General features: G+C 70.7%; 103 protein-coding genes, 1 tRNA gene and 2 pseudogenes (2 of these 106 running past the window's edge). 54 read left to right on the forward strand and 52 right to left on the reverse strand.

Features of this window, described 5'->3' with window-relative positions; all coding sequences use genetic code 11:
• From FHU28_RS05780 to FHU28_RS05800, 5 genes are all read left to right on the forward strand, one after another.
• Positions 1-1,518, forward strand: the 3' portion of a protein-coding gene (locus FHU28_RS05780; protein ID WP_184681603.1) for a sensor histidine kinase. It extends 1,029 nt beyond the left edge of the window; only the last 1,518 of its 2,547 coding nucleotides appear in the window; its start codon lies beyond the left edge, outside the window; it ends in the stop codon at positions 1,516-1,518.
• Positions 1,515-2,195, forward strand: coding sequence for a response regulator (locus FHU28_RS05785; protein WP_030503484.1), 681 nt, complete (start codon positions 1,515-1,517; stop codon positions 2,193-2,195). The genes FHU28_RS05780 and FHU28_RS05785 overlap by 4 nt, the downstream gene beginning before the upstream one ends.
• Before the next feature lie 58 nt (positions 2,196-2,253).
• On the forward strand, positions 2,254-3,360 hold the full coding sequence (locus FHU28_RS05790) for a magnesium and cobalt transport protein CorA (RefSeq protein WP_184681606.1): 1,107 nt from the start codon (positions 2,254-2,256) through the stop codon (positions 3,358-3,360).
• 179 nt (positions 3,361-3,539) lie between these two features.
• Positions 3,540-4,418, forward strand: a complete 879-nt coding sequence (locus FHU28_RS05795) for an ion transporter (protein ID WP_260413304.1) — start codon at positions 3,540-3,542, stop codon at positions 4,416-4,418.
• A 109-nt stretch (positions 4,419-4,527) separates the two neighbouring features.
• A complete protein-coding gene (locus FHU28_RS05800; protein ID WP_091414878.1) occupies positions 4,528-4,797 on the forward strand; it encodes a GlsB/YeaQ/YmgE family stress response membrane protein in 270 nt (89 codons plus the stop codon).
• Positions 4,798-4,867: 70 nt separating this feature from the next.
• On the opposite strand, the gene FHU28_RS05805 is transcribed toward FHU28_RS05800, so the two are convergent.
• Positions 4,868-6,457 carry a DUF4139 domain-containing protein gene (locus tag FHU28_RS05805; protein ID WP_184681608.1) on the reverse strand — a complete coding sequence of 530 codons (1,590 nt, stop codon included), beginning with the start codon at positions 6,455-6,457 and terminating at the stop codon, positions 4,868-4,870.
• A gap of 267 nt (positions 6,458-6,724) precedes the next feature.
• On the opposite strand from FHU28_RS05805, the gene FHU28_RS05810 reads away from it, so the two are divergent.
• Positions 6,725-7,066, forward strand: coding sequence for an STAS domain-containing protein (locus FHU28_RS05810; protein WP_311773524.1), 342 nt, complete (start codon positions 6,725-6,727; stop codon positions 7,064-7,066).
• Here the strand turns inward: FHU28_RS05810 and FHU28_RS05815 are convergent.
• Entirely contained in the window at positions 7,046-8,314 is a 1,269-nt protein-coding gene (locus FHU28_RS05815) for a PP2C family protein-serine/threonine phosphatase (RefSeq protein ID WP_184681613.1), read from the reverse strand. The genes FHU28_RS05810 and FHU28_RS05815 overlap by 21 nt on opposite strands.
• Positions 8,315-8,521: 207 nt before the next feature.
• Here FHU28_RS05815 and FHU28_RS05820 point away from each other — a divergent pair, with 207 nt between their 5' ends.
• From FHU28_RS05820 to FHU28_RS05840, 5 genes are read left to right on the forward strand one after another with little or no spacing between them, the layout of a single operon-like run.
• Complete coding sequence (locus FHU28_RS05820) at positions 8,522-10,120, forward strand: ABC transporter substrate-binding protein (protein ID WP_184681615.1); 1,599 nt, start codon at positions 8,522-8,524, stop codon at positions 10,118-10,120.
• Positions 10,117-11,109, forward strand: coding sequence for an ABC transporter permease (locus tag FHU28_RS05825; RefSeq protein WP_311773525.1), 993 nt, complete (start codon positions 10,117-10,119; stop codon positions 11,107-11,109). The genes FHU28_RS05820 and FHU28_RS05825 overlap by 4 nt, the downstream gene beginning before the upstream one ends.
• Positions 11,102-11,968 (forward strand): ABC transporter permease, encoded by an 867-nt coding sequence (locus tag FHU28_RS05830; protein WP_184681617.1) that lies wholly within the window; start codon positions 11,102-11,104, stop codon positions 11,966-11,968. The genes FHU28_RS05825 and FHU28_RS05830 overlap by 8 nt, the downstream gene beginning before the upstream one ends.
• Positions 11,965-12,933, forward strand: coding sequence for an ABC transporter ATP-binding protein (locus FHU28_RS05835; protein WP_184681620.1), 969 nt, complete (start codon positions 11,965-11,967; stop codon positions 12,931-12,933). Before FHU28_RS05830 ends, FHU28_RS05835 begins: the two co-directional genes overlap by 4 nt.
• Positions 12,930-13,640, forward strand: coding sequence for an ABC transporter ATP-binding protein (locus tag FHU28_RS05840; protein ID WP_184681622.1), 711 nt, complete (start codon positions 12,930-12,932; stop codon positions 13,638-13,640). Before FHU28_RS05835 ends, FHU28_RS05840 begins: the two co-directional genes overlap by 4 nt.
• A 7-nt stretch (positions 13,641-13,647) precedes the next feature.
• On the opposite strand, the gene FHU28_RS05845 is transcribed toward FHU28_RS05840, so the two are convergent.
• From FHU28_RS05845 to FHU28_RS05855, 3 genes are all read right to left on the reverse strand, one after another.
• The gene (locus FHU28_RS05845) at positions 13,648-14,088 is read right to left on the reverse strand and encodes a hypothetical protein (protein WP_184681625.1); all 441 of its coding nucleotides are present in this window, start codon (positions 14,086-14,088) and stop codon (positions 13,648-13,650) included.
• A gap of 120 nt (positions 14,089-14,208) precedes the next feature.
• Positions 14,209-15,006: a S1 family peptidase gene (locus FHU28_RS05850; RefSeq protein ID WP_184681627.1), complete on the reverse strand. Its 798-nt coding sequence runs from the start codon at positions 15,004-15,006 to the stop codon at positions 14,209-14,211.
• A 167-nt stretch (positions 15,007-15,173) separates the two neighbouring features.
• The gene (locus tag FHU28_RS05855) at positions 15,174-16,337 is read right to left on the reverse strand and encodes a peptidoglycan DD-metalloendopeptidase family protein (protein WP_184681629.1); all 1,164 of its coding nucleotides are present in this window, start codon (positions 16,335-16,337) and stop codon (positions 15,174-15,176) included.
• A gap of 170 nt (positions 16,338-16,507) precedes the next feature.
• On the opposite strand from FHU28_RS05855, the gene FHU28_RS05860 reads away from it, so the two are divergent.
• The gene (locus FHU28_RS05860; protein ID WP_184681631.1) at positions 16,508-16,984 is read left to right on the forward strand and encodes a TspO/MBR family protein; all 477 of its coding nucleotides are present in this window, start codon (positions 16,508-16,510) and stop codon (positions 16,982-16,984) included.
• Positions 16,985-16,999: 15 nt separating this feature from the next.
• Here the strand turns inward: FHU28_RS05860 and FHU28_RS05865 are convergent, their stop codons facing one another.
• Complete coding sequence (locus FHU28_RS05865) at positions 17,000-17,881, reverse strand: helix-turn-helix domain-containing protein (RefSeq protein WP_184681633.1); 882 nt, start codon at positions 17,879-17,881, stop codon at positions 17,000-17,002.
• 132 nt (positions 17,882-18,013) lie between these two features.
• On the opposite strand from FHU28_RS05865, the gene FHU28_RS05870 reads away from it, so the two are divergent.
• Positions 18,014-18,919 (forward strand): oxidoreductase, encoded by a 906-nt coding sequence (locus tag FHU28_RS05870; protein ID WP_184681635.1) that lies wholly within the window; start codon positions 18,014-18,016, stop codon positions 18,917-18,919.
• 73 nt (positions 18,920-18,992) lie between these two features.
• On the forward strand, positions 18,993-20,060 hold the full coding sequence (locus FHU28_RS05875; RefSeq protein WP_184681637.1) for a DUF2855 family protein: 1,068 nt from the start codon (positions 18,993-18,995) through the stop codon (positions 20,058-20,060).
• Between the two features lie 5 nt (positions 20,061-20,065).
• Here FHU28_RS05875 and FHU28_RS05880 read toward each other — a convergent pair whose 3' ends face one another.
• On the reverse strand, positions 20,066-21,340 hold the full coding sequence (locus FHU28_RS05880) for a GAF domain-containing protein (RefSeq protein WP_184681639.1): 1,275 nt from the start codon (positions 21,338-21,340) through the stop codon (positions 20,066-20,068).
• A gap of 156 nt (positions 21,341-21,496) precedes the next feature.
• Here FHU28_RS05880 and FHU28_RS05885 point away from each other — a divergent pair, with 156 nt between their 5' ends.
• Both FHU28_RS05885 and FHU28_RS05890 read left to right on the forward strand, forming a co-directional pair.
• On the forward strand, positions 21,497-22,870 hold the full coding sequence (locus FHU28_RS05885) for a glycoside hydrolase family 6 protein (RefSeq protein ID WP_184681641.1): 1,374 nt from the start codon (positions 21,497-21,499) through the stop codon (positions 22,868-22,870).
• Positions 22,871-23,065: 195 nt separating this feature from the next.
• Positions 23,066-23,263 (forward strand): hypothetical protein, encoded by a 198-nt coding sequence (locus FHU28_RS05890; protein WP_184681643.1) that lies wholly within the window; start codon positions 23,066-23,068, stop codon positions 23,261-23,263.
• 9 nt (positions 23,264-23,272) lie between these two features.
• On the opposite strand, the gene FHU28_RS05895 is transcribed toward FHU28_RS05890, so the two are convergent.
• Both FHU28_RS05895 and FHU28_RS05900 read right to left on the reverse strand, forming a co-directional pair.
• Positions 23,273-23,926 (reverse strand): NADPH-dependent F420 reductase, encoded by a 654-nt coding sequence (locus FHU28_RS05895; RefSeq protein ID WP_184681645.1) that lies wholly within the window; start codon positions 23,924-23,926, stop codon positions 23,273-23,275.
• A 31-nt stretch (positions 23,927-23,957) separates the two neighbouring features.
• Positions 23,958-24,644: an SDR family NAD(P)-dependent oxidoreductase gene (locus FHU28_RS05900; RefSeq protein ID WP_184681647.1), complete on the reverse strand. Its 687-nt coding sequence runs from the start codon at positions 24,642-24,644 to the stop codon at positions 23,958-23,960.
• A gap of 139 nt (positions 24,645-24,783) precedes the next feature.
• On the opposite strand from FHU28_RS05900, the gene FHU28_RS05905 reads away from it, so the two are divergent.
• Together FHU28_RS05905 and FHU28_RS05910 are read left to right on the forward strand one after the other, a co-directional pair.
• Positions 24,784-25,404 (forward strand): TetR/AcrR family transcriptional regulator, encoded by a 621-nt coding sequence (locus FHU28_RS05905; RefSeq protein ID WP_184681649.1) that lies wholly within the window; start codon positions 24,784-24,786, stop codon positions 25,402-25,404.
• 14 nt (positions 25,405-25,418) lie between these two features.
• Positions 25,419-25,988: a nucleotidyltransferase family protein gene (locus FHU28_RS05910; RefSeq protein WP_184681651.1), complete on the forward strand. Its 570-nt coding sequence runs from the start codon at positions 25,419-25,421 to the stop codon at positions 25,986-25,988.
• Positions 25,989-26,011: 23 nt separating this feature from the next.
• Here FHU28_RS05910 and FHU28_RS05915 read toward each other — a convergent pair whose 3' ends face one another.
• Positions 26,012-26,503, reverse strand: coding sequence for a DinB family protein (locus FHU28_RS05915; RefSeq protein WP_221453123.1), 492 nt, complete (start codon positions 26,501-26,503; stop codon positions 26,012-26,014).
• Between the two features lie 699 nt (positions 26,504-27,202).
• Here FHU28_RS05915 and FHU28_RS05920 point away from each other — a divergent pair.
• The 7 genes and pseudogenes from FHU28_RS05920 (at position 27,203) to FHU28_RS05945 (ending at position 33,752) form a co-directional block, all read left to right on the forward strand.
• Entirely contained in the window at positions 27,203-27,499 is a 297-nt protein-coding gene (locus FHU28_RS05920; protein ID WP_184681653.1) for a helix-turn-helix domain-containing protein, read from the forward strand.
• Positions 27,500-28,088: 589 nt separating this feature from the next.
• Positions 28,089-28,292 carry a transcription antiterminator/RNA stability regulator CspE gene (cspE, locus tag FHU28_RS05925; RefSeq protein WP_013283833.1) on the forward strand — a complete coding sequence of 68 codons (204 nt, stop codon included), beginning with the start codon at positions 28,089-28,091 and terminating at the stop codon, positions 28,290-28,292.
• Positions 28,293-28,659: 367 nt separating this feature from the next.
• Positions 28,660-28,941, forward strand: a complete 282-nt coding sequence (locus FHU28_RS05930; RefSeq protein ID WP_260412850.1) for a hypothetical protein — start codon at positions 28,660-28,662, stop codon at positions 28,939-28,941.
• Between the two features lie 757 nt (positions 28,942-29,698).
• A pseudogene (locus FHU28_RS33220) lies at positions 29,699-29,893 on the forward strand (hypothetical protein); the annotation flags it as partial.
• A 320-nt stretch (positions 29,894-30,213) separates the two neighbouring features.
• Entirely contained in the window at positions 30,214-30,753 is a 540-nt protein-coding gene (locus FHU28_RS05935) for a SigE family RNA polymerase sigma factor (protein WP_311773526.1), read from the forward strand.
• A gap of 34 nt (positions 30,754-30,787) precedes the next feature.
• The gene (locus FHU28_RS05940; protein WP_260412851.1) at positions 30,788-31,972 is read left to right on the forward strand and encodes a hypothetical protein; all 1,185 of its coding nucleotides are present in this window, start codon (positions 30,788-30,790) and stop codon (positions 31,970-31,972) included.
• Positions 31,973-32,312: 340 nt separating this feature from the next.
• Positions 32,313-33,752 (forward strand): alpha/beta hydrolase, encoded by a 1,440-nt coding sequence (locus tag FHU28_RS05945; protein WP_184681659.1) that lies wholly within the window; start codon positions 32,313-32,315, stop codon positions 33,750-33,752.
• A gap of 739 nt (positions 33,753-34,491) precedes the next feature.
• Here FHU28_RS05945 and FHU28_RS05950 read toward each other — a convergent pair.
• From FHU28_RS05950 to FHU28_RS05965, 4 genes are all read right to left on the reverse strand, one after another.
• On the reverse strand, positions 34,492-35,139 hold the full coding sequence (locus FHU28_RS05950) for a nucleotidyl transferase AbiEii/AbiGii toxin family protein (protein ID WP_184681660.1): 648 nt from the start codon (positions 35,137-35,139) through the stop codon (positions 34,492-34,494).
• Positions 35,140-35,141: 2 nt separating this feature from the next.
• Positions 35,142-35,708: a hypothetical protein gene (locus tag FHU28_RS05955; RefSeq protein WP_184681661.1), complete on the reverse strand. Its 567-nt coding sequence runs from the start codon at positions 35,706-35,708 to the stop codon at positions 35,142-35,144.
• Positions 35,709-35,769: 61 nt separating this feature from the next.
• Entirely contained in the window at positions 35,770-36,438 is a 669-nt protein-coding gene (locus FHU28_RS05960; protein ID WP_184681662.1) for a response regulator, read from the reverse strand.
• Complete coding sequence (locus FHU28_RS05965; RefSeq protein WP_311773527.1) at positions 36,435-37,592, reverse strand: sensor histidine kinase; 1,158 nt, start codon at positions 37,590-37,592, stop codon at positions 36,435-36,437. The genes FHU28_RS05960 and FHU28_RS05965 overlap by 4 nt, the downstream gene beginning before the upstream one ends.
• A gap of 169 nt (positions 37,593-37,761) precedes the next feature.
• Here FHU28_RS05965 and FHU28_RS05970 point away from each other — a divergent pair, with 169 nt between their 5' ends.
• Both FHU28_RS05970 and FHU28_RS05975 read left to right on the forward strand, forming a co-directional pair.
• Positions 37,762-38,526, forward strand: a complete 765-nt coding sequence (locus FHU28_RS05970; protein WP_184681664.1) for an ABC transporter ATP-binding protein — start codon at positions 37,762-37,764, stop codon at positions 38,524-38,526.
• Positions 38,520-40,949 (forward strand): FtsX-like permease family protein, encoded by a 2,430-nt coding sequence (locus tag FHU28_RS05975; protein WP_184681665.1) that lies wholly within the window; start codon positions 38,520-38,522, stop codon positions 40,947-40,949. The genes FHU28_RS05970 and FHU28_RS05975 overlap by 7 nt, the downstream gene beginning before the upstream one ends.
• Before the next feature lie 73 nt (positions 40,950-41,022).
• On the opposite strand, the gene FHU28_RS05980 is transcribed toward FHU28_RS05975, so the two are convergent.
• The gene (locus FHU28_RS05980; protein WP_184681666.1) at positions 41,023-43,431 is read right to left on the reverse strand and encodes an AAA family ATPase; all 2,409 of its coding nucleotides are present in this window, start codon (positions 43,429-43,431) and stop codon (positions 41,023-41,025) included.
• A gap of 309 nt (positions 43,432-43,740) precedes the next feature.
• Here FHU28_RS05980 and FHU28_RS05985 point away from each other — a divergent pair, with 309 nt between their 5' ends.
• Positions 43,741-45,279 carry a hypothetical protein gene (locus tag FHU28_RS05985; RefSeq protein ID WP_184681668.1) on the forward strand — a complete coding sequence of 513 codons (1,539 nt, stop codon included), beginning with the start codon at positions 43,741-43,743 and terminating at the stop codon, positions 45,277-45,279.
• A gap of 135 nt (positions 45,280-45,414) precedes the next feature.
• On the forward strand, positions 45,415-46,344 hold the full coding sequence (locus FHU28_RS05990) for a hypothetical protein (RefSeq protein WP_184681670.1): 930 nt from the start codon (positions 45,415-45,417) through the stop codon (positions 46,342-46,344).
• A 173-nt stretch (positions 46,345-46,517) separates the two neighbouring features.
• Here FHU28_RS05990 and FHU28_RS05995 read toward each other — a convergent pair whose 3' ends face one another.
• The 6 genes from FHU28_RS05995 to FHU28_RS06020 all read right to left on the reverse strand — a co-directional run bounded on the left by FHU28_RS05995 (position 46,518) and on the right by FHU28_RS06020 (position 59,152).
• On the reverse strand, positions 46,518-51,854 hold the full coding sequence (locus FHU28_RS05995) for an ATP-binding protein (RefSeq protein WP_184681672.1): 5,337 nt from the start codon (positions 51,852-51,854) through the stop codon (positions 46,518-46,520).
• Positions 51,855-51,878: 24 nt separating this feature from the next.
• Entirely contained in the window at positions 51,879-52,136 is a 258-nt protein-coding gene (locus tag FHU28_RS06000) for a hypothetical protein (protein WP_184681675.1), read from the reverse strand.
• Positions 52,137-52,177: 41 nt separating this feature from the next.
• Positions 52,178-52,540: a hypothetical protein gene (locus FHU28_RS06005; RefSeq protein ID WP_184681676.1), complete on the reverse strand. Its 363-nt coding sequence runs from the start codon at positions 52,538-52,540 to the stop codon at positions 52,178-52,180.
• Positions 52,541-53,360: 820 nt separating this feature from the next.
• Positions 53,361-56,279 (reverse strand): restriction endonuclease, encoded by a 2,919-nt coding sequence (locus FHU28_RS06010; RefSeq protein WP_311773528.1) that lies wholly within the window; start codon positions 56,277-56,279, stop codon positions 53,361-53,363.
• Between the two features lie 740 nt (positions 56,280-57,019).
• Complete coding sequence (locus FHU28_RS06015) at positions 57,020-57,901, reverse strand: replication-relaxation family protein (protein WP_184681680.1); 882 nt, start codon at positions 57,899-57,901, stop codon at positions 57,020-57,022.
• Positions 57,902-58,699: 798 nt separating this feature from the next.
• Positions 58,700-59,152: a hypothetical protein gene (locus FHU28_RS06020; protein ID WP_376700653.1), complete on the reverse strand. Its 453-nt coding sequence runs from the start codon at positions 59,150-59,152 to the stop codon at positions 58,700-58,702.
• Positions 59,153-59,901: 749 nt separating this feature from the next.
• On the opposite strand from FHU28_RS06020, the gene FHU28_RS06025 reads away from it, so the two are divergent.
• Positions 59,902-60,393, forward strand: coding sequence for a DNA-binding protein (locus FHU28_RS06025; RefSeq protein WP_376700654.1), 492 nt, complete (start codon positions 59,902-59,904; stop codon positions 60,391-60,393).
• A 69-nt stretch (positions 60,394-60,462) separates the two neighbouring features.
• Here FHU28_RS06025 and FHU28_RS06030 read toward each other — a convergent pair whose 3' ends face one another.
• Positions 60,463-61,395 (reverse strand): hypothetical protein, encoded by a 933-nt coding sequence (locus tag FHU28_RS06030; RefSeq protein ID WP_260412852.1) that lies wholly within the window; start codon positions 61,393-61,395, stop codon positions 60,463-60,465.
• Positions 61,396-61,642: 247 nt separating this feature from the next.
• Positions 61,643-61,840, reverse strand: a complete 198-nt coding sequence (locus FHU28_RS32440) for a hypothetical protein (RefSeq protein ID WP_260412853.1) — start codon at positions 61,838-61,840, stop codon at positions 61,643-61,645.
• A 212-nt stretch (positions 61,841-62,052) separates the two neighbouring features.
• Between FHU28_RS32440 and FHU28_RS06035 the strand changes: the two genes are divergently transcribed.
• From FHU28_RS06035 to FHU28_RS06050, 4 genes are all read left to right on the forward strand, one after another.
• A complete protein-coding gene (locus tag FHU28_RS06035) occupies positions 62,053-63,513 on the forward strand; it encodes a tyrosine-type recombinase/integrase (protein WP_184681682.1) in 1,461 nt (486 codons plus the stop codon).
• 244 nt (positions 63,514-63,757) lie between these two features.
• On the forward strand, positions 63,758-64,810 hold the full coding sequence (locus FHU28_RS06040; protein WP_184681685.1) for a serine/threonine protein kinase: 1,053 nt from the start codon (positions 63,758-63,760) through the stop codon (positions 64,808-64,810).
• The gene (locus FHU28_RS06045) at positions 64,807-65,433 is read left to right on the forward strand and encodes a hypothetical protein (protein WP_184681687.1); all 627 of its coding nucleotides are present in this window, start codon (positions 64,807-64,809) and stop codon (positions 65,431-65,433) included. Before FHU28_RS06040 ends, FHU28_RS06045 begins: the two co-directional genes overlap by 4 nt.
• Complete coding sequence (locus FHU28_RS06050) at positions 65,430-67,532, forward strand: DNA recombination protein RecN (protein ID WP_221453124.1); 2,103 nt, start codon at positions 65,430-65,432, stop codon at positions 67,530-67,532. Before FHU28_RS06045 ends, FHU28_RS06050 begins: the two co-directional genes overlap by 4 nt.
• A 526-nt stretch (positions 67,533-68,058) precedes the next feature.
• Here the strand turns inward: FHU28_RS06050 and FHU28_RS06055 are convergent.
• From FHU28_RS06055 to FHU28_RS06095, 9 genes are all read right to left on the reverse strand, one after another.
• A complete protein-coding gene (locus FHU28_RS06055; protein WP_184681689.1) occupies positions 68,059-68,514 on the reverse strand; it encodes an NUDIX hydrolase in 456 nt (151 codons plus the stop codon).
• Positions 68,511-69,632, reverse strand: a complete 1,122-nt coding sequence (locus tag FHU28_RS06060) for a DegT/DnrJ/EryC1/StrS family aminotransferase (protein WP_184681691.1) — start codon at positions 69,630-69,632, stop codon at positions 68,511-68,513. Before FHU28_RS06060 ends, FHU28_RS06055 begins: the two co-directional genes overlap by 4 nt.
• The gene (locus tag FHU28_RS06065; RefSeq protein ID WP_184681693.1) at positions 69,622-70,650 is read right to left on the reverse strand and encodes a zinc-dependent alcohol dehydrogenase; all 1,029 of its coding nucleotides are present in this window, start codon (positions 70,648-70,650) and stop codon (positions 69,622-69,624) included. Before FHU28_RS06065 ends, FHU28_RS06060 begins: the two co-directional genes overlap by 11 nt.
• Before the next feature lie 56 nt (positions 70,651-70,706).
• A complete protein-coding gene (locus tag FHU28_RS06070) occupies positions 70,707-71,312 on the reverse strand; it encodes a deoxynucleoside kinase (RefSeq protein ID WP_184681696.1) in 606 nt (201 codons plus the stop codon).
• Positions 71,312-72,223: an SAM-dependent methyltransferase gene (locus FHU28_RS06075; protein ID WP_184681698.1), complete on the reverse strand. Its 912-nt coding sequence runs from the start codon at positions 72,221-72,223 to the stop codon at positions 71,312-71,314. The genes FHU28_RS06070 and FHU28_RS06075 overlap by 1 nt, the downstream gene beginning before the upstream one ends.
• 85 nt (positions 72,224-72,308) lie before the next feature.
• Positions 72,309-72,983: a GOLPH3/VPS74 family protein gene (locus FHU28_RS06080; RefSeq protein ID WP_184681700.1), complete on the reverse strand. Its 675-nt coding sequence runs from the start codon at positions 72,981-72,983 to the stop codon at positions 72,309-72,311.
• Between the two features lie 6 nt (positions 72,984-72,989).
• Positions 72,990-73,988, reverse strand: coding sequence for an acetamidase/formamidase family protein (locus FHU28_RS06085; protein ID WP_184681703.1), 999 nt, complete (start codon positions 73,986-73,988; stop codon positions 72,990-72,992).
• A complete protein-coding gene (locus FHU28_RS06090; RefSeq protein ID WP_184681705.1) occupies positions 73,985-75,418 on the reverse strand; it encodes an APC family permease in 1,434 nt (477 codons plus the stop codon). The genes FHU28_RS06085 and FHU28_RS06090 overlap by 4 nt, the downstream gene beginning before the upstream one ends.
• A 116-nt stretch (positions 75,419-75,534) precedes the next feature.
• Entirely contained in the window at positions 75,535-75,918 is a 384-nt protein-coding gene (locus FHU28_RS06095; protein WP_221453606.1) for a recombinase zinc ribbon domain-containing protein, read from the reverse strand.
• A 257-nt stretch (positions 75,919-76,175) separates the two neighbouring features.
• Here FHU28_RS06095 and FHU28_RS06100 point away from each other — a divergent pair, with 257 nt between their 5' ends.
• The 4 genes from FHU28_RS06100 to FHU28_RS06115 all read left to right on the forward strand — a co-directional run bounded on the left by FHU28_RS06100 (position 76,176) and on the right by FHU28_RS06115 (position 81,417).
• Complete coding sequence (locus FHU28_RS06100; RefSeq protein WP_311773529.1) at positions 76,176-79,295, forward strand: orotidine 5'-phosphate decarboxylase / HUMPS family protein; 3,120 nt, start codon at positions 76,176-76,178, stop codon at positions 79,293-79,295.
• Positions 79,292-79,771, forward strand: coding sequence for a GNAT family N-acetyltransferase (locus tag FHU28_RS06105; protein WP_184681710.1), 480 nt, complete (start codon positions 79,292-79,294; stop codon positions 79,769-79,771). Before FHU28_RS06100 ends, FHU28_RS06105 begins: the two co-directional genes overlap by 4 nt.
• Before the next feature lie 221 nt (positions 79,772-79,992).
• The gene (locus tag FHU28_RS06110; RefSeq protein ID WP_221453125.1) at positions 79,993-80,718 is read left to right on the forward strand and encodes a restriction endonuclease; all 726 of its coding nucleotides are present in this window, start codon (positions 79,993-79,995) and stop codon (positions 80,716-80,718) included.
• A gap of 623 nt (positions 80,719-81,341) precedes the next feature.
• Positions 81,342-81,417, forward strand: a tRNA-Arg gene (locus tag FHU28_RS06115).
• A gap of 178 nt (positions 81,418-81,595) precedes the next feature.
• Here FHU28_RS06115 and FHU28_RS06120 read toward each other — a convergent pair.
• From FHU28_RS06120 to FHU28_RS06140, 5 genes and pseudogenes are all read right to left on the reverse strand, one after another.
• Positions 81,596-82,200 (reverse strand): annotated as a pseudogene (locus FHU28_RS06120) (IS256 family transposase); the annotation flags it as partial.
• A gap of 121 nt (positions 82,201-82,321) precedes the next feature.
• A complete protein-coding gene (locus tag FHU28_RS06125; RefSeq protein ID WP_184681713.1) occupies positions 82,322-82,777 on the reverse strand; it encodes a hypothetical protein in 456 nt (151 codons plus the stop codon).
• Positions 82,778-83,647: 870 nt separating this feature from the next.
• Complete coding sequence (locus FHU28_RS06130; protein WP_184690088.1) at positions 83,648-83,926, reverse strand: hypothetical protein; 279 nt, start codon at positions 83,924-83,926, stop codon at positions 83,648-83,650.
• Between the two features lie 170 nt (positions 83,927-84,096).
• A complete protein-coding gene (locus FHU28_RS06135; RefSeq protein ID WP_184681716.1) occupies positions 84,097-84,921 on the reverse strand; it encodes a hypothetical protein in 825 nt (274 codons plus the stop codon).
• 41 nt (positions 84,922-84,962) lie between these two features.
• Positions 84,963-86,048: a family 43 glycosylhydrolase gene (locus tag FHU28_RS06140; RefSeq protein WP_311773530.1), complete on the reverse strand. Its 1,086-nt coding sequence runs from the start codon at positions 86,046-86,048 to the stop codon at positions 84,963-84,965.
• 279 nt (positions 86,049-86,327) lie between these two features.
• On the opposite strand from FHU28_RS06140, the gene FHU28_RS06145 reads away from it, so the two are divergent.
• Together FHU28_RS06145 and FHU28_RS06150 are read left to right on the forward strand one after the other, a co-directional pair.
• Positions 86,328-87,104, forward strand: coding sequence for an HAD-IIB family hydrolase (locus FHU28_RS06145; protein ID WP_073825691.1), 777 nt, complete (start codon positions 86,328-86,330; stop codon positions 87,102-87,104).
• Positions 87,105-87,224: 120 nt separating this feature from the next.
• Positions 87,225-89,012, forward strand: a complete 1,788-nt coding sequence (locus FHU28_RS06150; protein WP_184681718.1) for an adenylyl cyclase — start codon at positions 87,225-87,227, stop codon at positions 89,010-89,012.
• Positions 89,013-89,045: 33 nt separating this feature from the next.
• On the opposite strand, the gene FHU28_RS06155 is transcribed toward FHU28_RS06150, so the two are convergent.
• From FHU28_RS06155 to FHU28_RS06165, 3 genes are all read right to left on the reverse strand, one after another.
• Complete coding sequence (locus tag FHU28_RS06155) at positions 89,046-89,636, reverse strand: ATP-dependent Clp protease proteolytic subunit (RefSeq protein WP_184681719.1); 591 nt, start codon at positions 89,634-89,636, stop codon at positions 89,046-89,048.
• 126 nt (positions 89,637-89,762) lie between these two features.
• Positions 89,763-90,407 (reverse strand): helix-turn-helix domain-containing protein, encoded by a 645-nt coding sequence (locus FHU28_RS06160; RefSeq protein WP_184681720.1) that lies wholly within the window; start codon positions 90,405-90,407, stop codon positions 89,763-89,765.
• A gap of 106 nt (positions 90,408-90,513) precedes the next feature.
• Positions 90,514-91,548 (reverse strand): hypothetical protein, encoded by a 1,035-nt coding sequence (locus FHU28_RS06165; RefSeq protein ID WP_184681721.1) that lies wholly within the window; start codon positions 91,546-91,548, stop codon positions 90,514-90,516.
• 177 nt (positions 91,549-91,725) lie between these two features.
• Here FHU28_RS06165 and FHU28_RS06170 point away from each other — a divergent pair, with 177 nt between their 5' ends.
• Complete coding sequence (locus FHU28_RS06170; RefSeq protein ID WP_184681722.1) at positions 91,726-92,739, forward strand: potassium channel family protein; 1,014 nt, start codon at positions 91,726-91,728, stop codon at positions 92,737-92,739.
• Between the two features lie 24 nt (positions 92,740-92,763).
• Here the strand turns inward: FHU28_RS06170 and FHU28_RS06175 are convergent, their stop codons facing one another.
• Positions 92,764-93,246 carry a MarR family winged helix-turn-helix transcriptional regulator gene (locus tag FHU28_RS06175; protein ID WP_184681723.1) on the reverse strand — a complete coding sequence of 161 codons (483 nt, stop codon included), beginning with the start codon at positions 93,244-93,246 and terminating at the stop codon, positions 92,764-92,766.
• 86 nt (positions 93,247-93,332) lie between these two features.
• Here FHU28_RS06175 and FHU28_RS06180 point away from each other — a divergent pair, with 86 nt between their 5' ends.
• Positions 93,333-93,980: an FMN-dependent NADH-azoreductase gene (locus FHU28_RS06180; protein ID WP_184681724.1), complete on the forward strand. Its 648-nt coding sequence runs from the start codon at positions 93,333-93,335 to the stop codon at positions 93,978-93,980.
• Positions 93,981-94,059: 79 nt separating this feature from the next.
• Here the strand turns inward: FHU28_RS06180 and FHU28_RS06185 are convergent, their stop codons facing one another.
• From FHU28_RS06185 to FHU28_RS06195, 3 genes are all read right to left on the reverse strand, one after another.
• The gene (locus FHU28_RS06185) at positions 94,060-95,094 is read right to left on the reverse strand and encodes a 2-oxoacid:ferredoxin oxidoreductase subunit beta (RefSeq protein WP_184681726.1); all 1,035 of its coding nucleotides are present in this window, start codon (positions 95,092-95,094) and stop codon (positions 94,060-94,062) included.
• A complete protein-coding gene (locus tag FHU28_RS06190; RefSeq protein ID WP_184681728.1) occupies positions 95,087-96,934 on the reverse strand; it encodes a 2-oxoacid:acceptor oxidoreductase subunit alpha in 1,848 nt (615 codons plus the stop codon). The genes FHU28_RS06185 and FHU28_RS06190 overlap by 8 nt, the downstream gene beginning before the upstream one ends.
• Before the next feature lie 196 nt (positions 96,935-97,130).
• On the reverse strand, positions 97,131-98,531 hold the full coding sequence (locus FHU28_RS06195) for a hypothetical protein (protein WP_184681730.1): 1,401 nt from the start codon (positions 98,529-98,531) through the stop codon (positions 97,131-97,133).
• Between the two features lie 126 nt (positions 98,532-98,657).
• Between FHU28_RS06195 and FHU28_RS06200 the strand changes: the two genes are divergently transcribed.
• Entirely contained in the window at positions 98,658-99,035 is a 378-nt protein-coding gene (locus FHU28_RS06200) for an NADH-quinone oxidoreductase subunit A (RefSeq protein WP_073825659.1), read from the forward strand.
• A gap of 4 nt (positions 99,036-99,039) precedes the next feature.
• Here FHU28_RS06200 and folP read toward each other — a convergent pair whose 3' ends face one another.
• On the reverse strand, positions 99,040-99,909 hold the full coding sequence (gene folP, locus FHU28_RS06205; RefSeq protein ID WP_184681732.1) for a dihydropteroate synthase: 870 nt from the start codon (positions 99,907-99,909) through the stop codon (positions 99,040-99,042).
• A 152-nt stretch (positions 99,910-100,061) separates the two neighbouring features.
• On the opposite strand from folP, the gene FHU28_RS06210 reads away from it, so the two are divergent.
• From FHU28_RS06210 to FHU28_RS33225, 5 genes are read left to right on the forward strand one after another with little or no spacing between them, the layout of a single operon-like run.
• Positions 100,062-100,691, forward strand: coding sequence for a DivIVA domain-containing protein (locus FHU28_RS06210; RefSeq protein WP_184681734.1), 630 nt, complete (start codon positions 100,062-100,064; stop codon positions 100,689-100,691).
• Positions 100,688-101,188: an SRPBCC family protein gene (locus FHU28_RS06215; protein WP_073825651.1), complete on the forward strand. Its 501-nt coding sequence runs from the start codon at positions 100,688-100,690 to the stop codon at positions 101,186-101,188. The genes FHU28_RS06210 and FHU28_RS06215 overlap by 4 nt, the downstream gene beginning before the upstream one ends.
• A 37-nt stretch (positions 101,189-101,225) precedes the next feature.
• Positions 101,226-101,810, forward strand: coding sequence for a DNA-3-methyladenine glycosylase I (locus FHU28_RS06220; RefSeq protein ID WP_184681736.1), 585 nt, complete (start codon positions 101,226-101,228; stop codon positions 101,808-101,810).
• 36 nt (positions 101,811-101,846) lie between these two features.
• Positions 101,847-102,470, forward strand: coding sequence for a hypothetical protein (locus tag FHU28_RS06225; RefSeq protein ID WP_184681738.1), 624 nt, complete (start codon positions 101,847-101,849; stop codon positions 102,468-102,470).
• Between the two features lie 53 nt (positions 102,471-102,523).
• A complete protein-coding gene (locus FHU28_RS33225) occupies positions 102,524-102,604 on the forward strand; it encodes a hypothetical protein (protein ID WP_376700858.1) in 81 nt (26 codons plus the stop codon).
• A gap of 42 nt (positions 102,605-102,646) precedes the next feature.
• Here the strand turns inward: FHU28_RS33225 and FHU28_RS06235 are convergent, their stop codons facing one another.
• Entirely contained in the window at positions 102,647-103,438 is a 792-nt protein-coding gene (locus FHU28_RS06235; protein WP_184681740.1) for an enoyl-CoA hydratase-related protein, read from the reverse strand.
• 4 nt (positions 103,439-103,442) lie between these two features.
• Positions 103,443-104,261 carry a PaaX family transcriptional regulator gene (locus FHU28_RS06240; RefSeq protein WP_184681742.1) on the reverse strand — a complete coding sequence of 273 codons (819 nt, stop codon included), beginning with the start codon at positions 104,259-104,261 and terminating at the stop codon, positions 103,443-103,445.
• A gap of 189 nt (positions 104,262-104,450) precedes the next feature.
• Here FHU28_RS06240 and FHU28_RS06245 point away from each other — a divergent pair, with 189 nt between their 5' ends.
• Both FHU28_RS06245 and FHU28_RS06250 read left to right on the forward strand, forming a co-directional pair.
• A complete protein-coding gene (locus tag FHU28_RS06245; RefSeq protein WP_013283866.1) occupies positions 104,451-104,618 on the forward strand; it encodes a DUF3117 domain-containing protein in 168 nt (55 codons plus the stop codon).
• A 143-nt stretch (positions 104,619-104,761) separates the two neighbouring features.
• On the forward strand, positions 104,762-106,222 hold the full coding sequence (locus FHU28_RS06250; protein WP_184681745.1) for a leucyl aminopeptidase family protein: 1,461 nt from the start codon (positions 104,762-104,764) through the stop codon (positions 106,220-106,222).
• Between the two features lies 1 nt (position 106,223).
• Here the strand turns inward: FHU28_RS06250 and FHU28_RS06255 are convergent, their stop codons facing one another.
• Positions 106,224-106,874: an O-methyltransferase gene (locus FHU28_RS06255; RefSeq protein WP_255419527.1), complete on the reverse strand. Its 651-nt coding sequence runs from the start codon at positions 106,872-106,874 to the stop codon at positions 106,224-106,226.
• Positions 106,875-107,085: 211 nt separating this feature from the next.
• Between FHU28_RS06255 and FHU28_RS06260 the strand changes: the two genes are divergently transcribed.
• A complete protein-coding gene (locus FHU28_RS06260) occupies positions 107,086-108,390 on the forward strand; it encodes a S1C family serine protease (protein WP_184689293.1) in 1,305 nt (434 codons plus the stop codon).
• Positions 108,391-108,462: 72 nt separating this feature from the next.
• Positions 108,463-108,879: a twin-arginine translocase TatA/TatE family subunit gene (locus FHU28_RS06265; protein ID WP_073825630.1), complete on the forward strand. Its 417-nt coding sequence runs from the start codon at positions 108,463-108,465 to the stop codon at positions 108,877-108,879.
• Positions 108,880-109,025: 146 nt separating this feature from the next.
• On the opposite strand, the gene FHU28_RS06270 is transcribed toward FHU28_RS06265, so the two are convergent.
• The 3 genes from FHU28_RS06270 to FHU28_RS06280 all read right to left on the reverse strand — a co-directional run bounded on the left by FHU28_RS06270 (position 109,026) and on the right by FHU28_RS06280 (position 112,134).
• The gene (locus tag FHU28_RS06270; RefSeq protein ID WP_073825626.1) at positions 109,026-110,174 is read right to left on the reverse strand and encodes an Mrp/NBP35 family ATP-binding protein; all 1,149 of its coding nucleotides are present in this window, start codon (positions 110,172-110,174) and stop codon (positions 109,026-109,028) included.
• Between the two features lie 72 nt (positions 110,175-110,246).
• On the reverse strand, positions 110,247-110,855 hold the full coding sequence (locus FHU28_RS06275) for a DUF1003 domain-containing protein (RefSeq protein WP_184681747.1): 609 nt from the start codon (positions 110,853-110,855) through the stop codon (positions 110,247-110,249).
• Positions 110,848-112,134, reverse strand: a complete 1,287-nt coding sequence (locus FHU28_RS06280) for a magnesium transporter MgtE N-terminal domain-containing protein (RefSeq protein ID WP_184681749.1) — start codon at positions 112,132-112,134, stop codon at positions 110,848-110,850. Before FHU28_RS06280 ends, FHU28_RS06275 begins: the two co-directional genes overlap by 8 nt.
• A 33-nt stretch (positions 112,135-112,167) precedes the next feature.
• On the opposite strand from FHU28_RS06280, the gene FHU28_RS06285 reads away from it, so the two are divergent.
• Both FHU28_RS06285 and FHU28_RS06290 read left to right on the forward strand, forming a co-directional pair.
• Positions 112,168-113,037, forward strand: a complete 870-nt coding sequence (locus tag FHU28_RS06285) for a PhzF family phenazine biosynthesis protein (RefSeq protein ID WP_184681751.1) — start codon at positions 112,168-112,170, stop codon at positions 113,035-113,037.
• Positions 113,038-113,210: 173 nt separating this feature from the next.
• A complete protein-coding gene (locus FHU28_RS06290; RefSeq protein ID WP_184681753.1) occupies positions 113,211-113,744 on the forward strand; it encodes a hypothetical protein in 534 nt (177 codons plus the stop codon).
• A 24-nt stretch (positions 113,745-113,768) separates the two neighbouring features.
• Here the strand turns inward: FHU28_RS06290 and FHU28_RS06295 are convergent, their stop codons facing one another.
• Positions 113,769-114,004 carry the end of an HAD family hydrolase gene (locus FHU28_RS06295; RefSeq protein ID WP_184681755.1) on the reverse strand. The gene runs 460 nt beyond the window's last position, so 236 of the gene's 696 nt are visible here — the last part of the coding sequence; its start codon lies off the right edge, out of view; the stop codon is at positions 113,769-113,771.

Consider the following 114,004-nt stretch of genomic DNA (forward strand, 5'->3'; position numbering starts at 1 on the left):
GCGCTCTCCGGCCCGATCGACGTGCACCTGGTCACCCACCCGCAGGCGGGGCGCGGGCGCCGGGCGGGGGCGGTGCCCGCCGCGCTGTCCCGGAGGCGCCGGCTGGTCGGGTACGCGCTCGCGGCGCTCGGCATGCCGCTGCTCACGCTGCTGCTGCGGACGCTGCCCGACCTCACGCTGACGAACGACATCCTGCTGTTCCTCGCCGGAGTGGTGGGCGTGGCGCTGGTCGGCGGGCTGTGGCCCGCGCTGGTCGCCGCGCTCGGCGGCTCGCTGCTGCTCAACTGGTTCTTCACACCGCCGTACCGGACGCTGACCATCGCCGAGGCGGACAACCTGCTCGCCCTCGGCGTGTTCGTCGGCGTCGCCATCGCGGTGAGCTGGGTGGTCGACGTCGCGGCCCGGCGTACCCGGGAGGCGGCGCGGGCCTCCGCCGACGCGCAGACGCTGGCCACCGTCGCGGGCAGCGTGCTGCGCGGCGAGCGGCCGCTGCCCGCCCTGCTGGACCGGCTGCGGGAGACGTTCGGGCTGCGCGCGGTGAGCGTGCTCGAACTGACCGCCGAGGCCGAGGGGCGGCCGGCCCGCTCCCGGGAGGAAGGCGCCTGGCGGGTGGTGGCGAGTGTCGGGGAGCGGCCCCCGGGCAGCCCGAGCGCGGGCGAGACGGTGGTGCCGGTCGACGACCGGCTCAGCGTGGTGCTCGCCGGCCGGCGGCTGGAGGCGGCGGACCGCCGGGTGGTCGAGGCGTTCGCCGCGCAGGCCGCCGTCGCGCTGCGCCAGGAGCGGCTGGCCGAGGAGGCCGCCACCGCCCGCCCGCTGGCAGCCGCCGACCGGATGCGTACCGCGCTGCTCGCGGCGGTCAGCCACGACCTGCGTACGCCGCTGGCATCGGCCAAGGCCGCGGTGAGCAGCCTGCGCAGCCACGACGTCGAGTTCGACCCGGACGACCGGGAGGAGCTGCTGGCCACCGCGGACGAGTCGCTGGACCGGCTGGGCCGGCTGGTGGCGAATCTGCTCGACATGAGCCGCCTGCAGGCCGGCGCGCTCGGCGTCACCACCACCGCGATCGGGCTGGAGGACGCCGTACCCCGGGCGCTTGACGAGCTGGGCGCGGCGGCGGCCGAGGTCGCCACGGACATCCCGGCCGACCTGCCGGCGGCGCTGGCCGACCCGGGCCTGCTGGAGCGCGTGCTGGTCAACGTGGTGTCGAACGCGCTGCGGCACAGCCCGCCCGGCCGGCCGCCGACGATCACCGGCAGCGCGCACGCCGGGCAGGTCGAGCTGCGGGTGGTCGACACCGGACCGGGCATCCCGGAGGACCAGTGGGAGCACGTCTTCCTGCCGTTCCAGCGCCTCGGCGACCGGGACAACCAGACCGGCGTGGGCCTCGGGCTGGCACTGTCCCGGGGTCTCGCCGAGGCGATGGGTGGCAGCATCACCCCGGAGACCACGCCCGGCGGCGGGCTCACCATGGTGTTGCGGCTGCCGGCCGCCCCGCACCCGGAAGGGCCGCAGGAATGACCCGCATCCTGGTCGTCGACGACGAGCCGCAGATCCTGCGCGCCCTGCGGATCAACCTGCGTGCCCGGGGCTACGACGTCGAGGTGGCCGACAGCGGCGCCGCCGCGCTCAAGGCCGCCGCCGGGCACCCGCCGGACCTGGTGGTGCTCGACCTGGGCCTGCCCGACCTGGACGGCACCGAGGTCATCCGGGGCCTGCGCGGCTGGACCGGCGTGCCGATCATCGTGCTCTCCGGCCGGGCCGGCAGCGAGGACAAGGTGGCCGCGCTCGACGCGGGCGCCGACGACTACGTCACCAAGCCGTTCGGGGTCGACGAGCTGCTCGCCCGCATCCGCGCGGTGACCCGGCGGCTCGCGCCCGCCACGCCCGCCGTGCCCGCGCTGCGGATCGGCCGCAACACCGTCGACCTGGCCGACCGGACCGTCACCCGGGACGACGGCGTCGAGGTCAAGCTCACCCCCACCCAGTGGGCCATGCTGGAGAAGCTGCTGCGCAACCCGGGCAAGCTGGTCAGCCAGCGTCAGCTGCTGCACGACGTGTGGGGGCCGGAGTACCACCAGGAGACGAACTACCTGCGGCAGTACATGGCCCAGTTGCGGCGCAAGCTGGAGGACGACCCGGCCCGGCCCCGGCACCTGATCACCGAGCCCGGGATGGGCTACCGCTACCGCCCCTGACGTTTGCGACCGCGTCCGCGGGGGACTCGGCGAGCCGGTCGGGCAGCGGGGGAGGGGCATGGCGGGAAACCGGTCCTCGGAGGGGTTCGGCCGGCGGCTGGACGAGCACGCCATCGACGCCGGCGCGGCGGAGCCGGAGCGCCCCGACGGGCTGGTCGACAGCGGCGTCTACGTCGACGGGGCACGCCGGGCGTCGCCTGTGAGCCTCGCCGACACGTACCGCTGCCTGCAGCAGCTCGACGACGCGATGGCCTGGATCGGGCTGCTCCGGCCGGACCGCGAGCAGATCGGCTCGCTCGCCGCCGAGTTCCAGCTCCCCGACCTGGCCGTCGAGGACGCCATCAACGCCCATCAGCGCCCGAAGCTGGAACGGTACGGCGACACCCTGTTCGTGGTGCTGCGCGCCGCCCGCTACCTGGACGAGCGGGACGCTGTCGAGTTCGCCGAACTGCACCTGTTCCTCGGGCCGGGATTCGTGATCACCGTGCGGCACGGCGGCACGCCCGACCTGGCCGAGGTACGACGGCGGCTGGAGGCCGAGCCGAACGTGCTCGCGTTCGGCCCGGAGGCAGTGCTCTACGCCGTGCTCGACCGGGTCGTGGACGGCTACGCGCCGGTGGTGGCCGGGCTGGAGAACGACATCGACGAGATCGAGACCGAGGTGTTCGGCGGCGACCCGAACGCCAGCCGCCGCATCTACGAGCTGAGCCGCGAGGTGATCCAGTTCCAGCGGGCCGCCCGCCCGCTGCTGAAGGTCGTGGACGAGCTGACACACGGCTTCGACAGGTACGGCACGGACGAGGAACTGCGCCGCCGGATGCGCGACGTGGCCGACCACCTGACCCAGGTGGTGGAGCGGGTGGACGCGTTCCGGCACCTGCTCCAGAACATCCTCACCGTCAACGCCACGCTGGTCTCGCAGGCGCAGAACGAGGAGATGCGTAGCCTGACCGCCGCCAGCTTCGAGCAGAACGAGGAGATCAAGCGGGTCTCCGCCTGGGCGGCCATCCTGTTCGCGCCGACCCTGATCGGCACCGTCTACGGGATGAACTTCGGCCACATGCCGGAGCTGGGCTGGCGGTACGGCTACCTGTTCGCGCTCGCCCTGATGCTCGCCGTCTGCGGCGCGCTCTACCTGCTGTTCAAGCGCCGCGGCTGGCTGTGAGCCGGACCGGCCGCGCCTCGCCGTGACCGTACGCCGGTGGTGATCCACTAAAGTGTCCGGGTGACTACCCCCTGTCGTCCGTACGTTGCCCGGACCTCGTGTCGTGGAGGTAGGCGCTGATCGGGGACACGGTCCCGGCCCCGCGCGGTGGACGCCGGGCGGGCCCGGGGCGGCGGGGACTGGCGGGCCACTGTGCCCGGATCGTCGCGTCCCGGCCGTTCGAGGTGGCCATCGTGGTGCTCATCATGGCCAACGGCGTGGTGCTGGGCATCGAGACGTACCCGAACCTGGGCGCCGCCGGGCCGGTGCTGCGGTGGACGGAGCTGATGTTCCGGGCGGCCTTCGTCGTGGAGATCACCATCCGGGTGCTCGCCTACGGCCGCCGCCCGCAGGATTTCTTCCGGCACGGCTGGAACGTCTTCGACCTGCTGGTGACCGCTGCCATCTTCGTCCCGGGGCTGCACGGCGACTCAGCGGTGCTGCGGTTCATCCGCGTCGCCCGGGTGCTGCGCCTGGTCCGCTTCTCGCCCGGCCTGCGGACCATCGTCGCGGCGCTGTGGCGCAGCCTGCCCGGCGTCGCCGGGTTCCTCGCGCTCGCCGCCGTCACGCTCTACGTGTACGGCATGGCCGGCTGGCTGATCTTCGGCGACCGCTATCCCGAGCAGTACGGCGACATCGGTCGTTCCCTCGTCACGCTGTTCGTGCTGCTGTCCCTGGAGACGCTGCCGGACCTGCTGGAACAGGGCCTGGCCGTGTCGCCGTGGACGCTGCTCTACTACGTCAGTTTCGTGATGATCGCTGTCAACCTGCTGCTGAACATCCTCATCGCGGTCATCGTCAACTCGATGGAGGAGGCGCGCCGGCTGGAGATGACCGAAGGGCTGGCACCGGACTACGACTCCGACGGCGACGGGATACCCGACGAGGTGGACCGGATCGCGATCAGCCAGCGCCTGGACGACCTGCGCATGGTCATCGCCGAGCTGGAGCGGGAACTGCGCATCGAACGTGAGGAGCCGCCCGGCGCGCCGCGCCGCCGCCAGCCCTCGGACCACTGACCGGCAGGTCATGACAGTTTCGTGACGAAAGCCGCCCGCACGTTTGGCCGGGCGGTTGATCGGGGCAACCACCGAGGCGCCAACACATCTGAGGGAAGGGACGCCTCTCGTGGAGATCACGGGCTTCTTCACCGCGCTCATCATCGGCCTCGTCATCGGCGCGCTCGGGCGCCTGGTGGTGCCGGGCAAGCAGAACATCCCGATCTGGCTGACCCTGCTCATCGGTGTGGTCGCCGCGTTCGTCGGCACCCTGGTCGCCGGCGCGTTCGGCGTCGACGACACCGCCGGCATCGACTGGATCGAGCTGGCGCTCCAGGTGGCCTTCGCCGCCATCGGCGTCGCCGTCTTCGCCGGCCTGTACGGTCGTCGCCGCGTCTGAGGACCGAAGGAAGGGCCCCTTCTTAACGCATTCTGCATAAGAAGGGGCCCTTCTTAACGCGCGCCTGCGGCTACTCCCGCCAACCGGTCAGCTCGACGCCCTTGGCCAGCTCCACCCGGAAGCCCAGCGCGATCTCGCCGCTCTCGCCCGGCGCGAGCGACAGCCGCCAGGTCAGCTCGCCCAGCTCCGTACGCTCGGCGGGCGGCGGCGTCAGCGCCGTCTCGCGTACCGCCACGGCCTCGTCCCGGGACACCGGCATCTGGTCCCGGACCTCGACAGTCGCCGGGCGGGGCGTGTGGTTCGCCACCGTGATCCGGTACTCCACCTCCCGGCGCCGCGTCGACCCGAGCGTCGCCTTGCTCTCGGTGCGCCGGTGCAGCTTCCGCTCCACCCGTACCCGGTCGTCCACACCGAGCGCCAGCTCGGTCTCCTCGCCCGGCGCCCACGTCGGCAGCCGCGTCGCCGCCACGAAGTCCGCGCCGTGGAACACCGACGCCGGGCCGGGCAGCAGCGTGTGGTCCGACGTGTTGCGGACGGTGGCCCGCAGGTGCGCCTCGGCGGCGCGTACCGGCACGCTCACGTGGTCCAGCCGGGCCGGCAGCTCCAGCGCCGCGACTGTCACCCGGTGCGCGCTGCCGTCGGCCGGCACCGCCACCGGCCGGGCGGGCCGGTACGTCGCCGCCGTGACGCCCTGCTCGACCTCGGCGACGCTCTCCCGCACCGCCGGTCGGGGCGCCGCGGACCGCGCCGCGCCGGCCCGGCCCGCCGGCGCCGAGCCGGGCGCCGGGGGCGGCGGCATACCGCCGAACGACGCGGCCGACGCGGCCATCGGCGGCTGCGGGCGGAGCCGGTCGAGATACCAGGGCGACAGTTCGGGTACGCCGCTTGCCGCCGCCGGGCGGGCGGTGGAGAGCAGAAGTTCGCACTCCGGCCAGTCCTCGCCAGTGCCCTGGCTGACCAGCCCGAACCAGGTGACCGTCATGGTGTCCTCGACCAGCCGCAGGTCGTAGGAGGGCGTCCAGCGGGCGCCGTCGACCAGATAGCTCAGCTCCAGCTCCACCTCGGTGTCGTCGGCGTCGACGGAGACGGACACCTCGGCGGCCAGCCGGTCCGGCGCCCGCTTGCCGCGCGCCGCCTCCAGCTCGCGGTCGACAGCGGCCAGCTCCTCCGCCAGCTCGGTGCGCCGCCGGGCCAGCCCGCGCCGCCGGGCCCGGGACTCGGCGAGCTGCCCGGACACCGAGTCGGTGAAGGCCGCCACGTCGGCCGGGGCCGCGTCGCCCGCGGCCAGCGCCCGGGCGTACGTGCCACCGGCCCGCTCGGCCAGCCGGGTGAGGAACTCGCCGCGCTGTTCCTCGATCGCGTCGGTGTCCCCGACCTCGGTCAGCTCGTCGGCCAGTTCACGGCGCCGCCGTTCCAGCTCGACGACCTGGGCGTCGGTGCTGCGCGCCTGCCGCCACGCCGCCACGTCCACCCCGAGCACCGTCACCGCGCCCCGGCCACCCACCCGGATCGAGTCCCGGCGCAGGCCCGGCGGGAGCGGAGCGACGCGTACCCGATGGTCGCCGGCGGCCAGCCGGAGACGGCCGCGGCGGGTGACCCGGGCGCGGTCCGGGTAGACGGTCACGCCGACGACTGGCGCATCGATCTCCAGAGTGTCCACGGCGGCGAGGGTAGTTCAGCCGCGCCCACGACGGGGCTGCCGAAGGTGCATCCGCTGGTCGACGGCGAGCGTCGCCGGCTCGCGCTCGGTGAACGGCAGCGGGGACGCGGATCGTGATCCGGCTCGATCGGCGCCGAAGTGTCCTCCACCACTTCGCGGGGAGGCCGCCGAGCCGACGTGAGCCCACGGGAGGCGATCAGGGCCGATTTCTGGCACGGTGTCGGGTAGCGACGGGCGCGCGGTTGAGGGGGAGTGGTGGAGTTCTCGGTGACGACCAGACAGGGGCGTGTCGGCCCGGTGATCGAGGTCGCCGGTGATCTGGACATGGCCAGCTCGCCGCAGTTGCGTGACCGGCTGCTCGAGGTGGTGGAGACCGGTGCGCGGACGGTGGTCGTCGACCTGACCCAGGTCGGGTTCGTGGACTCCAGCGGCCTGGGCGCACTCGTGCTCGTCTACAAGAGCCTGCAGGAGCGCGACGGCTGGCTCGGTCTGGCGGTCGTCCGCCAGTCGATCCGCAACGTCTTCTCGATCACCTCGGTGGACCGCGTCATCCCGCTCTTCGACACGGTGCGGGCCGCCGAGGACGGATCAGAGGCGGCGGTGCGCTGAGGGCTCCTCGTCCGGGCTGACGCGGGCGTTGTCGGCGCCGGCGGTGCTGCGCCGTGGCCCGTGACCGCCGTACCAGTCGACGACGAGCAGCGTGGCGTCGTCGCTCAGAGCCGGGCCGGCGATCTCCAGCACCGCGTCGGACAGCGCCCGGACCGCCTCGCGGGGATGCAGGTGGGTGAGGCGGAGCAGCGCCCCGGGCAGGTCCAGGTCGGCGGCGTTGCGTTCGCGCATGCCGTCGGTGACCACCACCAGCCGGTCGCCGGGCAGCAGGGCCAGCTCTCCGATGCGGTAGCTCTCGCCGAGGAACATCCCGAACGGGAAGTTGCCCGGCAGCTCCACGGGGACGACCCGGCCGTCCCGGACCAGCATCGGCGGGACGTGCCCGGCGTTCAGCAGTTCGCAGCGCCCCGTGGTCAGGTCGATGCGGCCCAGCACGGCGGTGATGTAGGCGCCGCGTACGTTCGCGTGCTCCGCGACGGCCCGGTTGGCCTCCTCGGCCTGGGTGACGAGGCCGGCGCCGCGCCGGCGGGTGTTGCGCAGGCTGCCCACGCCGAGGGTGGCGGTGAGCGCGCTCGCCACGCCGTGGCCCATCGCGTCGGTGACGCTGAGGTGCAGCAGATCCCGGGCGAGGCTGTAGTCGAAGGTGTCGCCGCCGACGCTCGCGGCGGGTTCCAGCCAGCCGGAGAGCGCGAAGGCGCCGGCCTCGCAGGTGAACGAGGCGGGCAGCAGGCGGCGCTGGATCTCGGCGGAGAGGCTGAACGGGGTGGTGCGCTGTCCCCACTCGAACAGGTCCGTGTGCCTGCGGTTGGCGATGACCACGAACGCCAGCGCGTGCGCGGTACGGGCGATCGAGTTCACCGCGTCACTGTCCGGCTCGTCGGGCAGGTCGACCTCCAGCAGGCCGATCGCCTCACCACGGTCGGTGACCGGCGCCAGCACGGTCCACGTGCCGTCGCCGGCGATGACCTCGGGGGCCTGCTGACGCAGGGCGCGTTCGTAGGGCCCGCCGTCGAACGGGAGGACCTCGGCGTCCTCCTCGCCGTGGCGCCGGCCGTTACCGCCGCCGTTCGGCTGGTGGGTCAGCCGGACCAGCGCACGGCCGCTGAGGTCGGCGATCAGCAGCGAGACGCCGAGCGCGTTCAGCGCCGTGGCGATGACGCCGGTGACGGCCTCGACCGCCTGCACCGGGGCGGCGTTCTCGGCCGACTGCAACATCCCGGCCAGCACCGCCTGCTCGCTGTCCTCCACCCCCTGAGCATATTCATCGCGCCGCACGGCCGCCTCACGAGCGGACGCCCGGCCCGGAGGGTCTCCGCCGTCGACGGTTCCCTATTGCATATGCTTGGCAACTACCGAATAGTGGCAGAAGCGGGCGGGTGCTCGGGCACGCGATGATCTGATCTTCGCCGGAGCGCCCGCCCGGCCGCTACCGAGGACGAGTTCGAGGGGTTGCCGGTGGCGCTCAAGCCCAAGCCCGTACGCGTGGCCGCGACGCTCGCCGCCGCCCTGCTCGCCGTCGCGGGCTGCTCGTCGCCGACGGCCTCGCCGGGCGGCACGGGCAACGCCGGCACGCTCGTGGTCGCCACCGCGGGCGAGCCGGACACGCTCAACCCGGTGCTCAACTACGGCGTCGACGGCGCTTCGCTGATCTTCGACGGGCTGGTCGCCCGGGACGCCCGCAACGAGCTGGTGCCCGCCCTGGCCCGCGAGCTGCCCACCGTCTCCGCGGACGGGAAGACGGTCACCGCGAAGCTGCGCGAGGGCGTGCTGTTCCACGACGGCAGCCCGCTGACCGCCCAGGACGTGGCGTTCACCTACCAGGCGGTGCTCGACCCGACTGTCGACTCGACGCTGCGCTCCGATCTGGACATGCTCGTCTCCGTCACCGCGCCGGACCCGGCGACAGTCGTGTTCACGCTGAAGTACGCGTACGCGCCGTTCCTGCAACGGCTGGCGCTGGGGATCGTTCCGGCGAAGGCGTTCGCCGGGCAGGACGTCAACAAGGCCGGCTTCAACCGCAAGCCGGTCGGTACCGGCCCGTACCGGGTCACGTCCTGGACGCCGGGTGACCGGCTCGTGCTCGCGGCCAACGAGACGTACTGGGGCGGCAAGCCGGCGAACTCGGGCGTGGTGGTGGCGTTCGTCGCCGACGACAACGTGCGGGCCCAGCGGATGCGGGCCGGCGAGTTCGACGCGGCAGAGCTGGCGCCGAAGCTCGCGTCCGGGTTCGAGGGCCGCAACGGCTACCGGGTGCACAAGGTGCCGACCGCCGACTACCGCGGCGTCATGCTGCCGATGGGCAACCCGGTCACCGGCGACCTCGCGATCCGGCGGGCGCTGAACGTCGCGGTGGACCGGCAGGCCATGGTGACCGGCGTGCTCGGCGGTGCGGGCGAGCCCGCGTTCGGGCCCGTGCCGCCCACCTCGGAATACGCCGAGCCGTCGATCAAGGGCAAGCCGGCCGCCGACATCGCCGGAGCGGCGGCGTCGCTGGACGCCGCCGGGTGGAAGCCCGGCCCGGACGGCATCCGGGTCAAGGACGGGCGTACGGCCGCGTTCACGCTCATGTACCCGGCCACCGACAGCCTCCGCAAGGAACTGGCCCTGGCCGTCACCGCCGACGCGAAAAAGGCCGGCATCAAGGTCACGCCGGAGGGCCTGACCTGGGACGCGATCACCCCTCGGATGGGGAACGACGCCCTGATCATGGGCTACGGCACGCCGTACGACCCGGACTTCGTCTCCTACAAGCTGTTCAGCTCGGCCTTCGCCGGGCAGGGCTTCTTCAACCCTGGCTCGTACCGCTCGGCGGTCACCGACGCCGCGTTGCGGGACGGCCGGGACAACGCCGACGCGGCTGCCCGCAAGGCCGCGTACGCGACGTTCCAGAAGCAGCTCGCCGCCGACGTGCCGTGGGTGTTCCTCACCTACCTCCAGCACACCTACGTGCTGAAGGACGCCGTGACCGGGGTGACGCCGCGGGTCGAGCCGCACGAGCACGACGTCGCCAACAGCATCTGGTGGAACGTGCACACCTGGACGAAGAAATCGTGACCGGACGGCGGCGGCTCGCCGGGGCCGGCACCGTGGTCCGGCGGCGGCTGCTGGTCGCCGTACCGGTGCTGGCCGCGACCAGCATGGGCATGTTCGCCCTCGGCGCCGCCTCCCCGATCGACCCGGCCCAGCAGTACGCGGGCGCGGCGGCGTTCACCACCAGCGAGGAGAACCTCGCGCAGATCCGCGCCAACTGGGGCGTCGACGACCCGCTGCCGGTGCAGTACGCCCGCTGGGTCGGCAACCTGCTGCGCGGCGACCTGGGCTGGTCGACCAGCCGGCACGAGCCGGTCACCTCGGTGCTCGCGTCCCGGGCCGGGTGGACGCTGCTGCTCGTCGGCACCGCGCTGGCCCTGGTGCTGGTGGCGAGCGTGCTGCTGGGCACGCTGGCCGCGTACCGGCGGGGTGGCTGGTTCGACAGGGCGCTGCGCGCCGTCGCGTACGCCGTGCAGTCCATGCCGGTGTTCTGGATCGGCCTCGCGGCGATCGCCGTGTTCGCCCTCAGCCTCGGCTGGCTGCCCGCCGGCGGGCTCACCGACATCACCGCCACCGGCACCGACCCGGCCGACGTGGCCCGGCACCTGGTGCTGCCGGTGACAGTGCTGGCGATCTCCCAGGCCCCGTGGTTCGTCCTGTTCGTCCGCGACGCGGTCGCCGAGAGCCTGCGCGACGACCACGTCCTGGCCGCGCGCGCCCGAGGGCTGCCCGGCCGGGTCGTCCTGTTCGGACACGCGCTGCGTACCGCGCTGCTGCCGTTCCTCACCCTGGTCGGCACGCACCTGCCCGAACTCGTCGGCGGCGCGGTCCTGGTGGAGACCGTGTTCTCCCTGCCCGGGCTCGGCGCGGTCACCGTCGAGGCGGCGCTGGGCGCCGACTTCCCGCTGCTCGCGGCCACGACCCTGGCCACCGCCGTCGTGGTGCTGACCGCGAACCTCCTCACCGACCTCGCCTACGCCGCCGCCGACCCCCGGGTACGCCTCGATGACTGATCTCGCCCTCCCCGCGCGCGTACGGCGCCTGCGCCGTCCCGTCCGCGCCGGCACGACAGTCGCCGTCGTCGTGCTCGCCGGTGTCGTCGCAGCCGCGCTGCTCGCCCCGGTCCTGTGGCCGCTGGACCAGAGCGCCGTCGACCTCTCCCGTACCCGGCTCGCGCCCTCGCCGGAGAACCTGGCCGGCACCGACGACCTCGGCCGCGACGTCGCGCTGCGCAGCCTCTACGGCCTGCGCGTCTCGCTGCTCGTCGGCGCGGTCGCCGCGCTCGTCGCGGCCGTCATCGGCGGCCTGGTCGGCGCGCTCGCCGGGAGCGTCGGCGGCTGGGTCGACCGGGCGCTCATGCGCGTCGTGGACACCGTCGCCGCGCTGCCGCACCTGCTGCTGGGCATCTTCGTGGTGGCGATGCTGCGTCCCAGCCTGGGCGCGGTGATCGCGTCCATCGCGTTGACGCACTGGCTGTCCACCGCCCGGATCGTCCGCTCCGAGCTGCTCAGCCTGCGCAACCGGCCGTTCGTGGACGCCGCGATCTCCGGCGGCGCGAGCCGGGCCCGGGTGCTCACCCGGCACCTGCTGCCGCACGTGCTGCCGCGCCTGGCGCTGGCGACCACGCTCATGGTGCCGCACGCCGTCTGGCACGAGACCGCGCTGTCGTTCCTCGGCCTCGGCCTGCCGCCGCACCTGGCCTCGATCGGCAACATGATCAACGATGGGCAGCGGTCGCTGCTCACCGGCGCCTGGTGGGCCAGCATCGTCCCCGGCCTCCTGCTCGTGGCGGCCACGCTGGCGCTCGCCGTGCTCACCGGACGGTGGCGCGACCGCCTCGACCCGCGCGTACGGGCGGAGCTGCACCTGTGACCCCCCCGGCGCTGCTGACAGTCGACGGGCTGACCGTCCGCTTCCGGCTGCGCGACGCGCTCGTGCACGCCGTCAGCGACCTGAGCCTCACGCTGCGGCCCGGCGAGCTGCTGGCGGTGGTCGGCGAGTCCGGGTGCGGCAAGTCCGTCCTCGCGCACGCCCTGCTCGGCCTGCTGCCGCGCAACGCCACAGTCACCGGGCAGGCCCGCCTGCAAGCGCCGGGGCGCGACGAGGTCGACCTGATCGGCGCGGGGGAGCGGCACCTCGCCCGGCACGTACGCGGCCGGGGCGTCGGCCTGGTCCCGCAGAGCCCCGCCACCGCGCTCACCCCCGTGCGTACCGGGCGGAAGCTGCTGGAGGAGACGCTGCGCGCCCACGGACACACCCGCCGCGACGCGCCGGCCGCCGCCGACCGGATCGCCGCCGACGTCGGTCTCGACCCGGCCGACCTCAACCGGTACCCGCACGAGCTGTCCGGCGGCATGGCGCAGCGGCTCGCCACCGCGCTCGCCCTCGCGCCCGACCCGCCGGTGCTGCTCGCCGACGAACCCACCACCGGCCTCGACCGGCCGCTCGTCGACCACACGCTCGACCTGCTGCGCCGCCGCTGCGACACCGGCGCGGCGGTCCTGCTCATCACGCACGACCTGGCCGCCGCGCGCCGCGTCGCGGACACAGTGGCCGTCATGTACGCCAGCCGCATCGTCGAACACCGCCCGGCCGAGGCGCTGTTCGACGACCCGGCCCACCCGTACACCGCCGGGCTGCTCGACGCGCTGCCCGACCGTGCGTTCGTTCCGGTGCCGGGCCACCCGCCGGCGCTCACCGACCTGCCCGGTGGCTGCGCCTTCGCCCCCCGCTGCGTCCGCGCCACCGACACCTGCGCGACCCCGCCCCGCCTCGGTGCCGACGGCGCGGGCCGGGTCGCCTGTCACCACCCGCTGCGCGAGGGAGTACCGGCATGACGCTCACCGCTCCCGGCGCGACCGACGCCGCCGCCCCGGGCGCCGCGCCGGCCGGCGGGCTCGCCGCGTGCCGGGTCTCCGTCGCGTACGGCAGGGAGCGCGTTCTCGACCGGGTCGACCTGCGCATCGCTCCCGGTGAGACGGTCGGGCTGCGCGGACCTTCGGGCAGCGGCAAGTCCACGCTCGCCCGCGTCCTCGCCCTGCTGCACGCCCCGGACAGCGGGCACGTCACGATCGACGGGCAACCGCTCGACGGCGTCCGCCATCGCCTGCCGGCGGAACTGCGCACCCGCGTGGCGATCCTGTTCCAGAGCCCGCGTGCCGCCACCGACCCGCGGCTCAGCCTCGCCGACATCGTCGCCGAGCCGCTACGTGCCACCGGCACACCGCGCGAGCAGGCCGCCGTCCGCGCGGCGGAGCTGGCCGACCTGGTCGGACTGACTCCCGACCTGCTGACCCGCCGTCCGCACGCGGTCAGCGACGGGCAACTGCAACGCGCCTGCCTCGCCCGCGCCCTGGTCCACCGGCCGGACTACCTGCTCTGCGACGAGGCGACAGCGATGCTCGACGCCTCCACGCAGGCGCACGTCGCCGCCGTCATCGGCGACTACCAGCGCCGGCAGGGCGCCGGGGTCCTGGTCATCACCCATGATCCGGCGCTGATGGCCCGCTGGGCCACCCGGGTGGTTGACCTGCCGGCGGCGTGACGTCGCGTCACTCCTGCACCGGGCGGCGTACGGTGCCCAGCGCCCGGGCGACGACGGTCCCGAATCCGACCGCCATGAGCGGCATCCCCATCTCGAAGGGCAGTTCACCGACCCAGTTGATGCTGTCGCGCTCCGGCAGCATGCTCAGGCTCACCGCGACCACCGCACTGGCGAGGAACATCCCGGCCACCGCCGCGCCGACCGCGAGCTTGGCGCACGCCAGGCTCCGCCCGGCCCAGAGGCCGGCGAGGACGGCGATTCCCAGGGACACCACGACCAGCCAGGTCCAGCCGCCCTCGGCCTCCAGGTAGGTCCAGCCCGAGTACGACCACTGGTGGCGGCGGCTGGCGCGGAACCACGGGATCAGGTAGCCGAGCAGCGCGGTGGCGCTGCCGACCAGGAGAGGCACGTCGGGGGCCGGGCGGTACCAGCGAGGGGAGTCGTCCATGCGTCCGGAAGGTAGCAGTAATCATGATCCACGCGCACGGTGGCGGTTCCGCGGACCGGACGTACGGACGTGGCGGTGGCCCGGCCGCTGTGCCGCGACCGGGCCACCACCCGTGCTGTGTCAGCCGCCCAGACTCGCGGCGGCGGACTGGATCGCCGAGGCGAACGTGCTGACCTGGGTGTAGACGCCGGGGTAGTTGGGGCGGGCGCAGCCGTTGCCCCAGCTCACGATGCCCACCTGGATCCAGGCGCCTGCGGCGTCCCGGCGGAACATCGGGCCACCGGAGTCACCCTGGCAGGTGTCGACACCGCCGCTGGCGTAACCGGCGCAGATCTCCTCGCTGGGGATGACGTCGCCGCCGTAGTAGCGGTTGCAGGTGGTGTCGTCGACGAACGGCACGCTGGCCTTGAGCAGGTAGCGCTGCTGCGCGCCGCCCTCCCGCGCGGCGCCCCAGCCGGCCACCGTGAACGTGCCGCTGTCGTACGCCGTGGTGGTGGCGATCTTGAGGGTGGTGAGCGAGGTGACCGGGCTGGCGAGCCGGATCAGCGCCCAGTCGTCGCCGTTGCCGTTGTAACCGGGGGCCCGGTAGACGTAGTTGGAGCGGACCTGGATCCGGCTGGAGGACTGGAGGTCCACCACGCCCAGCGTGGCGGTGATGCTGGTGTTGGACCCGGTGCGGCCGACGCAGTGCGCGGCGGTGAGGACCAGTCGCGGGCTGTAGAGCGCGCCTCCGCAGCCCATCGAGAGCCGGACCATGAACGGGAATTCGCCCTGCGCGGCCCGGGTGCCGCCGACGACGTACGGCGTCATGTCCCCGGCCGGCGCCGCCGTGGCCGGCGCGGTCACGGTGACCGCTCCCGCGGTGACGACTGCCAAGACGGCCGCCAACCGGCCGACAAATCTACGCCAACGGACCATGGTCCCCTCCAGACATCGACTGTGTGCCGCCCGCCGGGGCCGCACGCCGTGGCAGGGAGCCTATTGGCAGATATTGATGTACGGCAATGGATACGTGCATCCCGTCTGCGTCATACGCTGCGCGTGCCGGTGCCGTTTCCGGGCACCGGCACGCGCGGACCGTACGGTCAGCACCAACCGTTTATCGGCCCGTTGACGCCGGTGGAGAGGTAGGCGTCGGACACCCAGCTGCCGTCGCTGAGCCGGTCCCACAGCGCGGTGGTGCCGTAGCGGCCGGTGTGCGAGGTGCCGTTGGCGGAGCAGGAGATGGTGACGGTGGCGCCGTCGGCCACCGACCCGAGGGCGCCGTACCCGGTGCCGGGGCCGGAGCGCCGGGTCAGCGTGCCGCCGCCGTTGGCGTCGACGACCCCCTGGTTGAAGCCGAGCGCGCCGTAGTTGTAGACGCCGCCACCGCCGCCGGCGTAGGCGGACCCGTGCCGGGCGCCGCCCTGGTACGCCGCAGCGCCGCTGACGAAGTCCCACTTGCCGATGCCGTGCCCGGCGATCGGGACGTACGCCGAGTTCTGCCGCAGCCCGAAGTGCACGTGCCGGCCGCTGGCGGAGCCGCCGCAGGTGACGTCGGTGCCGGTGTTGCCCAGGACCGTGCCCTGGGCGACGCCCGCGCCGTTGACGGAGATGCTGTTCCACAGGTGGTAGTAGTCGGTCGAGTAGCCCCGGTCGTGGATGACCCGGATCCATCCGGTGCACATCGTGTACGCGGTGCCGGCCCGGGCGGCGCGGACGACCTGGTCGCCACCGGCGAGGTCGACCGAACTCCACGGCGCGGCGGCGCCGCCCCAGCCGTGCGGCCCGGAGGTGAGCGTCCACGTCTGCCCGACCGCGAACGGCAGCGCCATGCCGGTGCGGAAGTCTCCGCCCGCGAGCAGCGGTGCGACCGGAGTGGTGAAGACGGCCTTCTCGGTCTCGCTCACCAGCGGCGACGCGGTGGCCAGGTCGCCGAACGCGGCCTCCCCGTCGAACGCGACGGTCCAGCCCTTGGCGTCGGCCCGGGCGAGGAAGACCGAACCGGTGGGGTGCGCGTCCGCGGACCGGTCCGCCAGCAGCACCGCGGTGCCGAAGGCCCACCGTCCGTTCGTGCGGGTGACGCTGATCCGGGTCCGCTCCGCGCCCGCCGCGCGGGCGTTGGCCGCGTCCGCTGAGCCGAGAAGCTTCGCGGTCACGGCGTCGGCGACGGGTTCCGGTGTCGCGCGAGGAGCGGCAGTGGCGGGTGCCGGGGCCACCGCCCAGGCGGCGGTCGCCGCCAGGGCGCAGGAGAGCATGAGCCGTCGCATGGAGCCTCCTTATCGACATGTGTCACTGGATTGAGAGGCTATCGACACCGATGAAAGTTGTCTACAACTCTCCGCGTGATGGTGAAGGATCTGTGCATCGGGGCGTATCCGGAAGTGGATCTTCCGGTGGCGGCGGGGTTGATCCGCCGCTGGCCGGGTAGCTGAGCGGCATGCGAGTACCGACCCTGGTCAAGACCGCGGCAGCAGTCACCGCGACCGCCGCCGCGGGCGCCGCCGCCACCTCCACCGGCACCTCGACGCGCTGGTACCGCCGCCTGCGCAAGCCCGCCTGGCAGCCGCCGTCGGCCGCGTTCCCCCTGGTCTGGACCCCGTTGTACGGGCTGATCGCGCTGACCGGCGCCCGGACGCTGGACCGCTCCGAAGGGCCCGAACGCGCTGCCTTCGCCCGCGGCTACGCGCTCAACCTGGCGCTCAACGCGGGCTGGAGCGCCCTGTTCTTCGGCGCCCGCAAGCCCGGTGCCGCGCTGGCCGGGATCGCCGCGCTCAACGCCTCCAACCTGGTGCTGCTGCGCCGCGCGGCGCGCACCGACCGTCCCGCCGGCGCGGCGCTCGCCCCGTACGTCGCGTGGACCCTCTTCGCCACCGCCCTCAACGGCGCGATCGTCGGCCTCAACCGGGGACGATGACCGGCGTTCGCCTGATCAGGCCCGGTGGTCGTCGGCGGACGCCGGACCGGTCGCGCGCCACGACGCCAGGAGTCGCAGCCGGTCCGCGTCCGGGCTGCCCGGCTCGGCGGTGAAGACGAGCACGACCGGGCCGGGACTGCCCGGCAGCGGATAGGTGTCCCAGTCCAGGACGATGTCGCCCAGTCCGGGCACCCGGAACGTCTTGGTGCCGCTGACCGACGCGCGGACGTCGTGCCGTGCCCACAGCCGCCGGAACTCCGCGCTGCGGATGCTCAACTCGCCGACGATCGCGGTGGCGCGAGGATGCGTGGGGTCGTCGGCGACGGCGGCGCGCAGCATGCCGATGTACTCCAGCGCCTGCCGCTCCCAGTCCGGGCAGCTGCGTCCCCCGGTCAGCGCGTCGTCGAACAGCAACAGGAGCATGTTGAGCCGGCCGGGCGGATGGTCGGCCGGGTCACCGAGCAGCGCCTGCGCCATCGGGTTCCAGTCGAGCAGATCCAGGTGCCGGCCGAGGACCACAGCCGGGGTGTCCATCACCCGCAGCAGCCGTCGGGTGCTGTCCGGTACCCGCTCCGGCCCGTGGTCGACGCGGGTCGGCATCGGCCGGCGGGCGGCCCGGGCCAGCGTGAACAGGTGGCGGCGTTCGGTGTCGTCGAGAGCGAGGGCGCCGGCGAGCGCGTCCAGCACGTCGTCGGAGGGGCGTACCTCCCGGCCCTGCTCCATCCGCTGGTAGTAGTCGGTGCTCAGCCCGGCCAGCAGGGCCAGTTCCTCACGCCGCAGGCCGGTCACCTTGCGCCGGCCGCCCGGCTCCAGGCCGACGTCGCGCGGGCGCAGCCGGCCACGCCGGGCGCGCAGGAACGCGCCCAGCTCGCGTGCGTACGGATGCGGGCTGCTCATGCCGCCAGTCTGCCGCGACGCCGCCCACCCAGGGTAGGTCCCGCGGACCTAGGCAACCGCGAACGACCGAGACCGGCCGGACCGCTCCTAGCGTCATCGCTCGACGCGAACCCCGCACCCGAGGAGCAGCAGATGACCGGATGGACCACCGACCGCATCCCCGACCAGCGCGGCCGGGTCGCCGTCGTGACCGGCGCGAACTCGGGCCTCGGCCTGGTCACCGCCACCGAACTGGCCCGCCACGGCGCCCACGTCGTGCTGGCCGTGCGGAACACCGCCGCCGGCCGGGAGGCCGCCCGCCGCATGGGCGGCGACACCGAGGTACGCGAGCTGGACCTGGCCCGCCTCGATTCGGTACGCGCGTTCGCCGCGAAGCTGACCGCCGACCACCCGACGATCGACCTGCTGGTCAACAACGCCGGTGTGGTGCTGCTCGGCCCGCGCCGTACCTCCGCCGACGGCTTCGAGCTGCAGTTCGCCACCAACATGCTGGGCCCCTATGCGCTGACCGGCCTGCTGCTGGACGCGCTCGCCGGGGCGCGGGCGGCGCGGGTGGTGAGCCTCAGCTCCCTCACCCACCGCAACGCGCGGCTCGACTTCGGCGACCTGATGTCCGAGCGCGACTACCGGGCCTCCGCCGCGTACGGCCGGTCGAAGCTCGCCACCACCGTCTTCGGCGTCGAGCTGGACCGCCGTCTGCGCTCGGCCGGGTCGCCGATCGTCAGCGCGCTGGCGCATCCCGGTCTCACCCGCAGCAACCTCACGCCGCGTGCCTGGGAACACCGGGGCCGGCTCGGACGGCTGATCGGGCGGCTCGGTCTGCTCGCCACCCAGCCGGTCGAGCGGGGCGTGTTGCCGCAGTTGCGGGCCGCGACCGACCCGGACGTGCGTGGCGGCCAGTTCTTCGGCCCGTCCCGGCTCTTCGAGACCTGGGGCCCGGTCACCGAGGCGCGGCTCAGCCGGCAGGCCGCCGACCCGGCCGTCGGCAGGCGGCTCTGGGCGGCGGCGGCGGAGCTGACCGGTGTCAGTTACCTCTGAACCGGCGGCGCGAGTGGGATTTTGCACTCCCAGTGCACTTGTCTCCGGTTTCGCCGCTGCCTAGCGTCAGGCCATGGCTGACTCGTGGACGTTCGCTGTGGCCCGTGCCGACCTCGCCCGCACCACGCTCGCCGACGGCGCGGTGCCCGCCCTCGCCGACGGGGAGGCGCTGCTGCGCGTGGACCGGGTCGGCCTGACCGCCAACAACGTGACGTACGCGGTGCTCGGCGAGGCGATGCGCTACTGGGAGTTCTTCCCGCCCGAGCCGCGCGGGCTCGACCGGCAGTGGGGGCTTCCGCCACTGTGGGGCTTCGCCGAGGTCACCTCGTCCACAGTGGCCGGCGTCGAGCCGGGCCTGCGGGTCTACGGCTACCTGCCGCCCGCCGGCCACCTGGTGGTACGCCCGGAGCGGGTGGACGGGTCCGGCTTCCGGGACGCGAGCCCGCACCGGGCCGGGCTGCCCTCGCCGTACAACTCCTACCGGTCGACCACGGGCGACCCCGCGTACCGGGCGGAGCAGGAGGACCTGCTGATCCTGTTCCGGCCGCTGTTCTTCACCTCGTTCATGCTCGCCGACCAGGTCGTCGACAACGACTGGTACGGCGCGGAATCGCTTGTGCTGTCGTCGGCGTCGAGCAAGACGGCGTACGCCGCCGCGTTCGAGCTGCACGGACTCGGCCCCCGCCTGATCGGGCTCACCTCGCCCGGCAATCTCGCCTTCACCCGGTCGCTCGGCTGTTACGACGACGTCCTCACGTACGACGACATCGCGGCGCTCGACGCCGTACCGACCGTCTACCTCGACCTGTCCGGCGCGCCGGCGCACCGGTCCGCCCTGCGAGCCCACCTCGGCGACCGGCTCGTCCGGGACATCGCCGTCGGCCTGACCCAGCAGACGCCGAACGCGGACGCCGCCGAGGAGGTCTTCTTCGCGCCGGTGCAGATGCGCAAGCGCAGCCAGGACTGGGGCCGGGACGGCCTCGACAACCGGTTCGCCGACGCCTGGCAACGGTTCTCGCAGGTGGTGAGCGGATGGCTCGACGTGCGGGTCGGCGCCGGTCCGGAGGCGCTGCGGGACGCCTGGCTCGACGTCCTCGCCGGTCGTACGCCGCCCCGGGTGGGCCACGTGGTGCAGCTCTGAGAGCGTCAGCGGTTGACGTAGGCGGCCAGGCCGCCGAGATCCTCGTTGGCGATGAAGACCGAGCGGACGTTGATGATGGCTTCCTCGACGTGCACCGGGCAGCCCCACGCCGAGTCACCCCACGAGTCGGCGACCTTGATCTCGGCGGGTGCGGCGCAGCCGTCGCTGCCGCCGAGCTGACACTGCTCGGGGCGGGGACTGGCGGCCTGCGCGGCGGCGGCGGCGCGCAGCCGGGCGGTGAGTTCCGCGGCGGCGGCGGCGCGCTGTTCCGCCTCGGCCCGTAGCTCCCGCTCCGCCCGCACCACCCGGGCCAGCTCGTCGTGGGCGGCTCGCGCGCGAGCGTCCGCTTCGGACTTCGCCTGTTCGATGTGGTGACGTTCGATGGCCAGGGCGGCGGTGCCGGTGAAGACCCGGGCGAGGGCCAGATCGGTGTCCCGCGGGACGCGCGGGGTGCGGTGGTACATGGCGAACGTGCCGAGCAGGCTGCCGTCGCGGGCCAGGATCGGCGTGGACCAGCAGGCGGCGAGCCCGGCCCGCTCGGCCAGATCGCGGAAGTCGGCCCAGAACGGGTCGGTGGCGATGTCGGTGACGACGACCGGTTCCCGCCGGTGCGCGGCGGTGCCGCACGAGCCGACGCCCTCACCGGTGGCGATCCCGTCGATGGCCTCGTTGTAGAAGTCGGGCAGGCTGGGCGCGGCGCCGTGGCGCAGGTGCCGGCCGTCGGCGTCGGCGAGCAGGACGGAGACGAGGACCTCCTGCGGCGCGAGGTTCTCGATGCAGCGGGCCATCCCGTCGAGCACCGCGGCCAGGGGCGCCCGCCGGGCGATCTGCTCCAACATGGCGCGGTGTTCGGCCATCAGCCGTTGCGCGTGCTTGACCTGCGTGGTCTCCACCCCGATCACGCGGATCCCGGTCACCGTTCCGGCGGCGTCGCGGCGCGGCTCGTAGGTGAAGTCGAAGAACGTCTCCCGCGCGTGCGACCCGGTACCCAGCATGATCCGGGCGTCGTGACCGGTGTAGGACTCGCCCGTCCGGTAGACCTCGTCCAGCAGGGCGATGAAGCCCTGGCCGTCCAGTTCCGGCATCAACTCGGCGAGGGCTACTCCCGTACGTGCGCGTTCCTCACCGATGGCGGTGAAGAACGCCGGGTTCGCCGCCTCCACCACGTGGGTCGGCCCGGCAAGCGCCGCGAAGACGGCGATGGACTGCCCGAACAGCGTCCGCAGATCCTCGTCTGCGGGCGTTGGCGTGGGCAGATGCTGGCCCGGTAGCGCCGTCATGCCTGGTCTTCCTCCCACGCCGCTTCGTCGATCGTTGCCAGATTACGGGGCAGTGGCCGACGTTCACATCTTGGCATCGACGCCCGCCTCCGTTACCGTCCATGGGAACGCTCCCATGAACTTAGATACTTCGATGTGATCAGGAGGAAACACGTCGTGGCTATCCTCTCCGCCCGCCGCAGGTCAGCGGCCATCAGTGTGGCGGCCGTAGCGGGCCTCGCCGCCGCCGGCGTCGGCCTCGCCGTCGGCGGCGCGTCCGCCGGCACCGTGTCCGGATCGCTCTATCGCGACCCGAGTTCGGCAGTGGTCCGCTGGGTCGCCGCCAACCCCGGCGACTCCCGCGCCGCCGTCATCCGGGACAAGATCGCCAGCCAGCCTCAGGCGCGCTGGTACGCCAACTTCAACCCGTCGACCATCCAGTCCGAGGTCTCCAGCTTCATCGGCGCCGCCAACGCGGCGCAGCAGATTCCGGTGCTGTCGGTGTACGAGATCACCAACCGGGACTGCGGCGGAGCCAGCGCCGGTGGCGCGCCGGACCTCAACCAGTACCAGACCTGGGTGTCCAACTTCGCCCGCGGGCTCGGCAACCAGACGGTCCTGATCATCCTGGAGACCGACTCGCTCGCCCTGCAGACCTGCCTGAGCACCAGCGAGCTGAACGCCCGCAACCAGGCGCTCACCACGGCGACCCAGACCATCAAGTCGGGCAACCCCAACGCCAAGGTGTACCTCGACGGCGGGCACTCCACCTGGAACAGCGCGAACGACACGGCCAACCGGCTCCGGGCGGCCGGCGTGCAGTACGCCGACGGGTTCTTCACCAACGTGTCGAACTTCAACCCCACGTCCAGCGAGGCGAACTTCGGCCGGGCCGTCATCTCCGCCCTCAACGGCATGGGCATCTCCGGCAAGCGGCAGGTCATCGACACCAGCCGCAACGGCGGAGCGGCCGGGGACTGGTGCGCCGACGACAACACCGACCGGCGCATCGGGCAGTACCCCACGACGAACACCGGCGACGCCAACATCGACGCATACCTCTGGGTGAAGCCGCCGGGTGAGGCGGACGGCTGCCGTTACACGGCCGGTTCGTTCCAGCCGGACCTGGCCTTCAGCCTGGCCAACGGCGCGCCCAACCCGCCGCCCACCACCGCGCCGCCGACGACCAACCCGCCGACCACCGCTCCGCCCACCACCGCGCCGCCGACGACGGCGCCCCCGACCACGCCGCCGCCGGCCGGTAACGGCTGCTCCGCGTCGGTCGCGATCAACCAGTGGAACGGCGGCTTCACCGCGAGCGTGAACGTCACCGCCGGCTCGGCGAGCATCAACGGCTGGACCGTGACCATCGCGCTGCCCAGCGGCGCCGCGATCACCGGCACCTGGAACGCCCAGGCCAGCGGCACCAGCGGCACCGTCCGGTTCACGAATGTGGGCTACAACGGACAGGTGGGCGCCGGGCAGACGACCAACTTCGGCTTCCAGGGCAACGGCACCGGTCAGGGCGCGACGGCCACCTGCGCCGCCTGACCCCGCACGACACCCGCGGGCCCGGCACGGAGGAACGCTCCTCCGCGCCGGGCCCGTCCGCGTGCTCCTGGTCGGCGCGGCTCGCTCAGGCGGCCGGCGGGGGTTAGGCTGTCGGTGCGGGGTACCGACGGCTGATCGCCGACCCCCTGCCCTTCCCACGGTTTCCCAGCCGCGACGACTGAGTCGAGTGCTGCCGTGCAGATTCCCTTGGAGCACGACGTGCCCGACAAGACATTCGCCCTGAATCCCTTCGGCGTCGAGGGGGCCAAGGCCACCGACGAGGAGCGCAGTCCGGCCGCGGACATCAGCTCCGCCTCCATGACCCGCCTGCGCAGCCCGTTCGCCGCGGATGGGCCCGCCCGCGAGAGCACCGGCGAGTCCACCCAGCGCTGACGCCGAGAATCACGCCCGCGCGAGTCGCCGCGCTCTCCTCAGGTTGAGGGCCAGCTCCTCGCGGTTCTGGTGCGCGTGCCGGATCCATGCGGGCTGGCCAGGACCGGTGCGCCAGGATTCGCTCAGCGGGCTGTTGTCCACGGTGTCGAAGCCGAACTGGTCGTACAGCCGCGTCACCAGAGCAACCGCCTCAGGGAAGTTGCTGGAGACGGAGAGCGCCAGCCGGTCAGGGGCGCCGGCAGGCCGGGCGGAGGTGAGCAGGCGGGGCGCCTGGATGTGGGTGAACGCCTTGGCCACCTTCGACGTGGGGAGCTGTTCCTGACGTAGTTCGTGGACCGTCTTCTCACCCGAGTCGATGACCGGGATGTGCCCGTCGCGCCAGACCATGTAGTTGTTCGTGTCCAGGACGACTTTGCCCGCGAGTTCCTCGGCCGGCATGTCGTTGACGACCTTCAGGGGTACGGCGACGACGGCGAAGTCGCTCGCCGCCGCGGCATCCCTGGCGTACGCCGCCCGCGCCGACGGACCCAGCTCGGCGACGAGGCCGGCCAACGTTTCGGGCCCTCGCGAGTTGGCGATGACGACCGCGTATCCGGCCGCGATCGCCGCCCGTGCGATCTGGCTGCCGACCTCGCCCGCGCCGATGATGCCGATGGTTGTCATGGTCTCCACCTCAAAGTTGTCGGTTGTGTGGCTACCAGTTCAGGTGACCGGACTCGTCCTGGAGCGTCCCGGTCGGACCGTCCGGGGGGAGCGTCGCCAGGCGTACGACAGTCCGGGCGCTCTCGGCCGGTGATCTCCCGCCGCCGAGCGCGGCGGTCATGTCGGTGGCGGTGAAGCCCGGCTCGACCGCGTTGAACTTGATGCCCGGCTGAGACCTCGCGTACTTGACGGTGATCATGGTGGCGGCCGCCTTCGACGCCGAGTAGAGCGGGAACGGCAGATCGAACTCCGGCCGGTCGGGATTGTTCGTCGCCCAGAAGGAGCCCGCGCTGCTCGACACCGTGACCACCACGGGGTTGGCGGATCTGCGCAGCAGGGGCAGTGCCGCCTCGGTGACCCGGATGATCCCGACCACGTTGGTGTCGAACACCCGCAGGGCGGTGGGCCCGTCGACGGCGCCGCTCTCGGCGATGCCCGCGTTGTTGACCAGGACGTCGAGCCGGCCCTCGGCCGCGTCGATCGTCGCCAGGGCCTCGGTCACCGAGGCGTCGTCGGTCACGTCGAGGTGCAGGAACCGCGCGCCGAGCGCCGCTGCGGCTTCCTCGCCCTTCCGCTTGTCGCGTGCCCCGAGGTAGACGACGTGACCCAGGTCCAGAAGCTGCCTGGCGGTCGCGAAACCGATGCCCTTGTTCGCGCCGGTGATCAACGTGACGGTCATGCGTCTCCCTCGGTCCGCGGTGGGCCAAGGCCCCTGCCGCATTTTTGTACTGATCGGTTACAGGCATCACCGTAACAAGTTTCTGTACCGATCGGTTGGTGCTTTGCGTCACTTCTGTACCGAGCGGTAGAGTGGGCGTATGGGCACTCCGACACCGGGACGACCGCGGGCCTTCGACGAGCAGACGGTCCTCGACCGGGCCGCCGAGGTCTTCTGGCGACACGGTTACGAAGGCGCGTCGCTCAGCTCCCTCACCAGCGCGATGGGCATCAACCGGCCGAGCCTGTACGCCACCTTCGGCAGCAAGGAGGAGCTGTTCCGGCGGGCCTTCGCCCGCTACCACGAGACCAACCTGGCCAACGCCCGCGCCGCACTCCAGCAACCCACCGCGTACGCGGCCGTGGAGAGCTTCCTGCGCGCTAGCGCCGACGGCCTGACCGCCGACGACCACCCCGCCGGCTGCCTCTCCATCCAGGGAGGGCTCTCCTGCTCCCCGGAGAACACCCGCATCTCCGAGATGCTGGCCGCCGGCCGGGCCGCCACCGAGACCGCTCTGGAAGAGCGGCTGTCCCGCGCGGCGAAGGAAGGGGACCTCCCGGAAGGCGTCGACAGCCGGGCACTCGCCCGGTTCGTGATGGCGCTCAGCGAGGGCCACGCCGTGCACGCCGCGGCCGGCGCGAGCCGCGAGGACCTCCAGGCCTCGGTCGACGTCGCGATGCGAGTGCTCGACCTCGCGCCCGGCCCGGCGACCTCCGCCTGATCTCAGGAGAACCGATGCGGGAGGACGAACTGCGGGACCTGGTTCGGCGCAGCCCATGGCTGATCCGGGCGCTGGGCGTCGTTCGGGACTGCGGCCTGCCGGACGCCTGGATCGGCGCGGGCGTCATCCGCGACCTCGTCTGGGGCGAGCGGTACGGCCACGGGTTCGACCCCTCGTCGGTGCGCGACGTCGACGTGGTCTTCCTCGACCCGGCGGACCTGAGCCGCGACAACGACGACCGGGCCACCCGGCGGCTGCTGGCGAGCTGGTCGGATCCGCGGTGGGAGGCGAAGAACCAGGCAGCCGTGCACACCTGGTATCCCGCCAAGTTCGGCGGTGGCCCGGTGAACCCGCTGCGCACCATCGCCGATGCGGTCGCCACCTGGCCCGAGTACGCCACCGCCGTGGCCGTACGCCTCGACACGGACGACCAGATCGCGGTGTGTGCGCCGCACGGCCTCGACGACCTGCTCGACGGCGTGTGGCGACGCAACCCGACAAGGGTCGACCCGGAGGTCTCCCGGCAACGACTGGCCCGTCACCGCCCCGCCGAACGCTGGCCCGGCGTCCGCGTCGTGACCTGAGCCGCCGCTCGATGGGGCCCGGCTCAGCGCGGTCCCAGCCCGGTGCGCCCGTCGATGAGTTCGCGCACGACATCCAGGTGGCCGGCGTGCCGGGCGGTCTCCTCGATGACGTGCAGAACAATCCGCCGCAAGTCGGTGGTCTGCGACGCCAGCGGCTCCTCCGGGTGCCGGCTGACTGGTTCCGCCGTCAACGGCGCCGCGGCGATGATCGCGTCGGAGACCTGGCACTGGTCGCGATAGAAGTCGAAGACCTGGGACGGCGATCGAGACGTGCGGAGCGGTGTGTTCTCGTCCGGCCAGGGCAGCGGCTCCACCGAACCGCGAAAGACCTCCTGGAACCAGTGGCGCTCCGCATGACCGAGGTGCTCCACCAGGCCGAGCGGCGACCATCCGGAGGGCAGGACGGACGTTCGCAGGGCGGTCGGGTCCAGATCAGCCAGGATGGCTCGGACGCTGGCTCGCTGGTATTCGAGGAACTCGCACAGCGCGGCCTTCTCTGCATCGATCTTCGTCACGCCGGCAGGCTAACGGCCGACGCCGACACTTTCGGGATCGTTGTGATCTTCGATGAGGAGCGCGGTGGGCTCAGCTGTCGGCGCGGCCCTCACGTGCCTGCTGGGGGCACGCCGCTGACCCTGACGACGGTCGACCAGAGAATCTAGGTCGGAACGACTAGACATCCTCGGCGGTGTGGAATACTCTTCTTCGAGTCGAGAGAGAAGATCCGTCAAGACGCAGACGGAGCCGCCCGGCCGTGAGGTCACGACGGACGGTGAGAAGCGGAATTCGTTCCGCCTGGAACGGCAGTAAGAGCACGTCAGTCCCAGCGTGTGATGCGCGATGGGGCACGCAGGTGGGGCCAAGGCTTGCTCAGGGCTCCAGCTGATGTTCGCCGCACGTGTCGGGGCCATGAAGTCGCGTGGGCTCCGGCGCCGACGGACCGTACGACCGCAAGGGTAAGAAGTAGCAGAGGAAAGGGAGGGCCGTACACCGTTGGATCGCCCGCCAGTAGCCGTTTTCCAGGCTCGGCGGACACCGCAGTTTCCATCGAACGAGAGGTGGTCTCCGGTCACGCATATGCGATCCTCGCACCCGAAGCCTTCGATGGCTGGTGCGGATACGACAAGCCGACTTTCCTGTCGGTAGATGGTGTTCTGACCCGTTAGCCCTGGGCCCCGGCGCTTGTGCGCCGGGGCCCTCGACATGGAGGTTGCATGGGGCGAGACCCCGATGACATGTTCGGCGACGAGAACACTCCGGCTTACACCATCGGTCAGGCCGCAGAGATGCTCGGCACCACGCAGGACTTCCTGCGCCGCCTGGACGAGGCGAAACTGATCAACCCGCACCGCTCTGCCGGCGGGCACCGCCGCTACTCCCGCTACCAGTTGCGTCTGGCCGCCCGGGCCCGCGAGATGGTGGATCAGGGCACCGCCCTGGAAGCCGCCTGCCGGATCATCATCCTGGAAGACCAGCTCGAGGAAGCCCTGCGGCAGAACGAGAAGCAGTAGCGTGGGCCACGGCGGCAGACTGGCCGGCCGCTCCCGGCTGAGGCTGTCGGGTGATGAGCCGCCCGCCAGAGCGAGAGCCCTCCGTCCCCGGCTCGGTCCTGGTAGCCCGTACTCCTGCTTGCGCGCCTCGTCGCATCCCGGCCATCGGCCGGGATGTTGCTGTTCGTGACCGGCGGTCCGAGGCGGCCGTCGGCCGCCGGTACCCGCGCGTGGCGGATCGGCGTTAAGGGCGTCGAGGGCGGTGAGGAGGTCGCGCATCTCGTCGAAAGGAGAGCGGCGCCACCCAGGGGGCGCATCCACGATCGCCAGGCGCGCCGGGTCGCCGAGCACGGCGTGGATCCGGGCGCGCCTCCGCAGGAAGCAAGCTCAGTGGCCCGACCCACTCACCGCCATCGCCTCGACGGCGGATCATGTGCTACGGTAGCCGTGTTGCAGTTTTGATTTCCGTAGACGTTTTCCGGCGCCTGATGGGGCATCTGAAACCCATCCAGGCGCTTTTCGTTTTTCGTGTCGTTTCGACGCGGGTGATCAACGCGGCGGCGTAAGGGTCCGCACCGTGCGGCCTCTAACAGCCTGCGAAGGAGCAGACATGACTACAGGCACCGTGAAGTGGTTCAACGCCGACAAGGGCTTCGGCTTCATCAGCCCGGACGACGGCGGCGCCGACGTCTTCGCCCACTTCTCCGCGATCTCGGCGAGCGGCTTCCGCAGCCTCGACGAGAACCAGAAGGTGGAGTTCGACATCACCCAGGGCCAGAAGGGCCCGCAGGCGGAGAACATCCGCCCGCTCTGATCCACACCCCGAACGGCGGCCCGACTGGTTCAGCGGGCCGCCGTTCGGCGTCTCATGCGCTCACCACGGCATCGCGAACATCGTCTGATCGGCAGAAGGCCGGCCACCTCGGTGTAGAGCCAGCTCAGCATTGCCCCCGTGCTTCCCTCCCTGGATCGATTCGGACCTCGGGCGCTAGCCTGCCAAGCATCGACCCTTGTCCCTCACGAGCCGAATACCGCACCGCCGCCGCCCTGACGGTCGAGGCACGTACGGCCGCGGTCCAGTTGGAGCACACCTTGGCCGGACTCGACGCCTTTCCTCCTGATGACTGTCAGACAGCCAGGACCCGGGGTGCACGGCGCTACATTCTGAAGGATTGATGACTATGACGACGACCTACTCCGGTCCTGCGAGGCTGATCCTGGTCGACGGCGCCTGCATCTCCGGCATGGCTTCCCTCAGTACCAACCAGCGCGGAGGACTCAACGGCTGGGGCGGCACGTTCCGTCCAGACGAGATCACGACAGACCTTCGCAACGCAGACCAGGGGCTGCAACTGGAGCTGCCCTACGATCGGGTGGGGACAGTCGCCGTCACCGGCATACGCAAGCTGCTCGCCACGCAGGTATTGATGTCGCTGGCAGGCCGCGGACCCGCACCATTCTGATCGTACGCCGCACGGCCGCCGCTACATCGCAGCTCGACGCGGTCGATCTGCTCTCCGACGCAGCGACGAGGGCAGGACCGTGTTGATCGGCGGCTCTGCCAGGAACCGTCAACTCTCCAGCCACTGACGGAGCGTCCCGGGTGCGTTGCAGCGCACAGTAGTTCCTTCCCAGGAGAGTGCGCGCACCTGGCTCTGTCGGCTCTGCCTGAAAAATGACCCGGTGGTTCCCGGCTGCCCCGACCGTCGCCAGCCCTGCGTGGTGTCACTCGCGGGTCAGGCCCGGTGGCAGTGCGTCTTCGTCGGGTCGAACCCGGCGGGCGATGGCCAGGGGATCTCGTTGGAGGGCGTGGATCAGCGGTTCCGGGCCGCCGACGCGGGTCCCGGTGTCGTCCCAGAGCGTGGAGCCCAGCCATGATCGGTCGGCGGGGAGAGCAGGTCGGGTGGCGCTCCGTGGGGTGGCGTATGTGACCTTCGGTGCGCCAGGTGAGGGCTTGCTCAGGCCCGGCCTCGACCAGCACGTACGGCCAGTTCCAGTGGAGCGACACCCTCGGGGCGTGGGGAGCACGACGTCGTGGGCGCCGGTGTCCAGGTAGGCCAGACACCACGGCTGGTCGGGGGTGTGCGTGATGTGGTCTTCGACCAGGGCGGTGCTCGTAGGTGGCGGCGGTGACGTCGTCGGCCTGGTACGTGGTCGCGGGCCCATTGCGCCGACCACTTCACCCTCCCCTAAAGATCAACTTGAGTCACGTGGAGACTCGAGGTGTGCTCCTGGAGAACGGCTGCTGCTGAAGATCGCGCCGGACGTGCTGGACTTCGCCCGCGCGTACCGGGTGTTTCCGCTGATGGCGACACCCGCGAGCACGACCCCCGGCAGGTGCTGCGCGAGTTTCTGGTCACGCTGCCCCTGCTGGTCGGGGCGCACGCCGCCTGTCTGGACGAGGCCCAGCGGTGAGGACCACCGCGTCCGGGATCTGGCGGACCTGAGAACCGACCGCCGAGCGCCGCTGGCTGCCGCGCCCGGCCCGCCGGTCTCCCGGCCGCAGGTCGCGCCCGGCTCAGGCGGCCTGCGGCACCATCCCGGCGTACGCGTCGCGGACCGAGGCCAGCCGCAGTGCCCGGTACCACTACCTGCTCGACCGCGACGATGCTCTCTTCAGGGCGCATCGGCGCGACCGTAGAACCCGCTCGGTCATCCTGTCGATCCGCCCATTTCTTCGAGCGGTGCAACTTTCCGGGTGGGCGGTTCCGTTCTACCTCCGTCACGAGGAGGCAGTGGACTTGATAGCCGAAGACGAGCAAGCATTCCGCGAGTTCGTGACGTCAGAAATGGCGTCACTGCGCAAGCTGGCGTACGTGACCTGCGGCGACTGGCACGCGGCGGAGGACGCCGTGGCCAACGCTCTGGTCAGGCTTTACCCCCGCTGGCGGAAGCTGGACCGGCCCGATCTCTACGTCAAGACCATGGTCTACCGGGCCGCGGTCGACGAGACCCGTCGGCCGTGGCGACGCGAGCGGTCGGCCGGTGACGCCATGCCGGACATCGCGCTGTGCGACCCCGCCGGTGCGACCGACGAGCGGATGCGCCTGCGGGCGGCGCTCGACGCGGTGCCACCCCGGCAGCGAGCCGCAGTCGTGCTCCGGCACTACCTGGATCTGAGCCTGGAGGACACCGCCAGCGTCCTGAACTGCACGGTGGGCACGGCCAAGAGTCAAGTCTCCCGTGGCCTGGCGAAGCTGCGCGAGTCGCTCGGCGGCGACCGTACCGATCTCATTGAACCATCGATAAAGGAGTGGACTCATGCGGTTGCATGATCTCGTTGACGCGGTAACGGGCGATGAGCCGCCGATGTCCCGCACCATCGACGACATCATCACGGCAGGGCGGCGGGCTGAGCGCCGCCGCCGGGCCGGATTCGCGTCAGCCGGCGCGGCGGGCCTCGTCGTGGCCGTGGTCGCCGGTGCGTTCGTGGTACCGACCCTGGGTGCCGAGCAGAGCTCCCCGGCCGCGCCGGTCGTGGCTGGCGCGGCGGCGTCCAAGCCGGCCGGGGCCGAGTGGCCCGACGCCGCGCCGTTCACCTTCACCTTCACCGGGTACGACGCCGGCACGCTGCATGTGCAGGACCCGATCGTCGCATCCACCGCGTACCAGATCGCCTCCGTCTACTCCGACGGCCACACCTCGAACGACAAGCCCCTGACCCGTCAGGAGGTGGAGGAGCAGGGCGCCGCGTTCTTGCGGAACAGGGAAAACGGGAAGCCGGCCCTCTGGGCATACCTGACCGTCTACCGGCCCGGTGCCTTCGACCCCGCCAGGATCAAGGACGGCACGAACGTCACCGTGGCCGGGCGCAGGGCCGTGCAGGCGACCCTGCCGGTCGGCCTTGCCCCGCAGCGCCCGGTGGATGGCGGCAACAAGCTCTTCGCCTGGGAGTACGCCGAGAATGCCTGGGCGGCTGTCACGTCGTACTCCGGCGACAAGGCCACGCCGAGCTTCGAGGAGCTGGGCGGCCTGGTCGAAGGCCTGAAGCCCAGCAGGCCGACGCCGGCCCTGGTGCCCTTCACGGTGGGCTACCTGCCGGACGGTTACGTGCCGTTGCAGATCGGCACCCACGCCACGGCGGGCCTCGGCGGCATCGCCGCCGCCCGCGCCGGCGACTACGGCGGCGCGACGTACACCAAGTCCGCCGCGCCCACCACTGGACTGGCCGCACCGTACGACGCGACCGAGGGCGGCATCAAAGACGGGTTCCACATCTCCGTCATCCCGAGTAGCAGCGCGGACCAGACGCCGAGGCCCGGTGTGACCAAGTGCTACGACGTACCCGACCGGCCCGGGTGGGACGGCCCGCTGCCCAACAGCTGGTGCCAGTTCTGGAGCGCCGACGGCACAGTCGTCCTCGAGGTCAGCGCCGCTGGGCGCGGTAACCAGCTGCCGCGGGCCGAGCTGGAGAAGATCGCCAAGGGGATCACGGTCGCCGACGTCGAGGACGAGTCGACCTGGACTCCGGCCGCGACCGCCCTGCGGCCGTGACGGCCAGCGCCGGCACCACGACGGTGCTGTTCCGCAGGACCGTTTCAGCGACTCCTGCCGCAAAGAATGAAGGTCGGGGATGAAACGGAGAGCAAAGGCCGGTCTGATTGCCACGGCAACAGCGGCTCTGTGCGTGGCGGTGGTGCCTCTCGCCGAGGCGAACACCACGCCGAGGTCCGACGTGGTGCCGGTCGGACTGGGGGAGTTCTACGCGCAGCGTCCTGCGTGGGGACCCTGCCCCCGCCCGCCGGTGCCCCCGAGGCGGTCACCGGTTGCTTCGGCGTCCGCGCTTCCCCGTGTCGAGAGCGTGTCCCCGGTGGTGGAATGCACGACTGTGCGGGTGCCGTTGGACTACCGGCGGCCGGGCGGTCCCCGGGAGACCGTCGAGCTCTCCCGGCGCCTGGCGAGCGATCAGCCGAACCGGCTCGGCGTACTGGTAGAGGTCCCCGGCGGGCCGGGCGGGCAGGGAATCTACGCGTCGGAGGATCCGGCGTACGACGCGCTGTCGGCGCGATACGACATCATCGGTTACAACCCGCGCGGCGTCGGGCAGTCGCAGCCTCTGCTGTGCGAGGGCACGAACGTGCAGTTGTCCGGCAAGACTCGCTTCACCGACGCGCAGATGCGGGCGTACACCGAGGAGTTCCGCAGGCGTGATCAGCAATGCGAACGCGCGGACGGTGCCCGGCGTCCCTACTTCACCACCGCCAACAACGCCAGAGATCTCGACATCGTCCGCGCGGTCCTGGGTGAGCGTCAGCTGAACCTGATGGGGAAGTCCTACGGCACGTACGTGACGGCTGTCTACGGCACGCTTTTTCCGAAGCGACTGAACCGCAACGTCCTGGACTCCGCGATCCACCCGCGATGGATATGGCGGGAGGCGTGGAAGCAACAGGCAATCGCCCAACGCAGGACCGCCGACGCCTGGATGACGTGGGTGGCTGAGCGCCACGGGACCTTCGGACTGGGAACCACCCGGTCGCAGGTGCGCGCCACGATCGAGCGGACCCGGGTGAAGTTGGAGGAACGCCCGATCGATCAGGGTAGTTACGTCTACGACGGCGACGCGTTTGACGGCCTCATCGGGGCCACCAACGAGGTGGAGTACTGGGACTTCTTCGCAGCGACGGCGAGCCGGCTGCGTCAGCAGGTCGAGACGCCCTCGGACGTGCCGGGTGACCTGGACCGGGCGTTGGCTCTTCAGCAGGAGATCCAGGCCGACCCGCCGCCGACCAGCAATGGCGTCTGGGAGGCAGTCAACTGTGAGGCCGAATGGCCCGCCGACCTCGAGGTGTACTACGCGGACATGCGCTACTTCTCCGAGCACTTTCCCTACGGCTGGGGTGCTTCGGCGGTTTCTCCACGTGAGTGCACCTTCGGCTCGGTGGAGCGTGTCGAGCCGCTGGTGAAGCTGCGCCGCAGCGGCTACCCGACAGGGCTGGTCGTGCAGGAGGAGTTCGACCCGCAAACGCCGTACGAGGGCGGTCGGGCGATGGCGGACCTGCTCGGGCACCGGCTCCTCAGCGTTCCCCGCGATGGCCACCACGTCGTCCACGGCACCAACGCCTGCGTCGACGCCGCCATCGACGACTACCTGCTGAACGGAAGGCTGCCGAAACGGGGAGCGGAGTGCGAGGGAACGCCGATCCCCGAGGTTCCGACGGATAGTTCGGCGCGGGTGGGCGAGGACGACCGCCCGTCCCTCGACGAGCAGACGAATCTCTTGTCCGGCCGGATCTCTCGTCCGCTTCAGGCTGGTGGTCGTGACCCCTCCTGATGTCGACGCATGAGGGCTTGACATCCGCGCCGTTCTGGCCGAACGCCTCCGCAGCCTGCAGATTCCTTGATACGTCGCGGCTTGCTAGGGGTGGATCTGTTCCACGGCGCGCAGACCCGCGGGCACGGCGACCTGGAGGTCGCCGTGCCCGCAGCGCACTTTGCGCCCGCGCCACGGTAGATGTAGCCGGAGTACCTGTGCTGGTTGATCACCTTGAGGTGGGTGTGGACCCGCTGTTCCCGCTGACCTGGTAACAGCTCGAGCAGCGGAACCTGCCGGTCCGGCCGAGCTTGGCCCACGGGCCGACCCTGGTACCCACCACGATGTTGCCGGGCTTGTTGACCCCGTGCATAACGCCGGCCCGGCCGAACCGGTGCCAACGCGGGTCACCGCGGCCGACCGCCGGTCGCAAACCGGGGTCCTTGTGCTCCGGGCGTGCTCCTGGGCTGGGAAAACGGGGTGCGGAGAAGGCGGGCGAACGCGGGCCACTCCCTGCCACCCCAGGTGAACCCCCAGGTCGCTAGACTAGGCGCTCGCGCCCCCGTAGCTCAGGGGATAGAGCATCGGTTTCCTAAGACGACGGTCTGCCGGTGTCCACAGGCCGACGACCTGCTTTCTCCTGCTGTCCCTCGTGGCGTGCCGGTCGCTTCGCGGGCTCGCTGCGATCGCTTGCCGAAGATCAGCTGGACGTTCTGGGCCCTGCGTGTGCAGGCTTACGCTGCCGGGAGTCGGGACCGAGTCACCCTTCCTCGCCGTCGAGCAGGTCGCGGCGCCACTCCGCGAATCGGCTACGGAGATCGTCCAGCGCTGGGCCGGTGATGCCGTACTGGGTGAAGTCGTCGGAGTCGAGCTGGGCGGCTTGTCCGAGGGCGTCGGCGAAGATGCGCGGGTCGAAGCCGCGGTCGGCGCGCTGCGCGAGGGTGAGGAGGGCTTCGCGGGTGTAGCGGCCTGACCGCAGGGTGGCGTCGATGTCGATGAAGTCCCGGGCGAACGCTCGTCCGTAGAGGGCGCTCATCTTGTTCGCTACCGCGTCGTCAGGGTGGAGGACGGGTCCGATCGCCATGAGGATTGGTTCGTTGGCGCGCCAGTCCACGCCGAGTTCGACCTTGGAGACCCGCACGCCGTCGGTGACGGCCAGCCGGGCGAAGGTGTCGTACTGCCGTTCGGTCTCGACGGTCAGGCCGTCGTCTCGGTAGGCGCGCACGACAGCGGTAACCGCGGCGGTGAACTCGTCGCGACGGTCCCAGGCGGTGAACAGGTCGACATCCTCGCTGGGCCGCTCGACGAGCCCGGCGGCCTGGACCGCGTAACCGCCGGCCAGCGCGAAGCCGTATCGATCGGCCGCGCCGAGCCCGGTACGGGCGAGGCGTTCGTGGAAGGGGTCCACCGCTATGCCGCGTTGCTGCGGGTTGCGGCGAGTTCGGGGAAGGCTTCCTCCCAGCGCTGGCGGAGCTGGGGTGGCAGCCAGAGGGTGGGCCAGAGCCGCCGGAGGAGGTCGGTGTCGAGCCAGGTGTTCAGGTCCTCGACGGTACTGGCCTCGGTGAGGACCACCTTGTACATGCTGGACAGGCGTGCGGGCCGGTTCAGGTCGTACTCGGCGTGCCCGGACCAGTCGAGATGACGTGGAAGCGTCACCGTGCCCCCGGTCGGGCCGTGCAGCGCGGCGAGTGCTTCTGCCACCACGTAGGGCTTCCGGTCACCGTAGGGCCGGTAGTCCGCCGGCGGCTGGGGTGCTGTCCGGCGCCGGCTGAGGTTTGTCGCCCGCCGAACTTCCGGTCGGAGCGCCTGACGGATCGTCTCCCGGCTGTACCCGGTGACCCGCTGCAGATCCACCGGCCGCCAGCCGGCCTCGTGAAACGCCCGCAGCTGCTCGTCCCGCTCGGTCAACGCAGCCGCCCGCATCGCCTCGTACCGGGAGACAACCGCCTGCAGCTCATCCTCGGAGAACCGGCCCATGCCCGCAGCCTACTACGCTAGGCCCAGCACGCTTGGTGTCTTTCCATGGAGGGCGATGCCCTCAGCGCGGACCGCCCGGCCCGACCAAGCCCGTTTCGTAGGCGACGATGACCAGTTGTGCCCGATCGCGTACCGCCAGCTTGGTCAACAGTCGTCCGACGTGTGTCTTGACGGTGGCCAGGCTGAGATGGAGCTGCTCAGCCAACTCCGCGTTGGACAGGCCGCGGGCGATCAGTGTGAGCACCTCCCGTTCTCGCTCGGTCACCTCCGCCAGCCGCCGTGGCAGCGGCCGGGCCGGCTCCGGCCGACGCGCGAACTCGTCGATCAGCCGGCGGGTCACCGTCGGCGAGAGCAGCCCTTCGCCGGCGGCCACCACCCGGATGCCGGTCAGCAGGTCCGCCGGTGGGGTGTCCTTGAGCAGGAACCCGCTGGCTCCGGCGCGCAGTGCGCCGTAGACGTACTCGTCCAGGTCGAATGTGGTCAGGATGACGATGCGGGTGCCGGCGGTGGCGGGGTCTCCGCAGATGCGTCGGGTCGCCTCGATGCCGTCCATTTCTGGCATCCGCACGTCCATCAGCACCACGTCCGGGCGGTGCTCGGCGGCCAGCGCCACGGCCTCCACGCCGGTGCCCGCCTCACCGACTGTGGTGAAGGTCGGGGTCGAATCGACCAACAGTCGGAAGCTGCCGCGCAGCAGCGCCTGGTCGTCGGCGATCAGCACCCGGATCACGCGGTCACCCGGTAGGGCAGGCTGGCGGTAACCGTGTAGCCGCCGCCGGAGCGCGGCCCGGCGCGGAACTCGCCCCCGTGCAACGTCACCCGTTCCCGCATGCCGATCAGCCCGTGCCCCTCCCCGCCGATCAGGACCGGACGGCGGCCGTCATCGGTCACCTCGATCCTGACCTCGCGATGCGTGACGGTCACCGTTGCCCTGCAGGTGGCCGGTGCCGCGTGCTTCACGACGTTGGTCACCGCCTCCTGCACGATCCGGTAGACCCCCAGACCCACCGACTCCGGCACCGCTGCGGCTGGTTCCTCCTGCCGTACGTCGAGCCGTACGTCGACACCGGCGATCGCCGCCTGTCGGGCCAGCGCGGGCAGTTCGTCCAGCCCTGGCGTCGGGGCGTACGGGGTGTCCTCGCGCAGCGCGCCGAGCACCCGACGCACGTCGGTCAGTGCGTTGCGGCCGGTCTCCTCGATCACCCGCAGGGCCGCCCCCGCCTCGCCGGGATCGGTCGCGGCGACGTGGTTGGCGACGGCCGCCTTCACGACGATGAGGCTCAGCGTGTGCGCGACGACATCGTGCAGCTCCCGGGCCACCCGTAACCGCTCCTCGGCGGCGGTCCGGCGGACCAGGTGCTCGCCCTCACGGGCGGCGACGGCACGCCGCTCGCGGACCAGCCAACCGATCAACCATGCGGGCGCGATCATGACGGTGGCGTAGACGACCCCGCCGGTTCGCGACCAGAGGTCGCTCTCGGTCAGCACCAGGGCGACGCTCACCAGAGCGAGACAACCGGCGGCACACAGCAGTGACCGACGCGTCTGCGTCGATACGGCCACCGTGTAGAAGGACAGGCCGATGGCGAGCCCGGGCGCGGCGGCGGCATAGTTGGGAATCACGCCGGTGATCAGGGCGACGGTGGCCACGGAGCTGATCACGACGGCGACGATGATCGGCCACCGTCTCCGGACGGCCAACGGTAGCCCGAGAGCGAACCCGACGAGCACCGACACCCAGAGCGGTTCGCGCACACCACCGTGCAGCGGCGATTCCAGCGCCGCGTACGGGCCGAGCAGCCCGCCGACCGCCACGGCGAGCACGGCGTCCACGATGGCCAGTTCCACCGGCCGCAGCCGCCGGGTCAGCAGGAGGGCGGTCACCTGTCGAAGCGTATCGGCGGGCTGGTTCGGCCGCGTCCACCTGCGGGTGGTCATCCTCGGGTAGGACGTCCAGGCTCGTCCCGGACCCGGGCTCCGCCCGGGGGAGGGTCAGAAAGTGCCCGCGCCGGCACGACGCGCGGTACCTGCCGGAGCGTGCACCCTGACGGTCATGACCACACAGACGGTGACCTTGACAGGGCTGTGCGCGGTGTACGGCACCGGAGCACGCCGGGTGACGGCGCTCGACGGCGTGACGACCAGCTTCGCCAGCGGCACCTTCACGGCCGTAATGGGCCCGTCGGGCTCGGGGAAGTCCACCCTGCTGCACTGTGCGGCCGGTTTGGACAAGCCGACCGCGGGGACCATCGCGATCGACGGCAGGCGCCTCGACGACCTGAGCGAGGACGAGCTGACCCGGTTGCGCCGCGATCGGATCGGTTTCGTGTTCCAGGCGTTCAACCTGGTGTCCACGCTGACCGCTGCCGAGAACGTCGAGTTGCCGCTGCGTCTGGCGAGGCGTCGTCCCCCCGCCCGGGACGTCCTCGCCGCGCTCGACGCCGTGGGACTGGCCGACCGGGCCGGGCACCGGCCGAGCGAACTGTCCGGCGGCGAACAGCAACGCGTCGCCGTGGCCCGAGCGTTGATCACCCGCCCCGCGGTCGTCTTCGCCGACGAACCGACCGGGGCACTGGACAGCGCGGCGTCACAGCAGATCCTCCGGCTGCTGCGCGCACTCGTTGACGACCACCGGCAGACCGTCGTGATGGTGACCCACGATCCCACCGCCGCCGCGTACGCCGATCGGGTCCTTCTCCTCGGCGACGGCCGCATCGTGGACGAGCTGGCCAGCGGGATCACCGCCGCGGTCGTCGCCGCGCGGATCGCCGAGCGGGAGACGGTCCCGGCGGAGAGCGTCGTGGAGTCGTCGTGCTGAGCATCCGGCGGTCGGTCGGTGCCTTCGTGGCCGTTGCCGTCGGCGTCACCCTGGTCGCTGTGGCCACCCTGCTGCTGGCCTCCGGCCGCCCGCAGGTACCCGACCGGCTCGCGTACGCGGCAGTCGTGGTGCAGAGCCCTGAGGCCGGTGCGCCGGCCGACTCGTTTGCGCCCACCCGGCCGTGGTCGGCCGCCAGGACAGCGGAACTCACCAGCAGGCTGGCCGAGGCACCGGGCGTTACGGCGGCAGTGCCGGACCGGACCTTCTACGCCCAGGCGCTCGTCAACGGCCGGCCCCCGGCCACCGAGGCGCAGCGGGAGGACGCTCACCAGGGGCACGGCTGGTCCAGCACCCGGCTGGGTGGACTTCGTCTCACGGCCGGCGAGCCGCCCCGGCGGGCCGGCGAGGTGGTGGTCGACCGCGCGCTCGGGCTGCCTCCCGGCGGGCCGGTCACCCTGCTCACGGCGGCGGGCCCGCAGCCCTACATCGTCACCGGTCTGGTCGATGCGCCCGGTGTCTACGTCGCGGACGAGGCCGCGGCCGTGCTCGCGCCCGGCGTCCGGGCCATTGGCCTGCTGGTCGCTCCGGGCGCCGATCCCGAGGCGATCGCCAAGGCGGCTCGCGGTGTCCTCGGCCGCGACGGGCGGGCGCTGACCGGGGACGGCCGCGCCGCTCTGGAGCCTCGGGGGGATGCCCGCACCCGCTGGATCGGCATGCAGGTGCTCACCGCCACGGCGGCTCTCGCGAGTTTCGTCACGGTCTTCGTGGTCGCCTCCACCTTCGCGTTTACCGTCGCGCAGCGTCGCCGTGAGCTGGGCCTGCTACGCGCCGTCGGGGCCACCCCCCGTCAAGTCCACCGCATGGTCCACGCCGAGGCGCTCGTCGTCGGCGCCACGGCCGGACTCACCGGCCTCCTGGCCGGCGCAGCGCTCGCCCCGGTGTTGGGCGGGCTGCTCGTCGACGTCGGCTTCGAGCCGGCGACCTTCCGGGTCCGGTACGAGCCCTGGCCGGTCGCGGTGTCGATCGTCGCCGGTCCGATGATCGCGCTGCTGGCCGTCTGGTCGGCGTCGCGCCGAGCGGCACGCGTGCGCCCGCTGGAGGCGTTGCGCGAGGCGGCGGGGGAACAGCGGCCGATCGGACGGCTGCGAGTCGCCACCGGGGTGCTCCTCGTCGCGGCGGGGCTCGCCCTCAGCCTTGGCACGGCGACCGCCGACCAGGCCCGCGACGCTGCCACGTTCGCCCTCTACGCGGTGATGGCCCTGGTGGCCGGCGCCACCGTGTTGGCCCCGGCGGCCGTCGGCCCTGTGGTGCGGCTGCTGCGGTCGCCGGTGCGTCGACCGGGTGGTGCAATCGGGATGCTGGTCCGGGCCGGGGCGTCGACCGCGACCCGGCGCACGGCGTCGATCGCCGCCCCGGTGCTGCTCACGGTTGCGTTCGCGGTGTTGGTCTCCGGGATGGTGCGCACCACCACGGCCGCCTACGCGGCGAGCCGGGCCGACAACGTGAACGCCGGCTGGGTAGTCGTGCCCGACCGCGCACCGGGCCTGTCGGACCAGGTCGTCGCGGCGGTTGGGGGGACCGCCCTGCTGCCGACGACGGTCTTCGAGAGCGACTCGGACTCGTCGCCGGCGAACCAGCCGTTGACCGCGCTCGGCGTGGACCCTGCGGGCTTCGCCGCTGCCAACCGGGCGCTCACCGTGGTTGCCGGCTCACTGGACGACCTGAGCGGTGGTGACACGGTGGTCCTTCCCGCCTCGGCGAACCGGCAGCCGTCCGAGCCGTACGCGTTGGTCTTCGCCGATGGGGAGGTGGTGTCGCTGCGCGTCGTCGCGGTCGTCACCGACGACTCGATCCCCGGCGACCTGCTCCTGCCCCGGTCGATGGTCCGGTCGCACGACCCCTCGGCGCTCACCTCCGCGGTGTACGTCCAGAACCGGGTCGACCCTCCGGCCGGAGCGCGGATCGTCGACGTGGCCGGGTGGGCGGCCGAGGCGGACCGCGCCGAGGACCGCCTCGTCTGGCTGTTCACGCTGCTGCTGATAGGTGTCTCGGCCGGCTACGGGGCGGTCGCGGTGGCGAACACGCTGCTGATGGCCGCCGCCGGCAGGGTGGCCGACCTGCGGCTGATCCGGCTGGCCGGAGCGACCCGCAGGCAGGTCATCTGGCTGGTCACGGCCGAGTCCGCCCTGGTGGTGCTGATTGGCGCTCTGCTCGGCGGGGCTGTCGCGTTCGTCGGTCTGCTGAGCGTCCGTGCCGGCCTCGCCGAGCAGGCCGGCGTACCGGTCGACCTGGTGGTGCCGTGGTCGGTGGTCGGCTCGGTGGTGGGGCTCTGCCTGCTGCTGGCGGTGCTGGCGAGCGCGTTGCCGACCTGGCGGTCACTGCGTCACCGCCCCGCGCGGTCCCCCGTCGGCATCATGGGGTGAACCCGTGGCGAGCTTGGCTGCGCGTGCCAAGTGGTGCTGACCGACCCAGGCAATTCACTGAGCGGCGTTCAGGCTAATAGCCGGGGCCGATGTCAATGTCGGGGTCCTGGTTGGCGAGGCGTTCCTGGCGAGTGAGGTCTTCAAGCCGTTGCCGGAAAGCCGGGAAATCGCTGATGTTCCTCGTCGGGTCAGTGCGGAGTGAGAAGTCTCGCCGTAGCGCCGCGATCTTGATTCTGAGGTCGTCGTGGGCTGCGGAGTCGTCGAGGCTGCTCTCGATCTCGCGCAGGCGGCTGTCGGCGACAGTGCGACTTGCGCCGTCTTGATAGTCGTCGAGAAATCCGCGGACGATGCGTCCCATGCGCTTCTCGCGACGGCGTTGGGTTTCGCTGACCGCGGCGTCTTCGAGCAGGTCGGTCAGGTCGCTCAAGAGCGCGATGAAGTTGTCCTCCAGGGTCTTAACCTCTGCTGGGCGTCGACCGTCACGTGGGATGTGGTTGAGATAACTGACAACTTCGCGGGCGAAGCCGACCTTGTCGATATTCGCGTCGAAGGCCTCGGCGAAGCTGTCCTTCAGGCAATCCCACAACGAGCGGCCTGATTCGAGTCTTGGCTTGAGGCCCGTTTCCTTCAGTTTGGCGGCGTCCTCGTCACCGAGTCCTAGCAGACGGGTGGCGTAGTTCCGCGCGGCGTAGACCGCAATGCGTGCAGGGATAAGATCCTCGATCTCGGTCACGTCCCCGGACTTGGTCGAAGCGGCCACCTTGATGTCATCGGGTGCCGATGCTGCGCGATTGGCAGCCCAGGTGTCCAGGCAAACGACGAACTTCGGGTCGAGGACCGGTTTGCGGTTCGCCTCGCTGCGCCTCAGTTTGCCGACGGCCCTTCGGCCGGCGTCGTCACCGTCGAGGAGCGCTACGCACGGGGGCTTGATCGGGTCGCGGCCGCGGGCGAGGTAGGCGATGTAGGGGACGCTGTCGGCGCTGCCGGCGGGCACGATCGTGACTTCGTTGAGGTCCAGCATCCGGGCTACGTCGGGCCGCCGGACGCGCAGCGCGTTGGACATCCCGGCCAGCATCACTTGGTCGGCGGATCCTTCGACGATGAGGTTCTTGCCACCGATGAAGGCGGTCTCGGCCACGTAGCTGCCCAGGGAGGAGCGCAGGGGCTCGTAGTGGGTGCGGGCGACGTCCCTGACTACGCGGGTGCCTTCTTCTTGAGCTCCCTTGTCGAGGACCCGCAGCCGATCCGCGGCGTTCTTGTTGATCAAGAAGGGTGAGTGGGTGACATAGATGACCTGGTCCGTCCGGCGCCGGTCGTCGGGAATCGCGAAGTTCTCCAGCACGCGCAGGAGGTCCTGCTGGCCGGAGTTCGACAGGTAGGCGTCGGGTTCATCCATGAGCAGGATCTCGTCGCGGTCCTCGGCCGGCCGGTGAGCCCGGAGCTGAACGAAGTAGGCGAGGAAGTGCGTCAGGCCCCGGCTGCGTTCGCCGAAGGAGTACTCCGCCCCGGTGCGGTCGCGGATGGTGAACACGAGCTCCCGCTCTCGGGTGGTAACGCGGAGTTTGAAGTCGTTGTCCTGGCTCCACCAGCGTGAGAGGTTGAGGTGTCGCGCCAAGCTCTCATTGATCTTGCCCTCAAGGCCACTAACTTCGCCCTCCTTGCCTTCGTTGATGGCCTTCTGGAGCTCCTTGAAGATGCTCTCGTCGATGCGGGCGACATCGACGAGCAGTTTCTTGGCTAGGGCTTGCGCGTTACGTTGAAGGGCTTGTTCGCGGCTGTCCGCCGTCGAGGTCGGGCGACGGAAGAACGACCACAACCGCCGGCCCCACGCGGTTGTGTCGGCGTCGTCGTCGGCATCGATTTGTTCGGCGGCTTCCAGGAACTCACCACGGAGGCGGCGGTCAGCGAGGTTGCCCAGCCGGCCACCCCAGAGCGACGCGATCGGCACGCTGTCGGGAACGGCGATGCTGGTGGAGAACCGCAATACCTGCGGCAAGATGCCTTCGAGCGCCTTCACCCCGGCCGGGTCGTCAAGCTCGACGAGGGTCTCGTCCGCCACGATGAAGGGAGGGCCTTCCCCGGGCCGCATGAACAGGAACGTCTCGCCCACTGCCCTGGTCACGTCGAGTGTCGCCAGCAACTCGGACTCCGCCTGCCGGGTGACCATGAAGACGGCGCCCACGTCAGGTATCCGGACTTCGTCGGTCTCGACCGAGAACAGCTGCGAGTAGCGACAGAAGTCGCTACGCGTCACCTCACGCTCACCCATGACGCACTCGATGGCGTCCAGCAGGTGGCTCTTGCCCGACTCATTCGCTCCGACGATCGCGGTGATCTGGGGGTCGACGTCGAGGCGCACATGGGGATACCAGCCCTCCGGCAGGATCTCCCACGTCGCACGCTGAGCCTTCTCGTTCGCGCGGCGCTCATAGTCGAAGTTGAAGGACTTGAAAAACCTGACGTACACCCGCGTGAGGCGCACCGGCCCTCCTCGGCATCCCATGTCGCCTGGCACCACACGCCAGCCACGTGCAAGAAACTTAGCCGGGGCGTACGACAGAAGGGCAGAGCTGCCCGTCTCGGGCCCGCCTGATCGATACGCCGGCTGAAGGGTCCACCGTGGTCGTTCTGCTTGTACGGCGTAGGTGCGCAACACCCGAGCACCAATTGGTTTGGGAGTCCCCTCGCAGGACGAGGCGCAGTGCGCCGGTTCGGCGGCTCTGCCGGTACGGAACGCCACGTGCAGCCGTGTCAGCTGCATCGAGCAGGCCTGGCCCCTTACTGTCGGGTGGTGCAGCGATGGGATTCGCTCAATGAGCGGCAGCTCGACCTGCTTCGCCGGATCCACGGCGGCGATGACCTCAGTGGGCCGGACGGCGTCGAGTACCGCCGGTCGGCGCGTGCGCTGCAGGACCGGAACCTGGTTACGGTGACACGCAAGGCAGGGGTGTGGAAGGCGTGCTCGACCGACGCCGGCCGCTTCTACCTTGAGCATGGCCACCATCCCGATCATCCCGACCACCGGGCTTCCCTCCCGCGGTCCGAGACGCCGGCACCCGGCGGCATCGCCGGCGGTGCTTCGTCGGCGGATCTGCTGCGATCGGCTCGCGAACTGCTCGACCGCCTACAGCACGAGGGCGGCACGGTCCGTATCGAGAGTCCCGACAGTGGAACGCGGGCCCGGTACCGCCGGATCATTCACGCGTTCAAGCAGCAGGGACTTGTGCCAGCGGGTCACCATCTGCGCCACACCGGCCGCGACGCCGGCGACATCATCATCCGCCTCTACACCGACGCCGGTCCGGACGAGACCGACTGGAACCGGATCCGGCTCAACACCCGACGTGTCACCACCGACCCGCATCTGGCGTTCAGCGCCCTCGAAGCCGATCCGAACCACCTCGCCGTCAGCCCGGACCTACTGCCCCGGGCGTTGCTGCTGATCCGGCAGCTCGCCGGCGAGGCGGCCCGGCGTGGGCACCGGCTCGGGGTCAACACCAAGGCGAAACACCCGCGGGTGTTCCTCCAGGCCGGGCAGGTCCGACGCACGGTCACCCTGACCGAGGAACGCGACCAGGTCCCGCACGAACCCACCGCCGAGGAGCTGAAGGTGCTGCGCCTGCGGCCGTGGATGAAACCCGCGGAGTTCGACGTCGTCGACTCCGGCAGGCTCCGCTTGGAGATCACCCGGCCCGGACACGACAACCGGGACACCTGGACCGACACCGCACGCGTACGTCTGGAACAGCGCGTCGCGCAGATCATCCAAGGGTTCGAGGCTGGCGTCACCGCCGACGAACAGCAACGGCGGGCAGCCGAAGCCGCCCGGGAGAAGGCCGCAGCCGAGCACCGGCGGCGGCAGGAGGAAGCAGCGGCCGAACGCAGACGGCAGGAGGAGGCCACCCTCGCGCAATGGCACGCCGCGATGGCCGACGCCCGCGTCCGGGCCACGGACAACATCCGCGCGGAAACCTTCCGCAACGCCTACCAGGCCTGGATTGCCGCAGCTGACATCCGCGCCTTCTGCACCGCCCTTGAACAAGCGGCCGGCGACCGGACCGGCGCCGGCGGGTACCTCGCCAGCTGGGTCGCATGGGGCAGGGCCGCCGCCGACCGGATCGACCCAATCCGCAATCCCGGTGTGCTGGCTGACATCGACTACAACCCCGAACCCGGACCCGACGACCTGCGCCCGTTCCTCGGTGACTGGAGCCCCCACAGGCCACGCAAGGAGCACCGCCCCGATCACGACCGGCAGGCCCACGCCGGCATCCGCCGGCAGGCCGAATCGTGGCACCACGGGGCTACTCGACCGCGGCGCCTGACGTGAGTCCACACCTCAACCGCCACCACACTCCGGCCGGATGCGCACGAGCCTGCGCCGGGACCTGCCGCCATCGCGACGCGAACCGCCAGCCCGACCCGGTACCACGCAACAAACGACGCTCACCCGAAGGACGGCTGGATGAGAATCGACCCCTCCCGCTTCACCGTCGGCGACGAATGGGCTTACCGGCAGTCGGACCACGCACCGTCCGAACGCGTCTGCATCCTGGCCGTCGAGCCGAAGAAGACCAGCGCCCGCCTCGAGATCAGATTCCTCGACGACCCCGACGAACGGGTGGAGAAGGTCCCCGGTTCGCGGCTGCGGGTGCCGTGGAGCGAGGTCGGGACCTTCGACGCGCTGATGGCGAACTGGCAACGCATCGACGATCTGAGCCTCGATCGCATCGAGGAGGCCTGCGTCGAGGAGATCTTCGGCCTCCTGATCAGCGAAGACGTAGCCGAACTGCTCTGGTCCCCGGTGTCATGCACCACCGACATCCGCGACAGCGCCCGGCTGAGCGAGATCATCGACGGCCCGATCGACGACATCCTCGCCTCGGCCCAATGGTTCGACCACGACAGCCGGACCATCCTGTCACCGGCCGGCACCCTCCAACTGGTCGAAGCCGCATGCCGCGCCCATCCGACCCAGGTCCTCGACCTCGTCATCGAGCAGGAAGCCCAGTCCCGCCACAAATGCAAGTTCGGCGACGACTACCGCGTCGGCCGCGACAACCGGTCGACCACACCGGAATGGGAGTACGACTGGTACCGCCGCCACGACCGACCCCGCCACGAACTACTACGCCAGTGGTGCGGCCACCGGGCAGTCACCCACCACGAACGGTTCCTCGCCGCCGAAGCAGAAACCCACCGCCTCGACATCCTGATAACCGACCTCCTCAAGGCCCTGGACACCCTCGGCGAACACGAACAGGCCGCCCGCTTCGCCGAGGAACACGAACGCGACCGCATCACACCCCACACGATGCGCCCCGTCGTCGAACGCCCCCTACACCCCTCCGAGATACCCGTGCGCGAGATCAAGGTCAGACGCCGCTGGTGGTAAACACCCCCGCGCGGCATGGACCGCGATGTTGTCCCCGCGTTGAGCGGGCAGCGACGGTGGCCGCCCTCCGATCTGGATCAGCGGGCGTTGGCGTGGCCCGCAAGCCGACCTACGAACCCTGTAACGTCTATTTCGCCACTCCAGCTTGGTGACCACCTCTGCCGTGCCGGCGGTCACGACCAGCGGTACTCCAGACGCAGACCCTGGCCGACGAAGCGATACCGGCCGCGGCTGGCCGGGTCGAACGGGTTCGGGAGCATACGGATTTGGCGGTACTCATTCATGACGTTGGTGATCACTAAGAGCCGCCACCGCCGGTTCCGGGCGTTCTCCTGCGCCGCGATGACCTGAGTCTCGCCCAGCTCGAGTCGACCGCCCTCGGCGAGGGTGGTCTTGACCTCGTAGTACCAGGTGCCGCGCCGGCCGGGGACTTCAAAGTCCCAGCCCAGGCTGTCGTCACCGGTGCCGGGGTAGACCCGCTCACGGTATCCCGACACCCAGCATTCCGGGCTGAAGTCGGCGCCGTACTGCCGTTCCAGCCATCGATAAGCGAACCACTCGCCAGCGAAACCCACCCCCAGCTTTTGCAGGCTTGACAGCTCGGACGCGAACCCACCGCCGCCGAAGCCGCCACCTGCGATCCGGCCGCCGGGGCCGGACCGGGCGTCGGTTTCCTTGAGGCCGGTGAACCTGCGTGGAGTGGCCAGGAACGCGGGTGTTCGGTCCAGCGAATTGTCGAGAGCCGCGCGTAGCGAGGTGAAGCCGTCGTCCAGGTCGAATGGTTTGTCGTCGATGTTCACGGTCCGCCGCTGCCGTTCCCGTTCGGCGCGTTGCTGCCGCTCCTCGGCTTTCTGGCGGTCGAGGTCGTCGGGGGTGAGACCAAGCGCGTCAAGGTCATCGGTCGCGGGCATGTCCGTCGGCCAGACGCCGAGCGTTTGCAGCCAGCGGAGCACGTCCGGAAGCGTCAGCATGGCGAAGTCGAGCGCGCCGGCTGAGTCGAGCCTTGCGCGCAGCGCCGGGCCTGCCGATGCCTCGTCTGTCCACGGCGCGGGGACGGGGCGGCTGTGCCGTTCGAGCCAGGCGCGCACGAGCTTGGCCAGCCTGCCGGCGGCGGTGTCGACCAGCTCGGCGTTGGCCTTGGCGCAGTCGCTGCGGCGCGGCAGAGGGGGGCCGCTTTCTGGCGGCTGTTCGCCCAGCCGCGCCGTGAGTTCCTCCTCGACGCGCGCCGCCATGAGATCGGTCGAGAGGACGTCGACGGTGGTGCCCCACTCCGGGTCCGGGGCGAGCAGCTCAACCCGCCGGAGCTGGGGCCAGTCCGGCTGGGGGTCGCCGGCCGCGAAGCGGTCCCACCGGTGCCAGCGCAGCCGGTCAAGCAGGGAGTCGCGATGGTGGCGTACGTAGTCGGCGAAGTCCTCGGAGTGCTGCGCGCCGTAGTCGATGAGCGGATAGCGCCCGCCCATGCCGGACAGGGTGGCGTTGAGTTCGCGTACGGGTATCTTCAGCTGCTGCTGGAGCGCCGTGAGCGTCGGAGCGTCGAGCGCGGCGGCAAACAGCTCATCCGGCTCGTGGTCGAGTCGGTCGGCCAGCGCAGTAAGCAGGTCTCGGGCCTCCTGCTCGCTTTCCACCGCCGGTGAGTCGGGGTCGAACGGCGCAGCCGACTCGGCGTCCAGGTAATGCGCGACGACGGGATAGAGCCTATGTAGTAAGGGTCGCAGGGAAGACTGGATTCGCCGCGCCATCGTCCGGACGTCCTCGGCCGTGACGTCGCATATCTCGGCCACGTCGTCGTCGGCGAGCTGGGCGACGGGGACGCCGACCCGCCGGGTCCGCTCTGCGGCCCACCGGAAGGTGCGGGCGTAGTCCCGCCGGCCGATGAGGTATGCCAGCGGCTCCGCCATCGCCTCCAGCATGTCCCAGTCCAGCTCCGTCTCCGCGCCCTCGACGATCAGGGAAGGATGCGCGGCGTGCGGCATCGGTAGCACCCCGTGCAGCCGGTCCGGAAGCCGCCGGGTTTCCTCGCCGAGACGTACCTCGACCGTGCCAGCGAAGGCGACCCGCACCCGCCGCAACGCGTCGAGCGTGTCGTCGAACGCCCGCTGACCGAGGCGGCTGAACTGGCTGCGCTGGTGTTCGAGCAGCGTCGCCGCGAACAGCGGCAGCCACGGCAGGATGCCAACGATCGGTCGGGCGCCGGCGACGGCCGGCAGGCCGAACTCGTGTCCGTCCAGCAGCACGACCGGCGTGACGCCGCTGGCACGTGAAACCCGCTCGCCGAGGCGGCGGCGCAAGATGGCGGTGACTGTCTCCGGATGCGCGTCTACCTCGAGGACCCGCCACCCGAAGTCGGCCATCAGCCGGAGCAGGCTCTGCTCGTCGTCCCGCGACGCGACTACCACGTCGGGCAGCTCCTGGTCGCCACTGGCCGACTCGAGCGGCAGGGCTGTCGACGAGCCGCCGACGTCGACAACGAGGTAGCCCCGGGTGTCCGGCGGGAACGGCTCCACCTCGGCGCCACGGGCGGCACAGGCCGCCCACGCCGCCCGGTACGTGTTGTGGAACTGCGCCGCGTGCATCTCGGTAACCGCGCCGGCGTGAAAGAGCGCGCCCAGGTGGCGCACCAAACGCGGGGCATCGGCGTCCCGGCCCCACACGCCCAGACCCAGCTCGGTCAGCCGCCGCAGCGCCACCGGGTCGTCGTCGAGCAGATCCCGCATCGGCTTTGCGAGCAGCGTCGCGAACCGCGGCGGCACGTCGTCACTGCGAACCGGAAACGTCCAGCACTCGGCCGGCGTCGCGAAAGCCCCGCCGCTCTGGCCGGGTCGTTGCGTCGGCAACCAGGCCACCGTACGCAGGAACGCGCCGAGCGGCGTGCACCGCCGTTGCGGGTTCTTGTCGCCGGGCCGGTCGCGTTCCCAGACGGTCGCAAAGGCGTCGGCCGACCAGGCGCCCTTGAGTCCGCGCAGGATCTGCCGTGCCAGGTGCAAGCGCACCCGGTCGGTCAACCGTTCCCAGTCGGCCTGTCCCGGCATCCACCAGAGCGGGCTTTTCACCACGTAGGGGGTGGACGGATACCACGCAGCGGACGTCGTCGGCAGGACCTTCGCCCACTGGTCGCGGACCGGATCGGGCAGCCCGGGCACGGCCGAAAGCCGATCGCGGGTCAGGTTGCTGCCGTAGATCCCGCGCCCGTCGGATACAGACCTGAGCGGCACCACCTCGCCAACGCCGATGCGCCGCAGGAAGGCAACCCAGTCGGCAACAGGGTCGCCGGCTCGCATGACCTGCGCCGGAGGTGCCAGCAACCGGCCCGCGAGCGCGTACAACTCGGCCGACCGGTCCTCTGGAGTGGCCGCGATCGCGGACAGCTCCTTGCCGGTGGTACCCGGCCAGTCGGACGAGAACAGACAGTCCCCGGCGGCCATCCAAACGCCGTTCGCAGTCGGCAGTCGCAAGCCCAGGGCAGCCAGGTCGGTCTTGATGCGGGCACCGCTGCGGCTCAGGTTGAAGACGAACGTCAGCGCGTCCCGGGCGACCCGCTGCGCGCGGCTGTCGGCGAGCACGGCACGGATGTGTTCGAGGATCCCCCGCGTCTCGAAGCCGCGCACAAGCCGATTCTCCTGCAGGAACTTGCGCGCCGGGGTCTGTTGCCGGTTGACGTGCCAGGTCAGATCGCCTCGCAAATAGAACAGCCGGCTGGACAGGCTTGCCGGCAGCGACAGGTCGGCGCCGGGGTCGACGTCGTCCTCGTCGGCGATCCGCTGGGTCGTCGGCGGGAAGAACGGCGCGGCCTCCCGGCTCGCGGATGTCTCGCCGGCCCGCCGGCCGGCACACGGCGCGAGCTCATCCGAGTCGGTCAGCAGAATGCGCCGCGCCCGCAACGCCTCGGGCGCCTTCTCGAAGAGACGCGCGACGTCCGCGTAGGCCCGGTCCCAGTCGCTGATCGGGCGGCGGTTGCGCTGCATCACCGCCATCATCTGCTCGACCCAGCCGGCAAGACGCTCCGGCTCCGGCGTCACGTCAAGTCCGAGCCGCGACAGCAGGCTCCTCAGCCGCGCCTGCCGGCGCATCGGCAATTCCCGCAGGAACTCGGCGCCGCTGGCTGCTGTCGCAAACGCTGCGGTCAGCATGCCTGTGTCGGGTACGGGCCAGCGCCATGCCGCAGCTGGTGTGAGCCAGCGGCCGGCCGCCTGCGCGGGCAACAGCGGACGTTCACCCAGCGGCCGGCCCTGCTCCTCCGCGCGAGAGGTGAGCAGCCCCAGACGGTCGTCGTCCCAGCACAAAAGATCGAGCACAGCCGCAGGGGCGGCGTCGTCCGGCCAGCCGGTGAGCGCCTCGGCCGCGTCGAGGCAGAGTCCCGCCGCCGAGGTGAGCAGCAGCCGGTTCAGCGGGTTCGCCTCGTCGATGTCCGTGCGGGACAGATCGGTGAAGAACGGCGCGTTGAGGTGCCCCGCGAACGGCGACGGCGCCTTACGGCCCATCGGCAGGAAGGTGTAACACCGGCCGACGTGCGCGTCCGCAGCCCCGTACGGCACCGCGACCGAGACTTCGACCGCCGCCGTCGACTCGGCATACCTGGGGTCGAGCTGACGCCGGTCGATCGCCTCCTGCACCGCACGCCGGTAGGCGGCCGGATCGACCCGCCGAGACAGCACCAGATAAGTGCCGTCCTCGTCCAGTGTCACAAGGTCGCAGGCGAAGTCATCGGCCGCCACCGGCGCGCTGCTGCGTACCCGGGTCAGCACCCGCTCTTCGCTGGCGGAACCGTCCTCTCTCCGGACAGTGACACGTTCCAGCCGCTTCAGGAACAGCATGAGCGGCACCTCTGACGCTTCGAGCTCGTCGAGACGCTCGGCCACCGCATCGACGGCGCCCTCGTCGAGCGGCAGCCGCACCACGGTGGCATAGCCGTCGGCCCAGAGCGCCGCCACCCGAGCGGGTGTTCCCTCGGCCGGCAACGTGATGCTGTAGAGCGAAACCTCGTCGATGATCTGCCGAGTGAGCACCGGATCTGCGCCGACCAGCCCTGGCACGTCGTCCTCGGTAGCAAACCGGAAGCAAAACCCCGGATCTCCGCTGTCCAGCGTGCTGTAGACCTCCGGAGTCGCGCATATCTGGAGCACGCTCTTGAAGCCGACACCCTTGTTGCCGATACCCTCGCCGATCGGCTTGTCGCTCAGCCCGAGTGAGCGGATCCGCCGGGCGTTGCTGGCGGTGAACCCGCGCCCGGTGTTGGCGACGTAGAGAGTGCCGTGTGTGCCCTCGTCGCGCGCCAGCACCACCGCGATGCGCCCGCTGCCGGCGTCCGGCGGCTGCGCGTCGTACCCGTTCTGGATCAGCTCGAACAGGAACCGGCCGCCGTACTCCCGCATCGTCTGGCCGATCATGCTCTTCTGGCTGCGCGCGAAGTCCTGATCCTCCCGGGTCATCAGCTGGGCCCGGACGAGGCGCTCGGCCCGGTCACGCAGCTGCGCGTCGGCCTCGGCGCGTGAAGTCGGCTCGGTACCTTTCATCTGCTCTGTCCCCCCGGGGTGGAACTACCGCCTCTTGCGTTCCAGGCTGCTGCGGAGGTTCTTCGCGCCCACCTCCGAGACCCCGGCATGCGCCAGGGCATACCCCACAGCGGTGTCGACGTCGATCAGCCCGCCGCGTAGCACGGCGTCCAAGGCCTTGCGGGCGTGCTCGCGCTCGTGACTTCCGGTCCAGTTGTTGCGCCCGCCGAAGAACACGGCCCGGTCGAGGGCCTCCTGCGCCTCGGAGTCCAGCGCCGGCACCTGCGGATACACCCCGGACAAGGCCTCTGCCCGGGTCCCGGCAGCCCATCCGGCCAGCGGGGTCATCGCACTCTCCAGGACCACCAGCGCCGATCCGCGCGCCAGGTCAGCCGCTCGTCGCAGGACCGGGCGTCGGGGTGGTAGGCCACCAAAGCGCCACGTGGCCGGTCTCGGTCGAGCGGGTAGCTGAACCGGTAGCGGCTCGCCAGCCGGTGGACCGGGCCAGGGCCCCCGTGCGCCTTCGCCGCGTTGTAGAACACCACCGGGGTAACCCCGTCGGCGGCAGCCTGCTCCTCGATCCACTGCACCGCAATCTGCTCGAGTTCCTCCCACCGCTCCAGGTTCTCGTCGACGTCAGGGATCCACGCGGCCACCCGCAGCAGGCTCGGGTGCTGCCGCCACGGTTCGTCCGGCTGATCGGTCACTCCACGCCTCTTTCGTCAGTCACGCGCGGCCAAGTGAACCAGCAGAGTCCGACATGGAGCCAGCCGTCGAACGGCCTGAGGTTCCCCGGTGCCGTCGAGGGCGGCCGAACGGGAAGCCGCGGGCGTGTGGGCCCCGAGAGTGTCAGGGGCGGGGTGTCTACTGGAGCCGCCCCTTGCCCGGGCGAGTGTCGGGTCGGACTTTAGCTGTGAGGAACGGCTTCAATGGACGTTCATGCTCAGGCGCTAATCGTTGGCGAGCATTCCGGGCGGGTTCGGAGCCCGGATGACGACTACCTGACGGTGATGATGTTGTCCGCTGGACTGGCCGGCATCGTTCAGCGGAGGAGACAGGCGGCGGGCGGGTCGGCGAAGGAGGCGGGGTTGTTGCCGGCTCCGTGGCGGGTGGGCTTCTCGCGTCTGTGGTGGCGTTTCGCCGACCAGGGTCTGCAGCCGCTCGACAGCGACCTCGCCCTGCTAGAGCTCTGTGCGCAACCGCTCGCGACGTGGCCTGTGCAGCTCGACCTGTCGATCACTGACCTGCAGAACAGTCTGTTGGCCGACGGTGACCTGTCCGAGTTCGCGGAGCAGGGTTCTCGGCTCGCGCGGCACGACGTGGAGGCCGAGTGGACCGAGAACCAGGTACACCTGGCGCTGCGGGAAGCCGCAGCCGCGAACGGCTCCTCGGACGAGGAGATTGGGGAGGCGTACGCGGTGCTTCGGCAGCCTCGTCGCCGCGCACGAGCTCGCCCCCGACGCCGAACACCAACTCACCCCCGCCGTGCCCCGGCTCACCACCGCCACCGTCCACACCCTCGGGCCGTTAGCGAGACAGCCCTTTGCTGGGATTGCGATAGCGGTTGCCGCCGTATGTGTGGAGAGCGCGGGCGACGAGGTGGCGGCGGGTATGGAGGGTGTTGAGGGGGCAGATGGCGACCGCGTTCAGCTTCGGCAGGAAGCGCGGTCCTTCGCCGCTGCTGCTGGACTCCGGGAACAGCTCAGGGTTGGTGCACCATCCCACGAGGTGGCGGGTGCCTGCTTTGAGGCGCATGATTTCGACGCTTTCCAGTGCCTGCCAGGGGAACCAGTAGGTCCCGCTGCGGCTGTAGACCTGGATTCCCGCCCTGCCGATTTCCAGGCGAGTGGGGTTCCTGGCCATGTTGGCAAATCCGATGGTGGCAAAGACAAGGAATGCGTCGAACAGGCCCAGCAGGGCCTTGGCGACGAGCGGGATGTGTGCTGTGGGAATGATGATCGCCAGCACGATGACCAGAAGCGTGTTGATGCCGACGATCGTCCAGTACATGCCGCTACTTGCGGCGAAGGCGGCGTATTCCGCGGGCGGGTTGCCTCGGTCCGGGCGGGATAGCACCCAGTCGCCGTGCTCGCGAGGCGGCTCGACCAGCGGCTCCTTCGGGGTGCTCGCCGCTTCAGCTCTGAGCGTGCGTCGATGTTCCTGAGGGCCTGGAGAGGGCGTTCGGTTCCGACGCGGAGGTTGACCGCCGTTGCTCAGCCGTCGCAGGTCCCAGATGGCGAACCAGAGGAGGCCGATGAAGGGGATTCCGAAGCAGGCGTTGCCGATCACCGCATTCGTCACGGTGTTTGGCTCCCACTGCCCGGTCACAGTGGTCCCGATCGCACCGATCTCGCATACCCCCACCACAAGTGTCACCAGCCACAAAAGACTGCGCCCGATCCACGTCCAGGTCCTCAACCTGCGGGCCCGCTCCGCGATGGTTCGCAGGTCGGTGATGGTGTGTAGACCGACCGGTAGGCCGGGCCGCGACAGTGGGGTACGAACCCATTGGCTGAGCGTCTCTCGATCCGGAGGAACGAGCCTGCCGCGGACAGCATCCTGCCAAGCGGCCCTCAACCCGTCGGCGAAGCCGACGACATAGGGCAGTGAGGGCGTGAGTTGTGCATGGGCCACGCGAGTGGGCGCGGCGTAGACCCCGAGGAACTGGGCGATCGAAGGTAGCCAGTCCGGCACTGTCTCCCCGTCAGCAGCGTGCCCAGAAACGATGCGATCCCAGTGATCTCGCCACGGCCTCAACCAGCTCGCGATTTCGAAATTGGTGGCGAGGAGGCCCTCCAAGACGTACAGGGGAATAGCCACAGCCGCGGTCACGCCGTCTGCGTAGCCGTGGCGCTGCTCGGTGAGGCGCTCGTCGGCCGACATCCCGTGATTGACGCGCACGGCAGCATGCGCCGACGGTGGCAGTTCGATGGGGACTCGAACGGCTGGTGGTCCCGCGACTGCTTTCGCAGTTGCCCTAACCCTGCCTCGGGCAGGTGGAGTGGGCTCAACTGGGGAGACCCAGGGACCACTGCCACCGACCTCCGGCTCCGGTCGGTGAGAAACCTCGCCGTCGGCAGGGCGGCGGCCGAGCTCGACCTCCGCGACTGCGAAGTGACCCTCCTTGGCGAGGAGGCGCCCGATGACAAAGAGGGAATTGTCGCTGCGACCGACGAGCGCGCCGTGGAGCCCGGCCATGCTGCTGAGCCGGCCCAGCGGTCTGTGTTCTTGCGTGTCGAGATCGAGCCGCATCAGCGTCAGATCATCCGATAGCGTGACGACCTGCCGTTCGTTCAGGGCGGTCAGTGCGCGCACACGTCCTGCTGGTGCCAGCAGGCGTCGTTCCACGGTGAGCTGCGATGACAGTAGGAGGAGGTCGGCTCCGTCCGACACCACCAGTCTGGTAGTGGTCAGCCAGGCTGCCGCCGTGACCGCAAGGGGCAGCTCGTACCATTTTTCATCGCCGACTTGCGTGCCCAGCCTGATGAGGCGAGCCGAAGCTGCCCCTGCCGATCCTCGATCAAGACACCAGGCTGATCCGTCGGGATTCATCAGCAGGTGGCTGTCGTCGAGGTTCGCTGCGCCACTGGAAACCACGGTCAGCTGGCCCGTCGCCCACCGGCCAACGCCATGTCCCCGGGCTATGAGAAGCACCTCATCCGCCATGGCCAACGAACCGTTGTTGCAGCCGAAGACAGGTGCAACCCATTTGGAACGTTGAGCTGGCAGGTCCACCGCGAGAATGCCCTGTTCGAGGGTCAGCAAAGGTCTGCCGCCCGGGTCGACGGCGACTCCCGCCCTCCGCGCATCGGCATGATCGACGGCACCGACGGTGAAGACTTGCAGCTGCATCCCGTCCGTGCCATTCGCTACCGGCTCGCGCGTCACTCTGGGCGTCTCGGGTCGATGCTTCAGGAGTTCGTTGAGTGGTGTGTAGGCGCGGCCTTGGAAGGACGCGGCGTCAGTGATCAACTCGAAAAGTTCCTGTGGCGGCACGAAACCGCTGAGCATCGCCTCCCAATGGGACTGGTCGAGCAACAACACATCCAGACGCCGACCCTTGTCGACTTCGTCTATGGCCTCGTCGGTGAAACCTTTAATCGCCAGGAAGACCCCGGTCACCCCTGCCATGCGTTGCTCGACGCGTCGTTGGAGCTTCGCGATCGGCCCCGTCCCCGTCTTGGCCTGCTCCCACTTGGCCTCCAGGATGTAGCGCCGGCCCGCGTGGTTGAAGACGACGTCCAACTCGCCGACGCCCCGCTGGTCCGACTTCGCTCGCAGGCCAAAGCTCGTCAGGAGCTCGGCGATCATCCCGTTAAACCGCTGGCCACGCGCTTGTCGAGTCAGCCCGGAGCCTGGCTGGCGAAGCGCACCGTACTCGGCAACAAGCCTGCGCCATCTAATCGGATCCTCAAGCACCACTACATGCTGTCGCCTCACGCTCACTGGTCAACAACCACACGGACAAAGAACCGACCAGACAGGTCCAGTCAATGTTGAGACCAGACCCGTGGGCCGGCGTGGTGGCCAACATGATCGATCGGCGCCGAGCCATCAACAAGATCAATAACAGAATGTGTGCCAGAGCACCGTGTGAGGCGGCGTTGACACGTTGGTCGTCAGGGGATGGCCGGTGGGGTGTCGGTGTTACGCGGCGTGTCGCCGTGATGTGATCGGTCTTCGCCGGGGTCCAGGATCAGGCAGTTCGGTAGCCGGGGCTGGCTTGGGTGTCGTGAACCAGCCGATGAAGTTCCTGCTGCGTGGCGTTGGTGTTCTTGGTGCCGCTTCGTGGCGTACCGGCAGGGGTGCGGGGTTGGTGGGGCGTGTGGCTGTTCGGGCGAGTGTGAGCGCTCGGCGGGCGTTGGATGCCGCGGTGCAGATGCCGGTTTGTTCGGCGCATTGCAGGTTGCGGCAGTTGCCGTCGTGTTCGGGTTGGTGGGCGGCGAGGACGTCGATGGCGAGGCGCCATAGCAGGGGGTCGGTGATGTCGTCGGGTGCTGCGGCGAGGCGTCCGGGTCGTTCGCGGTGAGGCTTGGGCATCGGTAGGCCCTTCGTCGGGGGCACCTCATGGGCGGTTGCCTGATGCGCGGTGGTCACGGTGTCGCCGCGCCTGGGCTCTGGCGGGAGCCATCCACGCTCACCTCTTGGTGAAGGTCAAGTCGCCGGGGAGGTCGCCGCCGGTTTGGTCAGCTCGGTGGCTTGTGGGTGGTGGGCGGGTTGGAGGTGGTGGCGAGGTCTGCGAGGGTGAGTGGGCCGGGGTGGCCGTGGAGTTGCCAGATTGGTCCGGCGGGGCTGTGGCGAGTGTGGGTGGCGTGGTCGCGGCTGGCGGTGGCTACGGGAACGGTGAGGGGGGTGGTGGTGAGGTGTTGGTGGAGGTGGTGGGCGCGGGTGGCGGAGTGGAGCCAGAACAGCACCGGCCAGCGGGGGCCGCCGGCGGCGGCGAGTTGTGTGTAGCCGATGAGTTTGCGCATCAGTTCGGTCAGGGGTTCGGTGCCGGTGTCGTATTCGAGGAAGAACGGCAGCTGTGCGCCGTGGGTGGTCCAGATGCCGTGGCCGTCGGGGCGGATCGGGGCGGCCAGGGCGTGCAGGGCCACGGGGTCGCCTGGTCGGGCGAACGCGCCGGTTTGTGCGCAGCGGGACTCGGGCCACCAGCGGGTGAGGGCGTGTGCTGGGTGGGTGCGGGCGTGGCCGGCGAGGTCGGTGAAGAAGGCGTTGACGCCGAGTCGGTGGTTGAGGGTGCGGGCGGCGGTCCACCGCCGCCGGTTCGTTTTGGCGTGGCCGGGGCGGGGTGGGGGTTGGTCGCGTTGGGCGGCGACGACTTCCGCGCCGAGTTGGTCGATGACGTAGTGGAAGGGGAACGATCCGCCGTCGGGGCGGAAGGGCCGGAACCGGTCGATGACCCGTAGCGCGGTGAGTCGGGCGAGTCGGTGTTGGGCGAAGTCCAGGGACGGGAACAGGGCGTGGGCGAGCTGCGGTGTGGTGAACACGCCGTGGTCGGTGAGCCATTCGAGGAGGAGATGGTCGCGGGTGGTGAGGACGGACTGCACGCGCAGGACGTGGTCAGGCACGAGGGTTCCTTCCGAGTTTCGCGGTAGGGCAGAGATGACACAGGTGGTGTCTCTGAGCACCGGGGCGGACTGTCACACCGGCCCGGTGCTGCGCTGACAGACGCCGGTGCGGTCCGTGTCACCGTCCACCTGAAGCGGGACCCCGAACTGGTGGGCAGCGCGGACTGGAACACGGACAGCAACCCCGGACCGAGCCGAACACAGCGCTGATGACCCGTCGAGGCAACGCCTCGCGGGAGACACCTGCCGGGCAGGGGAGCGCGGTGAACCTCGGGAGGAGCTCGTCCTCCCGTTCGGGTCAGCGGTGATCGATGAGGTGTCAGCGCATCAACGTGGCGCGGCACCCGAGGCGCCCGGTCCCGTGTCGGCCATCTGTCCCGGCCCGGCGGCGGAGCGGAACCAACCCTCCGCATGGCGCCGTGGTGGCGCCGGAGGAGTTCCGCACCCTCAAACCGGCGTTTGTGAGCCGTGGCGAACACCTGCCGGTCCCACAGCGCTCCGACACGACCTCACCGATGTCTGACAGCCGTGGTCAGCGGCCCGGTCTGACGCTCATGTCGCTTCGGGGCGGACCGCTGTGGGCGTCGGCGCGGGAGTGCTGCAGCCGCCGAGCGTCGTCCGATGGGCGTCACTGTCAGGTCGGTGAGGTTCCCGACTGGCGATCCGACAGTGAGCGCGACGGCCTTCCCGCACCCGGGGGTGGGCCGGTCGTCGCGGGTGGGAAGTGTCGGTTCGTCGTACGCGGCCCGACCAGAAGGTCGGTCTCGCGCCGGGACCGCCGGCGGGGACGGCCGGCGGTCAGGCCGCCACCAGCGTCAGCGCCGTGTACGGCGCCGGGCGGGCCAGGTCGACCCGGTCGCGCAGGGCGGTCAGGAAGCCGGTGAGGATCTCGGCGTCCAGGTCGTGGGCGTCGCCGGCCCAGCCGGTATGCAGCCGGCCGGCGTAGCGGCGCAGCGCGGGCGGCGCCAGGGCGACCGCGGTGATGACCCAGGCGGGCCCGTCGAGGCGGGCGCGGCGGATCAGCTCCCGCCACACCACGTCCCGCACCCTGCAGGCACGCGGATGGCCCAGTAGCCACTGCCGCAACGCCGGCAGCGCGATGACACCCCCGGGCAGACCGCTGTCGTCGCCGAGTTGCCCGGCCAGCGTGTCGAGGTCCAGTGACAGCGGGTCGGGGTCGCACGTCAGGTCGGCGAAGGCGGTGTCCACGGCGTCCAGAGGCGAGTCAGGCCAGCCGGCGGCGGAGATCATGTCACGATCTCCCATGTCAGCGGCAAACGTCGATGACGGGCCGGAGCGGTACGGCCGGCACGCCTGAACCGCCATTGCGTCACCGTGGTCTCACGGATTCCTGATAGCGCAGGCTGCGTATGCACGGACACCGGGTCGACGAGGTCAGCGGTGCCGCATGCACCGCTCGGACGATCGACGTCGACGTGCGTCATCGTTTCGAAAAGCCACGCTGACCTGCCCGTTGACATGGGCTCACAGCGCCAAAGGCGCAGCGGTGTCAGACCGCGACCGGTTTTATCGCCGACTATCGGCCTCCCTCGGGGCGCCGCGCGTCGGCGTGCCTGGCTAGCAGCGTCCGCCCGGCGGGCCGTGACGGTCGGACGAGCCGCCGTCCGACTGGCAGGCCCGGAGCCGGTGTCCTCGGTGACGCCGCTGCCGCCCTGGGGGACCCGGACAGTGGTCTGACAATGCCGGCCAGCACCCCCATGTCATCGGCGTGCGTCGCTGTCATGGTTGAGGTGGTCGTGACCCTGGGTGTCTGACAGAGCTGGGTTGATGGTGGGCTCTGACAGTCTCCTGACGCTGATCCGACGTGGTGGCGCTGGCGTCTGCAAGGGTGTCCCCGGGGGTCAGGACAGCCATGCGGACGGAGACCCGTTGTCAGACATCTGCGAGATCACCGTGAGAGGGGCAGGTGTTCGCCACGGCTGACAAACACCGGTTTGAGGGTGTCAGCGCACCACGGCGCGGCGCGGAGCCGACACCACATGAGCGAGCACACGCCGCAGCACCACAACCCGCATCCCGATCCCACCGTCGACACCGGCCCGCCGGCCGGGGTCGATCCGACACCGACCGACCTGGTCGCCGGCGACCCGCCGATACCGATCATGCGATCAGCACGACGAACCCGCAGGCCCGCCCCCGCCACCAACTTAGGGAGCGACGCCGCAGCTTGTACGTGGACCACGGAGCGCATCCTGGCGCTCGGGGCGACCACGGACCTCGCCACCGCCGCCGCCATCCTCGGCATCTCCCGCTCGGCGGCCTACAAACTGGCCGCCCGCGACGCCTTCCCGGTGCCCCTGTTCCGGGCCGGCGCCTACTACCGCGTGCCGACCGCCCCGATCCTGCGGAAACTGCACCTCGAGTCCCCGCCGGTACCGACATCTGGTGACACCGGCGGGGCGGGTGCCGACGGGGACGGCGGGTATTCGGGCGGGGACAGGGACACCACGGGCTGCAGGCCTACGTCTTGACCCCGCCCGGGGTAGTAGGCACGGTCCACCGGCACGGCTCCATACGCCGTGCCGGTGCAGTCGCGCCGACTACTGCTCGACAACGCCGGAGAGGAGCCGGACCAGGGCGCGACGCAACACCAGCTCGATGTCATCCACGACGGCTGACAGGTCATCTGTCGGCTGACCGGTCAGCGTGCGAAGCTCCCGAGAGCTCGGGTCGTCGCCGTGCATCTCGTCGTTGCGGAGCCGGTACCCCAGGCGCAGGAGTGCCTCGAGCCGCTCGGGCGGCGCCTGCAGTACAGGATCGTCCGCCAGGAGCGCGGTCGCTCCGGCAACGACCTTGTCCTGCTTCCAACGATCCGCTGGCAGGCCCGGCAGTTTGATGAACAGCACTTCGGCGCAGACGATCAGGTCGATGAGCCGGTCGGTCGGCACCCGGTCGGCCCCGGCCAGGACCAGTCGGCGCAGCGCGGTCTGCAGACCCCGGTTCGCCCGGACCGCGGGATGCGCGAGGAGGGCGTAGACCTCGCGCACCGCCTCAACCTGCTCTCGCCCAAGGATTGTCGGCCGGTCCTCGTCGAAGGTGGGTAGCGCCGACAGTGACGCCGTCGGCCCCAGACCCTGGGGAAAGTCGTAGTCCGGTGGGCAGCGGATCGCCCGAGTCGCGGTGACGGACCCACCGCACACCAGCCGCAGCGCGGTCACCAGCCGGCTGGCTGGCTCGACCAGCGCGCCAGAATCCGGCGCCGTCGGTTGCGCGGGTACGTCCATGGCCGAGCACACCGGGTACGAGGCGCAGCGGGTCAGGGCCCACTGGTGGAACCGCGACACAGCCACCGAGGTCGGACCGCCCGCGAAGGCGACCGGCACCGCGAGGTAGCCGATCGCGGCGCTCACCTGCCGGTCGCTCATCGCCTGCAGCACCAGGCCGTCCGGCAACGTGACCGCCTCGATGCCCGCGGTGGGGGTGAAGGCGTTGAGCGGGACCACCTCGACCAGCCGCGCCCGCGTGGCCAGCAAACCGTCCTCCAACCTGCTGTACGCGGCATCGAAGGCACCCTGGTCGAACCGGTAGCCCCCAACGGCGGCACCATGGGTTCCAGGACATGCTCGGCCCCAATTGCCGGAGGCTGAGGGCGAACTCCACGCCGACGAGGCAATCCACCCGCTCGCGCAGCACCTCATCGGCGGCCACGACGGCCCGCACCGCCGCCATTTCGACGAAGGCGTCCAAGAACCGGTAGTCGGTGACCCGGCCCGGCATCTGCTAGGCACTGCGGCGGATCGCGACGAACGACTCCTGCCCGAGGCGGTGCCACTCGCCGAAGTCGGGAACGGTCGCGAACACCGGCACGCCGTCGCGAGCGGCCAAATCGCCGAGCACCGCCGCCATCAACTGTGCTGCCGCCGCGCGCAGCTGTGGGCGCTGTAACCGGTATCCCACCAGCTCATCTGCCGCCACCATTGCTCATCCTCCATGGCCTGGCCTCAAGCGAACCCGTCAGGATCGCAGCGCCGCCAGCGGCGCGCACTCCAATTCCCCCGTCACAGGGTTCCGGCGCGCGGATGCGCCTCATCAGCCTCGCCCCGCCGTGACTTGATCGCGTCCCCCGATCAGGCGTGGATGTCGATCGACGAAACCGACGCCCCCCTTCATGAACGGGAGCACCACCAGCCATGCCAGATGGAAGCATCTTCAAACGCTGCGGCTGCCGCCACCCCGACACCGGCAAGCCCTTCGGCAACGCCTGCCCGAAACTACGCCGCCCGAATCGGGCCTGGAGTTCCGAGCATGGCCACTGGGCCTATCAACTCGAACTCCCCGCCACCGGCGACGGCCGCCGCCGGCAGCTGCGCCGCGCGGGGCTGGACAGCCGACGCGACGCCGCCGCCGAACTCGACCACGCCCGTACGCTCCTCGCGCTGGCCGGACACGACCGCCGCCGCCGTACCGAGATCGCCGACCTGCTCCAAACCACGGTCCGCGCAGGCGGCGTCCTTCCCGACATCGACGGCGTGCGCCAGCGGCTGCGCGGCGACGGCCCACTCGGACAGATGCCGACCGTGGCCGAGTACCTCACCCAGTGGCTCAGCGACCTCACCATCGACGCCAACACCATCCGTGGCTACGAGTCGATCGTGCGGGTACACCTCATCCCGCACCTCGGCCAGATCCCCCTGGACAAGCTGCGCACCGGTCACGTCCGCGCCATGTTCACCGCGATCGAGCGCCGCAACGAGGAAATCTCGGCCGCGAAGGCCAGCACCGATCCCCTCGTCCGCGCCACGGTCGCCGGCGTCCGCCCGACCGGACCCTCGACCCGTCAGCGCATCCGAGCCTGCCTACGCAAAGCGATCAACGACGCCCTCGCCGACGAACTCATCGTCGGCTCTAATCCCGCAGCCCTGGTCAAGACCCCCGCCAACCGGCCGCTGCCCATCGTGTGGGAAGACGAACGGGTACAGCGGTGGAAGGCCACCGGGAAGGTCCCCGGCCCCGTCATGGTGTGGACCGACACGCAGATCGTGCAGTTCCTCGACTACGCAGCCGAACATGCCTCCGACCTGTACCCGATGTGGCACTACATGGCCTACCGCGGGCCCCGCCGCGGCGAGGCGTGCGGGCTACGCGACAGCGAGGTTCGCCTCCACCGCCGCGAGACGACGATCAACAACCAGATCGCTACCCACGGCTACACCGCAGTGCAGAAGCCGCCCAAGAGCAGAGCCGGTAACCGCGACCTGGTACTCGACGCCGAGACTGTCAAAGTCCTCACGGCTTACAATGCTCGCCGCACCGCCTGGCAGCTTGCCGCCGGTAGCAGATGGCCCGACACCGGCCTGTTCTTCGTCCGCCCCGACGGACGGCCCTGGCACCCCAACGCTGTCACTCAACGATTCCGCAGACTCGTCCGTAAAGCCGGGCTCCCGCCGATCCGGCTGCACGACCTGCGCCACAGCGCCGCAACCGTGGCCCTCGACGCCGGGGTCGATATCAAGGTCCTTGCCGAACAACTCGGCCACTCCACCACCACTCTCACCCGCGACACCTACCAAAGCGTCACCAAGGAATTGCACCGCAGCGCCGCGGACGCGGTGGCTAACACGATCGACCGGCGTCGTCCGAAGACGGCGTGAGGGCGTAGACAGATCGGAACCGCCCGGTGCTTCGGATCCCGCGGTGACCGCCGAACCCTCGACTTGAACCGCCCCGGGTTCTGGGTGCAAGTGTCTGATCGTCCCCCCGCGTGTCGTACGGAAAGCGCGATCAGCGCCCAAGCGGCGAAGGTGCAGTCGCGTACGTGTCATCCTGTAACCCCTCGATTGCTTTGTGCTGTCTGCTTTGAAATGCTGTCGGCGAAGGTGCCGAAGAGGGGGTCCTGTGTCGGAGAGTGGGCTGGTTCTGGCAGCCGGCGAGCCTCCGATCAACTTTCGCGCGCACGAACTCCGAGCCGCCAACCTCGCTGGGGCACGCGACGACTTTGAGCAGATGATTCGCGAGTTGGTGGCCGCGTGGTACCGAGGCGCGCGCCTGATCGCGGCCAACCCGGGCGACTGGGGTATCGACGTTGTGGTCGGTGATCTGGCGGGGCAGATCGTGATTTGGCAGGCAAAGTACTTCATGCCTGTGGTGACCACCTCCCACCAGGGACAGGTCCGCGAGTCCTTCTCGTCTGCCATGAAGGCCGCAGCTGAGCATGGTCATAGGGTGCGCAAGTGGATCTTGTGTGTTCCCGCGAGCATGGACGCCCCGATGGACAAGTGGTGGTCCACGTGGAAGAAAAAGGCGGAAAAAGACTTCGACGTCAAGATCGAGCTCTGGCACGAGGGTGAGTTGCGGCAGCGCCTGATCTCGCCGGACGCTGCTAACGTCCGGCGCCACTACTACGACCCGTACCAGGCCCCGGCAGGGCCGAAGCCGGACCGACCTGAGGTGGTCCAGGTCGAGCCGGAGAAGGCGACCGCCCTGGAAACCGCGCTGTTCGTCAGGCAGCTCCGGGAAGCCGGGCACCAGCAGGTCAGCTCGGCAAAACTGGAGTTCTTCAACGCCGAGCTGCTCGCGCGCGAGATCGTCGACAAGGATGTGCCGGCTGAGGTAAATGCGCTCGTTGAGGCAGATGCAACCGTGCATAGCATCTGGGAAACGTCTTTCAATGAGGTGGCTGAACTGCACCCCGCTGGCCCCAAACTGCCGGGTCTGCACGCGTCAGTGATGAGGCAGATTCGCAGCATGGGTCATTCCTGGCCGGCGGAGCTACGGTCGACGCCCGTGCACCGGTGCGGCATGATGCACCGGATTGTCGAGGACGGCCGTGCGGGCTGGGTCCCTCGCTGGGAAGACGTGGTTGTGGAGCATCGGGACGAGCAGCCAGCGCAGGTGCCTGCTCCGGCTCAGCGGGATGCCGACACCGAGTCCGCCGGAGTCCTCACATGACCGCGCCGTCGGACTCGGCCCATGCCGTCCACCGGCCGCCGGTAGCGGTGCCGGAGGACGACACGGTGTTTCGGCTGGCCCAACTTGTGCTTCTCCTCCACGTGGTCGCCGAGTTCCACCCGGACGGTGTAGAGCTGGAACGGCTCGGCGCGTACGACTTCATCGCCGCGAACCCCCTGCTGATGGCGTCGAGCGATGACGACCCGGACCGGTTCGAGCTGCTGATGGCGGGCTTCGACGACCGGGCGTTGTCCTACGCGAGCGCGGCGCAGAGGTTCGCCACCCGGCGAGAGCGGCTTAAGCACGACCTGGCGCTCCTGCTCGCTTACGATCTGGCGACCACCGCAGTCCGTGGGCACGTCCTTTACCGGTTGACGGACGCCGGCGTTGACATGGCGATGCGGTTCACCGCCATGTATGCGCGCTCCTACACGACCGCAGCGACCATTGTCGTGCGAAGGCTAAGGAAGGTCCGGCCCGGACCGCTCCGGGAGAGGGTGACGGAATGGACTCGCCAGCCCTCGGGCCCCCACCGCATCGACCTGGCCGACCTGTTCGTTGAGCCCGAAGAGCTGGACGAAGCGGACGCCTTCGGCGAAGACAGCGTGGGCAGGTGGTCATGAGATCACCCGCAAACCCCGCCTCGTCGCCGCTGGGCAGACGAGGCATCCGAATCCGCCGGCTACGGTTAGTCGGACCCGAACGCCACTACCAGGTCGACTTCGTCGATAGTGAGGCAGGCCACCTGAACTCCTTGTCCGTCATCGCTGGGGCCTTCAGCACGGGCAAGTCGACAGTCCTGGAGTTCATCGATTACTGCCTAGGCGCGGGCGATTACCCCCGGCATCCAGAAGTGATCGCGAAGGTCCTACACGCCTTTGTCGAGCTGGAACTGTCGGGTATGCCGTATGTCATCGAGCGCGGCCTCGGCGATCAGTCCAGCCACGTCTTCCTACGCCCCGGCAGGCTCGATGACGGCGCTGGCCCCCCTGTCGAACGACGGCCGATCAAACCGCCCGGCAGCCCGGACAGCCTCTCATCCCTCTTGCTGATGCACTGCGGGCTGGAAGGCGTCCAGCTCCGCGAGGCCCCCACCCAGGCGAACTCTGGCACAGACCCGCTTAGTTTCCGGGACCTGATGGGACTGTGCTTCCTACCCAACGAGCGCGTGGCCAGCAAGTCCCTACTGTTCGAGACCCAGCACATGAAGGCGCTCAAACTGCGCCAGGTCGTCGACGTGGTGTTCGACGTCCATGACGACCGCGCGGTAGACCTCGGACAGCGCATTAAAGACCTGGAGACACGGCTGGCCCGGGCCCGGGTTGCATACGAAGCGGCACAGCAGATCGTCGGGGAACAACGACTCGGCGGGCGCATGGAGCTGGAAATGGCTCGTGACCGAGCGGCCGAGGAGTTGACTATCGTTGCCCGGGAACAGGAAGCGATCGACCTGCGTGTAGCCGCCGCCGCTGGATTCGCCGAGGCGCAGCGGCGGCGGCATCAAGCAGCTGCGGAGGAAACACGTCGCGCTGAGGCGATGCTTCGCGACCGCGAGACACAACTCCGCCGGATGGTTCCGCTGCGGGCACAGTACGCCGCCGACGTGGCCAAGTTGACCATGCTCACTGAGGCTCATCAGCTCTTCGACCCGCTCCAGATCAAGGCCTGCCCAGCGTGTTTGTCCACCCTCGGGCGAACCATCGAGGTCGAAGATGGGGCGTGCGGGTTGTGCCATACCCCGGTCGCCGATGCGACCGGCACGCTGACTCTCGGCGACGTAGCGCCCCCAGCCCTGTCGGAGCAGAACGGCGCCATCAACGGCACAGCTCCCGGTCCGAGCGGAGGAAATGGTGCCTTGCCGGACGTCGACAGCTCCCTCAGCCCGTTCGACGTCAGCACCGAGCTGCGCGCGACCAAAGCACGTCTGGCCGAGCTGACCAGATTCGTGAATGACCTGGACGCCGATGTGAGGCGGCTCAGGCCGCTCGTGGAAGCCGCTCGCACCGCTGAACAGCGAGCAGCAGCCGAAGTTGATCATGCCACCGCTCGGGCTATCAGCCCGTACCTCGCCGAACGAGACGCTCTTGCCCGGCGGCGCCAGGACGCCACCGCTGCGGCTCAACTCGCCGCAACGGGGTTGCAGATGGTCAGCAGCCTCGAAAGACGAGCAAACGACGTGCTCCGCCTGGATACCTCGGTCAAGGCCCTTCGTGAGGAACTCGCTACTGCTGGGCGAGATCGGACGGACCGAGCCGCGATCATCCGGACCATCAGCGACCGGTTCGCCGCGATCCTGGCTGATTGGCGGTATCCGAAACTGAGTGGTGCCCGTCTGAACGACGACTTGGTCCCCTTCGTGCGCGACCTCCGATACACCTCGGCATCCTCCGGCGGCCGGACCCTGATCTCTCTCGCGTGGATCCTCGCGATCTTCGAGGTCTCCTGGGAGTCGGGTGGCTCCCACCCCGGTTTTCTCTTCCTGGACAGCCCTCAGAAAAACCTCGGCCAAACCGGCGAACGCGATGCCGAGTTCGCCGACACCGTCACGATCGCGGACTTCTACAAGCACCTGCACACCTGGCTCACCGGTCGAGGGGCCGGTGCCCAGATCATCATCGTCGACAACGCGCCGCCCGCCGAGGTCGAGAGCGATGTTGTAGTGCGTTACTCCGGACGGGCGGACCAACCGCCCTACGGCCTCATCGACGACGCGATCGCCTGACCCCAACTGGCTGTCCCGCAAGCGGCCGAGCGCCCTTCGGACTCACCCGGCTCGGACCGACATCGATGCTGGTGACCCGCCCGTCGAAACGACGACATGCGCGATGAGGGCGTCGCTGTACCCGCCGATCCGATCCCATCACCCAGGCGCCGGGCCGCAGGGAGGCCCATTCGATCATCCGGGCCCGCAGCGACGGCGCGGAGACGGAACTAACGGCGCCGCCGTCCGCGTCGCGTTTGGCGACCACCCGGTTGGCGTAGCTGGTGGCCAGGTCGATTCCCTCGCGCCTCCGGCGACCAGTTCGTCGACCATGAGTCGGTCGTTGAGATGGCACGGCGTGTCGCACTCGTGGTTGACGGTGACTCCGACGACGACGTAGACGGGTCGATTGACGATCTGCCCGTCAGTGTTCGTATAGAGCAAGAACCGGGGCGTCGCTGCAGTTCGCTGGTGAGCACGAGTGGCTGGAAGGATGCCGGGGCAGGCTGCACCGGCGTCCCTCGGTTGGATCTCGCCACCGGAGCTTTCAGGCCGGTTGAGGAATCAATCTCGCGGCTTCGGTGATAAGAGCGGAGAGTTCGGCAGGCGTGCGGAGATCCGCTATGTCCTCGACGGGCACCCACCTTGCGCCGCCGACCTCTTCGACTTGAGCTGTCAGGTCACCGCTGGTCGCTTGGCAGACGTAGACGAGGTCGATGTGTCGGTGTAGTCCGACCTTGCGGTCTTCGATGTCCATCTCGATGATGGCGAACGGGCTCGGGATGCTTCGTACGGCGGGGTGCCGGAACGGCTGCGGACCGAGGATGTCCGCAATGATTCCGGTCTCTTCGTGGACTTCGCGGAGTGCAGCTTCGGCGGGGTCTTCGTTGGGGTCGATGTGTCCGCCGGGGTACAGCCAGAGGTCGATCTTGTTGTGGTGCACAAGAAGGACGTGGCCCTCGTCGTTGAAGACGACGGCTGAGCTGGTGAAGTGGCGGATCATGCTCTGATGTCTCCCTGGGCGATCTGGGCTACGCGGTCGGCCATCCACGCTACGGTCGCGTCGGTCATTCCTGGGTGAACTGGCAGCTGCACGGTGGCCGTGGCGAGGCGTTCGGCGTTGGAGCACTGGTTGGCGTAGGGCTGGAAGATGGGCTGGTGGTACAGCGGCCGGTAACGCCACCGGATCGAGTCGGGTGGGAGCCCGGCGGCCTCGAACGCGGCGGCGACCTGGGGGATGCGGTCCTTGATGGTGAGGACGAGGTTGTAGTAGTTCGGCTTGTCCTGGACGCCGTACGGCAGTTCCCGCAGTAGGCCGCCGGGCGGCAGCGCGGTGAGGATGCGTTGGGCGTTGCGGCGGCGTCGGTCGAGCTGGCGGTCGAGCAGCTTGAGCCGGCGCAGGCCGATGGCGGCCAGGGGGCCGGCGAGCTTGTAGTTGACGCCGTGGGTGGTGCCGCGCAGGTGGCCGAGGTGGGTGTACCAGTCGATGCGCTCGCCGAGTTCCTCGTCGTCGGTGAGGATGAAGCCGCCCTCGCCGGTGGATAGGAGCTTGCGGTCGTGGGTGGAGAAGCACCCGACTGCCCCGTGGGTGCCGGCGAACTGGTTGCCGACTCGGGTGCCGTGGGCTTGGCATGCGTCCTCGGTGACCAGCACTCCCGCTTGGGCGAGGAGGTCTACGCTGGCTCGCTCGTCGTTGGGGTAGCCCCAGAGCGGCAGCGTGATGGCGGCGCGGGTGCGTCCGGTGAGCTTGCGCTGGATATCGGCGGGGTCGAGGGCGAGGGATTCGGGCAGGGTGTCGACGGGGACGGGCGTGGCTCCGCAGGTGAGCACCGGCATGGCTGTCGGCAGGGGCGCGGTAGCCGGGACCAAGACCTCCGTGCCGGGTCGGACGTCGAGGGCGATGAGCGCGGCGTGCAGCGCGGAGGTTCCCGAGTTGACGGCGATGGCGCGGCGGGCGCCGAAGCGCTTGGCGAGCGCGTGTTCGTAGATGGCGAGGACGGGGGCGCCGCCGGAAAGGCGGCCGTCGTCGAGGGTGGCGCGGATTTCGTCGAGTTCGCCGCAGGGTGCTGGGGTGTACCGGTCGTTGACGGGGTTGAGGACGTCGTGGTTGCTACTTGTCATAGGTCAGCACCACCTTGATGGTCTCCTCGGGGCGCTGGGCGATCAGGTGGTACGCCTTGGCCGCCTCGCTGAAGGGGAAGCGGTGGGTCACCAGGCTGTCGACATGCACCCGCCCAGTGATGACCAGCTCTCGGGCGGTGGCGCTGAGTCGGGGCAGGTCCCATGCGGGGTGGGCGCGTTGTGGGCAGCCGTTGACGGTCATGGAGGAGACCAGGGTGATGCGGTTGCGGTGGTACTCCTCGCCGAGCCGTAGGCCGGTCTGGTGGCCGTTGTAGGAGGCGACGGTCGCGACCCGGCCGCCGACCCGAACGCAGCGGATCGCCTCGTGCAGGCCACGGTAGGAGCCGGAGGCTTCGATGGCGAGGTCCGCGCCGTGCGGGCCGCAGAGCTTGCGGACCTGTACCGCGATGTCATCCTCGGTGGCGGCGCACACGGGCGTGACGCCGAGGGAATCGGCGGTGTCCAGGCGCAGCGGGTAGCGGTCCACTCCGATGACCTTGGCGGCTCCCGCGAGCCGCGCGAGTTGGCCGGCGAGAAGGCCGACGGTGCCGAGCCCGACCACGACGACGGTGTCGCCGAGGCGTATCTCGGCGTCGTGGACGCCGCCGAGAGCGACGCGCGCCAGGATGAAGAAGACGGCGCGTTCGGGGTCGACACCGGCCGGCAGCCGGCTGGCGATGGCGGCGTCTGCGGGAACGATGTGCGCGGTGCCGTGCGGGCGGTCGAGGGTGACGAGGTCGCCGATGTTGACTTTGCTGACAGCGGCCTCGCCGATGGCGGTGACCCGGGCGATGGTCTCGTAGCCCGGCGCTACTGGGAAGTCCCGGCCGGCGCCGTCGAGGAAGATGCGTCGCTGCGGGTCCCACGACCGGTGTAGCGAGGCGGCGTCGCCTGCCACCCAGGCCATCTCGGTGCCGTGGCTGATGCCGGAGACGACCGATTCGGCGTAGACGTCGTCGGGGCCGAGTGCGGGCAGGTGCTCGCGGACGATCTCTACCCGCCCTGGCCCGGTGATCATGACCCTGCTGCAGGGAGGCGCGTGGGCGATGCGTGGCTGTGCGACGTTGGTTTCGGTCATGGCCTCTCCAGGGCTGGTAGGTGGGCAAGGAGCGCGCTGACGTCTTCGTCGTTGAAGGCGTCGAATTCGCTGGTGTCGAGCCGGATGATTCGGCTGGCGTAGTCATGAAGCGGTGTGTCGAAGGCTCGGGTGAGGTCTTCGAGATAGTCGGTGGACAGCGCGGATTCCATGGGCCTGCCGCGATGCGCGATCCGGCGGGCTAGGACCGGTGCCGGTGCGGTCAGGGCGATGAGAAGGTCGGGTCGTGCGGCGGTGTCGCTCCAGGTGGCGCAGGTCTCCCTCACTCGACTGGCGTCCTCGGGCGGCAGGGTGGTGTGGGCGAAGATGACCTGCTGCGCCATGGACCAGTCCGCCACAACGGGTGTGCCATGGCTGAGCAGGTCGTGAATCTCGCGAAGTTGCGCGACGCGGAGCGCCAGGAAGGTCAACTCGACCTGGAGAGCCAGGGCCACGGGGCGGGTCTTCCCCGCGGCGTAGAGCTTCGGGAGAGAGGGGTTGTCGACGAACGGGTCGCGCATCAGATGCGCTCCGAGATGCTTGGCGAGTCGGTGTGCGAGGGTTGTCTTGCCAGCGCCTGTCGGCCCGGCGAGTCCGATGAACATCAGTGCCTGCCCGCTGGCCGGAGCGCACATCGTCCGGTCGGTTCTGGCCTTGGCTGTTCCGTCATGACAGCGGGTCCTTTCATGCCCACCCCGGCGAGGAAGCTCGTGAGGAAAGGGCTCGCCGATGACCCGTCCGCCGGGACGTGGTCCTCGGGGTCGGGCCGCCAGTGAGACACCGGAACGAGCGCGGCGCCGTCCGAGGGTGACGCTGCGCCGGGTTGGGGCGTGACCATGGCGAAGTCACCGAACAGTGCTTGGACGTCGGCGCGGGGTCGGAGTTGAAGTGGGGTGGGGGTGCGCTGGTACAGCCGCTGCACCTCCTCGGTCTGGTTGGTGGTCGCGCCGGAGGTGGCGTGGGAGATGACGAGGGCGCTTCCGGGACTGGCAGCGGCGCGGAAGGGCTCCACGATGGCGTTGACGTCGCCGGGAATGAAGTGCAGGACCGAGACGAACAGGACGGCCACCGGGCGGGCGAGGTCGATCAGCCGTTGGGTGGCGGGGTTGTCGAGGATGAAGTCGGGGAAGCAGATGTCGGCCTGGATGACGTCGACCTGCGGGGCGACGCCCAGCAGTGCCCTGGCGTGTGCCACGGCTACCGGCTCGACGTCGACGTAGAGCACCCGCGCGTCGGCGTTGACGCAGTGGGCGATGTCGTGGACGTTGCCGACGGTCGGTATGCCTGAGCCAAGATCGATGAACTGCCGTATGCCCTGCTGCAGCGCGTATCGGACGGCGCGGCGCAGAAACGCTCGGTTGGCGCGGGCAGCGTCCGCGACGTGGGGTGCGACGGCGAGGACGGCGTCGGCTGCTTGACGGTCGGCGGCGAAGTTGTGGCTGCCGCCGAGGAAGTAGTCGTACATTCGCGCGGCGTTCGGGCGGCTCAGATCAAGCTCGGCGGGTGCCCAGCTCATCGCCTCAGTTCCCCTGGTCGTTCCCCTGGTGCCGGTTCGGGCGCTCGTGGTGGCTGCCCGATGCTTGTGGCGGTGTCTTGGGTGCTCATCGGTACACCGATACGGCGGTCTCGCCGATGAGGTCGTCGACGGCGCAGATGATCTTCTCGGTGGCGGGTGTGTGATGTCCGGCGCGGGCGAGCATCTGACGGAGCCGCTCGCGCAGGTCGGTGTCGAAGCCGTCGAGGTAGAGCTCGGATTCGAGCCGTAGGGCACGGAGTAGACCGGCGAGGGCGTCGGTCTGCGGGTCGGGATCGTCGTAGCCGAGGACGCCGTAGCGCAGCCGCCCGCGGACGCGGTGGATGACCGCGGGTTCTGTCGGCGGGTACGCGGTGACCCGGCCGAGCATGCGGCGTCTGGTGACCTGCTCGACAAGGCCGCCGGCGATGAGTCCGGCGGTGACCTTGTCGTAGGCGTGCTCGCCGAGCAGCCGCACGGCCTCACGGACCGACAGCGCACGGTGGTGACGGGCCAGGAACGTCAGCGCCCAGTCGGCGACCGGGTCGCCGGTGGGTTGCCGGTGCACGGCGATGGCGGCGTCGCCGACGACGCGGACCCGCTCGATCGGCGCGACCAGGTTGGTGAGGATGGCTCCAGCCAGCGCGAGCGACAGGGACGGCAGGTGAGCCAGCGGAGCACCGCTGTCGTTGTGGGTCAGCACGAACAGCTCGACGCGCAGCGGGAGGCGGACCGGCGGGGTGTCGAATGCCGCGTGGCTCATGGTGGCTCACCTGGTCGACTCAGCGATGCGGCGCAGCCGGTGATGCACCCCGCCGTAGGGACTCGCGCCCGCCAGGACAGCTTTGGTGAGGGCCGCGTGCATGGTGTACAGCGGGTTGCAGACGTTGCCGGGTGCGGCGCGACCGGCCTGGGAGACGAACTGGTAGGCGTCGAGCAGCTCCAGCCCGGTCAGGTGTGCCGTCCAGGTGACGAGGTCGTGCTGGCTGATCCGGTACGCGTCCTCCAGGGGTCGGGCGGCGCCGATTGAGATGATCCGGTGGTCGGTCTCGATGCGCGGCCATGGTGTGGCCACACCCTTGATCACGTCGACGGCAATGGTGACGTTCATGGCGGTCTCCACCGCGACGCCGCACGCCTCGCCCTGGCCTTGGCGGGCGTGGCCGTCGCCAATGGCGAACAGCGAACCGGGGACGTTGACGCCGAGGTAGACGGTGACTCCCGGGCGGATCTCCGGGGTGTCCAGGTTGCCCCCGTGCGCGTCGGGCACGATCGTGGATCGCACTTCCCCACCCGCCGGAGCGACTCCCACCGTGCCGAGCATCGGCTCCAGGGGCATGACGACTGCGTGGTCGGAGCGGCGGGCGTGGAAGGTGACGGTGTCGGCGGCGGCGTCGATGGTGTAACGCCACACGCGTTCCTCTATCGGCGGGTGCAGCATCGCCGTGGTGTGGGTGCCGGTCAGCGCGCCGAAGTGCGGGAAGGTGGCGGACATACCCCAGTCGCGGGCGGGGGTGATGGCCGCGAAGTGCAGGGCGAGGGTGTCGCCGGGTTCCGCGCCGGCCACGTGGAAGGGACCGGTGACGGGGTTGAACGCCTGGCACACCTTCGAGGGCAGGTCATCGACGGTGCGGACGGCGCCGCCGAAGCAGTCCTCGGTGCTGGTGACCAGGAGGCTGCCGGGCGTGATCTCGGCGACCGCCGGGTGGGCGCCGAAAGTGTGGCGCAGCTCGTTCTCGCCCGGCTGGTAGGTGACCCTGCTGCTCATGCCGACTCCCGTCCGCCGGCGAGGCCGGAGAGCTGGGGACGGCGGCCAGCGGCGTACAGACCCACCAGGGTCAGCAGGCCGAGGGTGAGCCAGACAAAGCCGAGGCGTTGCGCGGCCACGTTGGCGTTGACCACGACGTAGGCGAGGATTGTGATCCCAATTCCCGGAAGGATCAGGTGCGCGACGTAGCTGCGGCTGCGGCTGCGGACCAGGTAGTGCCAGACGACGGCGAGGTGCAGGACGAGGAACGCGGTCAGCGCGCCGAAGTTAATCAAGCTGGACAGCAGGGCGATGCCGTCGGTGCGCCAGTTCATGTAGAGGCCGATCGCCAGCGACACCAGCGCAGTGAGGGTGATGGCGTGGGTGGGCACGCTGTGACGCACCGAGACCGTTGCCAGGAACTTTGGCAGTTGCCGGTCGCGGGCCATGGCGTACAGCAGCCGCGAGGTGGCGACCTGAGCGACGAGAGAGTTCGCCACGCCCCAGGCGACGGCGGTGGCGACCGCGCACAGGGTGGCGAGCCAGGGGCCACCGGCGAGCCGCGCGGCGTCGTAGAACGCCGTCCCCTCCGGGTCGCCGTTCGCGAGCAGGCCGCCTGGGTCGGGCACCAGCAACGCAGCCATCCAGGTCTGAGTGATGAACAGCATCCCGGCCACGCCCAGCGCGGCGGCCATGGCCCGGCCGATCTGGCCCGCACCGCCCTTGTTCTCCTCGGCCAGCATCGAGATGCCGTCGAAGCCGAGGAAGCTGAGCACAGCGATCGACACCGCGCCGAATACCAGCGCCCAGGTGAACGTGTCAGGGTTGTAGAGCGGCGTCCACGAGAAGCCCTGTCCCTTGCCCTGCGCGAGAGCACGACCGGCCGCAGCAAGGAAGATCACCAGCACGATCACCTCGCCGATGAGCATCACGCGGGTGATCAGGGCGGTCATCCGGATTCCCCGGTAGTTGACCAGCGTGTTGAGCAGCACGAAGCCGACCAGCCAGACCCAGACCGGAACGGCTGGCACGGTCGAGTGCATCGCTACCGCCGCAATCAGGTACAGCAGACTCGGCACCAGCACGTAGTCCAGCAGGATGGCCCAACCCGCGAGGAAGCCGACCGGCGCGCCGATCCCCCGGCCCGCGTAGTTGTACACGCTGCCTGCCAGCGGGAACGCCTTGACCATCTGGGCGTACGAGGCGGCGGTGAACACCAGCGCCACCATGCCGACGACGTAGGCCAGCGCGACCATCCCGCCGGCACCTGCGTAGACGGATCCGAAGATGCCCATCGGCGCGATCGGCACCATGAATACCAGACCGTAGAAGAGCAGGTCGGCGAAGCCGAGTGAGCGGCGCAGCTCCGGTCGGTACCCGAACCGCGAGGAGTCTGGCGACACCTGCGCCACGCCGATCTCCGGTGGCGGCACTGTCTGCCTCGTGTACATGGTCTTTCCTCCATGTTGGTCATTGATGTCGGCGCGCTTACGGCCGTGAGGTGCTGGCCGAGCGACGTCACCGGCTCAGCCGGCTGACGCACAGCCAGGAACTGCTGGACCGGCTGCTAGAGGCGCCAGATGATGGACAAGTCCTCGGCGCAGCCACCGACACGCACGGCGACGAACAAGCGGCGGAAGATGCCGCGGAGTTCCTCAGGTGCCGCGTCCGCCACCAACCCCGGCGCTGGCGCCGCCACCGCCTCCAGGACGAACTGTTCGATGGCCTCGGCATCCACGGCGGACAGCCGACAGCCGCAGGGCCCTCGGTAGGCACGCTGACCGAGCATCCGTACCGGCTGCAGCGACATGCCGCAACCGCGGCACAGCAGCAGTCCCTCAAGGGTGAAGACCTTCGAGACAGGCGGTTCCGGCTGCGCCGGCCGTTCACCGCTACGGCCGGGTGCGACACTGCGAACGCGGTCGCGCACCACGCCGCTTCGCACGTCCATGGCCACGGGGCACCTCCACCATCACCGCTGCTCGCGAACGCGAGGGCTGTCCACGACGGTGAGGGTCTGGCGAAACTCCCGATCACCCGATCCATCGCCGTGGTTGTCTGTGCGACCAGCCTGCCGGTTCGGCCTGCTTCGTGACGACGCGTGGACGTTCTAGTGTTGTCCTAGTTTCAGCTCGTCTACGCCCGCCGTCGTCTACTACGCTGCCGACTGCGACGATGACGCTGAGTGCACGGCCTGGGGGATAGCCCGTGGAGACGGTACGACGGTGGACCGGCCGCGAGGCGAAAGCATTACGCCTGGCTCTACGCATGAGCGTGCGCGGCTTCGCCGAGCACCTGGGCGTCAATCCGGCGGCCATCTCCAACTGGGAGAAGCGCGGTGCCGCCACCCGCATGCGCTACGAAACCCAACAGATGCTCGATGTCGATCTGGCACGCTCACCAACCGAGGTCAAGCAGCGGTTCGCCCAGACCCTCAAGGCGTCGGCGACCGCAGAGCCGAGCGCCTCAACCGTGCCTGCCGGCGGCAGCCGGCCCACGAGACAAGATCTCGGTACGCGTTCCCAAGAACGGACGGCCGCCGTCCTCGCGGCGCTCGGTGGCCAACAACCCGATGATCTCGCGTACATGCCCCCGGCCGACATTCAGCGCCTGGTCGCGGACTTCCTCGCGTCGACCGCGCGCGTCTATCTGATCATCGGGCCTCCGGGCTGCGGCAAGACCAGCTTCACCCGTCACCTGGCGTCGCGGGCGCCCGGAGCGGATGTTCAGTTGCTGACCGCGGACTCGTGGACCGAGGACACCGACCTGGCGCGCGAGATCCTCCGCTACGGATCCCAACCGGCCGGCGAGGATTCCTTGCTGACCCTGGAAGTCGAGAGCCGGGACCTGTCCCGGCCGCTGCTCGTCGTGATCGACAGCCCCCAGTCGCACGCCGTGGTGGACAAGGTCTGCCGCCAGCTCGACGCCACGCTGCGACAGGTGCTCTCGGGCAACCTGAGGTTTCTGCTCGTACTGCGCACACCGCCGGAGATCGAGCTGGCGCCCTACCCCGTCCTGTCGGCAGCGGTCATGCCCGGTCAGGGCCAGGCGCAGAGTGCCGAGCCGTCAATGCGGCTGGACCGCTGGGACGTCCCTACCGCCCGGGAGGTGTGGAACGCGCAGCGGCATGTCGATGAACCGCTGTTCGACGCCCTGCCTCCGAAGATTCGCAACCTGGCCCGCCTGCCGCTGTACATGAGCCTCATCCGGGCTGCCAAGTCGACCGAGCCGCTCGGGCAACCAAACGCCTACCGGCTCGTGGAATTCTGCGTCGCCTCGATCTTGAAGGCGGCGAGCCTGGACGTCGACCGTGCGACGGGGGACCTGACGGCACTCGCCCGCAGGCAGCTCGCTGCGGCGTGGCCGCACCCACTGCTTCCTGCGATCGAGGCGAAAGTACCAGGCGATATCGGTGAACTTACCGCGTCTCCGATCGCGAGACTCCTGCGGTCCGGCCGGTCCGGGGTACTGACGTTCCATCACGACGTCATCCGTGAGTTTCTCTTCGCCCGGTGGCTCGCCCAGGTCATCGAGGCACACGGACGCTCGACCGTCACCATCGAGTTGCTCAACGACCTCGCCGCCCGCACGAGCGCATCGGGCGACCTGCGGGGCGTCCTGGAGTTCCTGTTGCAAGGCTTGGACGCGACATCGCCGGAGCTGCTGGCCGCCGTCGCCCAGTCACCGTCGATCAGCATCACCGAAACGCTGCCCCTAATGCTCGAACTCACCGGTGAGAGCCCGGCGTTCACCACCGCCGAGGTGCTGCGCGTATGCGCCTCCCGGTGCCTGCACGACAATGGCCTACCGCTGGCCAGAGCCCTCCTGCACACCAACGCAGCCGCGACGGCACTGGGCGCGGAGTACCCGCGATGGATGCTGCGGGTGCTGCGCCGCTTCGGCCCGGCAGTATGGTCCGACATCGTGGCGTGCGTCGAGACGCAACTGCCCCTTGCGGCCGTCCACGACTTCGTCCGCCTCGCGCAACTCGACACCGTCGAGGACGCGGTATTCCTCGCCCGACACTTCTACGTCTTCCTCACCGCTGACGGCAGCACTTCCCAGGAGCTAAAGACTCTCCTGGCCCATCCCGACTGGCGAGCCCGCGCCGCCCTCGCCGAGGGGATCCGCACGGGCCACGCAATCCCACACCAAACGGTTTTTTCGGTCATGGAGGCTTTGACCGCGGACCGCGACTACAAAGTCCGCGCCGCCGCCGCCGAAACCGTCGGCCAATTGACCGCACCCGGTCTGGAACACCTACTGGCCACGCTCCTCGACGACCGCAACTGGCATGTCCGCGAACGTCTCCTCCGAGGACTGTCCTTCAGAGTTGGGGACGAAGACTCGGCGGCCGACCTTGTCATCCGGGGCCAAGACGCATGGCGCAATGGCCCTCGAAACGTTCGAGTCGCCGCCCAGCGACTCCTACTGAAGTGCGGAAGGACACCCCTGCAGGACGAGGACTCCTCCCGCAGTGCCCTGTTCGGCCTGCTCCGAGAGATCCGTACCGGTGCCCTGCGGCTACCCACGAACGTCCAGTCGACCCTCACCCGCCAGGGCATCGCCTCGGCCGACTGGCTCGTACGCACCGAAGCCAACCTGCTTGAACACCAGGACACAGCCACGAGCGCCGCCACAGGCATCGGTAAAGAAGCCTTCCGGCGCCTCCGAGACAGACGGGCACTTCAGGTCGCACTCGACGTCCGCGACGTTGACCACGCGATCGCCGTCGCCCAAGCCGCAGCCAGCGCAGGTGTGCAATTCATCGAGATCGGCGACCCGCTCATCAAAAGCGTCGGCGTCCAGGCCATCAGCGCGGTCAAGCAGCGAACTCCCGATGCGTGGATCGTCGCCGAGATGATGTCCGCCGACTGGGGACGCGACCAAGTGGTCCTCGCAGCCGAGGCCGGAGCCGACGTCGTACTACTCATCGGACCCGCCAGCATCGCCAGCGTGTCCGCGGCAGCCGAAGCGAGCAGGCGCCTGGGTATCCCCATCATCATCGACGTGCCCGAGGGCCGACTGGCCCAGGGCTGGGTCCAGGACATGGAACGCGCGGGAGTCGACGGCTTCGCCATCACCACAAACATCGACCTGGGCGTGGCCGGCTTTCACCCCCTCGACCAAGCGCAGCTCATCAGGTCGTGGACGAAGCTGCCGGTCGCAGTCTCCGGCGGCTTCGAACCCACCGACGTCGAAGCCAGCCGACGACGCTCCTGGGACATCCTCGTAGTCGGTCGCGGAGTCACCGACTCCCTGGACCCCGCCGTCGCCGCGCGGGACCTCGCCGCATCGATCGAACTCACCGAAGGACACCACTCATGATCATCGCGCCGCTCACGGTCGACCGGATTCCCGACCTCGAGAAACTGCTGGCGCTGGGAGAGCCGTACATCAGGCTGCGGGGCTCATCGGACTACTGGCTGTACGCCACGCTGTTCGCCGACACCTGCCTGCTCGCCATCATCGACGGCCAAGTCGCCGGAAGCGTGATCGCCTTCCGAAGCCAGGTCAACCCGTCAGAGATCTACCTGCAGGACGTGATGACGCACCCGAGCCGCCGTCGTCAAGGGGTCACGCGGGCGCTCGTGGAAGAAGTTCACCGCCAAGGCTCAGTATGGGGGTGCCGGCGCCTGTTCCTTACCTCGGAATCCGACAACCACGCTGCGCACAGAGCGTGGCTCGCCTTGGGCTTCAGCAACGTTCCTGGAGACGCAACACAGGCGGGTGTGTCGGTGATTTACGACTACAAGGGGCCGGGGAAGCACCGCGCCGTTTATGAGCGATCGATCGGCGCATGATCACCCGTGGCAGGATCTGGCTGGCCGGTGGCGGGGACACTGGAGTCATCATTCACCGACGCCGAGGGTTGATGTCAGAAGAGTAGCCGCGCCGCGCTGTCCGGACGCCATGAATGCCTTTGGTACACACGTCTGTGTTGATGGTGTGCTCGAGGTCTAAGGCTGCCGGCAGGCTGGGCTGACGGTTTGACGCAGGCTGGGTTGCTGCCATACTCCCGGCCGTGAGCAGCACGGGCAGCGAGTCTGAACGTCCAACATCCCGGCAGATTCGGACCTGGCAGGATGCCGAGCACAACGCCGCCGCCTGGATGCGTTACTGGGGCTACCGAGACGCACGGGCAAGCCCAGGCGGCTCGGATGGTGGCATCGACGTCAGCGCGTCGGGCGCTGTCGCTCAGGTCAAGTACCAAGCGTTCGCTGTCGGCCGGCCCGCGCTGCAACTGCTGTTTGGCGCCCGTGGCCACGCGACCCATAAGCAGCTGATCTTCTTCACCGGCAGTGACTACGCATCAACTGCTGTCGCCTACGCCGACGAGCACAACATCGCGCTCTTCGTCTACTCACTCGACGGTTCCATGACCGCCGTCAACGCCAGCGCCCAGAGCATCAGCACTCGACACTCACGACCCGCCAATGATCCAAGAACAGATACCAATCCGTCGGGCCGCCCGTCCCCGTCCTCGCGGCTGTTCATGCCCGCCATCACGGCTGCGTCCCATGCTCGTCGGCCGCAACCTGCGCCTACGCCTCCGGGTGTTGTGAGCCTGGCGATCCTCCTGGCGCCCTTCGTGATGTGTCTTGTCGGCAGCGGCACCATCTGGTTCTTCTCGCAGAACCCCGACCTCGCGCCACCGTGGCTCCGAGAGGTGTGGGCCACCTGGATGACTGTTGCTTGCCTGGGCACCCTGCCGGCTCTCTTGATCTTTCGGCTCTCCCGGCGGGGATGAGGTCGCAGTGAATCACTCGCGCTCCTCCGGATTGGAAGGCGTCGCGCTGCTGGCCGTGTCGGCCCGGATGACCCGGGTGAGGTCGACCGGTGTGAGCCAAGGGACCTGAGTGTCGGCTCCGCCCTGAAAACTGGTTCAGGCGGCATTGGCACTGAGCAGTGGAAAGTCCACGCCGCCGGCCTCGACTGCCCGAGCCCAGGGCACTGCGTCGGGCGTCCCACCAGTACCGGCTGCCCTCGGCACCGACATCGTGGCTGCTGAGACCGGAGAAGGGCGCCCTGCCGGCGTTGACAACCTCACCACCCTGCGCTGTGACCGTCCGCGGCCATCGACGTGTCGTGGCACTCACCGCCGCCTGGCGCACCACCCTGCCGAACCCGTAGCCCGGAGCGCGGATCATCATCATCCGATGATGTGCGCGGTGTGTGCTCTCCAGCGGATGCCAACCTGGGTGAACCGGTGCCAACGCGGCCACCGCGGCCGACCGCCGGTCGCAAACCGGGGTTCGTGTGCTCCGCGTGTGGTCCTGGACTGGGCGAATGGCGGCCCGGGGAACGTGGGTGAGCGTGGGCCACTCCCTGCCACCCCAGGTGAACCCCCAGGTCGCTAGACTGGGCCCTCACGCCCTCGTAGCTCAGGGGATAGAGCATCGGTTTCCTAAACCGTGTGTCGCAGGTTCGAATCCTGCCGGGGGCACCAGGTCCGACGCTCGGTGCTACGACCACTGCTCCGCCTGCGAGGGCTTGCGTGCCCGATCGCCTCGCCACCTACCGGCCGAACTGATGGCGAACATCGGCAGGAGACGGGTATGAGCAGGCGTCGGCGGTCGCGACCGCGCTGGTGTAAGAGACGGGCCATCGCGGGATCCGGTCTGATGTTAGGCGGCGATCGGTGCCGCGTTGGTCTGGTCGGTGTCGTGTTGGTCGGGCTGGATGGGGATGAGTCGGGCTTTGGCCAGTAGTTCCAGGCCCATGTAGCGGCGTCCTTCGGCCCTTTCGTCGGTCTGTTCGGCCAGGACGGCGCCGACGAGGCGGATGATCGCGGGCCGGTTGGGAAGATCCCGACGGCGTCGGTGCGCCGGCGGATCTCTTTGTTCAACCGTTCCTGCGGGTTGTTGGACCAGATCTGACGCCGGATCTCGCGGGGGAAGCCGGTGAAGGCTAGGAGGTCATCGCGGGCGGCGTCGAGGTGCTCGGCCGCAGTCGGGAACTTCGTTTCGATCGTGGTCACGACCCGCTGGAATTGGGCTCGGACGGCGTCGGTGTCAGGCTGGTCGAAGATCGCGCGTGCGAGGGTGGATCCACGGCTGCGCGGACTTCGGCACCTTCGTCAGCAAGTTGCGCAGGTAGTGGGTGCGGCAGCACTGCCATGACGCCCCGGGTAGGCCGCTCCGATGGCCTGGACCAAGCCGGCGTGAGCGTCGGAGATGACCAGGCGGATGCCGGACAGGCCGCGGGCGGTCAGCGACCGCAGGAACGCCAGCCGGCGCCGGCGTCGTCCGTTGGCCCTGCGTTCAACTGGTCGAATCCCTATGCTGAATTGCACTCGGCCATGTCCGGCGGAAGGAATCCGCACACACATGGCCGAGATGGAAGAGCGGCTATTACCGGTAGAACCCCGAGATGGTGGAAGTGGTGCTTCGGTTTTCCATGGTGATGCGCAGGATCACCCTCATCATTTCCCCGTCCGGCTGCTTAGAAAGGGTGCGCGCGTGAGTGTACGTCGCGCACTGGGAGGGAAGGTATGTAGCCGCCTGCCAATCCACATCGAACGTCCCTCTGCTGTTCGTGATCCACGGCGAAATAAGCACCCTTTTGCCTTGGCCGTCCGAGTAGCAGACCTTGATAGACGTCAGTTTCACCGAGGTGGCGGTGTGGTTGGTGAAGTTGCCGACGACTCGTATGTTCGAATAATGGTTCGACCACGTCGGGTTCTCGAAATCGGTTTGCACACCGATCGCGGCGCTGCTCCCAATGCTGACGGTCGCGGTTCCGGCTGCTGCGGCCGGGTTTGCGGCGCCGACGACTACGAGCAGCGCCGCAGCTGCTGCGAACAGCATCCGGGCACGCATCTTTGTTCCAAGAATGCTACTGTGAGCACTCTTCCTCGCCCCTGCCATCAATGGTTACCTGCTTTCTTGGTGATCAATATGTTGGCGTGGACGGTATCACCGGAGCCGCGGGGATCTACTCCTACTCATCAATCTTGAGGGCTTCTTGAGCTTGCGTCGATCGATCTACTCGCGCAGGCTGTTGGCGCCAGGATCCGAGGTGGACAGGTGCTGTTATTTCGTCCGCGTAAATGTGAGGTTTCCGGTCGGCGTCGCTGTTGCGTGGCATGCCGCAGCCTCGTGGACCTGGTGGGGAGCAAGAAGCTCCGAAACCGTTAGCTCCCGGTCGACGGCATTTGCCGCAACATCTGCTCTGTTCGCTGCGTCTTCCTCATCCTGATTGGGCTGGACATGTCGGAGGTGACGGGTGACGGAGCTTCAGCCAGGTCGCGGTAGGCGAGCCATGCTGCTCGATCAACTCCACTCACCGGGGCGTATGCGCCTCGCTTGTGGTCGAACAGCAAACGACGCCCCGGGCGGCAGGTTGCCGGCCGATGGCTCACGTCTTCCTCGCACTTGCGCTGCTCGCGCTGGCCTGGCCGGTGTTCGCGTCCGCCGGCCTCGTGTTCGTGGTGGTCGCCTCTCGCTCCGTCGCGATCGGCATCTCCCGGAACAGGGCATGGGCGCCGAGACGGACGAGACGGTTCTCGGCCGCCGCCTACGGACGCGGGTGGGCGGCGACCACCTCGGGGTTGCTGGCCTTGGGCGACTGTTGCATGCTGCGGCGGCCGGAAGGCTACGACCACCGGCGAACCGACGACGAGGCGGGGACGGGGGCGGCCCCGCGTCCGGCCGGGGCTCGGGCGCGGGGCCGGCGGGTCAGCGGACCAGTGCTGCCACCAGCGTCCCGATGCAGGCGACGACGGCGGCGATGATCGGACTGAGCGTCTTGATGTACGCCAGGATGAGCCGGTGCCGGTCATTCGGCTCGGCAACGGTTTCGTCCTCGTCCTCTGGTGTCTCGAAGTCTGACCCGTGAGGGATTACAGTCAACGTGACTCCTTCCGTTGCAGCGGTGGAGTCGAATGCGGCGTCCGGTGGCAGCCGGGCGCCGCCCTCTGTGCGAGGCGACGCAGTGCCGTTCGACGGTTCGAGCATCCTCCCGGCGGACAGCTAGCACAAGAGCGGGCAATTCACTGTCGGGTACCTGACAAGCAGATGCATCGCATCGAGAAAATTTCGGTGCCATCTCTTGCCAAATGCAATTTTCCGTGAACGAGTTCTACCGAACGTGACCAGACCAAAGCTTACGGTGAGCAGGCGTGTGGTCAGGCGCGGCGGAGCTGGAGCACCGCCACGCGGGCGTCGTGGCCGTCGACGTGCATGGGCACCGTCTTGCGATTGCGCAGCTGGATCTGGACCCCGTTCGACCCTTGGAGCCAGCCGATCTGGTCGATGCCGGCGTCGAAGGCGCGCGTCTCCTTCGCGGGGAACAGCTTCGGCATCGGGTTGCGGTTGATGTCGCCGGTCCAGATCACCGGGTAGCCACGGTCCTGCCAACTGGAGATCCGCTCCCGGAGGACGTCGAAGTGGAGCGCCCACTTGCTCCGGCGCCACGCCTCGTGCGGATCTTCCTGGCCGTTGAACGCGCCGGCCACGAAGTGCGTGTTGAGGAACGCGAACTGAAGCGCCGCGTCGTCGTTCGCGGCCAGCAGGAACTCGGAGATGACGCGGTTCACCGAGACGCCCGCCAGACCTTCGTGTACGGGTGTGACGCGCTCGTCGAGCACGTCGTACACCCTGGGCACGGAGATGGGCACGTAGTGCCCGCCGTCGTTGAGGTGCACGTTGCGGTAGCGCTCGCCGAACAGTTCGTTGATCCAGCCCTTCTCCTTCGTGTCACCGTCACCCCCGCCGATCTCCTGCCAGCCGACGAGCGGACGGTCCGCGGGGCCGGTCATGTCGAGGGCGTTGCGGACCGCGGTGATCGCGGCCTTGCGCTGGTCGAGGTTCGCGCGACCGATGTTGGCGGTGACGACGCCGAGGTTCCGCCAGGCGGTCGCCGCCCCGGCGGGTGCGGGGAAGCCCAGCGTGCCGGCGAGCGCGACGCCGCCCGCGAGGCCGAGTACGTGTCGCCTGCTGACGCGTTCCATGCGACTCCCTACTGGTTCGGCTACTACGCGGACGGGCCGGGCTACGAGACGAGGAATCCGGTGGAAGGGCGGGTCAGAACACCGGTCATCGGGAAGCGGGTGGAGCCGTTCCACCAGTGCCACACCACGCGCTCGGTGCCGTCGGCGGCGTCGAAGACGTCCATCCCGCCGGGGCCCTGGTGGTTGCCGGGCAGGCCGCGGATCGGGTCGAGTCCGGCGTTGCCGGTGTAGCCGAAGAAGGGCCGGGACACGCCTTCGCGGATGGGGGTGCAGCGGGAGCCGGGTAGGGGACTGGCGCCGCAGCGGGCGATGCCGGTGGAGTAACGCGCGCTGTCCCAGTTGTTGCCCGAGTACATCAGGTACCAGTCGCCGTCGGCGGCCTTCCACATCGACGGGTTCTCGACCACGTGCGTACCGCCGCTGGTCTTGGCGGTGTCCCAGGTGATGTCGGTGCTCTTGAGCATGTCCCGGCGGGTGTCCCAGATCGCGCGGCCCTCGCCGTCGGTGCGGACTGTGGAGATGCCGGTCTCGGCGCCGCTGGCGATGGCGTCGTCCCGGTAGGTGACGTACAGGTTCCCGCCGGCCACGAAGGGGTTCGCGTCGAGGGCCCACCGGCCGGCGTCCGGGCAGGCCCACTCGCCCTGGTTCTGGAAGGGGCCGCGGGCGCTGTCGGAGATGGCCCGTCCGATGCACTTCTGCCCGGAGCCCTTGCGGGAGGCGGTGTAGAACATGAAGAACCGGCTGCCGAAGCGGGCGACGCCGGGGGCCCAGACCGCGCCGCCGGGCTCGGCCCAGGCGCCCGGACCGGACGGCAGCGCGTCGTGCGAGGCGCAGTCGGCCATGCCGACGCTGCTGCCGGAGCCGTGGACGAGGACCGGTACGTACAGCCTGCCGGTCGCGCCGCAGCGCGCGCCGGTGCCGGCGCCGATGGTGGTGCCGTAGGTGACGTAGGAGCCGTCCTTCGCCAGCAGCGTGTCCGGGTCGGCAAGCGGGAAGGTGGACGAGCTCGCCAGTGTGGAAAGGTCGCTGCCGGGCGCGGCCGCGGCGGGCGCCCCTGCCGTCGTGCCGGCGAGCAGCGCGGTCGCCGCGAGAGCGGCGAGCGTTCGGCGCTTCAGAAGAAATTTCACCGGGCGTCCTCCAACGATGAAAGTAATTGACGATCGGAGGCTATCGATGGGTGGCGATGTCGTCAACGGCTCCGCGGGTGACCTGGCGATCCGGCGGCCACTCCGGCCGCGGCCGTGGCGCCCGGTGGAAGCCCGCCACGCGCGCCGGAAGCCGCTGTTACGCTCCGTCAGGAGGGCCGCGCCGCGTGGCGATCCCTCCGGGTCGGGCCCTCAAGGTCGGCGTCAGGGTGCGTCGGTACCCTGCTAGTTCTGGCCTGTCCGCGACGACATGAGGTATTCGTGAACGATCTTCGAGTGGTGGCGTTCGACCTGGACGACACCCTGGCGATTTCCAAGTCCCAGATCGATCGTCGGATGGCGGAGCTGCTCGGCCACCTGCTCACCGAGGTGGACGTACTCATCATCTCCGGTGGTCGGTTCGAGCAGTTCCAGTCGCAGGTGCTGGCCCACCTCGACCTCACCGAGGAGCAGCGCGAGCGGCTGCACCTGATGCCCACCTGCGGCACCCGGTACTACCGCTGGTCCGACGGGGACTGGCGGCAGGTCTACGCCGAGGACCTGAGCGAGGCCGACAAGGCGCGTGTCGTCACCGCGCTCACCGAGTCGGCGCAGGCGCTGGGCCTGTGGGAGGCAAAGACCTGGGGCGACATCATCGAGGACCGGGGCAGCCAGATCACGTTCTCTGCGCTGGGCCAGTCCGCCCCGCCGGCGGAGAAGTACGGCTGGGACCCGGACGGCGACAAGAAGCGGCGGCTGCGGGACGCGGTCGCGGCGAAGCTGCCCGATCTGGAGGTCCGCGGCGGCGGCTCGACCTCGATCGACGTCACCCGCAAGGGCGTGGACAAGGCGTACGGCATGCGGAAGCTGCTGGAGCACCTGGACCTGACCATCGACAACGTGCTCTTCGTGGGGGACCGGCTCGACGTGGGTGGCAACGACTACCCGGTCAAGGCCATGGACATCCGCTGCCACGCGGTCACCCGGTGGGAGGACACCGCCGACTACGTTGAGCGGCTCGTCGACGACCTGGTGAAGCAGCGCGCCGGGCGCGCCTGACCGTAGCGCGACACAGAGCCCGCCGGTTCCGGAGCCGGCGGACTCTGGCGGTATCGACGGTGATGAGGTAGGAACAGCCGAGAGAGCGCTCTCCCGTCCCATCACCGAACAGGCAGGCAGATGCGATCACCCGACCCCTCCCGCCGCCGCTTCCTCACGCTCACCGCCTCCGCGGCGTCGCTCACCGCCCTCGGCCTCCCGGCCGGCGCCGCCGCCGCGTCCCCGGCCACACGCCCCGCCCGCGAGCCCGACTTCGGCCCGAACGTCTTCGTGTACGACCCCAGTACGCCGGTCGAGGAGATCCAGTCCACGCTGGACCGCCTCTTCACCGCGCAGGAACGCAACGAGATGGGCTTCGACAGGTACGCCGTGCTGTTCAAGCCCGGCCGCTACGAGGTGGACGCCCGGCTCGGCTACTACACGACAGTGGCCGGTCTCGGCGCCCACCCGGACGACGTGGAGATCCACGGCGCGGTCCGGGTGGTCGGGCAGCCGGACCCGAACTCGCCCGCCGGCATCTCCGCGCTCACCAACTTCTGGCGCTCGGCGGAGAACCTCGCGGTCACCCCCACCGACTGGTCGAATCAGTGGGCCGTCTCGCAGGCGTCACCGATGCGGAGGGTGCACGTCAAGGGCATCTTGTGGCTGGAACCCGGCAACGGCGGCTACTCCAGCGGCGGCTACATCGCCGACTCCAAGGTGGACGGCATCACCATCAACGGCTCCCAGCAGCAGTGGCTCACCCGGGACAGCGAGCTCGGCGGCGAGTGGACCAACGGCGTGTGGAACCAGGTGTTCTCCGGCGTGGTCGGCGCGCCCGCGCAGGGCTTCCCCGACCCGCCGTACACCACGCTGCCGACCAGCCCGGTCACCCGGGAGAAGCCGTACCTGTTCGTCGACGCCCGCGGCGCCTGGCGGGTCGCCGTACCGCGCCTGCGCCGCAACACCGCCGGCACCACCTGGGCCACCGGCGGCGCGCCGGTGCCGTCGCTGCCGCTGTCCGCGTTCTTCCTGGCCCGGCCCACCGACTCGGCGAAGCGGATCAACGCCGAACTGGCCCGAGGGCGGCACCTGCTGCTCACGCCCGGCGTCTACCACCTGGACCGGGCCCTGCGGGTACGCCGCCCGGACACCGTCGTGCTCGGCCTCGGCATGCCGAGCCTGGTGCCGGACCGTGGGGACGCGGCGCTGCGGATCGAGGACGTGGACGGGGTCCGCATCGCCGGGGTGCTGGTGGACGCCGGGCCGGTCGAGTCTCCGGTGCTGGTCGAGGTCGGTACGCGGCACTGCCACCGGTCGCACGCCACGAACCCGATCTCGCTGCAGGACGTCTTCTTCCGCATCGGCGGCCCGTACGCCGGGCGGGCGGTGACCAGCCTCGTGGTGCACAGCCGGCACACGCTGATCGACAACATCTGGGCCTGGCGCGGCGACCACGGCCGGGCCGGCACGATCGGCTGGACCGTGAACACCGCTGACACCGGCGTGATCGTCAACGGCGACGACGTGACCGCGTACGGGCTCTTCGTCGAGCACTACCAGCGCTGGCAGACGATCTGGAACGGCGAGCGCGGCCGGACCGTGTTCTACCAGAGCGAGCTGCCCTACGACCCGCCGAGCCAGGCGGCCTGGCGCAGCCCGACCGGCAACGGCTGGGCCTCGTACAAGGTGGCCGACCACGTCCGCACGCACGAGGCGTGGGGACTCGGCGTGTACTCGTACTTCAACCAGGGCGTGGACATCCGTTGTGACCGGGGGATCGAGGCGCCGCGCCGGGCCGGGGTGCGGTTCCACGACGCGATCACGGTGTTCCTCGACGGGAGCGGCGGGATCGAGCGCACGATCAACGACGTCGGTACCCCGGTCGTCGGCTCGTACGGCACCAGCACTGTGGTCAGCTACCCCTGACCGGAGTCGGGTGGCCCGGCCGGGCCACCCGGCTCACCCGGCGAGCTGGTCGACGCGGGAGAGCACCTGGTCGATCAGGCCGTACTCGCGGGCCTCCTCGGCGGTGAACCAGCGGTCCCGGTCCCAGTCGCGCTGGATCTCCTCCAGCGTGCGCCCGGTGTGCCGGGCGATGAGCTCCTGCATGGTCCGCTTCACGTGCAGCATGTTCTCGGCCTGGATGGTGATGTCGGAGGCCGTGCCGCCCATCCCGCCGGAGGGCTGGTGCATCAGGATCCGGGTGTGCGGCAGCGCGAACCGCTTGCCGACCGCCCCGGCGCAGAGCAGGAACTGCCCCATCGAGCCGGCGATCCCGAGCGCCAGCGTCGCCACGTCGTTCTTGACGTACCGCATGGTGTCGTAGACCGCCATGCCGGCGCTCACCGAGCCGCCGGGCGAGTTGATGTAGAGGAAGATGTCCCGCTCCGGGTCCTCGGCCGCGAGCAGCAGGATCTGCGCGCAGATCTGATTCGCCGACGCCTCGGTGACCTCGGTGCCGAGGAAGATGATCCGTTCCTTCAGCAGCCGTTCGAAGACCCGGTCGTCGAACGCCGGCTGCCGATCGTCGAGCATCCAGATGCCACCCATCGCCGCGCACCTCCGTACCGCCGGTGGGCGGGGGACCGCCCGGGAACCCGGCGGTCTCCAGCGTCCGCCGGGCGCACGGCCGCGGCCCAGGCTTTCTGCCCGGGGCAGATCCGCCCTCGGCAGAAGCTACGCGGCGACCGGTCGCCGCCGGCCGGCGCGGGCCCGCCGCCGGGCCACCGCCGATGAGATACGCGGGCGGGGGCGGACGGCCGGGGCGGAGGGGGTCAGCCAGATCCGGATGCCGCCGCCGAACCCGGTGGGCGTGGCGGCGTCGAGGGCCGGACCGAGCGGCGCGGGCACGAGGCCGACGGGCCGCAGTGCCCCGCCGAGCAGCGGTGTGGCGGTGACCGGCCGACGGGCGGCGGGCGGACGGAGCGAGACGGTGGGACGGCAGGTCACCGACGGCCGGGGCGAAACGGCAGCCGGCCGGCGGGTGACGGACAGACGCGGCGGGCCGACCCGCGCCTGCGGCCCGGTGCGGGCGACCGGCACCCGGTCGAACCGGGCTGCCGAGATCCCGGGGCCGACCGGCGTCGGCCGCTCGCGGCGCAGCTCGTCGCGGGCCTCTTCGAGCAGGTCGGCGAGGTGGATGCCGAGCGCGCGGCAGATCGCCGCAAGCACCTCGGAGGAGGCCTCCTTGCGTCCGCGTTCGACCTCGGACAGATAGGGCAGGGAGACGCCGGCGGCCTGGGCCACCTCGCGCAGCGTGCGGCCCTGGCGCAGGCGGACGCGCCGCAGCACCCCGCCGATCACGCGTCGCAGCAACGACATGCCGGCCTCCTCGCGGTCGGGCGTCCCGGACATTCCCATCATGCCCCGTCCACGCCCCCGGCACCTGCCCGGTCGGCCCCCGTGGTACCGACCGGGCAGGTGTGGATCAACGCCAGAGGGTCGCCCTGGAGTGCCAGCTCGGCGAGGTGAAGTGCGCCTGACCGGCGATCAGACCGGCATCGTTGACATTGATCGCGACGCTTCCCACCGCCCCGTCCGGCAGGGGCAGCAGCTGGGATTCCGCACTGGGCGAGGGCCAGATCATCGCGCGGCCGCCGGTGCCGTCGGTGCCGATCACCAGACCCGAGTCGTTCACGGCCTGCGCCGTCGGGGAGGGCGAAGAGGTGGCCAGCCGGCGCATCGTCGTACCGTCCCAGAAGAAGGCGGCGAACTGGCCGTCCGCGGTCCAGCTGGTGCCGACCACCTGACCGAGGTCGTTGATGCCGTTCGCGTCGCTCGTGGGCCCGCCCAGGGTGCCCAGCGACCGCAGGACGCCGTCGCGCCAGACGAATGCCTGGTTGACGAACGGCGGATCGGTCCAGTCCTTGTAGCCGTAGGTGCCCGCGACGGTGCCGGCCTCGTTCACCGCGAGCGCGCTCGCGCCCGGCGGCGCGTCGATGGTGATCTCGGTGTTCCCGGTCCGGACGAACGGCCGCCGCCCGGAGAAGCTGTCGGTGACGTGGTAGACGCCGACCACCCGGTCGCCCGCCGTGTCGTACGCGATGGAGAAGATGCCCCCGGTCAGGCCGAGATCCTGGATCTTCCCGTCCACCCAGGCCACGGCATGGCTGCTGCCGTCGGCCGCCTGGGCGGTGCCGACGATGCGTCCCCGCTCGTCGATCGCCTGGGCCTGGCTGTTCGGGCCGCCGAGCGTCCCGAGGTCCTCGATCCGCCCGTCCACCCAGCGCACCGCGTGCCAGTAGCCGCCGGCCACCTCCGCCGACCCGACCACCACGCCGGCGCTGTTGACGTCCGCCGCCGAGCTGCTCCCGGCGAGTGCCGGCAGCAGCACGGCGGTGCGCTTCGCCGTCGGCATCGGCGCCGGGGTGGTGGCGGTCGGCGAGGCGGTCGCGGGTGGCGCCCCGGAGACAACCATCCCGAGCACCACTGCCAACGCTGTCACTGCCGTGCCTGTACGCATCCGACGCCCCCTCGTCACGATCGGTGAGTCATCAGTCTCACCCGTCGGCGCGTCGATGAATGTGACGAGATCCTTACCGTTGGCGGCGCGGGGTGGGCCTGCGGCCCAGGCAGCCGGCTCGGGGCGTACCCGCTATCTTGAGGGCGTGCAGGCGACGGTGGCGGAGCGGGACCGACGGTGATCCATTTTCCCGCGCAGCGGCGGGGGCCACTGAGCGCGCTGAGTCTGCGCCTGCTCGCAGCCCTCGGCCTGGTCTTCGCCACGGTGTTCGTGGTCTGGCTCGACCGCGACGGCTACCGCGACGTCGACGAGAGCGGCCTGACCCTGCTCGACTGCTTCTACTACGTGGTGGTCTCGCTCTCCACCACCGGGTACGGCGACATCACGCCGGTCAGCTCGTCCGCGCGCCTGGCCAACGTCCTGTTCGTCACCCCCGCCCGGGTGCTCTTCCTGATCATCCTGGTCGGCACCACCCTGGAAGTCCTGACCGAGCAGTACCGCACCGGCCGTCGCCTGTCGCGGTGGAGGAGAACCGTGAAGAACCACGTCATCATCTGCGGCTACGGCACCAAGGGCCGCAGCGCGGTCTCCGCCCTGCTGGAGAACGGTACGGACAAGTCCAAGATCGTGGTGGTCGAGCGGAGCGGGCCGGCGCTGCGGCAGGCCACCTCGAACGGCCTGGTGACGATCGAGGGCTCGGCGACCCGCTCGTCGGTGCTGGAGCAGGCGCACGTCCGTACCGCGAAGGCGGTCATCATCGCCACCGACAGCGACGACGCCTCGGTGCTGGTGGCGCTCACCGTCCGGCAGCTCACCGCCGGCCAGGTGCGGATCATCGCGGCGGTACGCGAGGCGGAGAACGCGCCGCTGCTCAAGCAGAGCGGGGCGCACCACGTGATCGTCTCGTCGGCCACCGCCGGGCGGCTGCTCGGCCTCTCCACCTCGGCCCCGCCCCTGATCGACGTGGTGGAGGACCTGCTCACCCCGGGTCAGGGCATGGCGCTGGCGATGCGGTCGGCCGAGCGCGACGAGGTGGGCCGCCCGCCGCGCGAGCTGGAGTCGTTGGTCATCGCGCTGGTCCGCCGGGGCAAGGTGGTCACGCTCAACGACCGTGCCGGCGCGGTGATCGAGACCGGCGACATGCTGGTCCACGTCCGGGACGACCGCCCGCAGGCCACCACCGCGCTCTGACCCGGCCCCGCTGAGCGCCGACGGTCAGCAGGCGCCCGGGCCGCCCTCCGCCATCACTTCGCCGCAGGTCGACGACCGGCCCTGGGTGGCCCGTCGCAGCAGGTCGTAGAGCAGGTCCCGCTCGCCGGGAGCCAGCGCGCCGAGGATCTCCTCCTCGGCTCCGGCGAGCGCGCACTCGGCCTCGCGCAGTCGCTTCGTGCCCGCATCGGTGAGGCGTACCTCGTGCCGGCGGCGGTCCTCCGGGGAGCGGCGGCGCTCGGCCAGGCCGTCCGCCTCCAGGTCGTTGAGCAGCCCGACCACGTTCGTGCTGTCGAGCTGGAGCGTGCCGGCGAGCGCCTGCTGGCTGATGCCGCCGGAGTCGCGCAGCACGGTGAGCGCCACCAGGTGGCGGGGGCGCAGGCCCAGCGGGGCCAGCACCGACTCCGAGCGCAGCCGCATCCGCCGGGCCAGGTGGTCGAGCAGGGGCCCGGAGCGGCGCTCGGACTCCTCGACCGGTGTGGCGGACATGTGACCCAGTTTACGCGCTCCGAGGAACATCGACCTGCTATAAATAGTTGGTTCTGCACGAACGATCGTCGGAGGAGGAACCACCAATGGCACACCTACTGCACATCGACTCCAGCATCACCGGGGAGCGGTCGATCAGCCGGCGGCTCAGCGCCCGCGCCGCCGCCGCCTGGCGCGCCGCCCACCCGGACGGCACCGTCACCTACCGCGACCTGGGCCAGAACCCGCTGCCGCACCTGAACACCGCGAGCGGCCTCGCGCGCATGGTGCCGCCGGATCAGCACACCCCCGAGCAGCAGGCGTCCTGGCAGCTGACCGAGGAGGTGGTGGCCGAGGTGAAGGAGGCCGACACGGTCCTGCTCGGGCTCCCGCTCTACAACTACGGCGCGCCCAGCAGCGTGAAGTCCTGGGTCGACCACCTGATCGCCCCCGGCATCGCGTACGACCCGGTGACGAACGCCGGGCTGCTCGGCGACCGCCAGTTCGTCGTCCTGGTCAGCCGCGGCGGCGGGTACGGCCCGGGCACCCCGCGCGAGGGCTGGGACCACGCCGAGCCGTGGCTGCCGCACGGCCTGTCCCTGACCGGCCTGGAGCCGCTGTTCATCTGCGCCGAGCTGACCCTGGCCCCGGTCAACCCGGCGATGGCCGAGCTGATCCCGCTGTTCGAGCAGAGCCTCGCCGCGGCCGAGCGGGCCGTCGACGACCTGTGGGTGCCCGCCTCGGCGGCCGCCTGACCGGGCTGTGTCACAGGCGAAGGGCGGGCCGCTCCACGGGGGAACGGCCCGCCCTTTCGCGTGACGGGTCAGCGGCGGATCAGAGAATCGTCCAGGTGTCGCCGCTGCCGAGCAGCGCGGCGAGCTGCTGCTCCGGGGTCTTGTCGACGCCGGCCTTGGCGGCCGCGACCTGCTCCTGCACCACGCTGTCGTAGGAGGGGCGGCCCACCGACCGGAACACCCCGATCGGGGTGTTGCTCAGGTCCAGGCCGGGCAGCCGGGACAGCGCGAACGCGTACGCCGGGTCGGCCACGCCCGCGTCGTGCACGACGATCTCCTCGGCCGGGGTGTTCGCGGTCTCCCGGACCTCCAGGCCGAAGCCACCCGGCGGGTGGACGACGCAGAACTGCCCGTCCTTGCCGAACGTGATCGGCTGCCCGTGCTCCAGCCGGATCAGGAAGTCGTCCCGGGTGGCCGGCTCCTTCAGCGGGTCGAACGCGCCGTCGTTGAAGATGTTGCAGTTCTGGTAGATCTCCACGAACGCCGAGCCCTCGTGCTGGGCGGCGGCGCGCAGCACCGACTGGAGGTGCTTGCGGTCCGAGTCGATCGTCCGGGCCACGAACGTGGCCTCGGCGCCGAGCGCCAGCGACAGCGGGTTGAACGGCGCGTCCGCCGAGCCGGCCGGCGTCGACTTGGTGATCTTGCCGACCTCGGAGGTCGGCGAGTACTGGCCCTTGGTCAACCCGTAGATCCGGTTGTTGAACAGGAGGATCTTCAGGTTCACGTTGCGGCGCAGCGCGTGGATCAGGTGGTTGCCGCCGATGGAGAGCGCGTCGCCGTCACCGGTGACCACCCAGACCGACAGGTCCGGCCGGGACACCGACAGGCCGGTGGCGATCGCCGGGGCGCGGCCGTGGATCGAGTGCATTCCGTACGTGTTCATGTAGTACGGGAAGCGCGACGAGCAGCCGATGCCCGAGACGAAGACGATGTTCTCCCGGGGGATGTTCAGCTCCGGCATGAAGCCCTGCACGGCCGCCAGGATGGCGTAGTCGCCGCAGCCGGGGCACCAGCGCACCTCCTGGTCGGACTTGAAGTCCTTGGCGGTGAGCTTGAGGGCGACGGGCTCAGACATTCTTCAGGACCTCTTCCAGGATCGTCTCCAGCTCGGCGGCGGTGAACGGCAGGCCGCGGACCTGGTTGTAGCCGATCGCGTCGACCAGGTAGCGCGCCCGGATGACGTGCGCGAGCTGGCCGAGGTTCATCTCCGGGACGACCACCTTGTCGTACCGGGCCAGCACCTCGCCGAGGTTGGCCGGCATCGGGGCCAGGTGCCGCAGGTGCGCCTGGGCCACCGAGAGCCCGCGCTGGCGCAGGCCACGGCAGGCCGCGCCGATCGGGCCGTACGTGGAGCCCCAGCCCAGCACCAGCACCCGGGCGTCGCCGTCCGGGTCCTCCACCTCGACGTCCGGCACCGGGATGGTCTCGATCCGGGCCGCCCGGGTCCGCACCATGAAGTCGTGGTTGGCCGGGTCGTACGAGATGTCGCCGGTCTTGTCGGCCTTCTCCAGACCGCCGATCCGGTGCTCCAGCCCGGCGGTGCCGGGCACCGCCCACGGACGGGCCAGCGTCTGCGGGTCCCGCAGGTAGGGCAGGAAGGTGGTGCCGTCCTCGCCGTTGGGCTTCGTGGCGAACTCGACCCGCAGGTCGGGCAGCGACTCCACGTCCGGCAGCAGCCACGGCTCGGAGCCGTTGGCGACGTAGTTGTCCGACAGCAGGATCACCGGCGTGCGGTAGGTGAGCGCGATCCGGGCCGCCTCCAGCGCCGCGTGGAAGCAGTCCGACGGCGACTTCGGCGCGATCACCGCGACCGGCGCCTCGCCGTGCCGGCCGTACAGGGCCATGTTCAGGTCGGCCTGCTCGGTCTTGGTGGGCATGCCGGTGGACGGTCCGGCCCGCTGCACGTCGACGATGACCAGCGGCAGCTCCAGCGCCACCGCGAGGGAGATCGTCTCGCTCTTCAGCGCCACACCGGGACCGCTCGTCGTGGTGACGCCGAGCGAGCCGCCGTACGACGCGCCGAGCGCGGCCCCGACCGCGGCGATCTCGTCCTCGGCCTGCATGGTGACCACGCCGAGCTTCTTGTGCTTGCTCAGCTCGTGCAGGATGTCCGAGGCCGGCGTGATCGGGTACGCGCCGAGGAACACCGGCAGCCCGGAGCGCACCCCGGCGGCCACCAGGCCCAGCGACAGCGCCGCGTTGCCGGTGATGTTCCGGTAGGTGCCGGGCCGCATCTTGGCCGGCTTGACCTCGTACCGGACGGAGAAGTCCTCGGTGGTCTCGCCGAAGTTCCAGCCGGCCCGGAACGCGGCCACGTTCGCCGCCACCAGCTCGGGACGGGCCGCGAACTTGCGCTCCAGGAAGCGCAGCGTCGACTCGTACGGGCGGGAGTACATCCAGCTCAGCAGCCCGAGCGCGAACATGTTCTTGGCCCGCTCGGCGTCCTTCTTGGAGACGTCGTGCTCGGCCAGCGCGCCGATCGTCATCGAGGTGAGCGCCACCGGGTGCACCGCGTACCCGGCGAGCGAGTCGTCGTCCAGCGGACTGGCCGCGTAGCCGACCTTGGCCAGGTTGCGCCGGGTGAACTCGTCGGTGTTGACGATGATGTCCGCACCGCGCGGCAGGTCGGCCAGGTTGGCCTTGAGCGCTGCCGGGTTCATCGCCACCAGCACGTTCGGCGCGTCACCCGGGGTCAGGATGTCGTAGTCGGCGAAGTGCACCTGGAAGCTGGACACGCCGGGGAGGGTGCCGGCGGGGGCGCGGATCTCGGCGGGGAAGTTGGGCAGCGTGGAGATGTCGTTGCCCAGCTGCGCCGTCTCCGACGTGAACCGGTCGCCGGTGAGCTGCATGCCGTCGCCGGAGTCCCCGGCGAACCGGATGACCACCCGGTCCAGCTGACGGATCTGCTTGGTCACACCCGCACCTCGCTTCGCTGAGCGCCGTCGCCCCTGCCGGCCCGGCCCGCTCCGATTCTCACGTCAGAGCCTACGTCGCCACGTTAGGGCCACCTTGGTCGAGGTCCGACGTATGGGACTGGTTCGGGCCGCTGTATGCCCCGCTTTGCAGGGTTTAGTACCTGGGTCCGTAACCCAGATCACCACACATCCATGATCACCTGTCGGTGACCGGCGGCTCCGGCACCGTGATGTCGCTGCGGCGGCGCAGCGAACGGGTCGCAAGCGTCAGCGCGAGCACGACCAGGAGGCCGGACACGGCGATCAGCGCGATCGCGGTCCGCCGGATCGAGGCGTCGTCGTCAGCCGGCCCGCCGCCGGCGGCGAGCACGCCCTGCGAGGCGGTCGGACCCGGCGCGCCCACCGGCGGGGTGGCGTCCGCCGCGGCGGCGCTGATCCGGAAGCTCATCTGCACCTGCCGGTCCCGCCCGGTGCGCGGATCCAGCCGGCCGATCACCGCACCGGCCAGCGGGGCCCGGCGCTGCGCCTCGGCCGAGGCGGCGAGCGTCAACCGCAGGGTCGCGGCCCGGCCGGCCGGCAGGACGCCCAGCTCGCACCGGGTCCGGTCGGCGGTCACCGCGGCACAGCCGTTGCCGGTGTCGCCGACCGTCACACCGGCCGGCAGGAGCACCTCGATGCGGCCCGCGGCGTCGACCGCGCCGGTGTTGCCGAGCCGGACGGTGAGCGTGCTGGGCGCGCCGCTGATGTCGAACAGCACCTCGTCGGCGCGCAGCGAGATCCCGGGCACCGGCGGCCCGGGCGGGAAGAGCACCGGGAAGCCCTCGTCGTCGTACGCCGCTCCGCTGACCCCGGGCGCGACGGCGGTGACCTGCACGGAACCGGTCAGCGGCATGGTGCGCCAGGCGTCGCCGTCGACCCGTACCCGGATGGTCGCGCTGAACCGGGCGCCCGGCTCGGCGTCCCATCCGACGCAGCTGTGGTTGCCGCCGCCGGTCGGCTGGCAGCCCGGCGTGCCAGCGTCGGTCAGCCCGGGCGGCAGCGTGTAGCCGAGGGTGATCCGCTCCGCCCGGCCGCCGGTGTTCGTCACCGTCACCCGCAGCGTGGTCACCGTGCTGTCGGCGTTCCAGTAGTCGGCCGTGAGCACCACGTCCTCGGTGTTCACCCGCACCCCGAGCGGCCCGCCGGGCGGCTGGGCCGAGGGCGGCGGCGGAGGCTGGACGGGCGGCACGACCGGCGGTGGGGCACTGGTGGGGCCCGGGGCCGCGGTGGTCGGCGCCGGCTCGGCGGGCGCGCTGCTGACCGGCGGGGCCGGCGCGGTGGTGACCGGTGGCGGAGGCGTGCTCGGGGGCGGCGGCGCCTCGGTGGGCGGCGGGGCCGGCGAACTGGTCGCCGGGTCCGTGGTGGGGGCCGGCTCGGTCGGCTCGCCGGCCGGATCGCCGGGTTCGACCGCCCGGGCCACGCCCGCCGGACCCGCGACGGTGGTCGTCGCACCGGCCGGCGCCACCGCCACCACCGCCGCGACCAACGCGGGCGCCAGCAGCGCGAGGGTACGGCGGAGCGCGACCCGCCGGACGGGTCGAACGCGCAGGCGGGCCATCTGTCCTCCGGGTCGGGTCAAGGGAGTCTCATTATTCGGTGATGCTTGTCATCTGGCACTAGTCCTGCCAGGAAACGAATTCGTAACGTGTCCGGGACATCTGGACGGGACCGGTACGCTCCGGTCGTGACCGGATATCTCGGCTCGTACGCCACGCTCGGTCTGCTGCTGCTCGCCGCCGTGCTCTTCTTCGTGACGGCGTTCTCCGCGAACCGGGTGTTACGTCCGAGCCGTCCGGCCGAGCCGTGGGGTAAGCGGGCCACGTACGAGTGCGGCATCGACCCGGTCGGCGGCGACTGGGCCCAGATGCAGATCCGCTACTACGTCTACGCCTACCTGTACGTGCTCTTCGCGGTCGAGGCCGTCTTCCTGTTCCCGTGGGCGCTGGTGTTCGACCGGCCCGGTTTCGGTGCCACCACAGTCGTCGAGATGGGCGTCTTCGTGTCGATCGTCGCGCTCGGCATCCTCTACGCCTGGCGGCGCGGCGTCCTGCGCTGGACCTGACCCGTCAGGCCAGCCCGCGCCGCGTCACCGCCGGCGGCCGGTCGCCCCGGATCGACGCCACCATGTCCAGCACCCGGCGGGTCTGGCGTACCTGGTGGGCGCGGAACACCCGGGCCCCGAGCCAGGCCGAGACCGCTGTGGCGGCGAGCGTGCCCTCCAGCCGCTCGGGCACCGGCAGGTCGAGCGTCTCGCCGATGAAGTCCTTGTTCGACAGCGCCACCAGCAGCGGCCAGCCGGTGGCGGTCAGCTCCGCCAGCCGCCGGGTGATCTCCAGCGAGTGCCGGGTGTTCTTGCCGAAGTCGTGCGCCGGGTCGATCAGGATGCCGTCCCGGCGTACCCCCAGCCCGGCCGCGCGTTCGGCCAGCCCGGTCACCGTGGCGACCACGTCGGTCACCACGTCGTCGAAGGCGGCCCGGTGCGGCCGGGTACGCGGAGCGAGCCCGCCGGCGTGCGAGCAGACCAGCCCGGCGCCGGTCGCCGCGGCCACCCGGGCCAGCGCCGGATCCGCCCCCGACCAGGTGTCGTTGAGCAGGTCCGCGCCGGCCTCCACCGCCTCCACCGCCACCTCGGCCCGCCAGGTGTCGATGGAGATGACCACCTCGGGGAAGGCGGACCGGACCGCGGCGATGGTCTCCACCGTCCGCCGGATCTCCTCGGCCACGTCCACCTCGTCGCCCGGGCCGGCCTTCACCCCGCCGATGTCGATGATCTCCGCGCCCTCGTCCACCGCGCGCTCCACCGCGCGCAGCGCGCTGTCCTGCGCGAAGGTGGCGCCCCGGTCGAAGAACGAGTCCGGCGTGCGGTTGACGATCGCCATCACCACCAGCTCACCGGGGCCGAACGTCCGTCCGCCCAGCCGCAACGCCCCGGTCATGCCCGCCTCCTCGTCGCCCGCGCTCGCCGGCCGGTCCGACGCTATCCGGTCCCGTCCGCGCCACCGGTTCCGGTCCCGTGCGCCGGACGCATTTACCGACCGGACGCCTCGGAGGGCTCGCCCGATCCGGGCCCGCATGCCACGATCTGTGCATGGGTGAGGTTCTGCTCCTCTTGGTCGTCGCGTTGACCGTCGCGGCTGTGGTGTTCGGAGTGACGGTGCTGGTCTCCGGGAAGGATCCGGGCCTGACACCGGCCGAGCCGGACGGGCGGGCCGTGCCCCTGCCGGGCAGCCGTCCGCTCGACGAGTCGGACGTGACAGGCGTCCGCTTCGACACGGCGCTGCGTGGCTACCGGATGGCCCAGGTCGACTCCGCGCTGCGCCGGGCGGCGTACGACATCGGCTACAAGTCCGAGCTGATCAGCGTGCTGGAGGCGGAGAACGCGGCCCTGCGCGACGGCCGCACCGAGGACGCCGACGCGCTGCGCCGGGCGCGCGAGGAGGCCGCCGCGACCCGGCCCGAGACGGAACCGGCCGTCGACCCGTCCGACCCGGAGCCGGTGGTGATCGACCTGTCCGCGCCGGGGCGCCCGGCCGGCGCGGACGTGGACCGGCAGCCGGACGGCCGCGCGGACGCCGGCACGGGCGCGGCCGAGGCGGGCGTGGCGGAGGCCCCCGCCGCCGCGGCGACCGAGGACACCGTCGACCCGGCCGACGGGATCGCCGCCGGCGGCGACTCCGACCGGGAGCGCGGGCCGGTGGTCCGGTCGGAGTCGGCGTGACCGGCGCCGGCCGGCCGGCGGACGACTTCACCGAGGCGTCCCGGCGCGGCGCCGGCGAGGTCACCGCCACGGTGATCGTCGACGCGCCGGCCGACCGGGTCTTCGCCGCGCTGACCGACTGGGAGCGCCAGTCGGACTGGATCCCGCTGACCCGGGTCCGGGTGGTCGAGGGCGACGGCGGCGAGGGCAGCCTGGTCGAGGCGGTCACCGCGCTCGGCCCGGCCGTGCTCCGCGACGAGATGCGTGTGGTCCGGGTCGACGCCCCGTACGAGGTCGGGGTGGTGCACTGCGGCAAGCTGCTGCGCGGCCCCGGCGTGCTGCGCTGCACCCCGATGGACCGCGACCGCACCCAGGTGGTCTGGCACGAGTGGTTCCACCTGCCGGGCGGCCCGGCGGGGCGGGTGGCCTGGCCGGTGCTCTGGCCCGGCTCGAAGTTCAGCCTGACCCAGGCGTTGAAGAAGTTCGCCCGGCTGGTCGAGCAGGGCCGCCTGCCCTGACCCAGGGTTGTCGGTGGGCTGACCTACCGTGGACGCCGTGACTGACCTGGTGACCGGCCCCGACGGGCTGCCGCGCTGCGCGTGGGGAGCGAGCACCCCCGACTACGCCTTCTACCACGACGAGGAGTGGGGCCGGCCGCTGCGCGGCGACGACGCGCTCTACGAGCGGCTCACGCTGGAGGCGTTCCAGTCCGGCCTGTCCTGGCTGACCATCCTGCGCAAGCGGCAGGCGTTCCGGCTCGCGTTCGCCGGGTTCCGGATCGAGCGGGTGGCCCGCTACGGCGAGGCCGACGTGGCCCGGCTGATGGCCGACGCCGGGATCGTCCGCAACCGGGCCAAGATCGAGGCGGCGGTCGCCAACGCCCGGGCCGCGTCGGAGCTGCCCGAGGGTCTCTCCGCGCTGCTCTGGTCCTTCGCGCCCCCGCCCCGGGCGGCGCGTCCCCGGTCCTTCGCCGAGGTGCCGGCCACCAGCCCGGAGTCCGTCGCGATGGCCAAGGCGCTCAAGAAGCGGGGCTTCCGCTTCGTCGGCCCCACCACCGCCTACGCGCTGATGCAGGCCACCGGCATGGTCGACGACCACCTGGCCGACTGCCACGCCGGCGGTGACCGGGCCGGGGTGTGACGGAGTCCGCGACCTCCGGCGTGATGGGATTGGGACATGACCGACACCGAGCCGCGTACGAGCGGGACGACCGACGGTGAGACCACTACCGGCGCCTGGGCGGTGCTGCTGCCGGCCGAGCGCTTCGAGGCCGAGCGGCTGGTGCACCACGACGTGCTGGAGCTGACCGGGCCGGCCGGGGCGGCCCGCCCGCGGCCCGGCGACCGGGTCGCGGTGCTCGTCGGCGAGCCGCTGCGGCTGGTCGCGCTCGGCCGGGTCGCGTTTGCCTCGTCCGAGATCCGGGAGGACCCGGACGACCCGCAGTCCGACCCGGCGACCGGGTCGCTCGTGGTCACGTACACCCGGCGGGCGCTGGACGAGCCGGTTCCGGTCGACGGCCCGGCGCCGGACGGGCCGGTGGTCGCGCTCGACCCGGCCCGCTGGCGCGCGCTGGCCGACCGGATCGGCCCGCCGCCCGCCCGCAGCACCTGGCTGGTCAGCCTGGACCTGCCGATCGAGGCGGCGTCGCGGGCCGAGGCGGTCCGGATCTTCTGGTCCTACGTGCAGGAGCTGGGTCCGCGTGAGCTGCCGGCGTTCGTCTCGCCCTACGGCGACGAGCTGGCCATGCAGGCGTTCGTGCTCGGGGCCGAGGCCAACCAGGATCCGGAAGAGGACGACTGAACCCCCGTCCCGAGCGGTAGCGTCCGGACGGGGGCCGGCGCCGGCCGGCCGTGGTGCTCTTCCTCGCCTCCGACGACGCGGCCTGGGTCACCGGGCACACGATCCCTATCGACGGCGGCTACGTGGCCCGCTGAGCGGGCGCGCGGGGTATTCCCGGCACCCGGCCCGGCGCGGGTTCAGCGGCCCTCGAAGACCGGCTTCTGCTTGTTGACGAACGCCTTGGTGGCGGCGTGGTGGTCGGCGGTGGCGCCGCAGATCGCCTGCGCCTGCGCCTCGGCGGCCAGCGCGTCGGCGAGCGTGCCGGCGTCGGCGATGGAGAGCTGGCGCTTGATCGCCCCGTACGCGACGGTCGGGCCGGCGGCGAGCCGCGCGGCCAGCTCCTGCGCGGCCGGGAGCACCTGCTCGTCGTCGTCCACCAGCCGGGTCAGCAGGCCCAGCCGGCAGGACTCCTCGGCGCCCACCGGCTCGGCGAGCATCAGCAGCTCGACGGCCTTGGCGTGGCCGACCAGCCGGGGCAGCGTCCAGGACGCGCCGGTGTCGGCGGCCAGCCCCACCCCGGCGAAGGCCATCAGGAAGCGGGTCTTCGGGCCGCCGATGCGGAAGTCGGCGAGCAGGGCCAGTGAGGCGCCCGCCCCGGCGGCCATGCCGCGCACCGCGGCGACCACCGGCTTGGGCAGGTTGGCCAGCCGGGCGGCGATCGGGTTGTAGTGCGCCCGGACCGTGCCCAGCGGGTCGGTGCCGGCCGAGTCCAGCGTCCGCACGTGCTCGCGCAGGTCCTGTCCGGCGCTGAACGAGCCGCCCGCGCCGGTCAGCACCACGGCCCGGCAGGAGCGGTCGGTCTCCAGCTCGGCCAGGGTGTCCCGGAGCGCCTCCTTGAGCGCCACGTCGAGCGAGTTCATCGCCGTCGGGCGGTTCAGCGTCAGAGTTACGACGGCGTCGGTGCGGTCGACGAGGAGCGGCTCGGTCACGTTTCTAACGACCCTTCTGTCTGGCGAGGCGGTTGCTCGCGTCGAGGCACTGCTCGACGTACCGGTCCGCGGCCGGCCGGAGCCGGGCGGCGTGCCGGTCGAAGAAGCTGGCCGCGCTGGTGCCCGGCCACCGCTCGGGCAGCAGCGCCGGTGGCAGCTGCGGGTCCCGGAACAGGAACGTACGCCACGCGTGCACGAGCCGGAACCGGGCCGCGTACGCGTCCTCGTCGCTGCTGCGCACCGTGACGCCGGACAGGAGCGGCTTCTGGTCGGCGACGAAGCGCTCGTACGCCCGGCCGATCTCGGCCAGGTCCCAGGCGCGGCGGACCACTCCCATCGCGCCGGGCGTGCCGGCGGTGTGGGCGGCGGTGAACCGCTCGTAGCGCACGCCCGCCTCGTCGAGCAGCAGGTCGACGTCCTCGCCGGCCCGGGTGGCGACCCAGGTGCAGTCGTCGAGCGTGCCGTAGCCGAGGAAGGTGAGGTTGGCGGCGAGCCGCTGCCGGTCGCGGCGGGACGTGGGTGGGGTGAGCACCAGGAGGTCGAACCGTCCGTCCCAGCTGTGCCGTCCGGTCCGGTAGATCCGCGACGCCGCCTCGTCGAGTCGACGGGCCGCCTTCGGGGTGATCGAATACCCGGGTCCGGAGGCGAGCCGGAGCGGGTCCAGCCAGCCCTGACGGACCATCCGGCTGACCGCGGTTCGCACCGCCGGTGGGGCGATCCCGAGCGGGGCGAGCAGCTTGACCAGGGCGGCGACGGGTGCGCGGCCACCCCGGGCTCGGAGGTGGTCGCCGTACAGGTCGAAGAGTGCCGACCGTGCCTGCATGACCGCACATTGTGACAGGCCTATCCAAGATAAGCTAGATGCTGTTACATCAATGCTGCTTCGGTTTGGGTCCGGCGGTGTTCATCAGGGAAAATCGTTGGTCGAGCCTCCGCGACGGTTGCGGTTGGCGATGGCGAAGTGGCTGTGGGGCAACTCACCGACCCTGGTGTAGGTCTGAGGGGAGACAACATGGCGGCGATGAAGCCGCGGACGGGCGACGGTCCGCTGGAAGTCACCAAGGAGGGCCGGGGCATCGTCATGCGTGTCCCGCTGGAGGGTGGTGGCCGGCTCGTCGTCGAGATGACTCCCGACGAGGCCACCGCACTGGGTGACGCGCTGAAGGCGGCAGCGGGCTGATTCGAGGAGTGCCCGCGTGGCGTCCGCCGCGCGGGCGGTTCGTCATACCCTGAGCCACCGGCGTCGCCGGTGGCTCAGGGCCTTCCTCGGTGGGCGAGCGATGAGACGTCCCCGTTGAAACCGTTTCGGAGGTACGGTCCAGCGTGCTGGTCATTCGTCTGGTGAGCGGACCCGTGGGGTCCGACGCTCTCGCCCTGCCCGTCCGTCCCGGGAAGCCGGGCTCTCCGGCCGAGCTGGTCCCGACCGCGGTGTCGCCCGGCGAGGACGTCCGGGCCGAGGCCGCCGCGGTGCTGCCCGCCACCCGGCTCACCGGCGCCGCCGGTGAGGTGCGCGAGCACCTGCGTCCCGGTGGCGCTCCGGGACGGCTGTGGCTGCTCGGCGTCGGGAACGGCGAGGAGCACGACTGGCGTGCCGCGGGGGCCGCGCTGGCCCGCGCGGCGAAGGATGAGACGCAGATCACTATCGCGCTTCCCGCCGAGGCGACGGCGGCGCTGCGCGGCCTGGCCGAGGGCCTGCTGCTCGGCTCATACCGCTTCCGGCTCACCGAGGCCGGCGGACGTCCCGCCCTGGCCGAGGCGCTGGTGCTCGTCGACGACCCGGAGGCCCTCGCCGGCACGCTCGACGCCGCCCGGACCACCGCCGAGATGACCCGCCTGGCCCGGGACCTGACGAACACGCCCTCGTCCACCAAGAACCCCGAGTGGTTCGCCGCGCAGGTCGCCGGCGCCGCGTCCGGCCGTACCGGCCTGCACCTGCGGGTACGCGGCCCGCAGGAGCTGGCGGCCGAGGGCTTCGGCGGCATCCTGGCCGTCGGCGGTGGCTCCGCCAGCGGCCCGCGCCTGGTCGAGCTGGACTGGCGGCCGGAGGGCGCGCGCACCCACGTGGTGCTCGTCGGCAAGGGCATCACGTTCGACACCGGCGGCATCTCGATCAAGCCGGTGCCCGCCATGAAGCTCATGCGCAAGGACATGGCCGGGGCCGCCGCCGTGATCGCCGCGACGCTCGGCGCCGCCGAGCTGGGGCTGCCGGTACGGGTCACCACGCTGGCCCCGCTCGCCGAGAACATGGTCAGCGGGTCGGCGTTCCGCCCCGGCGACGTGATCCGGCACTACGGCGGGCTGACCAGCGAGAGCACCAACTCCGACGCGGAGGGCAGGCTGGTGCTCGCCGACGCGATGGCGTACGCGGCCCGCGAGCTGAAACCCGACCTGCTCGTCGACCTGGCCACGCTGACCGGCGCGAACGCGGTGGCCCTCGGCAAGCGGCACGCGGCGCTCTACAGCGAGAACGACGCCCTGGCCGGCGACCTGCTCGACGCGATCACCGCGGCCGGTGAGCGGGCCTGGCGGATGCCGCTCGCCGACGACTACGTCGAACACCTGGCCAGCGACGTCGCCGACCTGCACAGCTCCCCGGCGCGGGGGGCCGGCTCGGTGGTGGCCGCGCTGTACCTGCGGGAGTTCACCGGTGACCTGCGGGACCGCTGGGCGCACCTGGACATGTCCGCGCCGTCGTGGTCCGACGACACGCACGGCGAGCTGGTCAAGGGCGCCACCGGCTGGGGCGTACGGGGGTTGCTGCGCTGGCTGGCGACATTGGGCTGATCTAGCTCTTCACAGCGGCGAGCAGGCCGTGGCCGACCGGCAGCAGCGCGGGCACCCAGTTCTCCGACTCGCGGATCGTCTTGATGGTCTCCCGCACGGTGACCGTCTCGACGTCCCGCGCGGCCGGATCGCCGATCCGGCCCGCCGCGAGCGCGCCGTTGAGCGCGAGCACCCCGCCGGGGCGCAGCAGCCGCAGCGCCGCGTCCACGTACGCCGCGAAGCCGGTGGCCGCCGCGTCCACGAAGAGCAGGTCGTAGGCGCCGTCCGCGAGCCGGGGCAGCACGTCGAGGGCCCGGCCGGTGATGATCCGGGTACGTCCCGACGGGAAACCCGCCTCCTGGAACAGCCGACGGGCGATGCGCTGGTACTCCACCTCGACGTCGATAGTGGTGAGCACCCCGTCGGGGCGCATGCCACGCAGCAGCCAGACGCCGCTCACCCCGGTGCCGGTGCCGATCTCCACCACCGCCCGGGCGCTGCCGGCGGCGGCGAGCAGCCGCAGGGCGGCGCCCGAGCCGGGCGTGACCGCTTCCACCCCCACCTCGTGGGCGAGGGCGCGGGCCGTGCGCAGCACGAGGTCCTCGGTGACGTACGACTCGGCGAAGTGAAGCGCCTGGGCCGTCGAACTGCCGTGACCGGCGACCGTGGCGATGGGACACCTCCGGGGGCGGACTGGTGCGAGGGGCGGTATGCACTGTGAGCGTAGAGGCGGGCCGGTACCCGCGCAGCCGCGAGTCCGCGGTGGAGCGGTCACGGAGGGCAACCCCTGACTCCATTCGCGTCATCCGTGTAATCCTGGATGCGTCCCGTGCGTCACGGTCGTCCGGCTCCGCCGGTCTCCGGCACGGGGCCAGGGGGACGGACTGGGAGGCACCGACGTGACCGACGGCTGGGACTGGCGCCGGCCCGGCGGATCGCCGGCACCGGGTGGACCGGCGCCGGGACGACCCGCGCAGGACGCCCCGGGTCAGGCGACGTCGCCGTGGTGGTCGGACGCGCTCGCCGACCCCTGGCGGGACCCGTACGCGCCGGCCGCAGTGGTGGTTCCGGCCGCGCCGGCGCCCGGGGCGGGTGAGCCGGAGCCGGTCACCGATCCGGACCTGCCGACCCGGCCAGGGCTGCGCCAGGTGGTGCTGATTTCGCTGGTCACGGCGTTGCTGGCCGGTTCCCTGGGCAGCGCCCTGACGTACGCCCTCCTGCGCGGCGGGGACGTGCCGACGCTCGGCGCGCAGTCCGGGCAGGCTCCGGCGCTGGCCCAGCGCAAGCCGGAGTCGCTCGCGGGCGTCGCCGAGCGGGTCCTGCCCAGCGTGGTCACCATCCGGGTGGTCAGTCTCGGCGGCACCAGCGAGGGTTCCGGCTTCGTGGTCAGCGCCGAGGGGCACATCGTCACCAACGACCACGTGGTCGCCGACGGCCCCGGCAAGGCGACAGTCGTGTTCAACGACGGCAGCACCGCCGCGGGCACCGTGGTCGGGCAGGACCCGGAGTCGGACATCGCAGTGATCAAAGTCTCCCGCACCGGGCTGGCCCCGGTGCAGTTCGGCGACTCCGACGCCCTGGCTGTCGGTGACCCGGTGCTCGCGGTCGGTTCGCCGCTGTCGCTCGCAAACACCGTCACCGCCGGCATCGTGAGCGCGCTGGACCGGACGATGCAGGCCGGCGAGCCGGGCGGGCCGATCCGCTACTACGCCGCGATCCAGACCGACGCGGCCGTCAACCACGGCAACTCCGGCGGCCCGCTCGTTGACGGGGCCGGCCGGGTGGTCGGGGTGAACTCGACGATCAAGTCACTCGTGGCGGACGGGCAGGAGGCCGGCAACATCGGCCTTGCCTTCGCCATCCCGATCAACCAGGCGAAGCGGATCACCGAGGACATCATCGGCACCGGCAAGGCCCGGCGTACGGTGATCGGCGCCCAGGTCGGCGGCACCGGCGCCACCGGCGGCGGGGTACGCCTCAACGCGGTCGAGCCGGCCGGCCCGGCGGCGGCCGCCGGGCTGCGTACCGGGGACGTGGTGCTGCGGCTGGACGGCCATCCGATGACCGACCCGACCGATCTGGTGGCCCTGGTGCGCAAGTACGCGCCCGGGTCGGTGGTGACAGTCGAGTACCGGCGTGGGTCGTCGCGGCAGAACGCGTCGGTGACGCTCGCCGCTGACGCGAAGTGAGCACCGGTCACCCCCTCCCGGACGGTCACCTGACGTGCGTAGTCTTGCCCTGACACGGACGAGGAGGCCGCGGTGTTCGAGAACCTGAACTGGTGGGAGATCGGCGTCCTGCTGCTTCTGGCGCTGTTGATCTTCGGGGATCGGCTGCCCAACGTCATCAACGACGGTCTCCGGATGGTCCGCAACCTGCGCAACATGGCGCGCAACGCCACCGGCGACCTGAGCCGCGAGCTGGGCACGGACATCCAGCTGGAGGATCTGCACCCCAAGGCGTTCATCCGCAAGCACCTGCTCAGCGAGGACGACGAGCAGGCGATCCGCAAGCCGCTGCAGAGCATGTACGACAACCTGCGCTCGGACGTCACCGGCGTGCACGACGAGCTGAAGGACGTCGCGAAGGCCGCCGACCTGCGTACCCCCAGCGTGGCCACCGGCACGCCCACGCCGACGCCGCCGGCCCCCCGCCCGTCCTACGACGACGCCACCTGACGGCCCTCTTGTCGCGCTGATCATGAAGTTGACGGCGCGACACGCCGCCCCGGCGACCGTCAACCTCATGATCGACCCCGGAAAAGGTCCCGCCCCCTCCCGGCGGGCGGGAAGGGGCGGCGGGGAGCGGTGGGTGGGTGGCCGGGTCAGCGGCCGGCGGGCTTGAGGCCCAGCGGCTTGCCGAGCAGGGACTCGCGGCGCACGGCCAGACGGTCGGCGACCTGGAACATGGCCTTCGCGGCCGGCGCGTCCGGCTGCGCCAGCACGATCGGCTGACCGGCGTCGCCGCCCTCGCGTACCCGGGTGTCCAGCGGGATCTGCCCCAGCACCGGCACCTGCGCGCCGATGGTCCGGGTCAGCGACTCGGCCACCGCCGCGCCGCCACCGGCCCCGAAGACCTCCATCCGGGAGCCGTCCGGCATCTCCAGCCAGGACATGTTCTCGATGACGCCGACCACCCGCTGGTGGGTCTGCAACGCGATCGCGCCGGCCCGCTCGGCCACCTCGGCGGCGGCCGCCTGCGGCGTGGTGACCACCAGGATCTCCGCGTTCGGCAGCAGCTGGGCCACCGAGATCGCGATGTCGCCGGTGCCCGGCGGCAGGTCGAGCAGGAGGACGTCCAGGTCGCCCCAGTAGACGTCGGCGAGGAACTGCTGGAGTGCCCGGTGCAGCATCGGCCCGCGCCAGACCACAGCGGCGTTGCCGGGGGTGAACATGCCGATCGAGATGACCTTCACGCCGTGCGACTGCGGCGGCATGATCATGTCCTCGACGCGGGTCGGTGCGCCGTCGGCGCCGAGCATCCGGGGCACCGAGTGGCCGTAGATGTCCGCGTCCACCACACCCACCGACAGGCCCCGGGACGCGAGCGCGGCGGCCAGGTTGACGGTGACGCTCGACTTGCCGACGCCGCCCTTGCCGCTGGCGACCGCGTAGACGCGGGTCCGCGAGCCGGGCTGGGCGAACGGGATCACCGGCTCGGCCGTGGCGCCACCGCCACGCAGCTTCGACTGCAGCTCCTGGCGCTGCTCCGGGCTCATCACCCCGAAGACGATCTCCACGCCGCTGACGCCGGGCACCGCGCCGACCGCGGCGGTGATGTCGCTGCGCAGCTTGTCCTTCAGCGGGCAGCCGGCCACGGTGAGCAGCAGCTCCACCCGGACCACGCCGTCGTCGTCCCGCTCGGCGGACTGGACCATGCCGAGTTCGGTGATCGGCCGGCGGATCTCCGGGTCGTTGACGGTGGCCAGGGCGGCCTGGATCGCGTCGGAGACGGTGCTGACGGGTGCTGACATGCCCGCAATGCTACGTCGCGGGTCATCGGCCACCGCCGCTGGCGGGGGCGGTGTGAGCGATTCGATGGCCGGTCAGCCCTCGTATCGACCGCCCCGCGCGAAGTCGCCGTCCAGCTCGTCCCGGGGCTCGTCCAGCCGTTCGCCGCCGGCCGCCCGGCGGGCTCCCCGCTCCTGCTGCCGCCGCTCCAGCTTGCGCCGCCGCTCGGCGGCCTCGTCCAGCTCCTCACCCAGCCGGGTCAGCTCGGAGCGGAGGAAGTCCCGGGTCGCCACGTCACCCATCGCGATCCGCAGCGCGGCTATCTCCCGCGCCAGGTACTCCGTGTCCGCCTTCTGCAGCGTGGCCCGCCGCCGGTCCTCGTCCATCGCGATCCGGTCCCGGTCCGCCTGCCGGTTCTGCGCGAGCAGGATCAGCGGCGCCGCGTACGACGCCTGCAACGACAGGATCAAGGTCAGGAACGTGAAGGTGTACGGGTCGAAGCGCAGGTTCGCCGGGGCCAGCGTGTTCCACAGGAACCAGGCGACCAGGATCAGCGTCATGTAGACGAGGAAGTTCGCCGTACCCATGCCCCGGGCGATGCCCTCGGCCCAGCGGCCGAACGTCTCCGCGTCGACCCGGCGCAGCCGCAGGTTCCGCGGGGCGCGCGGCTGGTCCAGCCGGTCGCCCCGTCGCTGATCACTCATCGTCGCCGTCCAGGGTGCCGTCGTCGGTGGCGGACGAGGGGAATGCCGGGTCCCGGTCCCGCCAGTCCCGCGGCAGGGAGTGGTCGAGCACGTCGTCCACTGTCACCGCGCCGACCAGGCGGTTGTTACGGTCCACCACCGGCATGCTCACCATGTCGTACGTCGCCATCCGGCGGGTGATCTCGGGCAGCGGCGTCGACGTCCGCAGCGGGTCGATGTCGTTGACCACGATGCCGCCGAGCAGATCGGCCGGAGGTTCCCGGAGCAACCGCTGGAAGTGCACCATACCCAGGTAGCGGCCGGTGGGCGTGGTCAGTGGGGCGCGGGTCACGAAGACCTGGGCGGCCACCGTGGGCGAGAGCTGCGGCTCCCGGATCCGGGCCAGCGCCTCTGCCACCGTGGCGTCCGGCGGCAGGATCACCGGCTCCGAGGTCATCACGCTGCCGGCGGTGCCGGAGGCGTAGCGCAGCAACTGGCGTACCGGGTCGGCCTCGTCCGGCTCCATCAGGTCGAGCAGCACGTCCTGCTCCGGCGGGGACAGCTCGTTGAGCAGGTCGGCGGCGTCGTCCGGTTCCATCTCCTCCAGCACGTCGGCGGCGCGCTGGCGGTCCAGCGCGGCAAGGATCTCCACCTGGTCGTGCTCGGGCAGCTCGCCGAGCACGTCGGCCAGGCGCTCGTCGTCGAGCGCGGCGGCCACCTCGTTGCGCCGGGCGTCGGGCAGGTCCTGGAGGGCGTTGGCGAGGTCGGCCGGGCGCAGGTCCTCCAGGATGGCGAGCAGGTTCGCCGTACCCCGGTTGTCGCCCACCGCGCCCAGGCCGTGCACCCGGTCCCAGTCCACCTGGTGGAGGTGGCCGCGCCGGGTGAGCCGGCCCGTGTGCTGGCGGACGGCGACCCGGCTCAGCGTCCACTCGCCGCCGCGGCTGCACTCCATGGCCACGTCCACCACGGACCCGGCCTGCCCGCCTTCGACCTGGACCCGGCGGTCGAGCAGTTCCTGGAGCACCAGCAGCTCGTTCGGGCGCTTCTCGAAGCGGCGCAGGTTGAGGGTGCCGCTGCCGAGCACCACGCCGTCCGGATCGATGGAGGTGATCCGGTTGATGGAGAGGAAGATGCGGCGCCGCATCGGCATCTCGGCGACCAGGCCGACCACCTCCGGCGGTCGCTGGGTCGCGCGCATCCGCGCCACCGCGTCCCGGACGCGGCCGACCTGGTCGCCGTTCGGGTCGAAAACGGCGACTCCGGCGAGTCGAGCGAGGTAGACCCGGTTCGGCGTGCTCACGGGCACCAGCCTAAGGGCCTACTCTCTAACAGCATGTCGACCTTGGGCTACGAGATCGTGGACGTCTTCACCGACCGCCCCTTCGCCGGCAACCCGCTGGCCGTGGTGTTCGGCGCGGAAGGGCTGGCCACCGAGCAGATGCAGGCGCTCGCGCTGGAGTTCAACCTGTCCGAGACGGTCTTCGTGCTCCCGCCCACACAGGTGGGCGCCACCTACCGGGCGCGGATCTTCACCCCGGCCGACGAACTGCCCTTCGCCGGGCACCCGAGCGTCGGCGCCGCGGTGACCGCGAGCCGGCGCGGCGTCTTCGAGGCGGGCCGGGTCACCCAGGAGTGCGGTGCCGGCGTCCTGCCGATCGAGGTGACCGCCACCGGCGCGACGCTCACCGGCGGCACGCCCACGCTCGGCCCGGAACTCGACCCGGAACCGCTGCTGGAGATGGTCGGCCTCACCGGCCCCGACCACGTCGGCCCGCCACCGCGCGTCGCCGGGTGCGGTCTGGAGTTCCCCTACCTTCCGGTACGCCCGGACGCGGTGGCCCGGGCACGGTTGAACACGGCGGCGGCGGAGCGGTACGGCGTGGAGCACGTCAGCCTTTTCTCCTGGGACGCCGATTCGCAAACCGCGCACGCCCGGGTCTTCGTGCCGGGGCTCGGCGTGCCCGAGGACCCGGCGACCGGCTCGGCCGCTCTCGGGCTGGGCGTGTGGCTGGTCGCCAGCGGGCTGCTGCCCGGCGAGGGGCGCGCGGAGTACACGGTCCGGCAGGGCATCGAGATGCACCGCCCCTCCACGCTGACCTGCACGGTGACCGCCTCCGGCGGGCTGGCGCTGGGCGCGACCGTCTCCGGCCAGGTGATGCCGGTGGCCCGAGGCGAGATCACCGTCCCCCCTTTCATCGGCTGACCCCGCCCTCCGCCCTCTGCCCTCGCCTCGCCCTCCGCCCGGAGGGCTCACCCCGGTGATCAAGGAGTTTGTGTCGGCGAACGGGCCGCTGGAGGACACAAACTCCTTGATCAACCGGCCGGAGGCGGAACCGGGTGGGCGGGTGAGGGTGAGGGCGGGAGGGATGGGCCGGGATGGGGGAGGATGGCGGGGTGAGTGACGAGGTGGACGAGCGGGTGACTCCTCCGCTGGTGGACGAGGCGGTGAAGAAGGCCGCTGTCTGCTGGGTGAGCAGTGGCGGCGGCCCGGCGTACGCGCTGTGGTGCCTCCCGCTGGACGGCACGCTGCTGGTGGTCACCGGCCCCGGTGAGCAGGCCGCCGCCGGGCTGGCCGACAGCGAGACGGCCGAGGTCACGCTGCGCGGCGACCACGGCGGACGGATCGTCACCTGGTCGGCGCGGGTGACCCGGCTGCGGCCCGGCACCGAGGAGTGGGACACCGCCGCGCCGCTGGTCGCGGCGAAGCGGCTCAACGCCTCAGGGACCGCCGTCGACCTGGTGGAGCGGTGGGCGGCGCAGGGGTGCGCGCTCAACCGGCTCACGCCCGCCGGCACCGCCGTGACCGGCGCCGACCTGCCGGACGGCTCGCTGAGTGAGCAGCCCCGGCCCGCCCCCGTGGTGCGGGCCGTCCGCAAGCCGTTCCGCCTGCACCGCGTCCGTCGCCGCTGACCGCGAACCGACCGACGCGCCGGGTCAGGCGACGGCGACCGGGTCGAGCAGGTCGAGCACGTCCGTCAGCGAGGTCAGCGACGGCCCGTCGAAGCCGTGGTCGGCGTTGAGGACCACGTGGCCGGCGAGGTCCGGCGCGGCCAGCCGGACCGCGCTCAGCCCGGCCCGTTCCGCGCCGGTCAGTTCCTGGCTGTCGCCGTCCCCGACGTAGAGGCAGTCGGCCGGGGCTTGGCCGAGCCGGTAGCAGGCGGCGAGGTACA

Source organism: Micromonospora echinospora, assembly GCF_014203425.1.
In the GTDB taxonomy this organism is placed as follows: Bacteria; Actinomycetota; Actinomycetes; order Mycobacteriales; family Micromonosporaceae; genus Micromonospora; species Micromonospora echinospora_A.

Bases quoted from the DNA above. Each gene is read 5' to 3' on its own strand.
- FHU28_RS05785 (WP_030503484.1), top strand. From the start codon at position 1,515: ATGACCCGCATCCTGGTCGTCGACGACGAGCCGCAGATCCTGCGCGCC.
- FHU28_RS05790 (WP_184681606.1), top strand. From the start codon at position 2,254: ATGGCGGGAAACCGGTCCTCGGAGGGGTTCGGCCGGCGGCTGGACGAG.
- FHU28_RS05830 (WP_184681617.1), top strand. From the start codon at position 11,102: ATGACTGATCTCGCCCTCCCCGCGCGCGTACGGCGCCTGCGCCGTCCC.
- FHU28_RS05840 (WP_184681622.1), top strand. From the start codon at position 12,930: ATGACGCTCACCGCTCCCGGCGCGACCGACGCCGCCGCCCCGGGCGCC.
- FHU28_RS05845 (WP_184681625.1), bottom strand. From the start codon at position 14,088: ATGGACGACTCCCCTCGCTGGTACCGCCCGGCCCCCGACGTGCCTCTC.
- FHU28_RS05850 (WP_184681627.1), bottom strand. From the start codon at position 15,006: ATGGTCCGTTGGCGTAGATTTGTCGGCCGGTTGGCGGCCGTCTTGGCA.
- FHU28_RS05855 (WP_184681629.1), bottom strand. From the start codon at position 16,337: ATGCGACGGCTCATGCTCTCCTGCGCCCTGGCGGCGACCGCCGCCTGG.
- FHU28_RS05860 (WP_184681631.1), top strand. From the start codon at position 16,508: ATGCGAGTACCGACCCTGGTCAAGACCGCGGCAGCAGTCACCGCGACC.
- FHU28_RS05865 (WP_184681633.1), bottom strand. From the start codon at position 17,881: ATGAGCAGCCCGCATCCGTACGCACGCGAGCTGGGCGCGTTCCTGCGC.
- FHU28_RS05870 (WP_184681635.1), top strand. From the start codon at position 18,014: ATGACCGGATGGACCACCGACCGCATCCCCGACCAGCGCGGCCGGGTC.
- FHU28_RS05875 (WP_184681637.1), top strand. From the start codon at position 18,993: ATGGCTGACTCGTGGACGTTCGCTGTGGCCCGTGCCGACCTCGCCCGC.
- FHU28_RS05880 (WP_184681639.1), bottom strand. From the start codon at position 21,340: ATGACGGCGCTACCGGGCCAGCATCTGCCCACGCCAACGCCCGCAGAC.
- FHU28_RS05895 (WP_184681645.1), bottom strand. From the start codon at position 23,926: ATGACAACCATCGGCATCATCGGCGCGGGCGAGGTCGGCAGCCAGATC.
- FHU28_RS05900 (WP_184681647.1), bottom strand. From the start codon at position 24,644: ATGACCGTCACGTTGATCACCGGCGCGAACAAGGGCATCGGTTTCGCG.
- FHU28_RS05905 (WP_184681649.1), top strand. From the start codon at position 24,784: ATGGGCACTCCGACACCGGGACGACCGCGGGCCTTCGACGAGCAGACG.
- FHU28_RS05910 (WP_184681651.1), top strand. From the start codon at position 25,419: ATGCGGGAGGACGAACTGCGGGACCTGGTTCGGCGCAGCCCATGGCTG.
- FHU28_RS05920 (WP_184681653.1), top strand. From the start codon at position 27,203: ATGGGGCGAGACCCCGATGACATGTTCGGCGACGAGAACACTCCGGCT.
- cspE (WP_013283833.1), top strand. From the start codon at position 28,089: ATGACTACAGGCACCGTGAAGTGGTTCAACGCCGACAAGGGCTTCGGC.
- FHU28_RS05930 (WP_260412850.1), top strand. From the start codon at position 28,660: ATGACGACGACCTACTCCGGTCCTGCGAGGCTGATCCTGGTCGACGGC.
- FHU28_RS05940 (WP_260412851.1), top strand. From the start codon at position 30,788: ATGTCCCGCACCATCGACGACATCATCACGGCAGGGCGGCGGGCTGAG.
- FHU28_RS05955 (WP_184681661.1), bottom strand. From the start codon at position 35,708: ATGGGCCGGTTCTCCGAGGATGAGCTGCAGGCGGTTGTCTCCCGGTAC.
- FHU28_RS05970 (WP_184681664.1), top strand. From the start codon at position 37,762: ATGACCACACAGACGGTGACCTTGACAGGGCTGTGCGCGGTGTACGGC.
- FHU28_RS05990 (WP_184681670.1), top strand. From the start codon at position 45,415: ATGAGAATCGACCCCTCCCGCTTCACCGTCGGCGACGAATGGGCTTAC.
- FHU28_RS05995 (WP_184681672.1), bottom strand. From the start codon at position 51,854: ATGAAAGGTACCGAGCCGACTTCACGCGCCGAGGCCGACGCGCAGCTG.
- FHU28_RS06020 (WP_376700653.1), bottom strand. From the start codon at position 59,152: ATGATCTCCGCCGCCGGCTGGCCTGACTCGCCTCTGGACGCCGTGGAC.
- FHU28_RS06025 (WP_376700654.1), top strand. From the start codon at position 59,902: ATGAGCGAGCACACGCCGCAGCACCACAACCCGCATCCCGATCCCACC.
- FHU28_RS32440 (WP_260412853.1), bottom strand. From the start codon at position 61,840: ATGGTGGCGGCAGATGAGCTGGTGGGATACCGGTTACAGCGCCCACAG.
- FHU28_RS06035 (WP_184681682.1), top strand. From the start codon at position 62,053: ATGCCAGATGGAAGCATCTTCAAACGCTGCGGCTGCCGCCACCCCGAC.
- FHU28_RS06045 (WP_184681687.1), top strand. From the start codon at position 64,807: ATGACCGCGCCGTCGGACTCGGCCCATGCCGTCCACCGGCCGCCGGTA.
- FHU28_RS06050 (WP_221453124.1), top strand. From the start codon at position 65,430: ATGAGATCACCCGCAAACCCCGCCTCGTCGCCGCTGGGCAGACGAGGC.
- FHU28_RS06055 (WP_184681689.1), bottom strand. From the start codon at position 68,514: ATGATCCGCCACTTCACCAGCTCAGCCGTCGTCTTCAACGACGAGGGC.
- FHU28_RS06060 (WP_184681691.1), bottom strand. From the start codon at position 69,632: ATGACAAGTAGCAACCACGACGTCCTCAACCCCGTCAACGACCGGTAC.
- FHU28_RS06065 (WP_184681693.1), bottom strand. From the start codon at position 70,650: ATGATCACCGGGCCAGGGCGGGTAGAGATCGTCCGCGAGCACCTGCCC.
- FHU28_RS06070 (WP_184681696.1), bottom strand. From the start codon at position 71,312: ATGTTCATCGGACTCGCCGGGCCGACAGGCGCTGGCAAGACAACCCTC.
- FHU28_RS06075 (WP_184681698.1), bottom strand. From the start codon at position 72,223: ATGAGCTGGGCACCCGCCGAGCTTGATCTGAGCCGCCCGAACGCCGCG.
- FHU28_RS06080 (WP_184681700.1), bottom strand. From the start codon at position 72,983: ATGAGCCACGCGGCATTCGACACCCCGCCGGTCCGCCTCCCGCTGCGC.
- FHU28_RS06085 (WP_184681703.1), bottom strand. From the start codon at position 73,988: ATGAGCAGCAGGGTCACCTACCAGCCGGGCGAGAACGAGCTGCGCCAC.
- FHU28_RS06090 (WP_184681705.1), bottom strand. From the start codon at position 75,418: ATGTACACGAGGCAGACAGTGCCGCCACCGGAGATCGGCGTGGCGCAG.
- FHU28_RS06095 (WP_221453606.1), bottom strand. From the start codon at position 75,918: ATGGACGTGCGAAGCGGCGTGGTGCGCGACCGCGTTCGCAGTGTCGCA.
- FHU28_RS06105 (WP_184681710.1), top strand. From the start codon at position 79,292: ATGATCATCGCGCCGCTCACGGTCGACCGGATTCCCGACCTCGAGAAA.
- FHU28_RS06125 (WP_184681713.1), bottom strand. From the start codon at position 82,777: ATGCTGTTCGCAGCAGCTGCGGCGCTGCTCGTAGTCGTCGGCGCCGCA.
- FHU28_RS06130 (WP_184690088.1), bottom strand. From the start codon at position 83,926: ATGCTCGAACCGTCGAACGGCACTGCGTCGCCTCGCACAGAGGGCGGC.
- FHU28_RS06135 (WP_184681716.1), bottom strand. From the start codon at position 84,921: ATGGAACGCGTCAGCAGGCGACACGTACTCGGCCTCGCGGGCGGCGTC.
- FHU28_RS06150 (WP_184681718.1), top strand. From the start codon at position 87,225: ATGCGATCACCCGACCCCTCCCGCCGCCGCTTCCTCACGCTCACCGCC.
- FHU28_RS06155 (WP_184681719.1), bottom strand. From the start codon at position 89,636: ATGGGTGGCATCTGGATGCTCGACGATCGGCAGCCGGCGTTCGACGAC.
- FHU28_RS06160 (WP_184681720.1), bottom strand. From the start codon at position 90,407: ATGTCGTTGCTGCGACGCGTGATCGGCGGGGTGCTGCGGCGCGTCCGC.
- FHU28_RS06165 (WP_184681721.1), bottom strand. From the start codon at position 91,548: ATGCGTACAGGCACGGCAGTGACAGCGTTGGCAGTGGTGCTCGGGATG.
- FHU28_RS06175 (WP_184681723.1), bottom strand. From the start codon at position 93,246: ATGTCCGCCACACCGGTCGAGGAGTCCGAGCGCCGCTCCGGGCCCCTG.
- FHU28_RS06180 (WP_184681724.1), top strand. From the start codon at position 93,333: ATGGCACACCTACTGCACATCGACTCCAGCATCACCGGGGAGCGGTCG.
- FHU28_RS06185 (WP_184681726.1), bottom strand. From the start codon at position 95,094: ATGTCTGAGCCCGTCGCCCTCAAGCTCACCGCCAAGGACTTCAAGTCC.
- FHU28_RS06195 (WP_184681730.1), bottom strand. From the start codon at position 98,531: ATGGCCCGCCTGCGCGTTCGACCCGTCCGGCGGGTCGCGCTCCGCCGT.
- folP (WP_184681732.1), bottom strand. From the start codon at position 99,909: ATGACCGGGGCGTTGCGGCTGGGCGGACGGACGTTCGGCCCCGGTGAG.
- FHU28_RS06210 (WP_184681734.1), top strand. From the start codon at position 100,062: ATGGGTGAGGTTCTGCTCCTCTTGGTCGTCGCGTTGACCGTCGCGGCT.
- FHU28_RS06225 (WP_184681738.1), top strand. From the start codon at position 101,847: ATGACCGACACCGAGCCGCGTACGAGCGGGACGACCGACGGTGAGACC.
- FHU28_RS06240 (WP_184681742.1), bottom strand. From the start codon at position 104,261: ATGCAGGCACGGTCGGCACTCTTCGACCTGTACGGCGACCACCTCCGA.
- FHU28_RS06245 (WP_013283866.1), top strand. From the start codon at position 104,451: ATGGCGGCGATGAAGCCGCGGACGGGCGACGGTCCGCTGGAAGTCACC.
- FHU28_RS06270 (WP_073825626.1), bottom strand. From the start codon at position 110,174: ATGTCAGCACCCGTCAGCACCGTCTCCGACGCGATCCAGGCCGCCCTG.
- FHU28_RS06275 (WP_184681747.1), bottom strand. From the start codon at position 110,855: ATGAGTGATCAGCGACGGGGCGACCGGCTGGACCAGCCGCGCGCCCCG.
- FHU28_RS06285 (WP_184681751.1), top strand. From the start codon at position 112,168: ATGTCGACCTTGGGCTACGAGATCGTGGACGTCTTCACCGACCGCCCC.
- FHU28_RS06290 (WP_184681753.1), top strand. From the start codon at position 113,211: ATGGGGGAGGATGGCGGGGTGAGTGACGAGGTGGACGAGCGGGTGACT.